At 43.1% G+C, this 112,261-nt stretch carries 122 protein-coding genes and 1 riboswitch; of the genes, 92 read left to right on the top strand and 30 right to left on the bottom strand.

Going from position 1 to position 112,261, the window contains the following annotated elements; translation table 11 throughout:
* Positions 1 to 10 precede the first annotated feature (10 nt).
* The 8 genes from sigW to ACQCT8_RS15915 all read left to right on the top strand — a co-directional run bounded on the left by sigW (position 11) and on the right by ACQCT8_RS15915 (position 11,123).
* Complete coding sequence (gene sigW, locus ACQCT8_RS15950) at positions 11 to 574, top strand: RNA polymerase sigma factor SigW (RefSeq protein WP_278241049.1); 564 nt, start codon at positions 11 to 13, stop codon at positions 572 to 574.
* Between the two features lie 14 nt (positions 575 to 588).
* Positions 589 to 1,221: a zf-HC2 domain-containing protein gene (locus ACQCT8_RS15945; protein ID WP_426872719.1), complete on the top strand. Its 633-nt coding sequence runs from the start codon at positions 589 to 591 to the stop codon at positions 1,219 to 1,221.
* Between the two features lie 191 nt (positions 1,222 to 1,412).
* Positions 1,413 to 2,252 carry a diadenylate cyclase CdaA gene (gene cdaA, locus ACQCT8_RS15940; RefSeq protein WP_426872717.1) on the top strand — a complete coding sequence of 280 codons (840 nt, stop codon included), beginning with the start codon at positions 1,413 to 1,415 and terminating at the stop codon, positions 2,250 to 2,252.
* Complete coding sequence (locus ACQCT8_RS15935) at positions 2,245 to 3,639, top strand: CdaR family protein (RefSeq protein ID WP_426872715.1); 1,395 nt, start codon at positions 2,245 to 2,247, stop codon at positions 3,637 to 3,639. The genes cdaA and ACQCT8_RS15935 overlap by 8 nt, the downstream gene beginning before the upstream one ends.
* A gap of 52 nt (positions 3,640 to 3,691) precedes the next feature.
* Entirely contained in the window at positions 3,692 to 5,041 is a 1,350-nt protein-coding gene (gene glmM, locus ACQCT8_RS15930) for a phosphoglucosamine mutase (protein WP_426872713.1), read from the top strand.
* 482 nt (positions 5,042 to 5,523) lie between these two features.
* Positions 5,524 to 7,326: a glutamine--fructose-6-phosphate transaminase (isomerizing) gene (gene glmS / locus ACQCT8_RS15925; RefSeq protein ID WP_426872711.1), complete on the top strand. Its 1,803-nt coding sequence runs from the start codon at positions 5,524 to 5,526 to the stop codon at positions 7,324 to 7,326.
* Between the two features lie 424 nt (positions 7,327 to 7,750).
* Entirely contained in the window at positions 7,751 to 9,997 is a 2,247-nt protein-coding gene (locus tag ACQCT8_RS15920) for a TOTE conflict system archaeo-eukaryotic primase domain-containing protein (protein ID WP_426872709.1), read from the top strand.
* Positions 9,998 to 10,286: 289 nt separating this feature from the next.
* Complete coding sequence (locus tag ACQCT8_RS15915) at positions 10,287 to 11,123, top strand: arylamine N-acetyltransferase (RefSeq protein WP_426872707.1); 837 nt, start codon at positions 10,287 to 10,289, stop codon at positions 11,121 to 11,123.
* Between the two features lie 274 nt (positions 11,124 to 11,397).
* Here ACQCT8_RS15915 and ACQCT8_RS15910 read toward each other — a convergent pair whose 3' ends face one another.
* Complete coding sequence (locus tag ACQCT8_RS15910) at positions 11,398 to 11,853, bottom strand: ASCH domain-containing protein (protein WP_426872705.1); 456 nt, start codon at positions 11,851 to 11,853, stop codon at positions 11,398 to 11,400.
* A 126-nt stretch (positions 11,854 to 11,979) separates the two neighbouring features.
* On the opposite strand from ACQCT8_RS15910, the gene ACQCT8_RS15905 reads away from it, so the two are divergent.
* Positions 11,980 to 12,330, top strand: coding sequence for a DUF2200 domain-containing protein (locus ACQCT8_RS15905; protein WP_426872703.1), 351 nt, complete (start codon positions 11,980 to 11,982; stop codon positions 12,328 to 12,330).
* 97 nt (positions 12,331 to 12,427) lie between these two features.
* Here the strand turns inward: ACQCT8_RS15905 and ACQCT8_RS15900 are convergent, their stop codons facing one another.
* Entirely contained in the window at positions 12,428 to 12,607 is a 180-nt protein-coding gene (locus tag ACQCT8_RS15900) for a hypothetical protein (RefSeq protein ID WP_426872745.1), read from the bottom strand.
* Between the two features lie 116 nt (positions 12,608 to 12,723).
* Between ACQCT8_RS15900 and ACQCT8_RS15895 the strand changes: the two genes are divergently transcribed.
* The 10 genes from ACQCT8_RS15895 to ACQCT8_RS15850 all read left to right on the top strand — a co-directional run bounded on the left by ACQCT8_RS15895 (position 12,724) and on the right by ACQCT8_RS15850 (position 21,154).
* Positions 12,724 to 13,977, top strand: a complete 1,254-nt coding sequence (locus ACQCT8_RS15895; protein ID WP_426872701.1) for a S41 family peptidase — start codon at positions 12,724 to 12,726, stop codon at positions 13,975 to 13,977.
* 25 nt (positions 13,978 to 14,002) lie between these two features.
* On the top strand, positions 14,003 to 14,596 hold the full coding sequence (locus ACQCT8_RS15890; RefSeq protein WP_426872699.1) for a YdeI/OmpD-associated family protein: 594 nt from the start codon (positions 14,003 to 14,005) through the stop codon (positions 14,594 to 14,596).
* Positions 14,597 to 14,632: 36 nt separating this feature from the next.
* Positions 14,633 to 15,601, top strand: a complete 969-nt coding sequence (locus ACQCT8_RS15885; protein ID WP_426872697.1) for an MBL fold metallo-hydrolase — start codon at positions 14,633 to 14,635, stop codon at positions 15,599 to 15,601.
* Positions 15,602 to 15,760: 159 nt separating this feature from the next.
* Complete coding sequence (locus ACQCT8_RS15880) at positions 15,761 to 16,240, top strand: DUF2975 domain-containing protein (protein ID WP_426872695.1); 480 nt, start codon at positions 15,761 to 15,763, stop codon at positions 16,238 to 16,240.
* Positions 16,241 to 16,386: 146 nt separating this feature from the next.
* On the top strand, positions 16,387 to 17,376 hold the full coding sequence (locus tag ACQCT8_RS15875; protein WP_426872693.1) for an aldo/keto reductase: 990 nt from the start codon (positions 16,387 to 16,389) through the stop codon (positions 17,374 to 17,376).
* A gap of 245 nt (positions 17,377 to 17,621) precedes the next feature.
* Entirely contained in the window at positions 17,622 to 18,221 is a 600-nt protein-coding gene (locus ACQCT8_RS15870) for a TetR/AcrR family transcriptional regulator (protein WP_426872691.1), read from the top strand.
* Between the two features lie 159 nt (positions 18,222 to 18,380).
* A complete protein-coding gene (locus tag ACQCT8_RS15865; RefSeq protein WP_426872689.1) occupies positions 18,381 to 19,052 on the top strand; it encodes a hypothetical protein in 672 nt (223 codons plus the stop codon).
* A 73-nt stretch (positions 19,053 to 19,125) separates the two neighbouring features.
* Positions 19,126 to 20,088, top strand: a complete 963-nt coding sequence (locus ACQCT8_RS15860; protein WP_426872687.1) for a TraB/GumN family protein — start codon at positions 19,126 to 19,128, stop codon at positions 20,086 to 20,088.
* Positions 20,089 to 20,317: 229 nt separating this feature from the next.
* The gene (locus ACQCT8_RS15855; protein ID WP_426872685.1) at positions 20,318 to 20,686 is read left to right on the top strand and encodes a VOC family protein; all 369 of its coding nucleotides are present in this window, start codon (positions 20,318 to 20,320) and stop codon (positions 20,684 to 20,686) included.
* A gap of 153 nt (positions 20,687 to 20,839) precedes the next feature.
* The gene (locus ACQCT8_RS15850) at positions 20,840 to 21,154 is read left to right on the top strand and encodes a hypothetical protein (protein WP_426872683.1); all 315 of its coding nucleotides are present in this window, start codon (positions 20,840 to 20,842) and stop codon (positions 21,152 to 21,154) included.
* A gap of 29 nt (positions 21,155 to 21,183) precedes the next feature.
* On the opposite strand, the gene ACQCT8_RS15845 is transcribed toward ACQCT8_RS15850, so the two are convergent.
* From ACQCT8_RS15845 to ACQCT8_RS15835, 3 genes are all read right to left on the bottom strand, one after another.
* Positions 21,184 to 22,674 (bottom strand): FAD-dependent oxidoreductase, encoded by a 1,491-nt coding sequence (locus ACQCT8_RS15845; protein WP_426872681.1) that lies wholly within the window; start codon positions 22,672 to 22,674, stop codon positions 21,184 to 21,186.
* A gap of 187 nt (positions 22,675 to 22,861) precedes the next feature.
* On the bottom strand, positions 22,862 to 25,072 hold the full coding sequence (katG, locus tag ACQCT8_RS15840) for a catalase/peroxidase HPI (RefSeq protein ID WP_426872679.1): 2,211 nt from the start codon (positions 25,070 to 25,072) through the stop codon (positions 22,862 to 22,864).
* 203 nt (positions 25,073 to 25,275) lie between these two features.
* The gene (locus tag ACQCT8_RS15835; protein ID WP_426872677.1) at positions 25,276 to 26,232 is read right to left on the bottom strand and encodes a rhodanese-related sulfurtransferase; all 957 of its coding nucleotides are present in this window, start codon (positions 26,230 to 26,232) and stop codon (positions 25,276 to 25,278) included.
* 283 nt (positions 26,233 to 26,515) lie between these two features.
* Between ACQCT8_RS15835 and ACQCT8_RS15830 the strand changes: the two genes are divergently transcribed.
* The 3 genes from ACQCT8_RS15830 (at position 26,516) to ACQCT8_RS15820 (ending at position 28,744) form a co-directional block, all read left to right on the top strand.
* Positions 26,516 to 27,145, top strand: a complete 630-nt coding sequence (locus ACQCT8_RS15830) for an HAD family hydrolase (RefSeq protein ID WP_426872675.1) — start codon at positions 26,516 to 26,518, stop codon at positions 27,143 to 27,145.
* Positions 27,146 to 27,362: 217 nt separating this feature from the next.
* The gene (locus tag ACQCT8_RS15825) at positions 27,363 to 27,749 is read left to right on the top strand and encodes a hypothetical protein (RefSeq protein WP_426872673.1); all 387 of its coding nucleotides are present in this window, start codon (positions 27,363 to 27,365) and stop codon (positions 27,747 to 27,749) included.
* 155 nt (positions 27,750 to 27,904) lie between these two features.
* Positions 27,905 to 28,744: a class I SAM-dependent methyltransferase gene (locus ACQCT8_RS15820; protein WP_426872671.1), complete on the top strand. Its 840-nt coding sequence runs from the start codon at positions 27,905 to 27,907 to the stop codon at positions 28,742 to 28,744.
* Positions 28,745 to 28,789: 45 nt separating this feature from the next.
* On the opposite strand, the gene ACQCT8_RS15815 is transcribed toward ACQCT8_RS15820, so the two are convergent.
* Positions 28,790 to 28,960, bottom strand: coding sequence for a hypothetical protein (locus tag ACQCT8_RS15815; protein ID WP_426872669.1), 171 nt, complete (start codon positions 28,958 to 28,960; stop codon positions 28,790 to 28,792).
* A gap of 120 nt (positions 28,961 to 29,080) precedes the next feature.
* On the opposite strand from ACQCT8_RS15815, the gene ACQCT8_RS15810 reads away from it, so the two are divergent.
* The gene (locus ACQCT8_RS15810) at positions 29,081 to 29,470 is read left to right on the top strand and encodes an RDD family protein (RefSeq protein WP_426872667.1); all 390 of its coding nucleotides are present in this window, start codon (positions 29,081 to 29,083) and stop codon (positions 29,468 to 29,470) included.
* 87 nt (positions 29,471 to 29,557) lie between these two features.
* Here the strand turns inward: ACQCT8_RS15810 and ACQCT8_RS15805 are convergent, their stop codons facing one another.
* Entirely contained in the window at positions 29,558 to 30,688 is a 1,131-nt protein-coding gene (locus ACQCT8_RS15805) for a M14 family metallopeptidase (protein ID WP_426872665.1), read from the bottom strand.
* A 195-nt stretch (positions 30,689 to 30,883) separates the two neighbouring features.
* Here ACQCT8_RS15805 and ACQCT8_RS15800 point away from each other — a divergent pair, with 195 nt between their 5' ends.
* From ACQCT8_RS15800 to ACQCT8_RS15750, 11 genes are all read left to right on the top strand, one after another.
* Positions 30,884 to 31,168 carry a phospholipase gene (locus tag ACQCT8_RS15800; protein ID WP_426872663.1) on the top strand — a complete coding sequence of 95 codons (285 nt, stop codon included), beginning with the start codon at positions 30,884 to 30,886 and terminating at the stop codon, positions 31,166 to 31,168.
* Between the two features lie 116 nt (positions 31,169 to 31,284).
* Positions 31,285 to 31,917: a hypothetical protein gene (locus tag ACQCT8_RS15795; RefSeq protein ID WP_426872661.1), complete on the top strand. Its 633-nt coding sequence runs from the start codon at positions 31,285 to 31,287 to the stop codon at positions 31,915 to 31,917.
* A gap of 132 nt (positions 31,918 to 32,049) precedes the next feature.
* A complete protein-coding gene (locus ACQCT8_RS15790) occupies positions 32,050 to 32,631 on the top strand; it encodes a TVP38/TMEM64 family protein (RefSeq protein ID WP_426872659.1) in 582 nt (193 codons plus the stop codon).
* A 318-nt stretch (positions 32,632 to 32,949) separates the two neighbouring features.
* Entirely contained in the window at positions 32,950 to 35,046 is a 2,097-nt protein-coding gene (locus tag ACQCT8_RS15785) for an acyltransferase family protein (RefSeq protein WP_426872743.1), read from the top strand.
* Positions 35,047 to 35,260: 214 nt separating this feature from the next.
* A complete protein-coding gene (locus tag ACQCT8_RS15780; protein ID WP_426872657.1) occupies positions 35,261 to 36,181 on the top strand; it encodes a DMT family transporter in 921 nt (306 codons plus the stop codon).
* 70 nt (positions 36,182 to 36,251) lie between these two features.
* Positions 36,252 to 36,437 (top strand): hypothetical protein, encoded by a 186-nt coding sequence (locus ACQCT8_RS15775; RefSeq protein WP_426872655.1) that lies wholly within the window; start codon positions 36,252 to 36,254, stop codon positions 36,435 to 36,437.
* Positions 36,438 to 36,573: 136 nt separating this feature from the next.
* Positions 36,574 to 38,109, top strand: a complete 1,536-nt coding sequence (locus tag ACQCT8_RS15770) for a flotillin family protein (RefSeq protein WP_426872653.1) — start codon at positions 36,574 to 36,576, stop codon at positions 38,107 to 38,109.
* Between the two features lie 90 nt (positions 38,110 to 38,199).
* Positions 38,200 to 38,451, top strand: coding sequence for a hypothetical protein (locus tag ACQCT8_RS15765; RefSeq protein WP_426872651.1), 252 nt, complete (start codon positions 38,200 to 38,202; stop codon positions 38,449 to 38,451).
* A 112-nt stretch (positions 38,452 to 38,563) separates the two neighbouring features.
* Positions 38,564 to 39,349, top strand: a complete 786-nt coding sequence (gene modA / locus ACQCT8_RS15760) for a molybdate ABC transporter substrate-binding protein (protein ID WP_426872649.1) — start codon at positions 38,564 to 38,566, stop codon at positions 39,347 to 39,349.
* Positions 39,350 to 40,006, top strand: coding sequence for a molybdate ABC transporter permease subunit (gene modB, locus ACQCT8_RS15755; protein WP_426872647.1), 657 nt, complete (start codon positions 39,350 to 39,352; stop codon positions 40,004 to 40,006). It abuts the gene before it with no gap.
* 206 nt (positions 40,007 to 40,212) lie between these two features.
* On the top strand, positions 40,213 to 40,710 hold the full coding sequence (locus tag ACQCT8_RS15750; protein WP_426872645.1) for a hypothetical protein: 498 nt from the start codon (positions 40,213 to 40,215) through the stop codon (positions 40,708 to 40,710).
* A 79-nt stretch (positions 40,711 to 40,789) separates the two neighbouring features.
* On the opposite strand, the gene ACQCT8_RS15745 is transcribed toward ACQCT8_RS15750, so the two are convergent.
* Positions 40,790 to 41,116 carry a winged helix-turn-helix transcriptional regulator gene (locus tag ACQCT8_RS15745; RefSeq protein ID WP_278241003.1) on the bottom strand — a complete coding sequence of 109 codons (327 nt, stop codon included), beginning with the start codon at positions 41,114 to 41,116 and terminating at the stop codon, positions 40,790 to 40,792.
* Positions 41,117 to 41,457: 341 nt separating this feature from the next.
* On the opposite strand from ACQCT8_RS15745, the gene ACQCT8_RS15740 reads away from it, so the two are divergent.
* The 4 genes from ACQCT8_RS15740 to yunB all read left to right on the top strand — a co-directional run bounded on the left by ACQCT8_RS15740 (position 41,458) and on the right by yunB (position 45,531).
* The gene (locus ACQCT8_RS15740) at positions 41,458 to 42,660 is read left to right on the top strand and encodes an MFS transporter (protein ID WP_426872642.1); all 1,203 of its coding nucleotides are present in this window, start codon (positions 41,458 to 41,460) and stop codon (positions 42,658 to 42,660) included.
* A gap of 457 nt (positions 42,661 to 43,117) precedes the next feature.
* The gene (locus ACQCT8_RS15735) at positions 43,118 to 43,819 is read left to right on the top strand and encodes a hypothetical protein (RefSeq protein ID WP_426872640.1); all 702 of its coding nucleotides are present in this window, start codon (positions 43,118 to 43,120) and stop codon (positions 43,817 to 43,819) included.
* Complete coding sequence (locus tag ACQCT8_RS15730; protein WP_426872638.1) at positions 43,820 to 44,674, top strand: hypothetical protein; 855 nt, start codon at positions 43,820 to 43,822, stop codon at positions 44,672 to 44,674. It abuts the gene before it with no gap.
* Positions 44,675 to 44,829: 155 nt separating this feature from the next.
* Entirely contained in the window at positions 44,830 to 45,531 is a 702-nt protein-coding gene (gene yunB, locus ACQCT8_RS15725) for a sporulation protein YunB (RefSeq protein WP_426872636.1), read from the top strand.
* Positions 45,532 to 45,645: 114 nt separating this feature from the next.
* On the opposite strand, the gene ACQCT8_RS15720 is transcribed toward yunB, so the two are convergent.
* The 4 genes from ACQCT8_RS15720 to ACQCT8_RS15705 form a co-directional block, all read right to left on the bottom strand.
* Positions 45,646 to 46,968, bottom strand: a complete 1,323-nt coding sequence (locus ACQCT8_RS15720) for a hemolysin family protein (RefSeq protein ID WP_426872634.1) — start codon at positions 46,966 to 46,968, stop codon at positions 45,646 to 45,648.
* 145 nt (positions 46,969 to 47,113) lie between these two features.
* Positions 47,114 to 48,424, bottom strand: coding sequence for a hemolysin family protein (locus tag ACQCT8_RS15715; protein ID WP_426872632.1), 1,311 nt, complete (start codon positions 48,422 to 48,424; stop codon positions 47,114 to 47,116).
* 37 nt (positions 48,425 to 48,461) lie between these two features.
* Entirely contained in the window at positions 48,462 to 48,872 is a 411-nt protein-coding gene (locus ACQCT8_RS15710) for a MerR family transcriptional regulator (protein WP_426872629.1), read from the bottom strand.
* A gap of 291 nt (positions 48,873 to 49,163) precedes the next feature.
* The gene (locus tag ACQCT8_RS15705) at positions 49,164 to 49,946 is read right to left on the bottom strand and encodes a hypothetical protein (protein WP_426872627.1); all 783 of its coding nucleotides are present in this window, start codon (positions 49,944 to 49,946) and stop codon (positions 49,164 to 49,166) included.
* 185 nt (positions 49,947 to 50,131) lie between these two features.
* On the opposite strand from ACQCT8_RS15705, the gene ACQCT8_RS15700 reads away from it, so the two are divergent.
* Positions 50,132 to 50,908, top strand: coding sequence for a GNAT family N-acetyltransferase (locus ACQCT8_RS15700; protein WP_426872625.1), 777 nt, complete (start codon positions 50,132 to 50,134; stop codon positions 50,906 to 50,908).
* A gap of 48 nt (positions 50,909 to 50,956) precedes the next feature.
* Here ACQCT8_RS15700 and ACQCT8_RS15695 read toward each other — a convergent pair whose 3' ends face one another.
* On the bottom strand, positions 50,957 to 51,712 hold the full coding sequence (locus ACQCT8_RS15695; RefSeq protein ID WP_426872624.1) for an RsbR, positive regulator of sigma-B: 756 nt from the start codon (positions 51,710 to 51,712) through the stop codon (positions 50,957 to 50,959).
* 215 nt (positions 51,713 to 51,927) lie between these two features.
* On the opposite strand from ACQCT8_RS15695, the gene ACQCT8_RS15690 reads away from it, so the two are divergent.
* The 5 genes from ACQCT8_RS15690 (at position 51,928) to ACQCT8_RS15670 (ending at position 53,988) form a co-directional block, all read left to right on the top strand.
* Positions 51,928 to 52,380 (top strand): DinB family protein, encoded by a 453-nt coding sequence (locus ACQCT8_RS15690; protein ID WP_426872622.1) that lies wholly within the window; start codon positions 51,928 to 51,930, stop codon positions 52,378 to 52,380.
* On the top strand, positions 52,377 to 53,102 hold the full coding sequence (locus tag ACQCT8_RS15685) for a hypothetical protein (protein ID WP_426872620.1): 726 nt from the start codon (positions 52,377 to 52,379) through the stop codon (positions 53,100 to 53,102). The genes ACQCT8_RS15690 and ACQCT8_RS15685 overlap by 4 nt, the downstream gene beginning before the upstream one ends.
* Positions 53,103 to 53,216: 114 nt before the next feature.
* Entirely contained in the window at positions 53,217 to 53,423 is a 207-nt protein-coding gene (locus ACQCT8_RS15680; protein WP_278240991.1) for a helix-turn-helix transcriptional regulator, read from the top strand.
* Entirely contained in the window at positions 53,423 to 53,803 is a 381-nt protein-coding gene (locus tag ACQCT8_RS15675; RefSeq protein ID WP_426872617.1) for a permease, read from the top strand. The genes ACQCT8_RS15680 and ACQCT8_RS15675 overlap by 1 nt, the downstream gene beginning before the upstream one ends.
* A gap of 14 nt (positions 53,804 to 53,817) precedes the next feature.
* Complete coding sequence (locus ACQCT8_RS15670) at positions 53,818 to 53,988, top strand: hypothetical protein (RefSeq protein ID WP_426872616.1); 171 nt, start codon at positions 53,818 to 53,820, stop codon at positions 53,986 to 53,988.
* Between the two features lie 281 nt (positions 53,989 to 54,269).
* On the opposite strand, the gene ACQCT8_RS15665 is transcribed toward ACQCT8_RS15670, so the two are convergent.
* Positions 54,270 to 54,602, bottom strand: a complete 333-nt coding sequence (locus ACQCT8_RS15665; RefSeq protein ID WP_426872614.1) for a winged helix-turn-helix transcriptional regulator — start codon at positions 54,600 to 54,602, stop codon at positions 54,270 to 54,272.
* A gap of 118 nt (positions 54,603 to 54,720) precedes the next feature.
* Here ACQCT8_RS15665 and ACQCT8_RS15660 point away from each other — a divergent pair, with 118 nt between their 5' ends.
* The gene (locus tag ACQCT8_RS15660) at positions 54,721 to 55,215 is read left to right on the top strand and encodes a lactoylglutathione lyase family protein (protein ID WP_426872612.1); all 495 of its coding nucleotides are present in this window, start codon (positions 54,721 to 54,723) and stop codon (positions 55,213 to 55,215) included.
* A 224-nt stretch (positions 55,216 to 55,439) separates the two neighbouring features.
* Complete coding sequence (locus ACQCT8_RS15655; protein WP_426872610.1) at positions 55,440 to 58,655, top strand: SNF2 helicase associated domain-containing protein; 3,216 nt, start codon at positions 55,440 to 55,442, stop codon at positions 58,653 to 58,655.
* Positions 58,656 to 58,930: 275 nt separating this feature from the next.
* Here the strand turns inward: ACQCT8_RS15655 and ACQCT8_RS15650 are convergent, their stop codons facing one another.
* Positions 58,931 to 60,664, bottom strand: coding sequence for an ABC transporter ATP-binding protein (locus ACQCT8_RS15650; protein WP_426872607.1), 1,734 nt, complete (start codon positions 60,662 to 60,664; stop codon positions 58,931 to 58,933).
* 299 nt (positions 60,665 to 60,963) lie between these two features.
* On the opposite strand from ACQCT8_RS15650, the gene ACQCT8_RS15645 reads away from it, so the two are divergent.
* A complete protein-coding gene (locus tag ACQCT8_RS15645) occupies positions 60,964 to 61,659 on the top strand; it encodes a hypothetical protein (RefSeq protein ID WP_426872605.1) in 696 nt (231 codons plus the stop codon).
* On the top strand, positions 61,659 to 62,408 hold the full coding sequence (locus tag ACQCT8_RS15640; RefSeq protein ID WP_426872603.1) for a hypothetical protein: 750 nt from the start codon (positions 61,659 to 61,661) through the stop codon (positions 62,406 to 62,408). Before ACQCT8_RS15645 ends, ACQCT8_RS15640 begins: the two co-directional genes overlap by 1 nt.
* 17 nt (positions 62,409 to 62,425) lie before the next feature.
* On the opposite strand, the gene ACQCT8_RS15635 is transcribed toward ACQCT8_RS15640, so the two are convergent.
* Together ACQCT8_RS15635 and ACQCT8_RS15630 are read right to left on the bottom strand one after the other, a co-directional pair.
* Positions 62,426 to 63,238, bottom strand: coding sequence for a cytochrome c oxidase assembly protein (locus ACQCT8_RS15635; RefSeq protein ID WP_426872601.1), 813 nt, complete (start codon positions 63,236 to 63,238; stop codon positions 62,426 to 62,428).
* Between the two features lie 15 nt (positions 63,239 to 63,253).
* Positions 63,254 to 63,730: a DUF2243 domain-containing protein gene (locus tag ACQCT8_RS15630; protein ID WP_426872599.1), complete on the bottom strand. Its 477-nt coding sequence runs from the start codon at positions 63,728 to 63,730 to the stop codon at positions 63,254 to 63,256.
* A 100-nt stretch (positions 63,731 to 63,830) separates the two neighbouring features.
* Here ACQCT8_RS15630 and ACQCT8_RS15625 point away from each other — a divergent pair, with 100 nt between their 5' ends.
* The 3 genes from ACQCT8_RS15625 (at position 63,831) to ACQCT8_RS15615 (ending at position 67,122) form a co-directional block, all read left to right on the top strand.
* Positions 63,831 to 64,463 carry a zinc dependent phospholipase C family protein gene (locus tag ACQCT8_RS15625; protein WP_426872597.1) on the top strand — a complete coding sequence of 211 codons (633 nt, stop codon included), beginning with the start codon at positions 63,831 to 63,833 and terminating at the stop codon, positions 64,461 to 64,463.
* On the top strand, positions 64,456 to 65,175 hold the full coding sequence (locus tag ACQCT8_RS15620) for a nucleotidyltransferase domain-containing protein (protein ID WP_426872595.1): 720 nt from the start codon (positions 64,456 to 64,458) through the stop codon (positions 65,173 to 65,175). Before ACQCT8_RS15625 ends, ACQCT8_RS15620 begins: the two co-directional genes overlap by 8 nt.
* Positions 65,176 to 65,328: 153 nt before the next feature.
* Positions 65,329 to 67,122, top strand: a complete 1,794-nt coding sequence (locus ACQCT8_RS15615; protein ID WP_426872593.1) for a methyl-accepting chemotaxis protein — start codon at positions 65,329 to 65,331, stop codon at positions 67,120 to 67,122.
* A gap of 49 nt (positions 67,123 to 67,171) precedes the next feature.
* Here the strand turns inward: ACQCT8_RS15615 and ACQCT8_RS15610 are convergent, their stop codons facing one another.
* Positions 67,172 to 67,735, bottom strand: coding sequence for a glutathione peroxidase (locus tag ACQCT8_RS15610; RefSeq protein ID WP_426872591.1), 564 nt, complete (start codon positions 67,733 to 67,735; stop codon positions 67,172 to 67,174).
* 208 nt (positions 67,736 to 67,943) lie between these two features.
* Between ACQCT8_RS15610 and ACQCT8_RS15605 the strand changes: the two genes are divergently transcribed.
* A complete protein-coding gene (locus tag ACQCT8_RS15605) occupies positions 67,944 to 68,252 on the top strand; it encodes a hypothetical protein (RefSeq protein ID WP_426872589.1) in 309 nt (102 codons plus the stop codon).
* A 101-nt stretch (positions 68,253 to 68,353) separates the two neighbouring features.
* Here the strand turns inward: ACQCT8_RS15605 and ACQCT8_RS15600 are convergent, their stop codons facing one another.
* Positions 68,354 to 68,875 (bottom strand): GNAT family N-acetyltransferase, encoded by a 522-nt coding sequence (locus ACQCT8_RS15600; protein WP_426872587.1) that lies wholly within the window; start codon positions 68,873 to 68,875, stop codon positions 68,354 to 68,356.
* Between the two features lie 194 nt (positions 68,876 to 69,069).
* On the opposite strand from ACQCT8_RS15600, the gene ACQCT8_RS15595 reads away from it, so the two are divergent.
* Genes ACQCT8_RS15595 through ACQCT8_RS15585 form a run of 3 tightly spaced genes read left to right on the top strand, consistent with a single transcriptional unit; the run spans position 69,070 to position 72,659 of the window.
* Entirely contained in the window at positions 69,070 to 70,314 is a 1,245-nt protein-coding gene (locus ACQCT8_RS15595) for an MFS transporter (protein WP_426872585.1), read from the top strand.
* Positions 70,311 to 71,540 carry an MFS transporter gene (locus tag ACQCT8_RS15590; RefSeq protein WP_426872583.1) on the top strand — a complete coding sequence of 410 codons (1,230 nt, stop codon included), beginning with the start codon at positions 70,311 to 70,313 and terminating at the stop codon, positions 71,538 to 71,540. The genes ACQCT8_RS15595 and ACQCT8_RS15590 overlap by 4 nt, the downstream gene beginning before the upstream one ends.
* A 39-nt stretch (positions 71,541 to 71,579) precedes the next feature.
* The gene (locus ACQCT8_RS15585) at positions 71,580 to 72,659 is read left to right on the top strand and encodes an NAD(P)H-dependent flavin oxidoreductase (RefSeq protein WP_426872581.1); all 1,080 of its coding nucleotides are present in this window, start codon (positions 71,580 to 71,582) and stop codon (positions 72,657 to 72,659) included.
* Here ACQCT8_RS15585 and ACQCT8_RS15580 read toward each other — a convergent pair.
* Positions 72,637 to 73,338 carry a DUF421 domain-containing protein gene (locus ACQCT8_RS15580; RefSeq protein ID WP_426872579.1) on the bottom strand — a complete coding sequence of 234 codons (702 nt, stop codon included), beginning with the start codon at positions 73,336 to 73,338 and terminating at the stop codon, positions 72,637 to 72,639. The genes ACQCT8_RS15585 and ACQCT8_RS15580 overlap by 23 nt on opposite strands.
* A gap of 664 nt (positions 73,339 to 74,002) precedes the next feature.
* Here ACQCT8_RS15580 and thrS point away from each other — a divergent pair.
* The 12 genes from thrS (at position 74,003) to ACQCT8_RS15520 (ending at position 85,229) form a co-directional block, all read left to right on the top strand.
* Entirely contained in the window at positions 74,003 to 75,919 is a 1,917-nt protein-coding gene (thrS, locus tag ACQCT8_RS15575) for a threonine--tRNA ligase (RefSeq protein ID WP_426872741.1), read from the top strand.
* Positions 75,920 to 76,082: 163 nt separating this feature from the next.
* Positions 76,083 to 76,694 carry a YdhK family protein gene (locus tag ACQCT8_RS15570; protein WP_426872577.1) on the top strand — a complete coding sequence of 204 codons (612 nt, stop codon included), beginning with the start codon at positions 76,083 to 76,085 and terminating at the stop codon, positions 76,692 to 76,694.
* 276 nt (positions 76,695 to 76,970) lie between these two features.
* On the top strand, positions 76,971 to 77,792 hold the full coding sequence (locus ACQCT8_RS15565) for an MBL fold metallo-hydrolase (RefSeq protein ID WP_426872575.1): 822 nt from the start codon (positions 76,971 to 76,973) through the stop codon (positions 77,790 to 77,792).
* Between the two features lie 464 nt (positions 77,793 to 78,256).
* Complete coding sequence (locus tag ACQCT8_RS15560) at positions 78,257 to 78,814, top strand: hypothetical protein (protein ID WP_426872573.1); 558 nt, start codon at positions 78,257 to 78,259, stop codon at positions 78,812 to 78,814.
* A 379-nt stretch (positions 78,815 to 79,193) separates the two neighbouring features.
* Positions 79,194 to 79,967, top strand: a complete 774-nt coding sequence (locus ACQCT8_RS15555) for a nucleotidyltransferase domain-containing protein (protein WP_426872571.1) — start codon at positions 79,194 to 79,196, stop codon at positions 79,965 to 79,967.
* Positions 79,968 to 80,077: 110 nt separating this feature from the next.
* Positions 80,078 to 80,497 carry a VOC family protein gene (locus ACQCT8_RS15550; RefSeq protein ID WP_426872569.1) on the top strand — a complete coding sequence of 140 codons (420 nt, stop codon included), beginning with the start codon at positions 80,078 to 80,080 and terminating at the stop codon, positions 80,495 to 80,497.
* Positions 80,498 to 80,609: 112 nt separating this feature from the next.
* A riboswitch (TPP riboswitch) is annotated at positions 80,610 to 80,710 on the top strand.
* A gap of 92 nt (positions 80,711 to 80,802) precedes the next feature.
* Positions 80,803 to 81,486 carry a thiaminase II gene (gene tenA / locus ACQCT8_RS15545; protein WP_426872567.1) on the top strand — a complete coding sequence of 228 codons (684 nt, stop codon included), beginning with the start codon at positions 80,803 to 80,805 and terminating at the stop codon, positions 81,484 to 81,486.
* Between the two features lie 12 nt (positions 81,487 to 81,498).
* Positions 81,499 to 82,101 carry a thiamine phosphate synthase gene (locus ACQCT8_RS15540; RefSeq protein WP_426872565.1) on the top strand — a complete coding sequence of 201 codons (603 nt, stop codon included), beginning with the start codon at positions 81,499 to 81,501 and terminating at the stop codon, positions 82,099 to 82,101.
* Entirely contained in the window at positions 82,098 to 83,228 is a 1,131-nt protein-coding gene (gene thiO / locus ACQCT8_RS15535; protein ID WP_426872563.1) for a glycine oxidase ThiO, read from the top strand. Before ACQCT8_RS15540 ends, thiO begins: the two co-directional genes overlap by 4 nt.
* A 2-nt stretch (positions 83,229 to 83,230) precedes the next feature.
* The gene (gene thiS / locus ACQCT8_RS15530; RefSeq protein WP_426872561.1) at positions 83,231 to 83,434 is read left to right on the top strand and encodes a sulfur carrier protein ThiS; all 204 of its coding nucleotides are present in this window, start codon (positions 83,231 to 83,233) and stop codon (positions 83,432 to 83,434) included.
* A 5-nt stretch (positions 83,435 to 83,439) separates the two neighbouring features.
* Positions 83,440 to 84,207, top strand: a complete 768-nt coding sequence (locus ACQCT8_RS15525) for a thiazole synthase (RefSeq protein ID WP_426872559.1) — start codon at positions 83,440 to 83,442, stop codon at positions 84,205 to 84,207.
* Positions 84,204 to 85,229 carry a ThiF family adenylyltransferase gene (locus ACQCT8_RS15520; RefSeq protein WP_426872557.1) on the top strand — a complete coding sequence of 342 codons (1,026 nt, stop codon included), beginning with the start codon at positions 84,204 to 84,206 and terminating at the stop codon, positions 85,227 to 85,229. Before ACQCT8_RS15525 ends, ACQCT8_RS15520 begins: the two co-directional genes overlap by 4 nt.
* 223 nt (positions 85,230 to 85,452) lie before the next feature.
* Here ACQCT8_RS15520 and ACQCT8_RS15515 read toward each other — a convergent pair whose 3' ends face one another.
* A complete protein-coding gene (locus tag ACQCT8_RS15515; protein WP_278240953.1) occupies positions 85,453 to 85,626 on the bottom strand; it encodes a hypothetical protein in 174 nt (57 codons plus the stop codon).
* Positions 85,627 to 85,629: 3 nt separating this feature from the next.
* Positions 85,630 to 86,682 carry a hypothetical protein gene (locus tag ACQCT8_RS15510; protein ID WP_426872554.1) on the bottom strand — a complete coding sequence of 351 codons (1,053 nt, stop codon included), beginning with the start codon at positions 86,680 to 86,682 and terminating at the stop codon, positions 85,630 to 85,632.
* A gap of 159 nt (positions 86,683 to 86,841) precedes the next feature.
* On the opposite strand from ACQCT8_RS15510, the gene ACQCT8_RS15505 reads away from it, so the two are divergent.
* Positions 86,842 to 87,297: an NUDIX hydrolase gene (locus ACQCT8_RS15505; protein ID WP_426872552.1), complete on the top strand. Its 456-nt coding sequence runs from the start codon at positions 86,842 to 86,844 to the stop codon at positions 87,295 to 87,297.
* A gap of 21 nt (positions 87,298 to 87,318) precedes the next feature.
* On the opposite strand, the gene ACQCT8_RS15500 is transcribed toward ACQCT8_RS15505, so the two are convergent.
* A complete protein-coding gene (locus ACQCT8_RS15500; protein WP_426872550.1) occupies positions 87,319 to 88,650 on the bottom strand; it encodes an FAD-dependent oxidoreductase in 1,332 nt (443 codons plus the stop codon).
* 236 nt (positions 88,651 to 88,886) lie between these two features.
* Between ACQCT8_RS15500 and ACQCT8_RS15495 the strand changes: the two genes are divergently transcribed.
* From ACQCT8_RS15495 to ACQCT8_RS15485, 3 genes are all read left to right on the top strand, one after another.
* Positions 88,887 to 89,390 (top strand): GNAT family N-acetyltransferase, encoded by a 504-nt coding sequence (locus ACQCT8_RS15495; protein ID WP_426872548.1) that lies wholly within the window; start codon positions 88,887 to 88,889, stop codon positions 89,388 to 89,390.
* On the top strand, positions 89,377 to 89,820 hold the full coding sequence (locus ACQCT8_RS15490) for a GNAT family N-acetyltransferase (protein WP_426872546.1): 444 nt from the start codon (positions 89,377 to 89,379) through the stop codon (positions 89,818 to 89,820). Before ACQCT8_RS15495 ends, ACQCT8_RS15490 begins: the two co-directional genes overlap by 14 nt.
* A 160-nt stretch (positions 89,821 to 89,980) precedes the next feature.
* Positions 89,981 to 90,709, top strand: a complete 729-nt coding sequence (locus tag ACQCT8_RS15485; RefSeq protein ID WP_426872544.1) for an alpha/beta family hydrolase — start codon at positions 89,981 to 89,983, stop codon at positions 90,707 to 90,709.
* 52 nt (positions 90,710 to 90,761) lie between these two features.
* Here the strand turns inward: ACQCT8_RS15485 and ACQCT8_RS15480 are convergent, their stop codons facing one another.
* Positions 90,762 to 91,601, bottom strand: coding sequence for a manganese catalase family protein (locus ACQCT8_RS15480; protein ID WP_426872542.1), 840 nt, complete (start codon positions 91,599 to 91,601; stop codon positions 90,762 to 90,764).
* A gap of 235 nt (positions 91,602 to 91,836) precedes the next feature.
* Between ACQCT8_RS15480 and ACQCT8_RS15475 the strand changes: the two genes are divergently transcribed.
* Together ACQCT8_RS15475 and ACQCT8_RS15470 are read left to right on the top strand one after the other, a co-directional pair.
* On the top strand, positions 91,837 to 92,568 hold the full coding sequence (locus ACQCT8_RS15475) for a phosphate ABC transporter ATP-binding protein (protein WP_426872540.1): 732 nt from the start codon (positions 91,837 to 91,839) through the stop codon (positions 92,566 to 92,568).
* The gene (locus tag ACQCT8_RS15470; RefSeq protein WP_426872538.1) at positions 92,565 to 93,317 is read left to right on the top strand and encodes an ABC transporter permease; all 753 of its coding nucleotides are present in this window, start codon (positions 92,565 to 92,567) and stop codon (positions 93,315 to 93,317) included. Before ACQCT8_RS15475 ends, ACQCT8_RS15470 begins: the two co-directional genes overlap by 4 nt.
* A 66-nt stretch (positions 93,318 to 93,383) precedes the next feature.
* On the opposite strand, the gene ACQCT8_RS15465 is transcribed toward ACQCT8_RS15470, so the two are convergent.
* Together ACQCT8_RS15465 and ACQCT8_RS15460 are read right to left on the bottom strand one after the other, a co-directional pair.
* Positions 93,384 to 93,644 carry a GlsB/YeaQ/YmgE family stress response membrane protein gene (locus tag ACQCT8_RS15465; RefSeq protein WP_426872536.1) on the bottom strand — a complete coding sequence of 87 codons (261 nt, stop codon included), beginning with the start codon at positions 93,642 to 93,644 and terminating at the stop codon, positions 93,384 to 93,386.
* 56 nt (positions 93,645 to 93,700) lie between these two features.
* On the bottom strand, positions 93,701 to 94,606 hold the full coding sequence (locus ACQCT8_RS15460) for a vanadium-dependent haloperoxidase (protein ID WP_426872535.1): 906 nt from the start codon (positions 94,604 to 94,606) through the stop codon (positions 93,701 to 93,703).
* A 160-nt stretch (positions 94,607 to 94,766) separates the two neighbouring features.
* On the opposite strand from ACQCT8_RS15460, the gene ACQCT8_RS15455 reads away from it, so the two are divergent.
* From ACQCT8_RS15455 to ACQCT8_RS15425, 7 genes are all read left to right on the top strand, one after another.
* The gene (locus ACQCT8_RS15455; RefSeq protein WP_426872533.1) at positions 94,767 to 94,922 is read left to right on the top strand and encodes a DUF1540 domain-containing protein; all 156 of its coding nucleotides are present in this window, start codon (positions 94,767 to 94,769) and stop codon (positions 94,920 to 94,922) included.
* Between the two features lie 139 nt (positions 94,923 to 95,061).
* Complete coding sequence (locus ACQCT8_RS15450; protein ID WP_426872531.1) at positions 95,062 to 97,056, top strand: penicillin-binding transpeptidase domain-containing protein; 1,995 nt, start codon at positions 95,062 to 95,064, stop codon at positions 97,054 to 97,056.
* A gap of 89 nt (positions 97,057 to 97,145) precedes the next feature.
* The gene (locus tag ACQCT8_RS15445) at positions 97,146 to 97,775 is read left to right on the top strand and encodes a spore coat protein (RefSeq protein ID WP_426872529.1); all 630 of its coding nucleotides are present in this window, start codon (positions 97,146 to 97,148) and stop codon (positions 97,773 to 97,775) included.
* Positions 97,776 to 98,219: 444 nt separating this feature from the next.
* Positions 98,220 to 99,170: a sugar kinase gene (locus ACQCT8_RS15440; RefSeq protein WP_426872527.1), complete on the top strand. Its 951-nt coding sequence runs from the start codon at positions 98,220 to 98,222 to the stop codon at positions 99,168 to 99,170.
* A gap of 44 nt (positions 99,171 to 99,214) precedes the next feature.
* Positions 99,215 to 99,907 carry a ribose-5-phosphate isomerase RpiA gene (gene rpiA / locus ACQCT8_RS15435; RefSeq protein ID WP_426872525.1) on the top strand — a complete coding sequence of 231 codons (693 nt, stop codon included), beginning with the start codon at positions 99,215 to 99,217 and terminating at the stop codon, positions 99,905 to 99,907.
* Positions 99,904 to 100,563, top strand: coding sequence for a bifunctional 4-hydroxy-2-oxoglutarate aldolase/2-dehydro-3-deoxy-phosphogluconate aldolase (locus ACQCT8_RS15430; RefSeq protein WP_426872523.1), 660 nt, complete (start codon positions 99,904 to 99,906; stop codon positions 100,561 to 100,563). Before rpiA ends, ACQCT8_RS15430 begins: the two co-directional genes overlap by 4 nt.
* A 117-nt stretch (positions 100,564 to 100,680) precedes the next feature.
* Positions 100,681 to 101,301 (top strand): DUF421 domain-containing protein, encoded by a 621-nt coding sequence (locus ACQCT8_RS15425; RefSeq protein WP_426872521.1) that lies wholly within the window; start codon positions 100,681 to 100,683, stop codon positions 101,299 to 101,301.
* Positions 101,302 to 101,404: 103 nt separating this feature from the next.
* Here ACQCT8_RS15425 and ACQCT8_RS15420 read toward each other — a convergent pair whose 3' ends face one another.
* Both ACQCT8_RS15420 and ACQCT8_RS15415 read right to left on the bottom strand, forming a co-directional pair.
* Positions 101,405 to 102,232: a GNAT family N-acetyltransferase gene (locus ACQCT8_RS15420; RefSeq protein WP_426872519.1), complete on the bottom strand. Its 828-nt coding sequence runs from the start codon at positions 102,230 to 102,232 to the stop codon at positions 101,405 to 101,407.
* A gap of 32 nt (positions 102,233 to 102,264) precedes the next feature.
* A complete protein-coding gene (locus tag ACQCT8_RS15415) occupies positions 102,265 to 102,963 on the bottom strand; it encodes a hypothetical protein (RefSeq protein ID WP_426872517.1) in 699 nt (232 codons plus the stop codon).
* 106 nt (positions 102,964 to 103,069) lie between these two features.
* On the opposite strand from ACQCT8_RS15415, the gene ACQCT8_RS15410 reads away from it, so the two are divergent.
* Positions 103,070 to 103,444: a VOC family protein gene (locus tag ACQCT8_RS15410; protein ID WP_426872515.1), complete on the top strand. Its 375-nt coding sequence runs from the start codon at positions 103,070 to 103,072 to the stop codon at positions 103,442 to 103,444.
* A gap of 151 nt (positions 103,445 to 103,595) precedes the next feature.
* Positions 103,596 to 104,006: a VOC family protein gene (locus ACQCT8_RS15405; RefSeq protein ID WP_426872513.1), complete on the top strand. Its 411-nt coding sequence runs from the start codon at positions 103,596 to 103,598 to the stop codon at positions 104,004 to 104,006.
* A gap of 371 nt (positions 104,007 to 104,377) precedes the next feature.
* Here ACQCT8_RS15405 and ACQCT8_RS15400 read toward each other — a convergent pair whose 3' ends face one another.
* Complete coding sequence (locus tag ACQCT8_RS15400; protein WP_426872511.1) at positions 104,378 to 104,581, bottom strand: hypothetical protein; 204 nt, start codon at positions 104,579 to 104,581, stop codon at positions 104,378 to 104,380.
* 135 nt (positions 104,582 to 104,716) lie between these two features.
* Positions 104,717 to 105,061, bottom strand: a complete 345-nt coding sequence (locus tag ACQCT8_RS15395; RefSeq protein WP_278240929.1) for a hypothetical protein — start codon at positions 105,059 to 105,061, stop codon at positions 104,717 to 104,719.
* A 268-nt stretch (positions 105,062 to 105,329) separates the two neighbouring features.
* On the opposite strand from ACQCT8_RS15395, the gene ACQCT8_RS15390 reads away from it, so the two are divergent.
* From ACQCT8_RS15390 to ACQCT8_RS15345, 10 genes are all read left to right on the top strand, one after another.
* Complete coding sequence (locus ACQCT8_RS15390; protein WP_426872508.1) at positions 105,330 to 106,193, top strand: VOC family protein; 864 nt, start codon at positions 105,330 to 105,332, stop codon at positions 106,191 to 106,193.
* Positions 106,194 to 106,318: 125 nt separating this feature from the next.
* A complete protein-coding gene (locus ACQCT8_RS15385) occupies positions 106,319 to 107,365 on the top strand; it encodes a S8 family peptidase (protein WP_426872506.1) in 1,047 nt (348 codons plus the stop codon).
* Positions 107,366 to 107,660: 295 nt separating this feature from the next.
* A complete protein-coding gene (locus tag ACQCT8_RS15380) occupies positions 107,661 to 107,921 on the top strand; it encodes a metal-sensitive transcriptional regulator (RefSeq protein ID WP_041055181.1) in 261 nt (86 codons plus the stop codon).
* A gap of 110 nt (positions 107,922 to 108,031) precedes the next feature.
* Positions 108,032 to 108,514, top strand: coding sequence for a DsrE/DsrF/DrsH-like family protein (locus ACQCT8_RS15375; protein WP_426872504.1), 483 nt, complete (start codon positions 108,032 to 108,034; stop codon positions 108,512 to 108,514).
* A gap of 75 nt (positions 108,515 to 108,589) precedes the next feature.
* Entirely contained in the window at positions 108,590 to 108,913 is a 324-nt protein-coding gene (locus ACQCT8_RS15370) for a rhodanese-like domain-containing protein (RefSeq protein WP_426872739.1), read from the top strand.
* A complete protein-coding gene (locus ACQCT8_RS15365; RefSeq protein ID WP_426872502.1) occupies positions 108,910 to 109,206 on the top strand; it encodes a rhodanese-like domain-containing protein in 297 nt (98 codons plus the stop codon). Before ACQCT8_RS15370 ends, ACQCT8_RS15365 begins: the two co-directional genes overlap by 4 nt.
* 20 nt (positions 109,207 to 109,226) lie before the next feature.
* Entirely contained in the window at positions 109,227 to 109,787 is a 561-nt protein-coding gene (locus ACQCT8_RS15360; protein WP_426872500.1) for a sulfurtransferase TusA family protein, read from the top strand.
* A gap of 38 nt (positions 109,788 to 109,825) precedes the next feature.
* Positions 109,826 to 110,953: an MBL fold metallo-hydrolase gene (locus ACQCT8_RS15355; RefSeq protein WP_426872498.1), complete on the top strand. Its 1,128-nt coding sequence runs from the start codon at positions 109,826 to 109,828 to the stop codon at positions 110,951 to 110,953.
* Positions 110,954 to 110,971: 18 nt separating this feature from the next.
* Entirely contained in the window at positions 110,972 to 111,199 is a 228-nt protein-coding gene (locus ACQCT8_RS15350; RefSeq protein ID WP_426872496.1) for a sulfurtransferase TusA family protein, read from the top strand.
* 69 nt (positions 111,200 to 111,268) lie between these two features.
* Entirely contained in the window at positions 111,269 to 112,048 is a 780-nt protein-coding gene (locus ACQCT8_RS15345; protein WP_426872494.1) for a sulfite exporter TauE/SafE family protein, read from the top strand.
* Positions 112,049 to 112,261: the final 213 nt, after the last annotated feature.

Here is a 112,261-nt window from a genome sequence, read left to right as displayed (position 1 = left end):
GGTAAGAGAAATGGAACTCATTGTGAAAAAAAGAATAAAACAGGTACTCAAAGGTGATCAGAATGCATTTGGGGAAATTGTGGAACTATATAAAGACAAAGTGTTCCATGTTTGCTACCGAATGCTGGGCAATCGGCACGAAGCCGAGGACATTTCACAGGAAGCGTTTATTCGGGCGTACACAAATATTCATACATTCGATATTGACCGTAAATTTTCCACCTGGCTTTATCGAATTGCTACGAATTTGTGCATCGACCGCATCCGAAAGAAAAAGCCCGATTACTTTTTAGATGCTGAAGTAGCTGGTACGGAGGGGTTGACGATGTACTCCCAGATTCAGACGGATGAACCGCTGCCGGAAGAAGAAGTGGAGTCAATGGAGTTACAGAGCTCAATACAAAAAGAAATTTCGTTGCTGCCTGATAAATATCGTACGGTGATCGTTTTAAAATATATTGAAGAACTCTCACTGAAAGAAATCAGTGAGATTCTGGATCTGCCGCTTGGCACTGTCAAGACGAGGATCCACCGGGGGCGCGAAGCACTCCGAAAGCAGTTAAGAACATTGTAGAGAGGGTGAGTTCTATGAACACTTGTCCTGAAGAAATCGTGCATTTGATGCATGAATATCTAGATGAAGAGTTGTCATATGAAAAGGAAAATGAGTTAAAGCAGCACCTTCAGAACTGTGAAGCGTGCCGGACTCATTTTCAGGAATTAAAACGGACGATTGCGTTTGTACAAAGCACATCCCATATAACAGCACCAACCGGCTTTACGCAAAATGTGATGAGCCGCCTGCCGAAGGAAAAGAAAAAAGCAGGCATGCAGAGATGGTTTCAAAACAACCCATTTTTTGCAGCTGCAGCCGTCTTCTTAATTTTAATGGGCGGAAGTCTCCTGACAGCCTGGAACAGCGAGGATAAATTTGCTTTTACTAATAACGACAATGTCGTGGTAGAAGGCCATACAGTGGTTGTGCCTGAAGGTGAAGTGGTTAAGGGCGACATGGTCGTCCGAAACGGTGATCTGCGGGTTGAAGGTCAAGTAGATGGAAATGTAACCGTTATTAATGGAGAACGCTACGTAGCAGGCGCCGGTTCCATTACCGGTCAGATAGAAGAAGTGGACCAGGCCTTTGAATGGCTTTGGTACAATATAAAATCAGCTTTTAATGAGCTTGGTGATTTGTTTGAATCAGAGGATAATAATGAATAGCTGTTTTAAAGAGGATGCATCTGAACGAATTCAGATGCATCCTCTTTTTTTGTCATCTAATAATTTTACCGCTGCCGGGAGAGAATGCGGACTTACCGTATAAGGTGTGTTATAATGACATAGTTTAAAACAAAATCAACGTTAATTTCCTATAGTGGGAATGTTTCAAATACATTAGTGGAGGAAGTCATATGCCGTTTGCCGATCAATTCACAGATTTAGCGGTATTGGATCTTGTGATCAACGCAGTCGATATTTTACTCGTCTGGTTTGTGGTTTATAAATTAATCACTGTGATCCGCGGGACGAAGGCTGTGCAGCTCTTAAAAGGGATTTTTGTTATTGTCATCGTCCGGGGGCTCAGTGAACTCCTTGGTTTTAATACGTTAGCATGGATGATGTCTCAGGTAATGCTCTGGGGGGTTCTTGGCGTCATTATCATCTTTCAGCCGGAATTGCGAAGAGCCCTTGAACAACTTGGGCGCGGCAAGATTTTCGCCAGAGGCAATCTCCAGGAAGATGAAGAGCGGGACCGTCTTGTAGAGGCGGTGACCAAATCCGTCAGCTACATGGCTAAACGGCGGATTGGAGCGCTCATTACATTTGAAAGAGAAACCGGCATGGGTGACTATATTGAAACGGGAATTCAAATGGATTCGCATTTGACATCCGAGCTCTTAATTAATTTATTTATTCCGAACACGCCTCTACATGATGGTGCTGTCATTATCCAAAAGAGCCGGATTGCAGCAGCTGCCTGTTACCTTCCTCTTTCAGAAAGCCCCTTTATATCAAAGGAGCTTGGTACAAGGCACCGCGCAGCACTTGGCGTAAGTGAGGTAACCGACAGCATCACAGTGGTCGTTTCTGAAGAAACAGGGGCGATCTCATTTACAGCCAACGGAGAGCTGCAGCGGAATTTGGAGCTTGATGAGTTCAGCTCCCTGCTTCGCCGTGAGTGGTTTGGAGAAAGTGAAACCGCCGCTGCCTCGACGCGTTGGAATTGGAGGGGTAAAAAGAATAATGGATAAATTTCTGGAGAGCCGATGGTTTCTAAGAGGTTTTGCGTTATTAATGGCTGCAATTATGTTTGCGACCGTCAACAGTCCTGATGATCAGCAAAATGAAAATCCAAACCCGCAAAGTACAACAGAAGTAATCGAAAATGTACCGGTTGATACGATTTATAATCAGGATTCATTAGTCGTGACAGGCGTGCCGAGTTCTGTTAATGTTTCCATTTCCGGTCCTGCACAAATTGTTGCGGCAACAAGAGGACTTAGAAATTACAGAGTTTTTGTAAACTTGAGTGAAGAGGAAATCGGTACGCACGAAGTACAAATTCAGTATGAGGGATTTTCCCAGCAGCTTGATGTTACTCTTTCCGAGCCTTATGCAGAGGTTACGATCGATGAGCGGGTGACGGAAGAATTCACCGTGGACACAGAATTTAGTGATACTATTATTCCGGATGGCTACGAGCTTGAAGAAGTAACGGTAAGCCCTGAGACGGTTGTCGTAACCGGTGCGAAAAACATTATTGACGCGATCAGGTATGTTAGGGCGACCATTAATGTGGATGGGGAAGTAGACGGGGAAGAAACGGTTCAATCGACCGTGCAGGTGCTGAATGCAGACCTTGATAAATTGCCGGTTTCCATCGAGCCGGCTACAGTAGATGTGGATATCAGCGTAAATCAGCCAAGCAGGGAAGTCAGTATTGTCCCGGTTCAAACGGGTACACTTTCAGACGGGCTTGAAGTGGACGAGCTGACGCTTTCAAATGACACCGTCACCATTTTTGGCCCGACGGATGTTATTGATGCGATTGAGGAAATAGAAGTGCCATTCGATTTAACCGGTATTGAAGAAAGCGGTTCGCGGATTGAAGTGCCGATCCCGATTCCGGATGGAGTAGGCGAGCTGTCGGATCCATCAGCCGCTGCAATCGTCACGTTTACGACGGATCCGGAAGAAGCAGACGAAAACAATGAGCCAGTGTCTGAAGAACCTGTTCAGCCTTCAGATGAGCCGGAGGAAACACCCGAGGATGCACCTGAAGAAGCCCCTGATGATCCAGCAGATGAAAATAATGAGAGCGATGAAAATGCAAGTACAGAATCAGATACAGAAAAGGAAGAAGAGCTGACTCTGTCGGCTCTTCCTGTCGAAGTAAGAGGTTCCGGCGATGATCTGCAGGCGGCGTTTCAAAATCCGCCGAGCGGGGAGCTTAATCTGCGTGTGACAGGCGAGTCAGACGAGGTGGAAGCCTTAACAGAAGAAGATGTAACGCTTTACGTAGATGCAGCGGAACTTGAAGAAGGCGAGCATGAAGTAGAAGTGCAAGTCGAAGGTCCGCCTGAAATGGTGTACGTGCTGTCTCAATCAAACGTCACCATTCAGCTTTCACAAGCATAAAAAAACAAAAGACTATTGGATTAGGCAAAGATAAGAAGGAGCGATGAATGCAATGGGTAAATATTTTGGAACAGACGGTGTTCGCGGCGTAGCAAATGCGGAACTGACGCCTGAACTGGCTTTCAAGCTGGGACGCTTTGGGGGCTACGTGCTGACAAAAGAAACCACGAGACCGAAAGTACTAATCGGCCGTGATACACGAATTTCAGGACATATGCTCGAAGGCGCACTGGTAGCAGGCCTTCTTTCAATAGGTGCAGAAGTGATGCGCCTTGGTGTGATTTCAACACCTGGAGTTGCATTCCTGACAAAAGCAATGGGTGCTCAAGCGGGCGTCATGATTTCTGCTTCGCATAACCCGGTACCGGATAACGGCATTAAATTTTTTGGCCCTGACGGCTTTAAGCTTACAGACGAGCAGGAAAATGAAATTGAAGCATTAATCGATGCAGAACAAGATGAAACGCCGCGTCCTGTCGGAGGAGACCTTGGTATCGTTACCGATTATTTTGAAGGCGGACAAAAATACCTTCAGTATCTGAAACAAACAGCAGATGAAGACTTTTCAGGCATTCACGTGGCACTTGATTGTGCACACGGAGCGACTTCAGCTCATGCAACGCACTTGTTTGCTGATCTTGATGCTGACCTTTCTACAATGGGGGCATCTCCAAACGGCTTAAACATTAACGAAGGGGTTGGCTCGACTCACCCTGAAGCTCTTGCTGCCTTTGTAAAAGAGAAAAATGCGGACGTAGGACTTGCGTTTGATGGCGACGGCGACCGGATTATTGCAGTTGATGAAAACGGAAAGATTGTAGACGGCGACCAGATTATGTTTATCTGCGCGAAGCATCTGAAATCAGAAGCGCGTCTGAAACATAATACGCTTGTTTCTACTGTTATGAGCAACCTCGGCTTTTATAAGGGGCTCGAAGCAGAAGGAATCACGAGCATCCAGACAGCTGTTGGCGACCGGTATGTAGTAGAAGAAATGAAAAAGCATAACTATACACTTGGCGGCGAACAGTCCGGACATATTATTTTCCTTGATTACAACACCACAGGAGACGGTCTGCTGACTGGGCTTCATCTCGTTAACATTATGAAGGTGACAGGCAAAAAGCTTTCTGAGCTTGCAGGTGAAATGGAAATTTTCCCTCAGAAGCTTGTGAACATCCGAGTAAGTGATAAGCATGGTGTAACGGATAACGATCGTGTGAAAGCTGTTATTCAGGAAGTGGAAGCTGAGATGAATGGAAACGGCCGTATTTTAGTCCGCCCTTCCGGCACTGAGCCGCTTGTACGCGTCATGGCGGAAGCGCAAACCGCGGAACTTTGCGAAGCATATGTGAACCGTATTGCGGAAGTCGTAGAAGATGAAATGGGAATTAAAGCGTGATCACAAACTGCCGGGCATCAAACCCGGCAGTTTTTTGTGTTTAAATTGTTAACCTGCCGTAACCCATGAAATAGTGAAAACTGTTAAACTAAACCTTGTGCTCATTTTACAAATTCTGTTGACGAATTTCCTTATCATCGAGTATGATGTAGTATGTGTTAACTTTCCAAAAGAGGGTATACACAGGTTGGTTGAGCCAATAATAGAAAGGTGGATCGCAGGAGAACCACGCAATAAAAAGCGCCAGGACTGCCCGGATTACGTTCGGCAGTTGACGAGGAGGAGGAGCATCGAGTTTTCGGCGGATGCCTCCCGGCTGAATACTGCACAGTCGTATACCCGCACTTGAAATCATGAAGGTGACTTCGTGGACAAAAGAGCGGGAATGCAGCCCATAAAAATAACTAATTGAGAGATAAAGGGGGCCAAGTCGTCCCCTGACGACCTCTGGACCTCCTTTATCCAACAGGAGGAAAAGAATTATGTGTGGAATTGTAGGGTATATTGGATTAAATGACTCGAAGGAAATTTTGTTAAAAGGTCTTGAAAAATTAGAATACCGTGGATACGATTCAGCTGGAATTGCTGTGAAAAATGAAAATGGTGTTGCGGTATTTAAAGAAAAAGGCCGGATTGCAGATCTTCGTTCAGTTGTCGACAGCAGTGTGGAAGGATCAGTCGGAATTGGTCACACACGCTGGGCTACACACGGCGCACCAAGCCATGTGAATGCTCACCCGCATCAAAGTACAACAGCGCGCTTCACCCTTGTGCATAACGGAGTAATCGAAAACTACTCTCAGCTTAAGCGTGAACATCTTGCATCTGTTGAACTTGTCAGCGAAACCGACACAGAGGTCATTGTTCAGTTGATTGAAAGCTTTGTTAATCAAGGCCTTTCAACAGAAGAAGCCTTCCAAAAAGCATTGAAGGAACTGAAAGGTTCTTACGCCATTGCTCTTTTAGATAATCAGCAGGAAGACACGATCTTTGTTGCAAAAAACAAAAGCCCGCTGCTCGTCGGACTTGGAGAAGACTTTAACGTCGTTGCATCTGATGCGATGGCAATGCTTCAAGTAACCGATCAGTACGTAGAGCTGATGGACAAAGAAATGGTTATTGTTAAACAGGACGAGGTAATTATCAAAAACCTTGATGGCGAAACGATGACACGTTCTCCATACAAAGCTGAGCTTGATGCAAGTGACATCGAAAAAGGAACGTATCCTCACTACATGCTCAAAGAAATTGATGAGCAGCCGCTGGTCATGCGTAAAATCATCCAGGCGTATCAAAACGATGCCGGAGAGCTTACCATTGACGAAGGCGTCCTAAATGCTGTGAACGCTGCAGACCGCATCTACATCGTAGCCTGCGGAACAAGCTACCACGCTGGACTTGTAGGAAAAGAGTTCCTTGAAAAAACAGCAAAAATTCCAACAGAAGTGCATGTAGCCAGCGAATTTGTCTACAACACACCGCTTCTGTCTGACAAACCGTTATTTATCTTTATCTCTCAAAGTGGTGAAACAGCTGACAGCCGCGCCGTACTTGTACGCGTGAAGGAGCTTGGACACCCGACACTAACGTTAACAAACGTGGCAGGCTCTACGCTTTCCCGTGAAGCAAGCCATACACTGCTATTGCATGCAGGACCAGAAATCGCTGTAGCGTCCACAAAGGCCTACACAGCTCAGATTGCCGTGCTTTCCATCCTTGCAGAGGTAGCAGGGAAAGCAAAAGGCTTTAACATGAGCTTTGATCTGGTTCAGGAGCTCGGAATCGTGGCAACCGCAATGGAAGCACTGACGGACGACAAAGAATCATTTGAACAGATCGCACGCGACTTCCTTAGCGTGACACGCAATGCTTTCTTTATCGGACGCTCAATGGACTACCATGTAGTACAGGAAGCAGCTCTTAAGCTGAAAGAAATCTCTTACATCCAAGCAGAAGGTTTTGCTGGAGGAGAATTGAAGCACGGTACGATCGCACTGATTGAAGACGGTACGCCGGTCTTCGCGGTTACAACACAAGAAAATGTAAACCTAAGCATCCGCGGAAACGTAAAAGAAGTAGCAGCACGCGGCGCACACACATGCACCATCTCCATGAAAGGCATGGAAGAAGAAGGCGACAGCTACGTGATCCCTCACGTTCACGAACTGCTAAGCCCGCTTGTTTCCGTCGTTCCTACTCAGCTGATTGCATACTACGCAGCACTGCACAGAGACTGTGATGTAGATAAGCCGAGAAACCTGGCGAAGAGTGTGACTGTGGAGTAATAAATTAGACCCTCTTTCTATCTTTATGTACCTGCAAAATAGAGTTCTTCCTTAGCAAAATAAACTGTATTCTTGGTCAAATAAAACGTTCCCTAACACGAGCGAAAATCGGAATCATCATCCGATTTTCCTCGTTTTTTTTGATAGAAATCCGCTTTTTAAACTTCCAGATTAGAATGGCAGTATCCAATGATTGAATAGTTGTCAATCAAAGCTATAAGTAGTACCTCAGAGGTCGTCATTATCACCTCCTACCCTCGTGCTTTTGTCTATAATATTCTCTATTTTAGCAAAAATATAAATTAAACTAACCTAAAAAAACCTCCTTTGTATAGTTCAGCAAAACACTTTTCGTTATACTTAACTTAATATTAATCAAACTACTCTAAGTATCAGAACCCTGTTCAACCCAGGAGGTGACACCATGTCTATAGAAAGAAATCTTAAAGAAATGGCGTCTGAGAATGAACGTTTAAAGAAACAAGTAGATCAATACCGCCTCATTCTAGAAAAACATAATCTTCTTCCAAGAGAAAATAACGAAACCCCTCCGCCGTCAAATGAAATAAACAAAAATGAAGTAATCCGCAGTAGACTTCAAATTTACAAATCCCTTTTCAGAGGCAGAGAAGACGTTTTCGCTCAGAGATGGACTTCTGGAGAGCAAGCTGGCTATTCACCGGTAAAGGACCAGAATGGTTCATTTGCACATTTAACTGAAGAGGTTCTTTATCGGCATTTGTCAGGAGAACAGACGGTAGGACTGTATCCATTGCGCAAAGATCACAGCTGTTTTTTTCTGGCCTTTGATTTTGACAAAAAGAACTGGAAGGACGATGTTTCTGCGTTTGGACAGGCGTGCGCTCGTTTACATATTCAGTGCTCTTTTGAGATTTCGCAATCTGGTGAAGGCTGTCATGTATGGCTGTTTTTCTCTGAGAAGGTTCAGGCGTCACTTTCCCGCCAGTTAGGAAATCTCCTGTTAACGGAGGCTGCTTTTATCAGAGGAACGAAAAAACTGAAGTCTTTTGATCGTATGTTTCCGGTGCAGGATTATTTAACGGAAAACGGTCTTGGGAATTTGATTGCACTGCCTCTGCAGGGAGAAAAACGAAAATTGGGACGTACCGTTTTTGTTGATCAGGAATTTCAGATCATAAAGGATCAGTGGGAACATCTCAAAAGGGTGCAACGCTATTCATGCGATGAGATTCAAAAGTTCGTTGATAAAGCGGTGGAAGGTAAAGCGAAAACTGAAGTGCTCGAAAAAAATCAAGCTGTTCTAAGAGAAGGCATCCTCGTTCCTAAAAGCATGCTTAACGCAGCAACTGCTGAGAAGCTGACTAAGATGTGTACAGTTAATAATCCGGAATACTTTAAGGCGAAAGCGCAGCGGCTTTCAACAGACAGGATTCCTTCACAAATCAAAGCTTACTCAGAAAGTACAAATGCGTTTGTATTTCCAAGAGGGAGAGTGGAAGAAGTGCTTGCGGAACTGGGTGAAGGAATTGAATTGAAGGATTTACGGCATGATGGTAAAAAGTTAGAGGTGGATTTCCTGGCCAGTCTATTTCCGCAGCAACAGGAAGCTTTGGATCGGTTAAAAGCGAAGAACTGCGGTGTACTCTCTGCCACGACAGGCTTTGGTAAAACGGTTGTTGCTTCAGCTCTGATTGCAGAACGGAAAGTAAATACATTAATTCTGGTACATAGAAATCAATTGATTCAACAGTGGAAAGCAGCCATTTCTTCTTTTCTTTCAATAGAGCCTGATCAAATTGGCCAAATAGGCGGTGGAAAGAATAGGCCCACAGGTCAAATAGATATTGCTACTATACAGAGTATCAGGAACAAAGAGATACCGTATCAGTATGGCCAGGTGATTGTGGATGAGTGCCACCATATCTCCGCCTATTCTTTTGAAGAAATCCTTAAGAAGCTCAGAAGTGCTTATGTACACGGGCTGACAGCTACACCTGTCAGAAAGGATGGACTCCATCCGCTGATGTTTATGCAATGCGGACCCATTGTTTACAAAGCAGATGCAAAAAATCAGGCGGAAATTAGACAGTTCCATCATCTAATTCATCCAAGAATCACAAATTTTAAAAGTAAGGCAGTCACGAAAGACAGGCAGGATGTGTACAACCAGCTGATTCATGATGAAAAGCGAAATGAAATGATTTTTAATGACATTTTGAATGCGCTTGATCATAAGAGAAATCCGCTTGTATTAACGGAACGCGTAGAGCACCTTCATTTACTCGTTGAAAAGCTAAAACATTTTACAAAAAATATGATTATCTTGACAGGCGCATTGAGCAAGAAGGAACTGCAGGCTCAATTCCAGAAGCTCGCATCTGTTCCTGATCATGAAGAGAGAATTATTCTTGCCACAGGTAAATATGCAGGAGAAGGCTTTGACAATCCGAGACTTGATACGATTTTCCTCACGATGCCTGTCTCCTGGAAAGGTACACTTGCACAGTATGTCGGACGTCTTCACAGAGCATATGAAGGGAAGGAATCTGTGGAGGTATATGATTATGTTGACCAGCATGAAGCAGCGTTAATGGAAAAGTATGAGAAGCGGTTAAAGGGATATAAATCACTTGGTTACTCTACAGCGGAGGAAGCGAAGAAGGAGAAAAAGCAGATGAAGTTGTTTTGATGAAAAGGCTATTAAAATAAGAGGAGCTCCTAACATGCCAATAAAGCTAACTGAGTTGAAAAAAGTATTAAAAAGTACGACCAAAAATAATTAATCAGTATGATTGTGCAATTGTACAAGTTCAATCCTAAGGGAAAAATTAAATAGGTATTTTTTCCGGACAGAGGCTTTAGCTAGCTATCCATAGCATCTGCTAAAAAAGAAATATATGGGAGAAGTGTAAGAAATCTACGAGAGTTTAATGAGCTGCAGCAGGGAAAATAACTAGGTGTTAGGAGTTGAATGGTCTATGCAGCAAATGTCGGAGCATGCAAAAAAGTACTTGCACGATTTAAATGTACCATTAGAGGAACCGTCTTTGCCTTACCTGGAAAGGATCTGTCATGCTCAATTAAATACATTTCCATTTGAAAATATAAGTAAATTAATCTTGTTCAAAGAGCATGGAAATAATAGTTTTAAAGTACCCTCATTTAGTCATTTTGTTGATCACCATGAACAATACCAGTTTGGGGGAACATGCTACACATTGAATTCAAATCTCATGAGGCTGTTACGAGAGATCGGATTTGAGTGTTATCACATTATGCTTGGAGAAGAGCATATGGGAATTATTGTGGTGATGAATCATGAGCGATTTTATGTGGATTGCGGGGCTGCGGCACCCTTCTTTAAACCTGTCAGCTTTGAAAGGAATTTTACGACTATCTCTTCCTTCGGCAAAGATGAAGTATATTTATTGCCCGAAGAACCACAACAGAATCGATATAAGTATGTTCGTTATACGAATGGCAGTCAAAGCGGGAAAACGTGGCATTTTAATTCCCGAAAAGAAGCGAAGGTTGAGGACTTTGATGAAGTTATACAAAAATCGAATGAACCAGCTGCTCCTTTCATGACCATTTTAAGATGCCAGCTCTATCAAACGGATAAAAAACGAAGTGTGTCGTTAGTGAATAATAAGTTTGGCATCCGGTATTCAAACGGAGAAACAGTGGTTCGGATCTTATCAACAGCAGAGGAAATCTGCGGTGTTCTTTCAGATGAATTTCAACTGACGAAATTACCAGTAGAAGAAGCGATTGGCGTTTTAAGAAGATATAAGATAGACATTTTTCAAGATTAATTCATGTGTAAGGAGTGTTTATCATGTCTCTTTGGATCATGCTCATTTTTATAATTGTTCTTAATGGTCAGCGTTTCTTATATGCAAATCCAGTCCAACTAGATGGTTTGGATCCCCACTCATCGTGATGCTGCTATTGCCGGGGCAGCAGCTGGTTTTGTTTTTGCGGCTGCTACCTTTATAAACGGGCTGTTTTACCAGTTTGCCGATTTGTATCATAAATACAATCTTTAGAAAAAGACAAACGCCTGGAAAAAAGATTTCCAAGCGTTTTTTATTTATCTTTAACATCCACTAATTCAAAACGCTCACAAACCAGCATCATATCCTCTGTAAACTCTAGTCCTGCTTCACGCAGTTCCTTAGTGAAAAAAGCGGTATGAACCTCTTTCCAGTGACGATAGGTTCGATCTCCTTCGCCCTCAGCAATCGCAAACTCCTCCGGGACCTCATTCATCGGCATTACTTGAACGTCTGCCGTTCTGATGATCGCTGCAGGTTCGTCTTTGCTATTTAAAACTACACTGTAATCCTCAACGGCAGGGAGCGGTTCATTTTCAAGTTCATAAAAAATCAGCCCTGAACAAGTTGCTGATTTCACACCATCTATGACTAATTGAGCCAGATAGTCCGGTTTAGCGCCAAACTGCCACGCCGTCACTTTCTTCGGTTTTTCTTTGTTTTGTGAACGCCAGAATTCATCCCAGTAGAGCTGTGAGGCTTGATTCATATCGGATCCCCCCTAAACTATCATTTAAATATAGTATATCATTTGCAGAATTAGAAAAGCAGGACTTGTTTTGTGCGTGCGATAGGTATAATAACAATATAAGCATAATTGGAAAGGAGATTCATGATGCCTAAGCATAAAATTTACACCATGAGCTTTGCCAGTGTTTACCCGCATTATGTAGCAAAGGCGGAGAAAAAGGGACGGACAAAGGCAGAAGTGGATGAAATTATCCGCTGGCTGACAGGGTACAGTCAGGAAGAAGTAGAAGAGCAACTGGAAAAGAAAACCGATTTTGAAACCTTCTTTGTGGAAGCGCCAGAGATGAACGCATCACGAACACTTATTAAAGGAGTCATTTGCGGGATAAGAGTCGAAGATATTGAAGAACCGATCATGCAGGAAATCCGATACCTGGACAAGCTGGTGGATGAACTGGCAAAAGGAAAAGCCATGGAAAAGATCTTGCGAAAGTAAGCAGGAACATAGCAGGTGTTTCGCATAATACAAATCTACATAGGGGTGCCTCTTCTGAACCATAGCCATGCCATGGGGAAGAGATCCCCCTATGCATTTAACGGTCATCCATTTTACTGCTTACTAAATGAATTCCGTTTGAGATTTTAGCTAAATGTTCATTCTTTTCCTTCTGCAGCTTAATCAATGTGACCATAAACCATATGACAAAAACAAATGCTGCAATATATAAAATAAAGATTAGAAGTGGAAACCATGCAAAAGCCATATCATTCAAAAACCTTACACCTCCTTGATTAGCATATTTAATGTTTATATAATTCAATCATTTTAATGTTAACATAAAATGGTAGAGTAATTTAATCAAAGTATATGATTATGGGGGGACTTCAAGTGAGATCAAAAATAGACATATTTAAAGATATACAAAGCATTTTAGAAAACGACTATGCCGGCTATTTAAATAAACAAGATTTGAATCATCCGGAACAATATCAAGTTACAGACGAGATGAGTGACGATCAATTTGAAGAAATAATGAAGAGTTATTTATATGATTTCAAAGATGGACATCTTGGCTTCAGTGCAAAAGACACAACGCTTCCTCATCGTGGATTTTTAGTAAGGCGATATGAAGATGCACTGTTTGTGACAGAAGCAAATCAGGAAAACAGGCTGTCCGTTGGGGATAAAATCACGAGAATTGATGGCAAATCAATTGATGAAGCTGCAGTTATTTATCAAAAGCCATTAGAGAATGATGAGCATGAGCGTCAGTTCTGGAATGTGGTTATGCCGCGAGTAAAGTGTGTACAGATTGAGCGGGATGGTGAACAATTTGAGCTGCAGCTGGCTGAGCACGAGTTTACCTATGAGCCAGAATATTCATTTCAGCAGATCAACTCACAGACTTGTTATATAAAGATTACCGATTTTTTACAAGAAGAGCCGATCCTGACAGTGATTGAAGATAATAGTAAAGCGATCGAGCAAAGTGAGAACTTGATTATTGATGTACGTGTCAACAAAGGAGGGAATGACTCGTTTTATTTCGAACTGCTGAATTATATCTTTGGTCGTGAGCTGGATTTTTCCGAGCTGTTTACAGGCAATGAAGTGATGCTGACAAACTATACAGAGCGGAATGCTGAAGTTTGGATCGCTGCTCTGGAAGAGTATCTCGAGCAGGACCTGGATGGAGAGACGGCAAGGATGATTCGCGAAGATATTTCGTTGTTTCGAGAAAATACAGGGAAAGGGCTCCTTGAGGTGAAAGAAGATCTTGGTCATACGATCAAAGGGCGTCCTTCCCCAACATATGTTTATGTGCTATCCGATTATCAGTGTGGGAGTTCAGGAGATACATTTGTGAGAAATGCAAAAAAATCACCCAAGGTTACTGTAGTCGGCCGCCCGACGATGGGAATCATGGACTACTTTAACGTGGCAACGATTGACTACGGAGACTTTGAATTCTGGTATGGCGTTTCTAAAATGCACGATGATTATTTGACACACGGTAAAGGTGAAGCACCACATATGTATATTCCATGGACACCTGAGCATGCAAAAAAGGATATAGATCTTGAAGTTGTAATGAAGTTAATTAAAGAAGAAAAGAATATACAAAAGGGTACATTTCGATGAATAGGTACTAGAAAGGAGCTTGAACATGACAAAAAGCATCGCAAGCCGCAAAGTGGATGGCTTTTTAAAGAAAGAGAAAAAGTGGCAGGCTGAGTTTCAAAAGCTAAGGGAAATCATTCTTGAATGCGGGTTAACCGAGGATTTTAAATGGATGCATCCCTGTTACACGTTTGATGGGAAAAATGTGGTGATCGTGCACGGCTTTAAAGACTACTGTGCCATTATGTTTCAAAAAGGGGCTCTGATGAAGGACCCGGACCATCTCCTTATTCAACAGACGAAAAATTCCCAGGCCGCCCGCCAAATACGCTTCTCTCATTGTGAAGAAATTACCGCTCTTGAAGAAACGATTAAAATGTATATTCAAAACGCGATTGAAATCGAAAAATCAGGCTTGGAAATCGAGTATAAAGACACGTCTGAGTACACCGTGCCTGAAGAGCTGCAGCGTAAATTCGAAGAGATTCCTGAATTAAAAACAGCGTTTGAAGCGTTAACGCCCGGACGGCAAAGAGGATATCTTCTTTATTTCTCTGAAGCAAAACAAGCAAAAACCCGGGATTCCAGAATTGAAAAGGCGATGGAGAAAATACTGGGTGGCAAAGGGTTAAGAGATTAAAAGGATTTGTAATTAAGAATAACTAGGAGCATATTTATGAAAAAATACAAAAATGAAATCCCTACAAATATGAGTATGGGATATAAATCCTTGTTGAGCATGGTAAAGGATTCGGTTAGAGGAGTAGCAGATCAACGCCCTTCAAAGGTTATTGCCGTAGAGTCTTTTAAACAGAATATATCTTTGCCGCCATCTGATGTCTCAAGCGTTACATGGTTCGGTCATTCGGCTTTCTATGTAGAAATAGAAGGAAAAAGACTTTTAGTTGATCCGATGTTTGGTTCACGTCCTTCTCCTTTTTCTTGGGCAGGAACGAAACGCTATGAACGAAAGGTATCAATAATACCTGAACACTTTTCGGAAGTGGATGCGATCATCCTTTCCCATGACCATTATGACCACCTGGATCGCGATTCTATTGTGCAATTACAGACTAAAACGAAGCGATTTATCGTTCCACAAGGTGTAGGCAGGCGATTAATGAAGTGGGGCATTCCCCAGGAAAAGGTCACAGAACATGACTGGTGGGACGAGCTGCAAATAGATGGTCTTAAACTGGTCTGCACCCCTGCGAGACATTTTTCCGGAAGAGGGTTGTTTGACCGGAATTCGACCCTATGGTGTTCATGGGTCATTTACGGAAACGAAACAAAAATATTTTACAGTGGGGACAGCGGCTATGGACCTCATTTTAAAAAAATAGGAGAAGCATACGGTCCTTTTGATCTCACTTTGCTTGAATGCGGTCAATATGACGAGCGGTGGTCAGCGATCCATATGCGGCCGGAAGAGACGGTGCAGGCACATCTCGATGTAAGGGGAAGAGTACTAATCCCTGTTCATTGGGGGGCATTTACGCTGGCTTTCCATTCGTGGACAGATCCCGTGGAGCGGGTGACAAAAGCAGCGATCAGCCATAACATAACCATTTCAACACCTCAGATGGGGGAGTCGGTCCTGATTCATGCCAACGCCTATCCTTCTAGTGCATGGTGGAGATATTGAGCTTGTATAGTCAGACAGCCCCCTTAAACATTTCTTTTAATTAAGAAGTGTTTTTTCTTTGTCCAATTTCATAAATTAACTATAATCAATAATAATTTATTGATAAACAATATATTAAATGCTAAAATCCTTTTAAATAATACGTGAGTGAGGTGCTTTATGTTTAAACAGGGATCGACGCTTTTTTTAAAAACGGCTGTTATTCTGATGGGCATTCCAGTTCTTGCTTTGAGCGTTGCCTGCATGCCATGGTTAGTAGAGAATCCAGTCAACCCGGACTATTCCCACATCTTATACCCCATTGTCATAGGGCTGTATCTATCAGTCATTCCGTATTTTATAACGCTGTTCCAAGCGTTTAAACTGCTAGGCTATATCGACAAAAATCAGGCATTCTCTTTACTGTCAGTTAAAGCGTTAAAAAAGATTAAGTACTGTGCTTTAATCATCAGTGCGGTGTATGCGGCAATTCTTCCATTTGTTTTTCTAGTCGCACAGCTCGACGATGCCCCTGGGCTCATTCTCATTGGAATGGTGCCTGTTGGTGCCTCATTTATTATCGCCATATTTGCAGCGGTGCTTCAACAGCTTTTAAAGCAGGCGATCGATCTGAAAGAGGAAAATGATTTAATGGTCTGAAGAAATAGCGAATCGGCCAAGGAGAAAAGCAGCCCAATAGTTTATGCAGCTTCGAAAAAGGGTACAAAACGGTATGACTGAGATGAATAAAACAGCGTGCAAATACGCTTGATTTCATAGGGTCAATCGTTATAAAAGAGGTGTATATGATGACGAAAGAAATTACAATAAAAAATAAAATTGGCCTAGGTACAGCGCCGCTTGGAAATATGTTCAGGGAAGTTCCTGAAAAAGAAGCGATGGAAACGATTCAATCTGCATGGGATGAAGGCGTGCGCTATTTTGACACAGCTCCGTTTTATGGTGCCGGTTTAGCCGAGTCTAGACTTGGAGAGGCATTATCAGCGTATGATCGCGATGAGTATGTGCTGAGCACGAAAGTCGGCCGTATTGTGCTCGATGAGGAAGAAGAAAAAGAAGGTCTGTTTGAGTACGGACGCAAGAATAAAATTAAAACAGATTATACAGAAGAAGGAACGCTCAGATCGATCGAGGAAAGTATGAAACGACTGAAAACAGATCGTCTGGATATCGTGTATGTCCACGATATTTCACCGGATTTTCTTGGAGATGAATGGATCACAAAGTTTGATGAAGCACGAAAAGGAGCCTTCAAAGTACTTGATAGACTTAAAGAAGGCGGCTATATTTCAGCCTGGGGTCTTGGTGTGAATACCACCGTTCCAATCGAAGTGGCTCTTGAGCTGGAGGAAGCTCATCCTAATTTGAGCTTATCAGCAACGCAATACACGCTCTTGCAGCATGAACGGGCATTAGAAAGAATGATGCCGTTGGCTGAGGAGAAAAATGGCGGTCTGGTAATCGGAGGCGCATTTAACTCCGGTGCTTTGCTTGGCGGAGACTTTTTTGATTATCAGGAAATCACTCCTGAAATCAAGGAGCGAGTGAAACGTTTTAATGAAGTTGCCCAAAATCATGGTGTTCAACTGAAGGATGCTGCGCTGCAGTTCTCTACAGCTCATCCTGCAGTAAAAGCGGTTGTGACGGGATCTACAAGACCGGACCGTATTAAGGAAGATTTACAGGCACTTAAAGCAGACATCCCGGCTGCTTTCTGGGAGGAGCTTGTAGATAAGGAACTAATATCAGCCAACGCTCCACTGCCTAAAAAGTAAGAGTTGAATACCTAAAAAGTAAGAGTTGAATAATCATAAAGCAGTCCCTGCCTTATTAAAGCGCAGGGGCTTTTTTATGCAGCTATCTGGCGAATTCCGAGTTAACTCTTTCATAAGGTTTCTCTGTAAAACAAACTATAGATTTATCAATAACCTTGACAGCAATAAACGATCCGCTTACAATAAAACTGATCAGTCAGTCAAAATAAAGAATAGTCAATTAAATTACCGAAAGCAGGTTAAGGATGAAAAATAAACAATATTATATAGCTGATGCACGTAAAGAACAAATTATCAAGGCAGCTATAGAGGTATTAAGAGACTACGGATACATAAACACGAGTCTTTCTAAAATAGCCAGTAATGCAAAAACAAGTACAGGTTTAATTTCGTACCACTTTTCCGGCAAGGAAGATTTGATGAATCATACGCTGCTTTATTTGGCGGAACAAGAAAAAGCCTTTATTAAAGAAAAAGTGGAAATAGAACAAACGTATACTGGTAAATTAATGACATTTATAGAAGAAGGCATCGCTTACCGGGGTACAAAGCGTGAAAATACCACGGCATTAATAGAAATTGTTTTTAATGTCCGCACCCCAAACAATGTCCCTTATTTCAGGGTGGAAATGAATCCTGAAGAAGAGTTAAATGTATTATTGGAAGAGATATTAGGGAAAGGGCAAAAATCTAAGGAGTTCAGTGACTTTGATTGTAAAGTGGTTGCTATGATCATTAGAGGGGCCATCTCCCTTTCCATGTCCCTGCCTCTAGATGAAAACGATGCAAGATTAGAGGATTACAGCGAAAAGGTGAAGAAAAACATTTTAAAAATGATTAAATAACAAAGTAATAAAGATTTGCATAGCGGGTGCGATCCCTTTTTGCACCCGTTATGAATAACTAGTTTAGTCATCAGACTTACTGTTATATTTTTTAATAAAAAACTGATTGATTAGTCAGTATAAAAAACAATTAATCAACATTAAGAAAGGAGAAAGTGAATGATGCTTCGTTCGTTACAAAAGAATAAACGTCGTAGGAAATTGAAAAAAGTCAAAGAGGGGGATGGGCATCGTTTAAAAGAGTACCGAATATGGAATATATTTTCACACTCATTATTTCATATCGAAATCATAAGCGGTACAGACGGGGAAAAAACAAACTATGCCATTAAGTCCAGCTATTTTGTAGAAGAGCCCAGAGTTGATTTATACAGGGAGGGCAGGCATGTAGCCTTCTCAAAGCTTCCGGCAGTTTTGCCAACCGATCGCGGTGTAATAGAAGTAAAGACAAGTTCAACCGGAATCAGCGGCATTCATTATTTTACTGATCATGACGATGCGTTTTCAGTTTTTCCGGATAAACGTTCGATTAGAGGTTTCCGGTTGTGGCTGCATAAACAATTTCCGAAAATCAGCGGATTGATCGGATTAATTGCGATCATCACCTTATTAACTTCCTTGACGCTCGGACTAACTCAAGTAATGGAATCATTATCTGACATTCCATGGATATCTCAAAATATAGGGACATTCAACTCTCCTATCGATTTGTCAGTTTGGACGAATTTTGCGATCGGTATAGCAGCGGCTTTAGCCGGAACAGAACGGGCTCTCATGATGAAGAATCATTGGTTAATTGATATTGAAAATATAAATGCGGGGGAGGGTTGATTCAGGGCTTATAAACTCAAATTGATGATTTAAAAGCATAAAACGTACTCATTACAAGGAAGGATGAAGATAAATGAGAAAACAAATGATAGGAAGCTATTTTTTGGCAGTGATGCTCTTTGCAGCCGGTTGTTCAAACACTAACGATGATGCAACACAAGGTTCAGAATCGCCAGTGGAAGAAACCGAAGAGGAAACAAATGGAACAGGTCTGGACTTTGAAGGAGATGGAGGACTCTTATGGAAAGTGGTTCATGGACAAACAACTATGTTTGTACAAGGAACCATACATTTAGGTCATGAAGACTTTTATCCTCTTGCGCCTGAAATTGAAGATGCTTATGAGAGTTCAGATGTGGTCCTTCCGGAAATTAATATGTTTGAAGCGGAAGTGAATGAAGAAGAAATAAATGAGATGGCTTTATTCGAGGACGATACAAATCTTCACGACGTATTATCAGAAGAGTCTTACGCGAAACTATCCAATCTATTTGATGAAAACGAAATGGCAATAGAAGATTATGAGGATTTTGAGCCATGGTTCATAGGCATGCTATTAGGAGAATTCAGTCATAAGGAAAGTGAGTTAGCACCAGAGTATGGCGTTGATTTATATTTTCTTCAACGGTCTTTAGAGGACAATAAAGAAATCGTTGAATTAGAAACCATTGATATGCAATATGATGTTCTGAGTGGCAACAGTATGGAAACGCAAGTGGAAATGTTGGAAAGCACCATAGAGGACTTTGAAGAGACAGGGAGTTCATTGGATCAGTTGGGATATGATTGGATTCATGGTGATACGGATGGTCTTGTTGCTCAGCTGGCAAAGGGTTTTGGAAGTTTTGATGAAGAGTATCAACCGGAGTTGAATGATAACCGCAATATAAATATGGCGAATAAGCTTGATGAAATCCTGCAAATGGATGATGGGCAGACCTACTTTGTGATTATCGGTTCAGCTCATGTTGTCATTGAACCAAGTGTACTAAGTGAGCTTGAAGAGGATGGATATGAAATTGAACGAGTCTATTAATAAAAATAATTTCTTCCCCTACCCGTCTGCCATACAGCATTCTCAGTTAGCAGCTTAATTGAAAAAAGCTTTCAAGGCAGCGTACGTTTTGATGCGGTTGTCTTCAAAGCTTTTTTTGTATGTCTTTGGTCATAATGAAAACTTATGGAAGAAATTAAGAAATATCGATTATACTTATCAAATACAAAACTGTAAAGTAAAAGCAGAAGGAAAAAGGAGGCATACTCTATTGTTTTCATTTAAACGAATTGATCATGTTCAGTTAGCCGCACCAAAAGGCTCGGAGGAAATGGCAAGAGCGTTTTATAACGGGATTCTTGGTTTTTCAGAAGTAGAAAAGCCAGAAGTATTGAGGGCTCGCGGGGGTGTTTGGTTCATGGCGGGTGAAAATCAGCTGCATATCGGGATTGAGGAGCCATTTATCCCTGCCAAAAAAGCGCATGCTGCTTTTGAGGTGCAGACGTTGGAGGAACTGAAAAAGCATTTAACCCAGCACGACATTTCCTTTGTGGAGGATGATCTGCTTCCAGGCGCAAACAGAATCTATGCAGAGGATCCATTTGGAAACCGTATAGAGTTGCTGGAATGGAAGAAGTAAACGGTTAAAAAATCTAAAATCAAACCCGTCCTGATCGGTGAAGGGGCGGGTATTTAATTTAGTAACAAATGAGTGTGAACATGTAAAAATAAGGGTATTGAATAGAGGCAGAGAACCGTTAATGGAAAATTAGCATGGAAAAGAGGGAATTGAATGTATTTGCTTCTCAGTTTCATTATTTCTTTCAGTGTTTCTACTTTAATAATCATTATTTTGTCTTCCAGGTACAAAGGGAAAGAAAAAGTGGATAAGGGAAGTGCATTGCTATATTACAAGCTTAGTTACAGAAGAAAAATGATCAGGACGTTGTGGAGCATTCCTTTTGTTTTTATAGCAACTTATCTACTGTATTGGATGCTGGAATTGAGCGTAGGGATGACAATCTTGATCACAATCCTGTTTCTGCTCCTTACCTTTGCACAGGCAGCATACAACTATGTGATGTGGCAGAAGAAAGAAGCGGCATGAGGTGAAAGGCCGCCTGTTTTCTGCCGCCACTATTGGATCAGATTACGCCCGGTAATGGAATGAAAGCAGTGGTAGCCGCTGACTGATACGCCAATGGTGCCGCCGCCCGGGAATATAGAGTCTCCGCAAAGCCAGAAATTTTTAAGGGATGTGCGGTGGGACAGACTGAGAAAAAGAGAATGCGACCTGGTTTGCGGAAACCCGCCGACCATGCCTGAAGGACGATGTGTAAACCGCTCCCAGGCTTTAGGCGCACCAGGATACAGCTCCACAACCGCCTCATCAATTGAAGGATAATAACCTCGAATGGTTTGAAGCATTTTTTCAGTGAAAAGGATTTTATTTTCCTCGTACTGCTCATCGTTTTTCCAGTGGTCGAGGTTAATATGTGTACTCACGGTTAACGTGCGATAGCCTTCAGGTGCGCGCAGACGGTCGTGGGGATCAGAAATCGATAAAAATAAGTGGTCGCCTTCATCATGTCCATTGCCATCTGGGTTCATCAGCTGCTGAAACAGCGGGAAGTCAGCAGGCAAATAAGCATCCTTTAAAGACAGATAGGCGGTCATGGTGCCCCATGTATCCTTTTTTGCCCGTTTTTTTAATCCGGAGGAAAGCTGATGATAGGACGGCTGGTCCAATAGATTTGAAACGGCTTGAATCGGAGCATTGCAGATAACATGGTCAGCGCTTCTGATATTGCCGCGTTGGTCTTCAACTTCAAAGTAATCCCCGACTTTTTTTATAGAGGTTACCCGCCGCCCAAGAATGGCCTGAGCGCCATTTCGTTTTGCCGCATTCACCAGCTCATATGCAAACTGATACAATCCTCCGGGCACGTAATAAGCACCTTCATGATAAATATCCAGAGCGAGTACCCCCATGAGAAGCGCACAATCCCTGCTTGTCGTCTGCATGCTGTCAATCAGCTGACCGTCAATAAAAGAAACAAAATCACGGCAGGTATGCAAATCATGTTTTTTTAAAAGCGAGCTTATCGTTTTAAAAAAGTCCGGTGTTAAGGACACGTGGGTTGGACGAAGGGAAGAGAGAAGTTCAAACGCCTCTCTACCTGTTTTCACTGGCAGGATGGGAAGCTTCTTCATAAGTAAGCGGATCTTCGCTGCTTTTTGATAAACCTCTTCATAAAATGCAGCAATCTCGTTCTTTTTCTGAGGGAACGCCTGCTGAAGTGACTGAACGTGGCGGCGCCGGTCTGCATAAAACGTTAACGTGCGGTCACCTTGCTTTATTTTCATCACAGAATCAAGCCTCTTTGCATGGAGTTTAATCCCTAAATGACGAAAGATTCTCTCATGAATTCCGCCTTTTTCAAGCCCCATGCCAAGTGTCGCTCCGGCTGCAAATAGAAATTGATTACGCTGGAATTTTCCGGCGCATCCACCCCATTCTCTTGAAGCTTCGAGGATCGTCACGCGGCATCCAGCCTGAGCAAGCATGGCGCCTGCTGTAAGTCCGCCTATTCCGCCACCAACTACAATGATTTCTTTTTTCGCCATTTGCCGTTCCCCCCCAATTAATTTAAATTGTAAATGCCACGATCTCGGCGATCAATTTTGAGTGCGTTGGAAAAAGAGTGAAATGGCTGTTTAAGATAAATGAAAAAACAGGAGCTTCCAAAAGGGAGGCTCCTGCTTAGTAACATTTATTGATTATTTTGCTGTTTTTAGACGGATGATTAAGCTCTTAGTTCAGATCAAACCGATCCGCATTCATTACTTTCACCCATGCTGCTGCAAAGTCACGAACAAGCTTTTCTTTGTTGTCGTCTTGTGCATAAACTTCCGCAATCGCTCGCAGGACAGAGTTTGAACCGAATACAAGGTCAAAGCGTGTAGCTGTGCGAACGACTTCTCCTGTTTTGCGGTCTCGTCCTTCATACAGGTTAAAGCCTGCTGGTTTCCACTCGATCCCCATATCAAGCAGGTTCACGAAGAAATCGTTTGTCAGCGTTCCGACGCGGTCGGTGAACACGCCATGCTTTGTGCCCGCGTGGTTTGTTCCAAGTACACGCATACCGCCAATCAGTGCTGTCATTTCAGGTGCTGAAAGGTTTAACAGCTGTGCTTTGTCTACAAGCATTTCTTCCGGGCTGACACTGTATTCTTTTTGCTGATAGTTGCGGAAGCCGTCAGAAACTGGCTCCAGTACGTCAAAGCCGTCTACATCCGTTTGCTCCTGTGTGGCATCGCCGCGTCCTGGAGTAAATAGAATGGAAAGGTAAACTCCGGCGTCTCTTGCTGCTTTTTCTACTGCAGCCGTTCCGCCGAGCACGATTAAATCAGCCATGCTGACGTTCTTATCAAGTCCTTTTTGAATGTTTTCATAGACAGATAAGACTTTAGCCAGCTGTTCAGGTTCGTTTGCTTCCCAGTCTTTTTGTGGAGCAAGACGGATGCGGGCGCCATTTGCGCCGCCACGGTTATCTGAGCCGCGGAACGTGCTCGCAGATGCCCAGGCAGTTGTCACAAGCTCACTTACTGTCAGCTCTGAGTTCAGGATCGTTTCTTTAAGTTCGTTCACTTCTTTTTCCGTAAGGGTGTAGTCAACCTTCGGCACTGGATCCTGCCAGATCAATTCTTCTTCAGGAACTTCCGGACCGAGATAGCGATCCTTTGGTCCCATGTCGCGGTGAAGCAGTTTAAACCAGGCACGGGAGAAAGCTTCAGCAAATTGATCCGGATTTTGATGGAATCTGCGCGAAATTTTTTCGTAATCAGGGTCCATGCGCATGGCCATATCAGCTGTAGTCATCATCGTAGGAACCTTGATAGACGCATCTTCTGCATCCGGTGCAAGATCCTCGTCCTTAGGATTGACTGGCGTCCACTGATAGGCGCCTGAACGGCTCTTTGTCAGCTCCCACTCGTAGCCAAATAACAGATCATAATAACCGTTGTCCCATTGCGTAGGGTTTGCAGTCCATGCCCCATCGATCCCGCTTGTGATGGTATCGCGTCCTTTACCGCTGCCGTGAGAACTCAGCCAGCCGAGTCCCTGTGTTTCAATATCAGCTGCTTCAGGTGCAGCGCCTACTTTTTCAGGATTTCCTGCGCCGTGCGCTTTGCCAAATGTATGGCCGCCAGCTGTTAACGCAACGGTTTCTTCGTCGTTCATTCCCATGCGGGCAAAGGTTTCCCGAATATCACGTGCACTTGCAAGCGGGTCGGGCTTGCCGTTAGGACCTTCAGGATTCACATAAATCAGTCCCATTTGAACGGCTGCAAGAGGATTCTCCAGCTCACGGTCGCCTGAGTAGCGGTTGTCACCAAGCCATTCTTTTTCGTTCCCCCAGTAAATATCTTCTTCAGGGTGCCAGACATCCGGGCGCCCGCCGCCAAAACCAAATGTCTTTAAGCCCATAGATTCAAGCGCCACATTCCCGGTTAAAACAAGTAAGTCAGCCCATGAAATTTTATTTCCGTATTTTTGCTTTATCGGCCAAAGCAGACGTCGTGCTTTATCCAGATTGGCATTATCCGGCCAGCTGTTTAATGGAGCAAATCGCTGCTGACCTGTTGCACCGCCGCCGCGTCCGTCTCCTGTTCGATACGTACCGGCTGCATGCCAGGACATACGAATAAAAAATGGACCATAATGGCCGTAGTCAGCAGGCCACCAGTCCTGGCTGTCTGTCATCAGCGTATGAAGATCTTTTTTCAATGCTTCATAATCCAGTTTCTTAAATTCCTCAGCATAATCAAAATCTTCTCCCATAGGGTTCGTCTTTTTATCATGCTGATGAAGGATGTGGAGGTTTAATTGATTCGGCCACCAGTCTTTATTGGAGGTTCCTACCTTTGCGGTTGTGATCGCACTTTCTTCATGCGTTTTCTCTTGAGATTGTCCTTCAGAAAAAGGGCATTTCCCAGCATTGTTATTTTCGTTGTGATCCATTCTTCGATCTCCTCCCGAAATAGTAATATAGTAAATAAATTTTATAAATAATCGTCTAATAATCGTTCTTACTTTATAATTATAATAAACTAGGGAAGAGAAAGTAAAGAGAAATGTTTTCATTCATTCTCAATTCCTTCTATCATTGAAAATGATAGGCAAAAAAAAGAACCCCACTTTATGTGAGGTTCCGGCATTCTTACTTATTTAGCTGTCAATTCTTTTTCCAGTTCCGCGATGCGGGAAGCGGCTTCTTCTTCAGAAATCTCATGACGCACAATATAGCGGTTGCGTTCATGCTTGGTGCATTCCATCGTACATCCGCCAAGGTGCTTGGCTTCATTTTCTTCTGATGTAATAATTTGTTTATTACACTCAGGATTCGCGCAGTTGATATATCGTTCGCATGGTGTGCCGTCAAAGTGATCTTTTCCAACCACCACATGTTCAACCTGATTAATCGGAACCGTCAGGCGCTCATCAAACACGTACATTTGACCGTCCCATAGCTGTCCTTTTACTTCAGGGTCTTTTCCGTATGTCGCAATGCCGCCGTGCAGCTGGCCCACATCTTCAAAGCCTTCACGCACCAGCCAGCCGGAAAATTTTTCGCAGCGGATGCCCCCTGTACAATAGGTGAGGACCCGTTTGCCATCCAGCAGTTCACGGTTATCACGCACCCAATTTGGCAGATCGCGGAATGTTTCCACGTCTGGCCGGATGGCGCCGCGGAAATGACCAACATCATATTCATATGTGTTTCGAGCGTCAAGTACAATAGTATCCTCACGCTGCATTTCTTCGTAAAATTCTTTTGGAGATAAATAATTCCCCGTTAATTCATTTGGGTTTATATCATCTTCCAGACTTAAATGAACAAGCTCCGGACGGGGACGGACATGCATTTTCTTAAAGGTATGCCCTTCAGCCTCATCTATTTTAAAAACAATTCCTTCAAAAAGAGGATGATTTTTCATTGCTTCCATATAGGCTTCAGTCTGCTCAATCGTACCTGAGCAAGTCCCGTTTATTCCTTCGTTCGCAACTAAAATACGGCCTTTGAGACCGAGTTCTTTACAATAAGCCAAATGCTCTTCAGAAAAAGCAGCCGGGTCTTCAATTGTTGTGTAATGATAATATAATAAAACTCGATAATTCACTTTTTTTTCCACCTATCATTTTATTTTGCAGGAATAACCTGATGGGTTTGAACCGTCTTTTACTTTACCTTATTTGTGGCAGTGCAGTAAAGAGTAAACGATCAGGAAATACGGCCATTTTCTACTAACCAGTATGGACCGTCACCAGTTTTTCAAACTTTACAGCAAATTTTCTTTGTTCCTTGGTCCTAAGGGATCTTTTTTAAGAAAAGAGAGAGTCGGGGATATAGACCGGTGGTAAAAGGGTAAAGGTGAACATCTGATAAATAAAGGAGAATGTTTAATGGACAGTATCATTTTTGACCTCGACGGCACTCTATGGGATCCGAGAGAAACCGTTCTGACATCATGGAACCAGGCCTTAAAAGAGCAGGGCTACAATAAAGTGCTGACGACAGAAGATTTGACCAAAACAATGGGACTTCAAATGCACGAGATTGCGAAAATTCTATTTACAGAATTAAATGAACAGGAGCAAATAAAAATGATGGACGACTGCATAGCGATTGAGAATCCGTATGTAGCAGAGCATGGGGGAGAGCTGTACCCGGAACTGGAAAACACCCTCAAAGAATTGCATAAATCCTACCGTCTTTTTATCGTCAGCAATTGTCAGGATGGCTATATTGAAGCATTCTATCAGTATCATAAACTTGATCACTTGTTCACCGATTTTGAAAATCCAGGAAGAACCGGTCTGTCAAAAGGTGAGAACATTTCGTTGATCATGCAGCGAAATAGGTTGAAAAATCCGGTTTATGTAGGGGACACACAGGGAGACCGCAATGCTGCCCGCGCCGCTGGAATTCCCTTTATTTACGCTGCGTACGGGTTTGGCGAGGTGGAGGATTTTGAGGAGAAAATAAATGGATTGGCAGAGCTCCCTGAGTTGCTTAAGACTTTTAAGGGGTAAGTGGATGAAAGGGAATCCGATTTGAAAACCCGTTGGTGTGTTCTTTTGTCTGGGATGTGTTTTGCTTGTGATAGGCGTTCCTCTATACATTTTAATTGAAATTAGTGAAGGCGTAATGAGAATCCTGCAAAGCATGTAGAGAGTCGAGGAAAAAGAGCGTTTACATTCTGTTTTTAGATCGGGTATACTCAATGTAAATGCTTTGGGAGTTGAATCCATGCGCAATCGAAAGGGCTCTAAATTGTTTGGAAATCACGACCCTATTGAAGAAACAGAAAATGTTTATGCTATTTTGCCTCCTCCGGGAACCATTATTGGAGAAGCAACAGAAGAAGAAATGGAAACAGCCGCTGCACTTGAAATCAGACATATGGCTTTTATGAGACTGCAGGACATGAATATTCGTTTTGACGGGGTTTCCTATAAGGAGATTTTAAAAGAGTTTAGTGAGTTTGAAACGGATTCAAGCGCATTTTGGAGAGGCGTGTGCAGACGACTGTCTGTCCCTTACGAATGGGCGATCCGGATTGATCACGCCAATGGCCCGATTTATATCGGAGACACCGGAGAACACGAGCTTTTGGAAATAGAGGAAACAGATTAAGTATACGTTGGGCACATTCCTTGAAGGGATATGTGCTTTTTTTGAACAGTCTATAGAAATCGTTCTATTTAAATATTTTGCGAGATTGAAAGGGGTGGCCATCTATGGGATGGATTCGAGGTAACGGCTTGGTGCAGTAGATCTGATAGCAGATTGTGCCAAGCGTTAGAATAGAAGGCTGTCAGACTGCTGTGCCATTTCTGTATGTTGAAAAAATAGGAAATGGAGTGGCAGAAATGAGAGGAAAAGAGTTAAAGAAGGAATGGATGGAAGCCCAGAAAGCGGGTTTTACCGGATGGGATTTTTCAAGAATTGCGGCAAGTGTGTCAGAAGATTTACTGCCATGGGAGTACAAAGAAGTCGTTTTGTCTCATATAAAGCCGGAAGCTCAGCTGCTGGATATGGGAACGGGCGGCGGCGAATTTTTACTGGAGCTCGGACATCCGTATGACAATACGTCGGTTACGGAAGCATGGGAGCCAAATGTAAAGCTTTGCAAGGAAAAGCTTGCACCGCTTGGCATTAAGGTGAAGCAGGTGGTTGAGGATGCAGCGCTGCCTTTTGACGACAATGCATTTGATCTGGTTATTAACCGTCACGAAGCCTATGACATTTCAGAAGTACGACGTATCTTAAAACCAGGCGGCCGTTTTATTACTCAGCAGGTAGGCGGCCGAAATAATGAGTGGCTATCCCGGTTTTTAATTGAAGATTTTCAACCGGAATACCCTGGCCTTTTTCTGCAAAACGAAAAGCAAAAATTTTTGGCTCATGGGTTTAGTATAGAAGCCCAAAATGAAGCATTTCCTTTTATGCGCTTTTATGATGTGGCAGCGATCGTCTATTATGCGAAAATCCTGGAATGGGAGTTTCCGGGTTTTTCAGTGGAAACTCATTTTGAGCGATTAAAAAGCCTGCAGGAGATGCTGCTTGAAAGGGGATTTATTGAAACCCTCGAGCACCGCTTTTTTTTATCTGTGCGGAATGAAAAATAGTAGACGTAAGGAGAGGCTGGGAACAGGACGTTCCAGCCTTTTCCTTTAGAATAAAGTATTGATGATCCTCATCATGATCAAAAAGATTAGCAGAGCCGGCACGCTGCTTATGAACGTAGCGAGTGAAAGTAAGGCTCTGTTTTTCCTTTGATTTTGATACAGTAATACAGCCAGAATGGCGGGATAAATAAAAAACAACGCTTCAAGCAGAGTCATGACACTGCCTCCTCTTACTTCACATATTGAGTCGGGTGAGACTGGACGGGTTATTTCTATTGCCTGACGCAATGAATTTGCTATACTGAGGAAATAATTAGAAATATTAGGAGGGCTTTTATGGAATCGTTAACGAAGAAACGCACGAAAGCTATTTTAATTGATCTGGCCATCTCAAGTGTCGTGACAGCGGGGGTTGAATATCTTCTCCGTAAAAAAGTGAAAAACGAACTGGTTCATGCGCTCGTTACTCCAACTGTTGTGATGTGGGGACTTGAGTACGCCCAGCTTCATTGCGGCGGCCAGACAATCGGCTATAAAAAAATGGGGCTTGCACTTGAAAGCGTGGAAGGCTCGGCTCTAACGACGGAACAAATAGTTAAGAGATTACTGTACCGGGACACGAAAAGCACGCTGGACTTGTGGAAGAACCGCGTTTCATTTGAAGGAGAAGCAGGAGCTGTTCTTCCTCACGATGTCTTTGCCGGTACCATTGTCAGAGAACGATAACGGAGACAAAGCTTACGTCTATCCCGCAGATATTTAAAGTGAAAAATCTCCATTCACAAGGCGAATGGAGATTAGTTTATTTTCTATTTATCCTCTTATTGTGTAAAGACCTTCTGCTTGAAAGACTCCTTTTATCGCATTCCGCCCTTCTGTGAGAACAGCCATTCTCCAATCATGTTCATCCGGGTAGAACATAGCTTTAAATTCGCTGAGAATTTTCTGGCGGTCTTCTTCGTGCTCTGCTCCCTCATGATAAAGTCTGTTTTCAAGCGTGATCGTTAAGAATTCACGAATGGTGGCTGACATGCTTGTCCCAAAGGTGCCAAATTCAAAAAGAGCAGAGAAGAGCCTTGTTTGGGGAAACTCAAGGTTCTTGATTTCATAGAAATGATTGGTTGAATCGCCTTTCACATCAGCGGGGCTAAATGTTTTTACATTTCTCAGCCCGTATTCCTTCTTCAGCTCTTTTTCACTGCGGCCATCGGTTTCGCTCATGACCATTGTGACTTCCTTAGTTGGTCCAAGAGCAGTGTGCCAGTCCATGTGTATAACTTTGCTGAATGTAGACAACAGTTTTCGCTGAATGGAACTTAAAAAGATGGCAGACTCTTCTTTTTCTTTTCCTCCATAATAAACCCCTGTAGGAAATTCAAACTGCCCCATGCCTTTTGCCTCCATCAGACCGCTATAGCCTTCTGCAACAACGCCTTTTGACATATGATTGCGAATTTCTGACTCTTCTACCAGGTAGCTTTTAATCTTGCCATCCGGAAGAAATAGCTTAAGTAAACGTTCATATTCTTTATTTATGTCTTCAGGCATGCTTGAATCAACTAAATAATTTCGGTTTAAATCTACATTGTTTTCTGTCACGCGTCTGAAATGCTTCATTCCCCAGGGGTTCAGTGCATGAATTAAGCAGATGCCTGTCCGTTTAGCATCGACTAAGTCTGCAAGCTCACTGGCGAACACATCAAGCATCGCAGCTCCTGCATAGCCTTCAATTCCATGCTCGCCTGAAGTCATAAACAGTACGCGTTCATTCGTTTCAGTACCCTCAGCGTAGATCATATCAATCGTGTTGTCTTCTTCTTTTCCGATTGAGTGCGAAGTCAGCTCCGCATTTGGCCATAGTGCTTTTATGATGTCAAAGTTCTTGCGAAAAACCTCGCGTGATTCTTCATAGGTTTTTGGAAAATACTCATCAATTGCCTTCATTGGACAGATCCTCTCCTCATCATTCTTCTTATTACATAGCTTTCCACTTAAGTTGAATCCTGAAACATTACCCCGTAGAAAGTGCAAATTCTTGTAAGCATAGAAAATTAAGACTTTCAAATAGGCAGCCACACAAGGCAGATTCCGGATCCATGCATATAGTAAAGCAGTACCGTTAAATAGGGGAAGTGAAAGATGATGGATAGAAGAAGAAACCGGCCAGGCCTGTGCCTCTTTCCGGGATACAACTGGTGCGGACCCGGTTGCAGCGGTCCCGGAGCACCAGTTAACGAAGTCGATGCCTGCTGCAAAGCACACGACGAATGCTATGGGCGGGGCGGCTCGAGATGCGAATGCGACCGTGCTTTTCTCGAGCAGCTGGCGAAACATGCAAACCCCCATACAGAACAAGGCAGAAAAGCAGCTTTAATGTATGACTTTATCAAGTTTAGAATGGCGTTTACTTGCGGGGGAAGATAGAGAGGAATTTAACCTTTTCATTACAATAGTTGTAATAAAAAGGTTTTTTTGTTTGAAAGTAGAAGACTATCTATACGTCTGTGATTACAGGTGATGAAAGGACAGGGAGGTAGAGTATGAACAATTTGTATAGAGCATATGGCTCTTTTTTGGAGGAAAAAGGATACACATTCAGGACCTCGGCATTTCTTCAGTGGGGGCAAGGAACAAATTCTTTAGGCAGCTTTCTATTATTAAACCCGGGAAGTTCAGAACCCTTAAAAAAGAGCGGCTTTACAAATGCAGAAGAAGTGTACGAGCTTAAAGTGGACCCAACAATGAGGCAGATTGGTAGGCTGGTCAGCAGAATCAATGAGAGTAAGCCGATGGACGGAAGAGTGCAAATTTATAATCTGTTTTCATTTAAGAATCCAAATAGTAAATCAGCTATAAATTTGTATGAGACAATCTCTCAGCTGCAGGATACGACCATTCTAAATGAACTTCCTCTCTTAGAAGAACTCAAACAGCACCCGTGGATGTGTTACGGTTGGGGCATTCATAAAACAAGTTATCGGCATTTATCTGTAAGAAAGGAAAAGTGGCTGAATCATGTGAAAGATTCTAAGATTCCTACATTCGGAAAGCTGCACTCCAACGGCTATGATTACTATCATATTCTTCCCCTGTTGATTAAAAAACGGGATCAAATTATAGAGGACTTAGCTGAAGAGTATGTTAAATGCTTAAATGATCCAGTCAAAAGATGAACTGAGGGAAATATAAAAAAACATGAATTGAATTCTGCCCTTCTCCTAACGGAAGAGGGCTTCTTAAATTTTATGCTTTTGCCGAAAATTTTCTCATTCAATTAACCTGTTATTGTGTAAAATAATTACGGAGTGATCTTTAGAAAGGGTGAAAGAAACCTGGATACGATTTTAATAGAGTGGCTTCAACAGCATCCTTCGCTGGCTATTGGAATCAGCCTGCTGGCAAATGTAGTGATCAGTGTGTTCGCCATTATACCCAGTTTCTTTCTTACAACAGCGAATATTGCTTTTTTTGGTTTTGAGCAGGGCTTGTTTCTTTCATTTGCTGGAGAGGTTTTAGGGGCAATTGTCAGCTTTTATCTATATAAAAAAGGTATTCTGTTATTAAAAGAGCGAGGAAAAACCAAATATGTTAAGTGGTTTAAACGATTTGAGCAGTTGAAAGGTATAAAAGCATTTGGTTTAGTCCTCGGCCTGCGCTTGCTGCCTTTAATGCCATCAGGACTTGTGACATTGCTGGCAGCAACAAGTTCAATGGGCGCATTATCTTTTTTTGCGGCCAGTGCTATAGGGAAAATACCGGCTGTTGCATTTGAAGCGTTTGGTGCAAATCAGCTGCTGCTTGTAAATGAGAATATGATTTGGTTAGTGACAGCTATTGCCTTGGTACTAATCTTTGTATCTGTCAGGGTGTCATCTCACTCAAAGTAGCAGATATATGGATTAGCAGAACGACAAAACTTGATGGAAATCACTTGTGCTATGCATTTTGCAATCCATTGATGGTGTGGAAAGGATAGGCTCTAATCTTTAAGAATAACGCCTTCTTAAAATAGTGAAAATTACTTAATTATTCTTAACAGAATAAGAAAGATAATTGATGCTCTAACATATAGAACACCTAATTACTCTAAAATTCTTCAAGAAACAATAAAATATACATACATATTATGACAAGATGTATTAAATATGGTACTATAAGCAACGTGTTTGTTATCACTGTAATGGGAGTGAAATTATTTGCAGGACGTGCCTACTCAAAGAAAGATTCGCGCGGAGCTGGAAGGTTTGCGCGCTGTAGCTGCCATACTGGTTGCCATTTATCATATTTGGTTTAACCGGGTTTCTGGAGGGGTCGATGTATTTTTTGTAGTCTCTGGATTTTTGATAACTACTTCTCTATTATCCATGTATCAGAGAAACGGAAAGATTATGTATTTTTCGTATATCGTAAAGTTGCTAAAGCGATTGATACCAACTGCATGGGTAATTGGTATTATTACCTTTCTAGCAAGCTTGGTTCTGCTGCCGCTTTTTACAAGATACCAAGTTTTAAGTGAATTTTCAGCATCTGCTTTTTATTTTCAAAACTGGCGATTGGCGATCGATGCAGTTGATTATTTAGCACAAAATAATGATGCTTCACCCTATCAGCATTTTTGGGCATTGAGCATACAGTTTCAATTTTACTTGCTGTGGCTGATCCTGTTTTTTGTTGCAGTCTCTTTAAGAAAACTAGTAAAAATTGAAATGAAAAAAGTACTTATTTTTACAATCAGTATTGTCATTTTGGCCTCACTGGCTTATTCAATTTATTTAACAAGCGTGAATCAACCAGTTGCATACTATCATACCTTTACACGAGTATGGGAGTTTGGTATTGGCGGAATTCTATCTTTGGTCATTCATAGAATTACTGTAAAGAAATCACTTGCGTGGATTATGGGGTGGGCTGGATTAATTGGCTTACTTAGTGGTGGAATACTGTTTCAGGTATCAGATGTATTCCCGGGTTATGCAGCATTATGGCCTGTTTTATCAGCAGTGTTCATTATTATTGCAGGAAATCACGCAGAACGTTTTAGTGCATATAAAGTATTAAGCTGGAAGCCTTTTGTTAAATTCGGTGGGATTTCATATGCATTTTATCTTTGGCATTGGCCTCTATTAATTTTTTATTACGCATATTTTGATGTAGAAGAAGTTTCAATTGCATACGGATTAGCCATTATGTTAGCTGCAGCAGTCCTGGCTTATTTAACGATAAGGCTTGTGGAGAAACCGGTTCGAACAGCAGACATTTCAGTGTGGAAGACTGCTGGGGCCATCCTTGTTTTCTCGAGCATATTGCTCGTCTCAGCTCAGTTTTATCAAAATAATGTATTAGAGCAAAAAGAAGCAGACGATGTTTCTGGTCCTTTAGATATTGTAGTGGAAGACGCGGACGTTTCGGACAATATAGAAGAAGAGGCAGTGGTTGTTCCTTCAAATCCTGGTGCGTTAATCAAATTATATTCAAACCATCTGCAAGGGGATATAGAATTTGAAGAAGGCTTCTTACCTGCTTTGGAAAATGCTAGTAATGACTTAGCAGACATATATGCGGATAAATGTCTTCTAGGCGGTGGTAAAACGGATGTCAAAATTTGCGAGTACGGTGACGTAGATAATTTCACTAAAACCATTGCCCTAGCAGGTGGTTCGCATGCTGCCCATTGGCAGCCAATGCTAAATGAAATTGCAAAAGATGAAAATATTAGAATAAGAACCTATCTTAAAGGAAACTGCCGATTCACTACTAAAGTAGAATCAAGCTATACTGAATGTGACCAATGGTTTGCAAATGTGATGGAGGAAATCGTGAATGACAAACCGGATTTAATATTTTCTGTTGGTGACGTAGGCAGTAAATTGGAACGGTTTGACGCAGTGCCGGCTGGTTTTATCGAAGCATGGGAGTTTTTTGAGTCACACGATATTCCACTTTTTTTAATTAGTGATACCCCATGGTTTAGCGAAAATGTCCTGGATTGTATAAGTGATCATGTAGATAATCCGGAGGTATGTAAAGAGGATCGTGATGTAGTCGTCAGAGATCCAAGACCATTATCCATGGTAGAGTCGCTGCCTGATAATGTGACAACAATGGATGTAACTGACTATATGTGTGATGAAGAATACTGCTACTATATTGTTGGTAATGTAATTTCTTATTTTGATAGAAATCATTTAACAGCCACTTTTTCCAGAACGTTCGCCCCCATCATGAAAGATAAGATCATGGAAGCTTTGGAAGGAACAAATAAGGCAGCAAATACAGATGAATCTGATCTAACGACAAATTAATTATGAATGAGAGGCCGGAACAATTTGTTTCGGTCTTTTTTATATTACAAGCGATTATCAATTTAAGCAGGTTCTTGTAATGGGTATTTATTGTACAATAAGAAAAGAAGCTTTTCTATGGTATATAAATACAGACCTAATATGAATGAATAAGAGAGTAATTGTTTTTAATAAATCACAAAGAGAATAACGTAAACGGATAAGGAGAATCACCATGAAGCTATATGGGGCACTTATACTATTAAGTTTAATTTGGGGTCTTTCGTTTGTCTTTATAGAAGAATTGATTTCAAGTGCGGGTGTGTGGGGGACCGTTTTTGTCAGGTGTCTTGCAGGAGCTGTTATCCTGATTCCTGTTCTTTTTCTGAAGAAGAAACCTGTAAAAAAAGCGGGTCCACTCCCATGGAAAGCAATTATTACAGTCGGTGTGTTTAATGCGGGGCTGCCCTGGGGATTGATTGCGCTCAGCCAGACTGAAATCACCAGCAGTGCTGCTGCAGTATTGAATGCCTCAACGCCTATTCTGACAGCCTTGATGGGGTTTGCTGTTTTTTCTGTACTGTTGAATAAACGGCAGTGGGGAGGCATTGTATTGGGCTTCATTGGTATTTTGATCCTGATGGATTTTCAAGTTGGGGAGATTTTTTCAGGACATTTTATCGGGATTGGTACCATGATTCTCGCAGCAGCCTGCTATGGGTTTTCTTCTCAATTTTCCAGAAGATACTTAAAAGAAGTGAATGTATTCGTGCTGACTGCTTTATCGTTGCTCGTTGGTGCTGCGATCGGCGGAATTGGGGCCCTGCTTACCACTCCATCTTTCTTTGCTGTATTAATTGAATCAATTGATCCGGTGTTTATTGCTGCTGTGATAGGGCTTGGGTGTTTAGGATCCGGAATTGCTCATCTTCTTTTCTATTATTTAATTAATGAGGGCGGGGCTGAATTTGCAACTACTGTAACGTATCTTGTTCCTTTGACGGCAATCCTTTGGGGGCATGTTCTGCTGGAAGAGGCGATTTCGAGGAATTTAATGGCGGGTTTGGCAGTCATTTTCCTTGGTGTTTTTCTGGCTAATCAAAAGCCGAAATGGAACAGGCAGGCAGATAAAACGCTCGAAAGAAAACAGGCATAAGTACCCACTCAAAGCGTTCTAATCAGAAGATAAACAGGTATTTCACGTTTAAAACGAAGGAGGGAAAAGAATGAACGTGTCTTTTTGGCTTTCACTCTACTTTATCCTATTTGGCTTGGTTGTTCTGGTCTTTATAAAAAGGAGATTCGAAAAGAAGAATAAAGCGACGACTCAATTCATGGTCGGATGGATCTGGGCCACAGCCATATGGGGATCTGTAAGTGTGGTTTTAGTCCCTTTTTATATTTTTCAATAGGCTCCTTTTTCATTCGTTTGAAAAAGTTAACTAGAATTTGGAACCTTTCTCCTTTTATTCCGTAAATATAGTCGGAATCATTTATTTTTTCTGAAGACGATTCTTTGGAAAAACAATAAAAGGAGGAAAATACATAATGGAAATGCTTCAGGCACTCTCGATAATTGTTCCCATTCTAGTCGTGCTAGCGATTGTGGGAGTCATCGTATTTATTTACTACAAAATCCGCTACAGAACAGCACGGTCAAATCAGGCACTTATTATTACAGGACCTAAATTGGGAGATACAGAGAAGGAAACGAATATATTTACCGATTTAGAAGGACGTTCAATGAAAATTATCCGCGGCGGCGGTCATTTATTACGAATGCACCAAACTGCCACACCCGTTGAACTGACTTCCTTTCAGCTCAAACTGACCACTCCCCGAGTGTATACAAACGGCGGGGTTCCGATTGTGGCCGACGCGGTTGCAATGGTCAAGGTTGCCGATACGCTAAAAGGGATCGCAAACTATGCTGAGCAGTTTCTTGGGAAGAAATCAGAAGAATTGGAAGAAGAAATTTCAGAGGTTCTGAGTGCGAACCTACGGGCGATTCTATCAAAAATGACGGTTGAGCAAATTAACGAAGACCGGGAATCGTTTAATGCACAGGTAACAGACGTGGCTCAAAAGCAGCTCGACGACATGGGGTTCCGTATCACATCACTTGGTTTAACAGACCTGCGTGATGCTGACAGTGAAAATGGCTATCTTGAAAATCTTGGCCGTCCTAGAATTGCCGAGGTTCGCAAGCTGGCAGAGATCGCGGAAGCAAACAGTGAAAAAGAAACACGAATTCAGCGCGCGAACTCTGATAAAGAAGCAAAAGAAGAAGAATACAAGCGAGAGACGGAAATTGCCGCTGCGCAAAAAATTAAAGATTTGAAGGATGCGGCCATTAAAGAAGAAACCGAACGGGCACGTGCAAAATCAGAACAATCTTATACGCTTGAAAAAGCAAAGCTTGATAAACAGGTGCAGGAAGAGGAGCTTGGTCTGGTTGCGAAGCGCAAAGAAGAAGAGCTGCGTATCCAGCAGTATGAACGTTCCCGTCAGGTGGAAATCGAAGAAGAAGAAAACAAAATCCGCAGAGCAAAATCAGATGCTGACTACTATACAGTTACGAGACAAGCAGAAGCAGACGCACGCAAAGCAGAAATTGACGGGGAAGCAAAAGCGAGAATCAAGCGGGAAGAAGGTCTTGCTGAAGCACAGGTTATTCTTGAGCGCGGTAAAGCGGAAGCGGAATCAAGACGTCTCCTGACTGAAGCAATTGCTCAGCACGGGGAAGTCATTCTGGCAGAGAAACTCATTGAAATGCTGCCGGTTTATGCAGAGAAAATTGCTCAGCCATTATCCAATATTGACTCGGTGAAAATTATCGATACGGGCAACGGCGACGGAGTGTCCGCATACGGAAAAAGCATCACTCAGACCATGGTTGCTCTCCAGGAGCCATTAAAGGAACTTGTAGGAATTGACGTTTCCAAGCTTCTTTCGGATGTAGTGAACCGCGGAAATACCCATACAGTTGTTACTGAAAAAGAAAAGGCACAAGAAGCTCAAAATGATGCCCAGCCTCCTGCAACTCAGGGACCGCAGCCTGAGGAGCCGAAAAGGGAAGACTGAACACCATCTACTTTATAAAGAAAACATGGAAGAGGTTGAGACTCAATGTTCTCAGCCTCTTCTTGTACTTGAAAAGAAGGAGGGATTGAAATGAGGCTGTTGTCACTGCTTGAGTTACTAATTCTTGCTTTAATGTTCGGCTGGTTCTTCTATGGATTGGACCCTTTAATGGAAAATCGCTGGACTGCTTACTTCACTTTTATGGGGATTGCTACCGTTATTACAATCCTTTTTTATAAGCTCGAGGGGAAAATTCCCATCCTGGAAAAACGATTGGACCAAAAGATCAGTTTGCTGCTTATCTTTTCTATCATTTTGATTCCAATCTTATTGGCTTGGTGAACTAGAGATAGGCTTTCTTTCGTGTACAGGAACTGTACAGTAACTTCCCGTTGTCCTGGCAGATGTTCTTTCGCTATAATTAGCTATACCAACCTAGAAGGGAAGAACCAGCATGATGATACGAATTCGGCCAATGCTCCTGCTTGTGTTTGTCATGCTGGTGTCAGCGGCCTGCTCGTTTGAAACAGAAAATCAAGAGAAGGAAACCGTTGAGCTGACCATTTCGGCAGCTGCAAGCCTTCAGGATGCATTGAGAGAAATCAAAACAGAATTTGAACGTGACTATTCATACATAACCATTCAATATAATTTTGCTTCTTCCGGAACTCTTCAGCAGCAGATCTCCCAGGGGGCGCCAGTCGATGTGTTTCTCTCTGCTGCAGCAGAAACATTTGATCCGCTGTTGGAAGAGGGGCTGATTGATTCAGACCAATCGATGGACTTGCTGGGCAATGAAATCGTCCTCATCGTGCCAAGAGGGGCGCAAAGTGAATTATCGTCGTTTGAACAAATTGTTCATGCAGAGCGAATTGCCATTGGCACTCCTGACTCTGTCCCGGCAGGCATCCACGGGAAAGAGGTGCTTGAAAGTGTATCTGTTTGGGATCAGGTTGAAAGCAGCTTAATCTTTGCCAAGGATGTCAGGCAAGTGCTGACGTATGTAGAAACGAATAATGTGGATGCGGGTATTGTGTACAAAACAGACGCAATTCGTTCAGAAAAAGTTGAGATTGCGGCTGAAGCGGGAGAAAACCATCATACCCCTATTGTTTATCCTGCTGGGGTTGTGAACTCGGGGAATTATCCTGAAGAAGCGGCGCTTTTCTATCAATACATACAGAACGATCAATCAATGGAGATATTTAAAGAATATGGGTTTAAGGATTTGATTAAATAAATGACACAGGATTTTTGGGGACCCATCCGATTATCAATTGAAATTGCAACTGTATCAAGCTTGTTTGTCCTAATAGTTGGGCTGCTGCTCGGAAACTTTATGGCAAATAGAAAATTTAAAGGAAAGACGGTTGTAGAAACTTTCTTTCTTTTGCCTCTCGTCCTGCCCCCCTCTGTCGTTGGTTTTCTGCTGATTGTCATTTTTGGCCGCAACAGTCCAGTTGGGCAGTCAATCGAATGGTTATTTAACCAGCCAGTAATGTTTACCTGGTGGGCGGCTGTGATCGCTTCTTCTGTTGTCGCGTTTCCACTTATGTATCAATCATCGAAAACCGGTTTTGAGTCCATCGATGAAGATATTCAGCGCGCAGCAAGAGTCGATGGTGCAGGGGAGTTCGCGCTCTTTCTTTATGTATCGGTGCCGCTGGCCGTAAAAGGAATTGTTGCAGGCGGCATCTTAAGCTTTGCGAGAGCTTTAGGCGAGTTTGGTGCGACGCTGATGTTTGCAGGCAATATCCCTGGAAGGACCCAGACCGTTCCCACGGCCATTTATACGGCGATCGATTCCGGGAACATGGAGCTGGCCTGGTTATGGGTGGCCTGTATGGTGGGGCTTTCATTTTTTATGCTCATCCTGGTCAATCTAATACGAACGTAGTATGCAATCAGATTTTGTCTCGTGAAAATCTGATTGCTTTTTTGATTTACATTTAATGGAAAAATGGAAGAGTTTTTAATGGTTCAGGTTGTGCGGAAGGAGATCGAATGCACGAAGGAGAATGTATGAGTAAAGATACATGTGTTTATCGTGAATTTGAAAGGGTAAAATTACCATACAGAATGTTCTGATTGAGGAGTGAGTTTTTGAATAAAAGCAGGATAATCATCTGGTCCGTTTTTGCAAGTTTAGGTCTTGCGCTGCTGATCATTTATTTAGTTGGAAATGAGGATGCTGAAAATATAGAAGCACAGATTAAAGAGCGGCAGGAAAACTTTGATTCCGTTCTCAAGGAAAAGGAAACAAGCTACGGAATGCTCGTTTTTTATTCATTAAAAAAAGAAGAAAGAGGCGGTATTGGCCTGGCACTGTTTCAGGAAGAAAGTGAAGGGAATTGGGTGTATCAGGATGGGACGGCTCATCTGTCCAATTTGAATCGACGCTCATTTCTATCAGACTATATTGAAATCAACGATGAAATGAAAGTCGTCTACGGCTATGTACATGATTCTTCTATTAATGAGATTGATTTAGTAAAAGAGACGGAGCTTGAAAATGATACGCTAATGGTATCGGATTCTCATATTGCCTATGCCTTCGTTGATAAAGACAAAGAAGTGAAAATTCAGCCGGTTGATAACTAAATCTGTATTGCGATTCTCATCAAGTATTGTAACGTCATAATAAAAAAATCCGAATCTCTTTTTAAGGGATTCGGATTTTTTATTGGGCAACTTCCTGCTCTGTATGTTCAATATGCGCTTCACCCCAGCTGCACATCACATCAAGAATGGGCTTTAAAGACCAGCCGTATTCCGTCAAGGAGTACACTACTTTAGGGGGGATTTGATCATAAACAAGACGATTGACTACGCCATCTGCTTCTAACTCACGCAACTGCTGCGTCAGCATTTTCTGTGTAATGCCAGGCATAAGTCGTTTCAATTCACTTGTTCTTTTTTCTCCTTTATCCAAATGACAAAGAATAACAACCTTCCATTTTCCTCCGATGACCTCTAAAGTCGCTTCAACCGGTATATTATAAGGCATTTATTTTCTTCCTCTCTTATATACGTCATTTATCATAATTCCATCATCCCGATGATCATACCATCAATTCTTAAAGTTATAAAGCACTTTATAGGACATACAGGCGTTTTATATCCTATCAAATATTACCAATCACTAAATGAACGATGTATTTTGTGATGAAAACCCTTAAAAGATAGGCTTGAACGGGAATAAACAGGAACTTTAAAGTACCTATAGCACTTTAAAGTACGTACTTCCTATTTTGTTTCTTCCCCCTCATAATCAAATTCAGAAAGACAGCACGGCAGGCGCCGCCGGGTTATATAAATAAAAATTTTAGATAAGGGAGGAATTCTTTTATGAATTCTCATGCACATACAATGGATCAATCACAGATAAAAGGAGGTTTTCCCGCTCTTATGGCATTGGCCATCAGTGCTTTTGCCATCGGGACAACTGAATTTGTACCAGTTGGGTTATTGTCGACGATTTCGGATGATCTGGGTATTTCGATTACACTTGCAGGTCTTTTAATTTCCGGTTACGCAATGGGAGTGGCAGTCGGAGCACCTGTGTTAACGGCATTAACCAGTAAAGTAAGCCGAAAAACACTTCTTATGTCACTTATGGTAGTCTTCATCATCGGAAATCTGGTGGCAGCACTATCTTCGAGCTTTTTTCTTTTACTCATTGCCAGATTTATTACCGCTTTCTCACACGGTATTTTCTTTTCAATCGGAGCGACAATCGCAGCTGATTTAGTTCCCTCTCACAAACGTTCAAGTGCTATTGCCTTCATGTTTACAGGGCTTACAGTAGCTACTGTAACAGGGGTTCCGCTTGGTACGTTTATCGGACAGGCGTTTGGATGGAGAGCAACATTTTTTGGTGTGGCTCTTCTCGGACTTATCGGTATGGCAGCAAGTGCCATACTTGTCCCGAAACATTTAAAAGAAGCAGCTCCTTCTTCATTTAGTGAACAGCTGAAAATTTTAACAAATGGCCGTCTTCTATTGGCCTTTTCCATTACGGCTTTGGGATATGGGGGGACGTTTGTTGCTTTTACGTATCTTACGCCGCTTCTTGAAAATGTAACAGGCTTCAGTTCTAAATGGGTCAGCATTATTTTACTTGCCTATGGGGTGGCTGTTGCAATCGGTAATATCATAGGGGGTAAAGCCACGAATAAAAACCCGCTGAAAGCTTTGTTTTGGATGTTTGTCCTGCAAATGATTGTTCTGGTGCTTCTAACATTTGCAGCTCCCTTTAAAATAGCTGGCCTGATTGCCATTTTTCTTATGGGATTGTTTGCTTTCATGAATGTGCCAGGGTTGCAAATTCTAGTGGTAAATCTGGCTGAAAAATATGTGCCTTCAGCGGTAAATGTGGCGTCTGCTTTGAATATTGCGGCGTTCAATGTTGGAATTGCAATCGGATCTTTTATCGGTGGATTTGTAGTGGATGGCATCGGCTTAATCCACACCCCGTGGATCGGTGCTGTAATGGTAGCAGGAGCTGTGGCGTTGACAGCCTGGCTCCGGCGTCTGGAAACAGAATCGTGATATAGGGTAGTAGTTATCCTAAATAGGAGGTGAGCGGACCTCTTCCTGAAATAAATAGGTTCCAGAAGAGGCTGGGACAAAACTCAAAAGAATTTAAAAATAAAGAAGTATTTATCAATAGTAAGAGGAGAGCGGAGTGGAAGGTGGCGACTCCCAGCAGGATATGACGGCAAGGTGAGACTATACAGGGCAATTGTCTGGAGAGGGTCAGCGACGTCCCTGCGGTAAGGGTCCGCCTGAAGTGCAGCGAACTGGTCAAAGAGCTTGAGACACTTTTGTCCCAAGCTCTTCTTTTGTTTCAGTTTATCGAAATCTATTAGTCAAGACATACTTAAAGATCGTACCCTGCGTGTAGCAGGATTCCTATGAGAAATGGAAGAAAAAGAGGGATTTGATCTCCTGTTCTTGAATGACTAGAATGGAAGTGAACACGTATTTTTGATCAGGAGCTGAGTAGATGACAAAAAATCGACTAGCCGTTACAGGAATGCTTTTATTAGCGATCGCCTTAGCTTACTCCTCCTTTGAAGTAAGTATGAAGTATCTGCAAAGCAAGGAAGACTCCTATATTCCACAGGAACCATACCGGGAAGAAACCATATCAGAGGAGGATCTGCAGAGGCAGGAACCTTCCAGGATGATCTCTCATCTCGCACCCTCAACTGAGGAACAGAAACTGCCAGTGAAAACGGAAAATCATTATATTGTTTATGAAAATTCTCTATTTGTAACGATAAATAATGGAGATACATGGGTAAGAGTGCCGGACGACGAGACGGCGGGCTATGCAAAAATTAGCGATTACCTGGACGGGGTCTCCGCTCAGAGTGTCTATCAAAGGGATGAGAGAATAACTGTTGTGTATGGCGGCCGGGGGGTCGAAAACCTATCGTTGATTACGACTCGGGACAGTGGAGAAGTTTGGAGCGTAGGTAGTGTCCCGAGAACGGCCACAGGCGCACTGGACAAAGGGTATGATGAACTTTTTATTGATTTTTTAGAGGATGGAACAGGGTATCTTGCCGCTGTACCGGAAGACGATGAGACTGTTTTGGCATTTAGAAGTGTAAATAATGGTGTAACGTGGGACCCAGTCGAGAATAGGGATGAGCTTTATACAGAAATTCTAAGGCATTTTGAGCTGAGCGGAGGTGTCTGAATGATTCGAAATCGAAAGATAAAATGGCTTCTGCTGGTTAGCAGCTTTCTACTGTTTTTATTTCAGGCGGTACTCATTGGAATTGCAAAGCCGCGCGGCTACACCCTTCTTTATGACTGGGTATTTTATTTGGTTAATTACACAATCATTGTCATGATTCTTCTCATTTATATACAAAATTCATTTATAAGATGGACGGTGCGAATGACAGCGGTTATCGTGATCGTCAGTACAACGGTCTTTTTAGTATTCAGAGAGGATGTTCATCTTGTGGTTGACCGATCAGAGGACGGACGTCATGAAGTGATTCTAAAGGAATACAGCTCAAGAAAGCAGGAAACCATCAGCTTGAAAAGAGCGGGATGGATTTTTGGGAGGCAGACTGATCTACTGACTGGAAGCTCAGACTATAAGACACTTAAGGAAGATACATATAAAATAGAATGGCACTTCGGAGATACAGCGGTTATTACGTACCAGGCATCACCAGATAAGAATTCTCTTCAGCAGGAAGTGGTCAATTTTAGACCTTCTTCTTATGTCAGCTATCAGAATGCTGTCGTGGGTCTGATGGGGGAATGGGTTGATCGCAACCAGCCCGAACATGCCCTGCAGGCTGAAGGCAGTCAATTTGTGTATGCCCGCGATGGGGAACTATTTTATTACCGGGCAGTAGATGCAGAGCAGCATGGAATTTTTGCCGTGACGCTTAAAGGCTATGAACAAAACCCGTCTTTGACTATAGTGCTAAGTCCTGAGGCGGAATTTGGCGACGATAACCTCATTGACGGTTCCATTACCATTCATCCTGTCAGCCTGGAGAAGGAGGATGGGGCAGTATTTGAGAGAGAATAGCTTTTAGGCTGCGCATGGTGTGAAAGAGAAAGTAAATTGGAATGGTGTGGTAAGCTGCGGGGAATTCAGGTTACTTCTTTAAAGTAAGCGGCTAGGCACCTGTTGCATTTCCGGGGCATATAGTAGGGAAAACGGGAAAGATGATGTGAAGGAAGATGAAGTTTCGGAAGAAAAACACGATGTCCCTGCGCGCAAGCTTCATGATTTCATTCGTTTTATTTTTACTCTCCTCTTTTTTTAGTGTCTGGCTGATCGATAAACGAATCGAGCCGAGCATTATGAATATTGCCGAAACCAAGACGCATGACATTGCCATCCAGGCGATCAACGAAGCGGTTTCAGAGGAAATGACCACCACACTGGACATTAAAGAACTGATTATCTTTCAAGAAACTAGTGAAGGAACGGCGTACAGCTTTAACCCGATTGTGTATAACAAGCTGGATAACGAAGCATCATCAAGAGTTCAGGAGTTTTTAAACAATGGGTATAAAGCAAAAGAGGCGGAAGCGGCAAATGTAAAACTTGAGGATGACATTATCTATTATATGCCGCTTGGGATGACAACCGAAAATTTGCTTTTATCAACACTTGGCCCAAGAATTCCTATACAGTTTGAAACCATAGGCAACGTAACGACTACCATAAAAACAACATTGGAGGAAAGTGGAATAAATAATACGTATTTAGAAATATTCCTTGAAGTGGATGTAGAAATGAAGGTCATTATTCCCTCCATGAGCAAAACGATGGAGGTGAAAAATCTGATCAAGCTTGGTGATTTATTTTTAAAGGGGGATGTGCCGGAGTATTATGGCGACGTACCAGCGATCGCGAGCGGCGAAGATGAAGAATAGAACGAGCCTGAGACAAATGTGTCTCAGGCTCTTCGACCGGCTCAGGAAGTCGCTCTCCTTGCACTATTGATATACTATTTTTAACTTTTTGAGTTTTGTCCTGACATCAGCATTTTATTCAGGGTCAATCTCCTGCTCAGTTTTAGTGATTTCCAGCGAAACAAGCAGTGTCTGGTAGTTCTCCATTTCTGCTACTGACAGGCGGTAGATCCCTTTTTGAATCGAATAGTCTGATGCATTTTCTTCATTATGACGCTGAATCCACCCGCCGATCGTATCGATATCGTCACTGTCTTCAAACTCGATGCCGAACTGCTCTTCAAGTTCCTCAAGCAGAACGCGTCCGTTAATATGATAGGTCGACTCGTCGATCTGCTGAATGTCTAAAAGTTCATCCCCGTCAAATTCATCTCTGATCTCACCAACAATTTCTTCAAGGATGTCTTCCATGGTGACAAGGCCGGCTGTACCGCCGTACTCATCGATTACCAAGGCGATATGAAGGCGCTGGGACTGCATTTGAAGCAGCACTTCTTTGATTGTCGCGGTCTCATGAACAAACAGCAAATTGTGGGTGATATCTACAACGCTGCTGGCTACCCCATTTGCAAAATTTGTGAGCATTTCTTTCACGTTGACAAAGCCAATTATATTGTCCTTGTCTCCATTTTCTGTGACAGGATAACGGGTATATTGATGCTCGTCAAAAATCGGCAGAATCTCATCCTGGTTTAGAGACTGGTCAATGGCGATCATCTGTGTCCTCGGTACCATGATGTCTTTTACCGCCCGATCGTCAAATGCAAATATATTGTTCAGGTAGGAGAGCTCCGTCTGATTGATTTCGCCGCCTTTATAGCTCTCCGTGACAATAATCTTTAGCTCTTCTTCTGAGTGAGCCTGTTCATGACCTGCCGGCTGTACTCCAAAAATGCGGAGCAATAAGCGGGCAGAGCCGTTTAACGTCCAGATCAGGGGTTTCATAATTTTCCCGAACCAGTAGAGGGGACGCGCTAGCAAAAGTGTCATTTTTTCTGCATATTGAATCGCAAGGGTTTTTGGAGCAAGCTCTCCAACGACTACATGCAAAAAAGTGACGAGTGAAAAAGCAATAATAAAGGAAGCGGTAGCAGCAACAGTAGCCGGAACGTTAAAATTATCGAATACCGGATACAGCAGACGTTCAACCGTTGGCTTTCCAAGCCAGCCGAGACCGAGGGCTGTTACGGTGATGCCAAGCTGACAGGCAGACAGGTAATAATCCAGATCACTGGACAGCTTTTTTGCGACGACGGCCTTCTTATTGCCCTCTGAAATTAACTGGTCAAGCCGGGAAGCTCTCACCTTTACAACAGCAAACTCTGAACCGACAAAAAAAGCGGTCAGCGCAATTAATAAAACGAGTAAAGACAAATTTAAGACGATTATGGGATCCAATATACTCCCTCATAAAAGAGGGATTCACCTCCGGGTTCATTTACTTTCATTTTTATATGCTGAATAATGCTGGGATACTAATTACAGGACTTATATTCTTACATATCACGTCCGTCTTATGAATCAATTCAGCTGCAATTTGTTCTTACGCAGATGGATCATGAAGAAGTTCAAGCTTTAACTGAAGGATTTGGTGATTATCCATCTCCATTACAGTCCAGCGGGCTTTCTCACCATCAATCGAATCCTTTTCTTCAGGTTCGTTATGCTGGTGCTGAAACCATCCGCCAATCGTGACAACATCTTCACTGTCCTCAAAGTTCAGAGCAAACTGTTCTTCGAGATCCTGAAGGAGAACCCGTCCGTTAATATAATAGGTTGATGCGTCCACTTTTTGAATTTCAGGCGTTTCATCTGTGTCGAATTCATCCTGAATCTCACCCACGATTTCTTCGAGTATATCTTCCATGGTAAGCAGACCGGCAGTTCCCCCGTATTCATCTATAACAAGCGCAACATGCACCCGTTCAGTTTGCATTTTTAATAAAGCATCCTGTAAAGGAGTAATTTCATTGATCAGGACCAGCTCGTGAAGACTGTCTTCAATCGATTGTTCCCGGCCTGCTGCATAATTGGTCAGCATTTCCTTTACATTAATAAACCCTTTAATGTGGTCCTTATCGCCAGCCTCTGTTACAGGATAACGAGTGAAATGGTGCTCATTTAAAACACCCAGCAATTCTTTATGCGTCATATTTAAGGTAAGAGTCACCATCTGCGTACGTGGTACCATAATATCTTTTGCTACCCGCTCATCAAAGGTGAAGATGTTTTCCATATAAGACAATTCTGTTTCGTTAATCTCGCCGCTTTGAAAGCTTTGAGCCATAATAATTTTTAATTCTTCTTCCGAGTGAGCCTGTTCGTGCCCGGCAGGCTGAACGCCAAAGCTCCGAAGAAGCACTCTTGCAGAACCGTTTAAGGTCCAGATAAACGGATACATAATTTTACCGAACCAATATAAAGGGGAAGCAAGGAGCAGTGTCATTTTTTCAGCAAACTGAATGGCCAGTGATTTTGGCGCCAGTTCTCCAATCACTACATGAAGAAAGGTGACAATAGAAAATGCCAATGCAAACGAAATAATGGCTGCAGCAGAACTTGGAATCGCAAAGTTCTCAAACACTGGGTGTAAAATCTTTTCCACGGTTGGTTCGCCGAGCCAGCCGAGTCCTAAAGCGGTTACTGTAATACCAAGCTGGCAGGCAGAAAGGTAGTAGTCTAAATCTGTAACCAGTTTTTTTGCAGTGACGGCACGTTTATTGCCTTCAGATATTAATTGATCAATTCGTGACATTCGAACTTTAACAACAGCGAATTCTGAACCGACGAAAAAAGCGGTGGCGGCGATTAAAACGGCCACGAGTACTAAATTTAATAGCAATATACTGTCCAATGAGTTCCCTCTGAATGAGGGATTCACCTCCGGAAATTTATAATAGAGTTAAAAGCTGCGTAATGACTGTAAGTTTTTTGGATAAAGTAGTATAGATCATGCGTTTCTCAGATGAAGGAGCGTCCTTCAATGCTTCTTCGAGCTGAGTGACTTTTTGCTGCAGGCGATCGATTTCTTCCTGTACTTCAAAAAAAAGAGGCTCCTGCTCCTGACATCGTCCGTGCTGAAGCTCATAGGAAATTTCCTCCAGAGACATCCGCTGACCTTTTAAAAATTTTATTCTTTCGAGCGTTTGAAGTACGTTTTTTTCATACATCCTGTAGTTTGATGCCGAGCGCTCTGATGATAAAAAGCCGTAACGAGTGTAATAATCAATCGTTCGGGTGGAAAGACCGCTAAGCTTAGCAATCTGACCTATGCGAAGTAACTCCTCCCCAAGGGACAACACCTCCAAAATGCGTTAGATTAAAGATACCATAGTTTGTATGAAAGCATACAGTAGAACGTGATGGTTTTGAGGGAAACCTTTTAATTGTGGCAAAGAAGAATAGAGCCTGTTAGACAAAAAACCGTAATTGGACCAAAAAAAGTTTAAAATCCGAGGGAGTATTTATAAATAAAGAGAGGTAAGTGGAAGGTAGGGACTGCAGCAAGATATGACGGAAGACGTGCACCTGAAGCGCAGTGAATCGGTCAACGAGCCTGAGACCTTTTTTGTCCCAGGCTCATCTATTGATATCTACTGATTAATAAGCAGCTTCACTTTTTGCTCTTCACCATACTCTACATAGTCGGCATCGGACGCAGTAGGAATACGAAGTTCGATGGTTTCGAGTTCCTGAACAGTCGATTTTTCAAGGACGTAGACAAGAACGCCGTCATGGGCCACCTGACCCAGAAATTGTGTATCAGGATGTTCACTCATGGAGTAATCCGTTTGCAGCTGTTCCTTCGTGTTGGTGATCGCTTTTATTCCTGGAACAAAGAAATCCAGATCCTGATCTACTGTGTTTTCAAAGCCCATTGCAATGGCAAACGCATGAATTTCATCGCCAACCTCACGCTCCCATTGTGCAGCCATCATTTCATCTTTAATTTCGATGGAAACAAGTTCAACGGCATCTATTGAGAATTGAATGGGTCCAACTTCACCGATATGGTTCACATCGGTATCCTGATAAACGAATGTTACTTTTTGTTCTTCGTTTTCTTCTGTGTATTCTTCCTCAAGTGCACCATCTGTATCTACTTCAACCACTGCACTGCTGGAGGAAGAGTCCTCAGCTGATGCTTCTTCTGTTTCTTCGGCTTGGTCAGCCGCCTCATCAGATGACTCTTCTGTCGCTGCAGCTTCTTCTGTTTCACTTCCTTCTGCAGCTTCTTCGTTTTCTGAAGCCGTCTCTGTTTCAGGAGCTTCTTCTGCCTCAGCTGTGTTTTCCGTTTCTTCCTGTGCATCGTCTGAGCTGCAGGCGCCCAAAACCATCATGGATCCCAATAGTGCTGCCATCCAATACTTTTTCATCGTTTTCCTCCTACAATATGTAATTAAAATCTATTATATAGTTCCACAGGAATGGTTATATAAACCTATTAGAAGAAAATTTTAGAAAAAAAAGAAGAATAAGGGTAGAAAAAGCAAGGAGTGAATGCAAAAATGAAGAAAGAGCTTTGATGCATGAAATGAGAAAAAAGAGGAGGGGAATGAATGTGCAGAAAATTATTCAGCAAGGGGAGGATCAAACCTTGCGATCGAGACTGCTGGCTTTTCAGCAGTTTGACCGAAATCCAATGAAGGCTGGAATCGGCCAGTTTGGGAGCGCCATTTGTTTTAAGGCGGGAGGAATACCTGGGCCTTCTTTTAACAAGCTGCGGCATTTGAGTGCTGATACCAAGTTAAAAGATATAGAAGCATGGTTTGGCACCACTTCTTTTCAAATTGAACTAACGCCTGATGAGGCAAATTCAGATGTATTTCAGCTGCTTCGTCAGCATAAATTTTTTCAATCAGGATTCCACGCTTCCTTTATGGGCGTTTCTAAAGAAGTAGCAGAAGCGGACCAGGAAAATTCCATTCCTATTCAACAGCTGGGTAAGGATGAGTATGAAGATTTTGCCCAAGTGTATGTAAAAAGCTTTGGACTGCCGGCAAGCATTAAAGCAGGGGTAAAGCGTAATAATGAATGTTTAGCGAACGTAAATGGCTGGAGCTTTTTAAAGGCGATGGAAGGAGACCATATTGCTGGGGTTGCAGCTCTATATGTTGAAGAAAATGTTGCAGTTCTAGCATCATCTGCTGTATTGCCCGACTTTAGAGGCAAAGGAATTCAGCAGGCATTAATAAGAAAAAGAGCAGAATTGGCTACAAAGGCAGGGGCAGATTACATCACAAGTGAAGCTGCATTCTCAAGCGCAAGCCATAAAAATATGACCCGGTGCGGGCTGAAGCTTGTTTACACAAAAGCTCTCTATGACAAGGTTACATAAGAAAAATAAGCGATCAATAAACTAGCTGTTTCTTGATCGCTGATCCTTCTACTCATGTTCAATGATAAACTGCAGTCCATCGTATGTGGTGGAAAAAATCAGGACATCGCGTTCCAGACTGGTCATTGAGGCAGCAAGTGAAGCTGGGATGCCGACAATGATGCATTTTGAACCGATTAAGCTGATGCAGTCTATTAATTTTTGAAAATAGTGGGTAACACCATCTTCACCGACATAAACATCATGTAAGCTTAAAAGGACATAATCGATCCCGTCTTTTACACAGCGCTCCAAAACGTTCGTAATGAGCAGGTCAAAACGCTCCATATCAAATTCTCCAATTAAGGGAATGGCAATGGCGTTTTTCCACACTTTTAAAATAGGAGTAGAGAGCGCCTGAATCAGTTTTTCTTTTTCTTTTTCCTCTTCAGCCTTCGTGGTGACATCCATCAGCATCACAACATAGCCTTCTATTGAATCTTTCGTTGGCATAATCGGAGTAATGACAATATCAGCAACAAACTGATCCCGAATCGTGATGCGGGAGCGGTGAGGACCTTTTAATTGTTCCATAATTTTGTGCTGATAGTCAGGACGCTGATGAAAGTGGTTCATACTCATTCCAATCATGTCCTGGCTGTCCTTCAATCCAAATAGCGGCGCGACCGAAGACAATAATTTCTTGGCATGTGAGTTCATCCACATCACTGTATATTGATTATCAGCAATAACGATCGTTTCCCCAATACTGTCCAATGCATGAAGCGAGGTTATATTCTTAGGAATGTTTCCATATGCACTCATGTGTGATCCCCTATCCAAATATGATCCATTAAAATGGTTATCTGATAACTTGCCATTTTCAGTATAACTCAATACAGAACGAATCTTGTAGTTTAATCCTATGACTTTGAACAAAAAACTATTCTTTAAATCATTTAAGCTGTTTTAAAGAACGGAAAGAGGATAAAAGATCCGGTTAAGAGAATGGAGACTGGTATAAAGAAAGGTGAGATGAGATGAATAAAATGATAAAGCAATTTGAAGAGGTTATTCCATTGATCGAAAGACTGAAAAATGATCCTGAATCTTTGCTAACAGATCCAATCGCAGAAGATAAGTGGTCGATTAGAGAAATAGTAGGCCATCTGTATTATTGGGATAGGTATAACCTTGAAGAAATGGTGCCAGAAATGAAAGACGGCATTTCCCTGCCTGAATTTCCTGACCATGACCTGTACAATGCTGAAGGATTGCGTTTACTTGAAGGTAAATCGGCGGAAGCTGTGATCGATTTGTTTATAAAGATACGAAACGCATTGGTGGAAAAAATGTCAGAGGTAGATGAGGACTTGAGTTTCACAATAGGCAGCGGAAAACGAACATTTTCACCAGAAAGCTTTATCCGGATGTTTGTCGAGCATGACCGCCGCCATCTAAAGCAGATAGAAGAAAAGGTCGGTTCGCTGTGAAAAAAATAGTAGCTTTTGAAAGCGCGGGGGAGGGGGCATTATATGAACCGCTTATTTCCCGCATGATGGATCGTTTAGAAGCATATAAAAAATTCCTGGAGAAGAAATTTCGTTTAACTTCCTGTCTCTGGACAAGCAGCGAGCTGGCAACTGAATTCTTTTCTTCTATTCCAATTCCTGCTTATGCACGGGAGGATTTCATCTATATAACACCTGATCTGAATGCCTGGCAGGAGCTTATGCTGCGCCAGCTGGAGGATAAAGACCTGCCTGAAGTGCGGGCATATTATGAGCAATTTAGTGAAGATGATTTGTTTGAAATTCTTGCTCATGAACTGACCCATTACATTGACTTATTTGTAGATGAGTTCGATGACGATCGGACAGACAGTATCTGGTTTGAGGAGGGCATGTGTTTCTACCTGCCACGTAAATATGGATTTTCCGAGAACTATTTTAAAAAAATCACCGAAATAGAAGGGAAACTTGCTGAGGCATTCAGCAGCCAGTATGCTCACCGGTCTCTGGATGATTTCGGTTCTGAGAGCTATCAATCTTCTCTCTCAAGCATCATGTTTGACTACTGGAGAAGCTATTTGACTGTGTTTTCTCTCGTCCAAAGAGAAGGGGGAGATGAACAAAAGATGTTTTCTCTTTATCATGAATGGGATCGTACCGGAAGACGAATGAGCTTAACAAAATACTTTTCTATTCATGCCTAAAAGCTTCTGCGTTGCAGAGGTTTTTTTGTGCGGTTTTCTTTAAGTGAAATGTAAAGTTTACTTGACGTAAAGGAAGCTTTACTTTATGATCGAATGACAAGGAGGTGCGATAAATTGAAAAACCGATTGGCGGAGTATCGCAAAGGCAAGTCTTTATCACAGGATAAGCTGGCTGAGCTGCTAAAGGTGTCTAGGCAAACCATTATTTCAATTGAGAAAAACCGCTATTCTCCGTCACTTCCCCTTGCATTTCAAATTGCAAGAATCTTTCAAACCACCATCGAAGATATATTTATATATGAAGAGGAGGACTGTGACTGATGACTGATTATTATCCGCGTACGTTTTTTATTGCGGGGCTTTTTCTGGCGTTTTTTGGGGGCTTATTAATTTTTGCGGGGATTATGGCAGACGCTCCTCCGTTACCCGCTGCTTATATGCAGCTTGCGCTTTCCGTCGTATCTTTTTGCATGAGCTATTTGTATCCCCAATTTAAACAAAAAGATGAAAGAATGAAGGAAATCCGAAAACAGGGAGTGTATTATTCTTATTTCGCCATTTTAGGCTACCTATTTCTTTTTCTTCTTCTTCTGCAAGTAGAGTTGATTTCCTGGGATGCGCTTCTCATTTTAAATGTGCTGTCTGCATTGGCAATTTCCACAGTTTTTGTGTCATGGGTTATTCTTGCAAAACGTTATTAACAGGAGGTGAGAAGATGGAATGGCTGTTTCCTGTACTGGCTCTTATAGGCTTTTTATTGCTTTTCTTCATAACCAGACGAAATACAAGCAATGGATCTCTATCCAAAAAAGGGTTTATTCAGTTTATGACAGCTGCTGCAGTGCTCTTTGCAGCAGTAATAGGGATTGTATATTTTGTCCGCTGATAAGATTCACAGCGTAAAGAAAAACGGTTTTATGCAGTGCCAAAAGAAATTCTATTCAAAAACATTGGGACAAAACAAAAAAATGAGGTAGTCTGTATCAATAGTATGAGGTGGTCGGAAGGTGGAGCTCCAGCAGGAGAAGACGGTTTCGAGACTCTGCAGGGCAAGGCCAAAGAAGGCTCAAGCAACCGTCCACCTGAAGCGCAGCAAACCGTTCAAAGAAGCCTTACACACATTTGTGCCGTGCTTCTTTTTAAAGACTAATTAGATATCCCCAATCATCAACCCTCCCCGGTACCCCATTCATGCATCGCTTCAAGCACAGGCTTTAATGTGCGTCCTTTTTCTGAAATGGAATATTCTACTTTTGGAGGCATTTCGTTGTATTGTGTTCGGATGATGAGTCCGTCCTGTTCAAGTTCTTTGAGCTGCTGGCTGAGCATTTTATGGGTGATGCCGGGAAGCAGTCTTCTCAGCGCATTATACCGCTGGGTTCCATCCGTCAAGACATGCCAGAGAATAACCAGCTTCCATTTGCCCCCGACTTTATTTAACGTATATTCAATGGAGCATTTCAGCTTGCCGTTTTCATCAACCTGAATTTCATTTGACACTGTAGCGTTCCCTCCAATACTACCTTTTTGGATAGTATCTTCCCAAAAAGTGCATTCTATTTTGTAGAAGAATACCCGTTTATACTAAGGGAGTCAAATCAAAAAGGAGGCAGTGTTTATGACAACGTATCCTAGAAACTTTTCACATATTGGTTTATCTGTGCCGGATTTAGATGCAGCAGTGAAATTCTATAAAGAGGTTTTCGGCTGGTATATTATGATGGAGCCATCGCCTGTCAACAATGATGATACGCCAATTGGTCAAATGTGCCGTGACGTATTCGGGGACGACTGGGAGGAATTTCGAATTGCCCACCTTTCAACAGGTGATAAAATTGGCATCGAATTATTTGAATTTCCTCAAAATGAAAAGCCGGATAATAATTTCGAGTATTGGAAAACCGGCATCTTTCATTTCTGTGTCCAGGACCCGGATATTGAAGGACTAGTGGAAAAAATCCTTGCACACGGAGGAAAGCAGCGCATGCCAATCCGTGAGTACTATCCAAATGATAAGCCTTATAAGATGGTGTATGTAGAAGATCCATTTGGAAATATCTTTGAAATTTATACGCACAGCTATGAGATGACTTATTCGCAAGGGGCATATTAGTCAGTATCAGGACAGTTTTTCAACGTGCCTTTGCAAGCCCTGTGCAGTAGTGTATACGAGCTAGAAAAACGACTAAAAACCACCCGTCTATCGTTTTGGATGACGGGTGTTTTTTAGGTTAAGCTTACTTCATTATGATAGCCCGAAATTGAATCCTGACTCCTCAATAGTGCCATGGTATGATAAGTCTTAGATCTTGTTCTCTCGGAAAGGAGTGCGGCCTGGTGAACGTACGGCTGAATAAAAAAATCATTAAAGAAAACTGCGGAACCGTCTCCTTCAGCCGGGGGGAGGCATTTTACCGTTCGAATAAAGTACAGATAAAGAAATACAGTGACACAGTATGCGAGGCTGTGGTCACAGCGAAAGAGGAGTTTTACGTAACCATAAGCCAAAACGGGAGTGGCTATGAGGCGTCCTGCAGCTGTCCAACGCTTGCTTCCTATGATAAAGACTGTCAGCATACTGCAGCTGTTTTGCTGTGGATGCTTGAAGAAGGGAGGAAGGGATCTCAGGCACCATCTGACTCCGTTACGACTGCACCTTCTGACCGGCATGAATTAACAGAGGGTCTGATGACACTTTTTACTGGCGAAGCTTCAAGAGGAAGCGGGCAGCAGCGTCATTTTGAAACCCGCAAAAAAATAGAAGCGCATTTCATTTTGTCTCCCATTGCGGTAAAAAAAGGGGAGAATCTGATTGCCGTTGAAGTGAAAATTGAAGACGCCCACGTAAAAGAAATTCGTGCATTTCTTCAGCATGTAAAAGAACGAACTCCATTCAGCGTTTCATCAACCGTTGTCTATGACCCGTCAGAGCACTATTTTGACCCGGTATCAGACTCAGTGATCTCGCAGCTGATCGATGCGTTGAAGGATGATACCTTAAATAATGATTCTGCTTATCAAAATATGGCGAACACAGCAGGAACTCATTTAATGGCAATACCGCCTTCTGCGTGGAAAGCCATAAAACCTTCCCTAATGAAATCTCCAGCTGTAACACTTGGCTACCGGAAAAAGACGGTTCGAGGCCTGCAAGCGTCAGATGACCGGCTGCCTTTGCAGTTTGTTCTATCAAAATCCGGGGATGAAAGCTATCAGCTTGCGATCAATGGAATGCATGACCTGGTCCTGATGCATCCCTATTTCGCTGTCATAGCAGACGGGAAGTGGGTCGAGCTGAAAGAAGAGGACAGCAAGAGGCTGAATGATCTAAAAAGCATGCTTGATGCGTCAAAAGCAAGCCGCATTCCCGTTCCGCCAGAACAAGTCGATCTTTTTTTGGAAAAAGTAGTGCCAGGACTTAAAAAGCTGGGCGATGTTGTACTTCACGGGCTGCCTTCAGGGTCATTTGAAAAAAAACCATTGAAAGCAAAGCTTTATCTCGACCGTGTAAAAGATCGTCTGCTGGCCGGGCTCGAATTCTGTTATGGCGAAGTGACAATTAACCCGCTTGAAGACGAAAAGCGCTGGACCGGCTCACTTCTTGCCAGGGAGAAAGAAAAAGAAGAAGAAATCCTGCAGCTGATGAAAGAAAGTGAGTTTACCGAAACGGACAGCGGCTATTATCTTCATAATGAAACGCTGGAATATCAATTTCTGCACCATATGATTCCCAAAATGCAGAGTCTCGTTCAGCTGTATGCAACGACAGCCATCCGAAACCGTATCTTTCGTGAACATGCACCGCCGAAAATTAGTGTAAGGATTAAAAAAGAACGGACAAACTGGCTTGAGTTTAAATTTGAAATGGAAGGCTTTCCTGAAAGAGAAATCCGTGCCCTTTTGGCAGCTCTTGAAGAAAAAAGAACGTATTACCGTTTGCGCAATGGCTCTCTTTTTTCATTGGAAACAAAGGAAATAGACGAGATCAGACGCTTTTTACATGCTGCGCCTATTCAGCCTGAAGAACTGGAAAAAGAGTTTGAAATGCCTCTGGTAAAAGGATTGCGTCTGCTTGACTCCATAAAAGATCACAATCTCGTACACCTGGAACAGTCATTCAAACAATTCCTTTCTCAAATGGAGCATCCTGAGCAATTGACCTTTGAACTGCCGGAATCTCTTGAGCCGGTGCTGAGAGACTATCAAAAACACGGCTACAATTGGCTAAAGCTTCTGGCGGGCTATGGATTCGGCGGTATTTTGGCAGATGATATGGGGCTTGGCAAAACGCTTCAAAGCATTGCTTATTTAGTATCGGAGCTGCCGGTCATGCGCCAAAACAACCAGCAGGCCCTAATTGTGTGTCCATCATCTGTTACGTATAACTGGATGAAAGAATTCATGCAGTTTGCACCGGACCTTGAAGCAGTTGTGCTTGACGGAAGTGCCGCTGAGAGGGAAGAAATACAAAAGGAGTCCGGCCGTGTTGATGTGCTGATCACTTCGTATCCCTTGCTTCGAAAAGATGTAAAGTGGTTTGAAGAAAAAAAGTTTCATACCGTCTTCTTTGATGAAGCACAGGCGTTTAAGAATCCTGTCACGCAAACAGCGCGTGCGGTAAAAAAAGTGCAGGCAGACCACCGCTTTGCCCTTACCGGGACCCCTGTTGAAAATTCGATTGAAGAGCTGTGGTCGATTTTTCACGTTGTTTTTCCGGAGCTATTTCAGGGGCTTAAAGAATATAGTCACCTTTCCCGTAAAACCATCGCCAGACGAGTCCGCCCCTTCATGCTGCGCAGAATGAAGGAGGATGTACTGGAGGAGCTGCCGGAGAAGCTGGAGCTGCTTGAATCAAAGGAACTATTGCCGGAGCAGAAAAAATTGTATGCGGCATATCTGGCTAAGCTGCGGCAAGATACATTAAAGCACCTGGATAAAGACACGCTCAGGAAAAATCGTATAAAAATCCTGGCAGGGCTGACGAGACTGCGTCAAATCTGCTGCCACCCCGCGCTCTTTGTGGATGGCTACACAGGAAAATCAGCTAAATTTGAACAGCTTCTTCAGCTTTTAGAGGAATCAAAAATTTCAGGCAGAAGAGTGCTGGTATTTTCGCAATTTACGAAGATGCTTGGCATGATTGGCAAGGAATTAACACTTCAGGGCCGTCCCTTTTTCTATTTAGACGGCAAGACGCCCTCAGATGAAAGAGTGGACATATGCCGGAAATTTAATGAGGGAGAACGCGAGCTGATTTTAGTGTCACTGAAAGCAGGGGGAACAGGGTTGAATTTGACGGGGGCCGATACCGTCATCTTGTACGATACATGGTGGAACCCGGCAGTTGAAGAACAGGCTGCTGACCGTGCTCACCGGATGGGGCAGAAAAAAGCTGTTCAAGTGATTAAGCTCATCGCCCGGGGAACCATTGAGGAAAAAATGAACGAACTGCAGGATAAAAAGCGGCATTTAATTGAAGAGCTTATTGATCGTGACAAAAAAGAATCAGCTGCGTTAACAGAGGAAGATATCCGTGAACTCCTGCGCGTTTAAATCACAACGGTAAGAGCGTTTGTGAAAGTCCCTGCTCCTTGTCAATTAAAAGAAGAGCCTGGGACATGTCTCAGGCTCATTGACCGGTTCACTTCGCTTCAGGCGGACGCTTTCCGCAGGGACGGCGCTGAGCCCTCCTCAGGCTTTGCCTTACGGGGTCTCAGCTTGCCGTCATATCCTGCAGTCGCCACCTTCCGCTCCGTTCTCCTCTTACCAATAATAGATACTGCCTCATTTTAAAACTTTTCTTCCGTCATTACCTACCTCTTTTTGGTTTAGGTAAGCTGCTGTTCAGCAAACTCACGGTATAGATCATGGTTGGCCACAAGCTCAGCGTGCGTGCCGATTCCTGTGATTTCACCTTTTTCAATAAAAATGATTTTGTCTGAGTCTACGATGGTGGAAAGTCTGTGCGCGATGACAAACGTGGTTCTTCCTTCCATCAGACGCGCGAGGGCCTGCTGAACAATGCCTTCTGACTGGCTGTCGAGGCTCGCCGTTGCTTCATCCATCATCAGGATTTTAGGATCCCGCAAAAATGCGCGGGCAATCGCGATCCGCTGCCTTTGACCTCCTGAAAGCTTCACACCTCGTTCTCCTACTTCTGTATCCAATCCCTTTGGAAATTCTCTAATAAATGGAGCAGCATAGGCCATTTCAGCTACTTCCCATAAGCGGTCATCTGTAATGTGCTCTTTTTCCTCAAGCCCGTAGCACAGATTTTCACGGATGGTTCCAGCCATCATTGGACTATCCTGTGAAACATAGCCGATCTGACTTCTCCAGGAATCCATCGAAAGGTCTTCGATCGGGGTGTCCCCAATTAAAATTCTTCCGCTTGTCGGCTCATAAAAACGCTCGATTAATCCAAACATTGTCGTTTTCCCGCCGCCGCTTGGTCCGGCAAAGGCAACCATTTCACCCGGCTGCGCTTCAAAGGAAACATCTCTTAAAATCGGTTCATTTTCTTCATATGAAAATGATACACCCTGTACACGAACCGGCTGGCTGGTTATGTCAACATCAAGTCCTGTTCGTCCCTTTTCTAAAGGCAGCTCAATAATTTCAATAATCCGCTCCGTTGCTCCTTTTGCTTTTTGAAGCTGAGTGAAAAACATAGCAAAGGATGTAATAGGAAAAACAATCTGAAATAAATAAAGTAAAAAGGCGACGAGTGAACCGGTGCTCATCGAGCCTTCCGCGACACGGATTCCGCCATATCCGATAATCACTACAATGACGACCATGACTACAAGATAAATTAAAGGCCCAATCATGGCAAAAATCCGCATTTCCTTTAATCCATAAGAAAACAGGGTTTGAATTCCTGCAGTTCCTTTAGAACCTTCCGCCATCTCTGCATTGGAAGCTTTCATCAATCGGATTTCACTCAATGTCTGCTGAATACTTCCCGTAAAAACGGCCGTTTCATCCTGCAGCCCCTTTGATATTTTGTTCATTTTCTTTCCGAGAGGCAGCATGATGCCAACGGTGACAGGAACAGAAATTAACATTAATAAAGTCATTCTCCAGTCCATGACAAGAAGGATAATAACGGCGCCAATGATCGTTATGATCCCGGTAATAAATTGAGGGAAATGCTGGGAAATCAGATCCTTCACAATGCCAGTATCATTCACTACCCGGCTGACCGATTCTCCGCTTGCTTTTTTATCAAAATAACTGACAGGCAGCCGAATCAGCTTCTTCCACATCATTTCGCGCATGCCGGCTACAACTTTTTGACCGACATACCCAAGCAAATACGTTGAAAATCCGTCCGTCAGCGCCTGGATAATAAAAACGGCTCCGATCAACACAATTAATCCGACACTGAGGGATTCTACTGAAAATCCGTCAACGAGTTCACGTGTCAGCAATGGGATCATTAAACCGACAAGTGTGGTGATTATACTCCCGACAAGCCCGATGGTCAGTGCCGCCTTTGGTATTTTTGTTGATAATATAAGAGAAATAAAAGGCTTCAAGCTTGTTTGTTTTTCTTTCATACCGTATCTCCTGACTAATAAATTTAAACATGATTCTTTTTACAGCACTCTTTCATCATACCTGTTTTTGTCCTCTTATTCTCCTGGTTTGTTTGCCTCCTGAGGAAAATGAGCCTTTTTTTCCGCATCTTTTCACAGGCTGGATAAATGATTCCTTTCCCCGATTGCCCCTTGCATCCTCCTTTGGGCTTCTTTACCATTAGAATAAGGATATTTACTGGTACGTACAGTATCATCTGCCTATCGTCAGTTTATTCTTTTACGGGCAGGAGCAAAAAGGGGGAGATCCAATCATTAGTTTGGTTGAACAATTAGAATTGATCTTAGGCTGGGGCATTATTCTTCTATTCGCCCTTCGATTATATAAAAAGAAAGAGGGGAACGACGTATCGATTTGGAAGGCGGTCATCGCGATCGCAGTGGGGTTATTTTCGTTTTCAATCAATATCCCTGTTTTCGGTGAAATAATCGGTCTGCCTGTTTTCCCGCTTGGTGTATGGATGTTAATTTTCTTTTTACGGAACAGAAAATCGTCCTGGCAGCGTTATCGTGCATTTGCATGGCTTGGATTTGGAGCGAATTATTTATTTCTTGTCCTGGCTCTTCTAGCAATTCCTGCACAAAGCCTGATCTATCCTGAGGATCAGCTCGCTACATACATCAGCAAAATTGACGATGCTTCTCTTATCGCACTTCATCCATCGGCTGGCAGTTCAACTCTTAATAAAGAAATTCTTGGTGAGCAGCTGGAAAAATCAAATTCCAAGTCTGTTCAAAGTGAAGAGTGGTATTACGAGACGGAGGTTGACCAGGAGATAGAAGACCGCAGCGAACGTTTTCCTTATCAGTTGGCTGGGGTTTCAACGAAATGGGGAAGCGGATTTTCTTCTATTGTGTTCATTGAGGAAGATGGTAAAGGGTTTTTAGTTCAAAAAGGAGCTAAACAGAAGTACTTTCGATCAGATCAATCGATTTTGCAGGGAGGGGGCAGCTGATGCGTAAAAAGTGGAAGTGGCTTCTGATTGCCGTTCCCCTGATCCTGGTAACGGCTGGCGGCTTATATTATTCAGCTGTGGTGAAAAATCCGGATTCTTTTATGTCAGAGGAGCGAATTGCAACTGAACTCAACAGCCAGTTTCGAAATGGGGAAACAGAAGATATTCTGGATATAAATTTTTTAACTGACCGGCATGTATTTGTCCCGTTTCGCTCGGACAGAGATCAGTATGGCGTCGCTTATTGGGAGTGGAGCTTGAATGAATGGGAGCTTATTTTGATCAGCTCTTCCGGAGAACCTAGTATAATATCAGTTAATGACGGAGATCCGGCGGGTCAGTTCATCCTATGGAATCTGCATCCGGATGACGAGGTAGAAAAGGCCGTTTTTTACCTGACGATGGAGCGCAGCTTTCAGGTTTCACAAGGAGAGCAGATGTATACTCCCCGCATTCAAATGGAAGAAGAGATTGAATTTGAGAAATCCTATGGTTCTATGAAAATCCCTTCAGATTGGGGAACCTATATGGCAAGTTATCAAGAGGCTTTAACTTCTGATGATGGAGCGCCAGTAGATATGTTTAGTAATAATCCTCAGATGCATTTCACTTACGGGTGGATCCCTTATAACAGCCAGAATGAAATAGCGGAACTGAATCAAACAATGGGGCAGAGCGGGTTTTCAAGCGGGTATTCTGAAAACATCCTGCAGCTTGATCCCTCAGAATTAGAGTCCGGCTCGGAATAAGGATAAAAGCGAAGGCGCTATTGAACAGCGCCTTTGCTTGTTTTTAATTCGAATGATGATGTACGCGGCTTCGCTGCCTTATACCATTGATAGCATAAAATGATGATAATGATCACATCAATGGCATCCCCGCCGTAATACATCAGCATACCGCCAGACTCTGCTTGTTGGGAAGCGACGCCTGCAGGAGGATTGGCATAGATAAATTTCGATAAAATCCCGTGCCCGGCCAGAGCCATGGTCAAAACGACAGCTCTGTAAAGAAACGAAGTGCGATGGCTGGCTGGATCAATGTAGATCATGGAAATGGTAAATAAATACCCCGCTGCAAACACATGAAAATGGACGACGATATGTACTAGCAGTGAATCGTGCATTGCAGAATAGAGAGTGGTTGTATAAAGCAGCCACAACCCTCCGATATTTAACACGGATGCGGTGATCGGATCACTTAAAAAGCGGACCGGCCGGCTTTTTAGAAGTCTGGATGTTTTTCTGCCGAGAGAAACAGGCACCGACCTGAAAAATAACGTCATCGGTGCAGAAAGGACAAGCAAAAGCGGACCGAGCATCCCGAGCAGCAGATGACCAAGCATATGAGCCGTAAAGTCAGTATGCGCACGCTCTGCAAGTGGACCTGTTACAGCCGCAGCTGCACAGAGCACTCCTAGCACCCACAGCACCGTTCGGTAAATCGGCCATTTTCTGTGCTGCCTGCTCGAAAGAATGGCGGCTGCTATGTATAAAGCAATGGCCGCTGCAAAAGGTAGCAACCCTGCAAGGTCCGTCCATACCCAACCTGCAGCTTCGTGTGTATGATGATCATGCATAGCAGCTTTCTCCTCCTATTTTTTGGGTCGTGTTTTTGCAACAAGGTATGCGCCTATAATGATCATCACAACCGCCGTTGCATTCCAAATCACATCATAAATCCACACATTTTCAACGTACCGGATTTGATGAATGCGCAGTACTTTATGCTGAATCGTTCCATCATAAAGCTGAAAGATCCCTGCCCCTAATAAAATTCCGCCAATCCATCTTTTTTTCCAGAATGCTTTTCGCCTTCTCAGATCTGCCACTAAAAATAGTCCTCCAACGGTTGCCATCCAACTAAATGCATGGAAAAATCCATCAGATACCAGGCCCACATCGGTTGTAGAAAGATCGTAGAAATGATGCCAATGAAGCAGCTGATGAAAAACCGTTTCATCAAAAAATGCCACAAAGCCGAGACCGACTAAAAACCCTGACCAAAAATTGCGAGCAGAATGATAAGAGCGATCTTCATGTGCATATCTCCTATCCTTTAATGTAGTCATGGAATCTCCCTCCCCTGTTTCTCTTTTTCTTCCACTTTACCCCATATGAAAAATGTATAATCAAGATATTGCCGGAATAATTGAAAAAGGAGTGAGCACAATGGGATCCAGAATGATGCATCTGCTCATCTCGCACCAAGTCTCAAAGCAGATTCCAATGGAAGATAAAGCGTCCTTTATAGCGGGAGGAATTGCGCCAGATGCTGTTTCACCAAAAGAACGCTCCCATTTTTATCAGGGTGAGGTCAGTGATTACTCCAGGTCCATAAACTATGCGGGATTTTTAAATAAGTATGGCTCAGAATCATCCTATCTTCTAGGCTATTATTCTCATTTAATCGCAGATGACCTGTGGCTGAAGGGCTTCTATCTGCCGTGGCTTAAAAACAGAATGAAAGCTGATTCATCCCTGTTCACTCGCTACCATCAGGACTTCGGTCTATTAAATGCAAAATTGCTTCAAATCTATCCCTGCAGCCAGTATCTTAAGAATATATTGATGAAACCGATCAGCACAACGGACTTGGAAGAGGTGACTCACTCACAGGTCACCGCATTCATTCCTTCAGCGATTGAAGATTTGAACGCTGACTCTGCGTTAACAGCAAATCCTCTGCGTGTTTTTACTCTTGAACAAATCGTGGGGTATATTGAAACGGCTGCAGATCAAAGTGTGCAAAAAATAAAACCATTGGTTAATGGGTTGCAGGAAAGAGGGATACAGGATGATTGAGCGCTTAGAACCAGTAAGAGCAGCAGAACAATTTATAAATTTGCATTATCCTCATTGTCAGGCCGCACTCTTAGCAGGAAGTGTTGTGCGAAAAGAAGCGACGGCAGCTTCAGATCTTGATATTGTGATTTTTGATCAGACAATAAAATCTTCTTATCGATCCTCGCACGTTGAAGATGGCTGGCCCATTGAAGTATTTGTACACAGCATGGAATCCTACAAAGAGTTTTTTCAAAGTGACTGTGTACGCGGAAGGCCCTCTATGCCCAATATGGTCGCTGAGGGGCTGATACTAAAAGATCATGGGGAGCTTAATGCGATCCGAAAAGAAGCGCAGGCGCTGCTGGATAAAGGACCTGATCCTTGGGATAAAGAAACCCTAAAGCTTAAACGCTATTTTCTAACAGACGCGTTGGAGGATTTAACCGGCAGCACGAGCAGGCAGGAAGATTTATTTATTGCCAGCACACTGCTTATTCAGCTCAGTGACTTTATTCTACGTACAAATCACCAATGGAGCGGGGATTCAAAATGGCTGATGCGGGCATTAAAACGCTTCGATCCCGGCCTTGCTGCTGAATTGGCAGGAGCATTTGATCTATTTTTCCGGAACGGAGAAAAAGAGGCGATTGTAGAATTAACGGAGCGGATTTTGAATCCATATGGCGGTCTGCTGTTTGACGGGTTTTCGATTGGAAAGCCAAGTTCGTAAGGGGGTTCTCTTTGTTAAAAAAACTCCATTTTCGACGGTATATGAATGGGGAAATAACAGAAATTTCAAACTTTCCATTGACGGAGTTATCTAGTTCGAATAACATAGTGTTTATTAGAACTATTTACCTACATATCGAGGAGAGATGTTGAAATGACCAGCACAGTCGGAAAAAAATTAATCACAGCCTTTATTGTGGTTTCCATTATTTCTGCTGCATCCGGTGCGTATTCATTTTTCGTGATCAGAGAAATGAACCAGACCTTCACACAGGTGGCAGATACTTTTTTTGAAGCGAAGTCGTATGCCCTAAAGCTTGAAGGGGTTGTCCATGAACAGAACGATTCGTTTCGCGGGTATCTGTTAACCGGGTCGCAGGAGGATCTGGAAACATTTAATCAGTTGAACGAGGAAACAAACACCATTGCCAATGAGTTGAATCTTTTACTGGAAAATGAAGAGTCCAAAGCATTTTTGGATTCCATTGTGCAAAAAAATTCATCCATCCTTGATGTCAGCAGAAATGTAACGGCGATATATGATACGACGCCGGAGGTTGGAATTTCATTATCTAATAGTGATATGTCACCGCTCGCAGAGAAAATGGCGAATGAATCCTCTGTATTTGTTACAGATCTGGATGAGAAAATTAACAGTGATTTAGCAGGAGCTGCACAGTCGATGGAGCAGGCGCGCTTCTGGTCTGTTGTGATAACACTCCTTGCACTTGCGATTGCTGTAGGACTCGGAATCCTCTTAACGTCACGGATTACGAAGCCGTTAAAATCAATGAAAACGCTCGCTGAACAGATGGCACAGGGCGATTTAACCGACAATTCCAAACCAATGAGAGGGAAAGATGAAATTGCCGGGCTGCATCATTCCTTTCTACAGATGAGAGATCATTTTAGAGGACTGATTCATCAAATTTCCTTTAGTGCAACACAGGTCGCTGCATCCTCGGAAGAATTACTGGCAAATGCTGAGCAGACTTCTCAAGCAACGGTGCAAACGGCCGCTTCCATCGAAGATATTTCTAAGGGCTCACATGATCAGATGAACGCATCTAATACGAGTGTACAAAGACTGGGTCTGATGACGACAGATGTTAAGGACATGTCGCAGCGCTCAGAAACTATTGAAGGATATTCTGTTCAATCTCTTACACACGCTGAAGATGGTGGACGTTTAGTAGAGGAAACCCTGAGCAATATGAATGCGATTGATCATTCTGTTCAAGCCTCCGATCAGGCCATTCAGGCGCTAACGTCAAGAGCAGATGAAATTGGAACGATATTGGATGTTATTCGCAGCATAGCCGACCAGACCAATCTGCTTGCACTAAACGCTGCAATTGAAGCAGCACGGGCTGGCGAGAATGGAAGAGGATTTGCCGTTGTAGCAGATGAAGTACGGAAACTTGCTGAACAATCAGCCGGCTCCACTCATCAAATAAATGAATTGATTGAAGAGATGCAAAAAGAAACAGGTCAGTCTGTTCAAAAGATGAGCGATGTAAAACAAGAAGTTACACGCGGGCTTTCAACCGCAGCCAAAACGAAAGAGAAATTTCAATCCATCATTGAGTCGGTTCAATCGATGTCTACACAAATTGAGCAAATGAATCAAACGGCCCGATCCCTGTCAAATAACTCTGAGGAAGTTACCCAATCTGTTACGAATATGTCGGCTGTTGCAGATGAAACAAACAGCCACTCAGACACGGTAAGCGCAGCAGCGCAGCAGACACTTGCCTCTATGGAAGAAGTCACGCAATCTGCTTCCTCTCTTACAGATATGGCGGAAGAATTGCAGTCTTATGTAGGCCGGTTCATTCTTCCTCAAGAAGCAGCAGCCGGAAAAGCGGATATGGTTGAAGAGGAATGGAAAGAAGAAGATGAAACTGCAGATGATACACTAGATGAGCATCATCATAAAACTGCGTAAAAAAATGAAGGAGGCCCGGGTTTTTGTCCGGTCCTCCTTTCCTGTTTTCTTAGCTATGTACAGCCGCTAATTGCTCCTCAATATCCGCTTCCATGTCAATAGGGTCAGATGTACACTCAAAGCGTTTAACAACCTCACCATCAGCGCTAATGAGAAACTTAGTAAAATTCCATTTAATTGAATGGTCGTCCATCAGGTATTCAGGATGTTTTTCATTTAATAGAGGGATCAGCACACGCGCTACAGGATGAAATTTATTAAAGCCTTCAAACCTCTTTTGACGGGATAAATAAGTAAAAAGAGGGTGAGCACCTTCATCCCGCACCTTGACTTTTTGAAATAACGGAAATGATACACCGTAGTTCAGCAGACAATTCGTTTCAATCTTATCGTTGGAGTCAGGCTCCTGGTTATCAAACTGATTACAAGGGAATCCGGCGATGACAAACCCTTTATCCTTATACCGGTCATACAGCTTCTGAAGATCCTTATACTGATAGGTAAACCCGCATTTTCCTGCTGTGTTTACAATCAGCACCACCTTTCCCTTAAGGCTTTCAAGTGATTTTTCCTGTCCGTTCATAGCAAGTGCCGAAAATTCATAGATGCTCATTTAACTCACTCCGTTTATAGTATTTTAGTACCGCTACTTTAGTCTTAATCAGAGTATACATTGAACCAATCTTATGTGACAAATCTGAGTGTGCAGTAATTGAGTGAAATCTGGGACTATTGGTTTGTTTTTCTGAATTATTCTTATCTAGTTGAAAAGCGGGTAATACATAAGGGTACAATTTTTTCAGCGAAAAGGAGGAATTACCATGAAAAAAACAACCAAAAATATTGTGGCAGGTTCGCTTATTTCAGCAGGAGCGGCAGCGGCGGTAGTGGGGTATCAGAAAATGAAAAAAACCGATCAAAATGATTTTTTAGAAGATACAGATATGCGCAACAGCAAGAAAATTGATCGTCAGGAGAGCGTTTTTGCTGATGACACAGAAAAAGAAGAAGGCCTGACTAAGCTCGATTCTGCTTATCGCGGAGAATGGCAGGCGAATGGTTTTCCTCAGACTCACGCTGAGCAGCAGGAGCTCGAAAAAGAGCAGGCAGAAATCGATAATAATAAATAAAATCAATCATATATGGCTAGAGTAAGCCGCCGTTCACTCCGTTAATCAGGAGCGGGCGGCGGCTTTTCTTTGCTGCAAAAAAATAATCTGGGCATACATACTCAAAGCTCTTTGTATAAATACAAGATCAAATCATCATCATTTTCACATGCTGAATATTGTTCAGCCTGCTGGCCTCTATACCAGACTCCCGTTCCGTCCGGTATGTACCCCCGCTTAATGTACATCCTTTGGGCTGCGCCATAGCCTGAGTGCAGACCTACTGCCAGCGTGATAAAGTCATGTTTTTCTTTAGAAAGTGATTCAGCGGCATCCATGATTTTACTGCCAATTCCTTTATTCTGAAACTTTCTGAAGACGTTTAAATCCACAAGTTCAGGGAGATTCTCAATCGCGAAAGGGCCCTTGTCAGCAGAAGGCAGCAATATGGCATAGCCAGCAGCCTCATGATTTATTTCGGCAACCAGTACGATTATTTTATGGTCATTTTGCTGCTGATAGTAATCTTCATATAACTCAACAGGCTTATGCCATCCCTGCTGTGAAAAGGCAGATGCAAATTGCTGGATATCCCGTTCAATCATGGGACGGATAAGTAAATCGTCTTCATGAAAATAAATCATGGCCACCTCTCCTTGTCATCTTTCTAACTTTTAAGAAGTCCTTGAAAGCTCTATTTTATCATGACAAAATGTACAAAAGACATAATTTTCGAAATATGGTATGGTTATGAAAAGAAGATCGGAAAAGGAGAAGGACGAATGTAAAAACCCCCTGTATAAACCATCCAACTGAATAAGGAAGAAGGAGCATTTATATGGGGAAAAAATCGTTTCGTTTCTTATGGATCGGACAGACGATGGCCAATGCCGGAGATATTTTGTTTATTGTCGGGCTGATTTCAACCATCTATCTGTTGTCGGGTTCTGCATTACTTATGGCCCTGCTGCCATTTTTTAATATGACTGCACGGTTTGTCAGTGCGCTTTTAGCCCCCTTTTTGCTTGATCAAATGCTTTTGCAGCGGTTACTGGCATTTTCTCAGATGGGAAAAACGGCCGTTCTCTTTGCGCTGGCTATTTTTTCAGGCATTTATTTAACCGAAGAGTTAATTTGGGGGCTGTTTATGTTTGTGGTGGTCATTGCTTTTTTAGATGGGTGGGCAAGTCCTGCCCGAAATGCCCTGATCCCGAGGCTTGTTGAAAAAGAGGAGCTCGTAAAAGCGAATAGCTTTGTAGGAGTGGCAGATCAGCTTGTTCAGCTGGGCATGTGGCCGTTAGGAGCTATTTTTGCTGCATGGCTCGGGGCGCAGGAGGTCGTCTGGCTTACAGTTGGGCTCTACACTTGTTCAACCTTCCTGATGTTTTTGCTTATGAAGAGTAAGGAGATAAAGAAAGCGGAAAACGAGTTGAGCCAAACAAAATTTGAAGGATTTAAAGAAGGCTGGCTGACGATTGGTAAAAATCCGTTTTTGCTTGTGATCAGTGTGTCGGAGCTGATTGAATCCAATGCAAATGTAGTATGGATTGCCGCTATTATGTATGTCTATGTAGCGGAGGTGCTGCAGGCAGGAGAAGAATGGTGGGGATACATTAATTCAAGCTTTTTTGCAGGTCTTTTACTTGGTGGCATTCTTGGATTAAGATACAGCCGGCGAATTGAAGAAAAGACGAGATTTCTGATTATAGTTGGTGCCTTGTTTACAGCCGCCATTACTGTCGTATTCGCACTGATTGAAAGTCCGCTGACTGCCTTGGTCTTATCAGCTCTATTTGGTTTTTGCAGCCAGCTAAAAGGAGTGGCACAGCAGACACTTGTTCAAAAAAGAGTCGCAGAACGGCTTCTGCCAAAGGTGTATTCAGCTCAGGAAGCGGCTTACTTTTCAATGTTCGGCCTTTCCACGCTGGGATTTGGCTATTTAACGGAAATCTACGGACCACGCTTTATCTTTTTACTTGCAGGTGGGCTGCTTTTTGCTTCCGCTGTCCTGTTAGTCGTTTTCAGGCGGCATATAACGAATGCGGGGTCCGGTTCACAATCTAGTCAGGTGGTGTCCTCATGAATCTGCTTCAAAATCGGAATTTCATTGTGATGTGGATTGGACAGCTGGCTACGATTTTGGGAAACAGATTTAGTGAGATCGCCATTCCTTTGATTGTTCTTCAGCTGACGGGTTCACCACTGAACGCTGCATTGGCACTCGTTTGTCAACAGCTGGCTCCTCTGCTTTTAAGTCTTTCGGCTGGAAATTTTGCAGAGGGCAGGTCAAAGAAAAAAATTGCAATGGGAGCAGATGCTGTCAGCTTTCTGACGATGCTGCTGCTTGCTGGTATGGTGCTAATCAATGAATTGACGCTCTGGACGCTCGGTGCTGCCCTTTTTATTCTCGGAGCAGCAGGCGTTTTTTTCCGGGTGTCATTTGGAGCAATGGTGCCAGGCGTGGCAGGACGAAGCCGACTGGTGGAGGCCCATACCTATTTTGAAGGGGCTGATGCGGTAAGCACGTTAGCCGGACCGGTTCTGGCCGGACTGGTTCTGTCCGCTTTTGGCGCAGTATGGGCGCTTGCTGTGGATGCGTTTACCTTTTTTATATCATTTTTAGGGATTTTGTTTTTAACTGTTTCCGATAAACGGAAAGAAGAAGAGAAAGAGGGGTTGACCTCAAAAGGTGATTTTTCTTTAAACGGAATCAGCTTGCTAGTTAAAAATCCCCTTCAACGGTTTGTGACATTTAATCAGGCGGTCTTGAGCTTTACTACGACCGCGATGACATTAACCGTGATCGTCTACACCACAGCTGTACTGGATTTTCGTGAGTGGCAGACAGGGGTTGTGCTGTCTGCAGCAGGAGCGGGGAATGTGATCGGCGTTCTATTTCTGCATAAGCTCAGCCGGCTGTCCTGGCGGATGCTGTATGGCGGGCTAATGGGAATTTCAGCAGCAGGAATCTTTCTGATTATGGGATCCAGTCATTTGTATTCTCTGGCGTTGGGCATGTTTTTATTTGATGGTGCGCTGTCTGTTGCATTTGTGATTAATGGCAGCGCCAGACAGGCCATTACACCGGATTCCTTTTTAGCCCGCATAGGAGGAGCCGGCCTCCTTCTAGGGGGAACTGCGGCAATTAGCGGAAATCTATTTGCCGGCGGTGTCTCGGAAAGTGCAGATCCAAGAGCAGTTATCGGTTTTTGCGGCTTTCTCCTTCTTTTTGCTTCGGTGATTGCTTTCACCTTTAAACAGGGGAAAAGAAGTGTAAGGGAATTGGAGCCAATAGATCTGGATGAATGATAGCAGGAGAATCGAAAAAACCTTGAGAGGAATGGTTCCATGTGGACGAACCAGCTAACGGAAAAACTCGGCATCAAGCACCCAATCATTCAGGCGCCTATGGCAGGAGGCATCACCACAACGGAGCTTGTTGCTGCTGTATCAAATGAGGGAGCACTTGGCATGATTGGGGCAGGATATATGACGCCTTCAGCCGTGTCTATGCAAATCAAAGCTGTGAAAGAAAAAACCAGAAACCCTTTTGGTGTAAATCTGTTTGTACCTGTTCCTTACGCTGCATCTAAAGGTGAAGTGGAGGATGCATACAAGGTGCTGAAGCCTTATCGGGAGAAACTGGGCCTGGGAGAAGAGGAAATTGAAACACCTGAATATGAGAGAGATGTTCAGACGTTTCAGGAGTTCATCGAGGTAATAGTGAAAGAAGAAGTGGCGATTTGTTCATTTACATTCGGTCTGCCTGATCAAAAGATGATCGAGCGGTTAAAAGAGGCGGGGGTGGTGTTGATCGGAACTGCCACCACGGTTGAGGAAGCGATGGCAGTTGAAAAGTCAGGAATGGACATGGTGGTGGTTCAAGGAAGTGAAGCAGGGGGCCATCGGGGTCACTTTCTGCGAAAAAATGAAGAGAGTATGATCGGGCTGATGTCGTTGATTCCCCAGACAGTGGACCATGTGGACATTCCTGTTATTGCAGCGGGAGGCATTGCAGACGGCCGGGGGGCAAAGGCTGTACATGTTCTTGGAGGGGCTGCCATTCAAATAGGGACTGCCTTTTTAACCTGCAGGGAAAGCGGAGCACACCCTGCTCAAAAAGAAGCGATCCTCCTTACAAATGAAGAGCAAATGGTCATGACGCGTGCGTTCTCAGGGAAATGGGCAAGGGGCATTCAAAATCAATTCATCCATGAAATGAGTGATTTTCAAGTAGACGTGCCGGTATTTCCGATACAAAACGCGCTGACAAAAGACATACGCCGCGCTGCATCTCAACAGATGAACACGAAATATATGTCCCTTTGGTCCGGTCAAAGTCCAAGAATGGCAAAAGAGCAGACAGTGAGAGAGCTGATCCATTCCATCACACGATTTGACTATTTTACCTGTACACACAAACGGTAATCTCGCCCTTTTTCGTAACAGTAGCAAGTAAAACATTGTTCAGTTCTTCATTTTTGCTGCGGATTTGATCAAGCAGCCATTTTTCATCTTTTCCGCAGAGCCTCAGTTCCGCACGATTGATTCTTCCTTCTTTCACAACCATGCGCGGAAGCTCAAATGGAGACGAAGCCATTCCCATATCCGCAGGTGTCAACGGCTGGTATTTAGGGTCCGGAAAAACAGATATGGTTCCTCCGGGCTCCCACAGTGCAAGTGCGACTTTGCTGACGTCCTCCAGTTGTTCTTTTCGGAGTTCAGCCAGGAGACTTTCCACTGTGATGCGTGCTTTTTTTAAATGGCGGTAATAGATCTGGCCATTTTCAATCAGCGTAATTGGCGGCGGGTCAACAAGTCTTTTCAATGGGGGGAAGTGCAGTATTAAAAAAACGCCTAAAAGATACAGAGTGACCAGCACGCTCATGGTTGTGATAGATCCAGTCATGCCCAAACCTTCGTCTGACAAAGGGTGGGCAATGATGTTCCCAATTAATAAAGCCATCACGAAATCCATGAATCTCAGCTGGGAAATGGAACGCTGACCCATGATTTTGGCGATGATCACTAGAAAGAAAAACCCAATGACGGCTCTAAGTCCCCACTCTAAAATGGAGAGGGATTCCTGCCCGCTGAAAAAATCCATTGTACGTTCACATCCCGGTAAAAAGAGTATTTTTCGTAGTGTTCCTCAAACAGCGAAAACCATTAAAAAGAAATTCACTCCTTGATAGCTTGAAAATCATTCTATATATTGGATAAAAATGAAAAGCGATGACAAGGACATGAATTTTTCTGGACGGTTTTTAGAGAGGGGGCCATAGGCTGGGAGCTTCCTAAAGCAGCAGAAAGATTTACCCCCTTTGAGCTGTATTGATGAAATTCCAGTAGTCAATCCCGCAGGAGCTGCGATAAAGCTGAACAAGCCGTCACTTGACAGTAAAGAGTGCCGGGAACTTGGGTGGAACCACGAGACAAGCACACACTCGTCCCTATTTTAGGGATGTTTGTGTGCTTTTTTAATACGCTTAGTGATGAAAAGGATCTGAAGAATTGTGGACGGTTGAACAGAGAGGGAAGCCACCGGCTGAAAGCTTCCTCAGCGCAGCTCATTTCTTTACCGCCTTGGAGCTGAAAGAGTGAACCAGCAGTAGCTCTTTCCGCAGAAGCTGCGTTAAAGCTTGAATGAAGCCATCTTAAAGCGCCAGAGCTGACGGATGGAAAGCTGGGTGGAACCGCGGGCTGCACACTCGTCCCTTATGTAGAGGGATGGGTGTGTTTTTTGTCGTTTATTTTAAATAAAAGGAGAGATTTACATGGAGAAAATTCAAGTTCGATTTCCGGATGGCAGAGAAGCAAGTTATCCACGCGGCATATCACTCGAGGAGGTAGCGCAGTCCATCAGCCCTCATTTAAGGAAGAGTGCGGCTGCTGGGATCGTGAACGGAAAGCTGGTCGACTTAAAAAGCATTCTTCACGAAGACGCATCGCTTGAACTGGTGATGCTTCAATCCAAAGAAGGGACTGAAGTCATGAGAAAGACAGCTGCCCAGGTGCTTGCCCAGTCAATTAAACGTTTGTTTAATGGTGTAAACCTTGGTGAAGGGGCTGTTGTGGAGAACGGCTTTTATTATGAGGCAGAGGTGGAGGAAAGCATATCTGTGCAGGACCTAGCTGAAATCGAAAAAGAGATGAAGAAAATTATAAACGAAAATCTTAGGATTGAACGTGAAGAAGTCACTCGACAAGAAGCCGAAGCGATCTTTACAGGTGATGCCTTAAAGCTTGAACAGGTAAACGAGTTTAGGGATGGAGAAAACATTTCAATATATCGGCATGGAGAATTTGTTGACTTGAGCAGCGGGCCTCTATTGCCTTCTACTAAAATGATCCCTGCCTTTCAGCTTACTCATGTATCCGGAGCGTATTGGAAAGGCGACAGTTCAAATAAAGTACTGCAGCGAATATACGGCATCGCCTTTTCATCGCAGGAGGAACTGAAGAAACATCTTCACTTTGTGGACGAAGCCCAAAAGAGAAATCACCGCAAAGTAGGAAAAGAACTTGAGTTATTTATCTTTTCAGAGGAAGCGCCTGGGATGCCATTCTTTTTGCCCAATGGACTGGTCATACGAAATAAACTGGAAGAATTCCTGCGGTCGCTTCAATTCCAATTTGACTATCAGGAGGTGCGCACGCCGATTATGATGAACCAGGGATTGTGGGAGCAGTCAGGTCACTGGGATCATTACAAAGAAAATATGTATTTTTCCGAGGTCGATCATCAGCGGTTTGCTTTGAAACCCATGAATTGTCCGGGCGCGATGATGATTTACAGGAACTCACTCCGTTCCTACCGTGACCTGCCGATTCGCATGGCGGAGTTTGGGCAGGTACACCGTCATGAATTTAGCGGAGCGCTGAACGGCATGCTGCGCGTCCGTTCATTTTGCCAGGATGATGCCCACCTTTTTGTCACTCCAGAGCAAATTGAAGAAGAAATTGTGCAGGTGCTGAAGCTGATCGATCAGGTGTACCGTACGTTTGGGTTTGACTACAGCATCGAACTATCGACAAGGCCGTCTGACTTTATGGGAGAGGAAGCATTATGGGATCAGGCTGAAACAGCATTAAAAAATGTATTGAATACACTCAAGCTTCCTTACCATGTAAACGAAGGGGACGGAGCTTTCTATGGGCCGAAAATAGATGTACACATTAAAGACGCACTGCAAAGAAGTCATCAATGCGCAACGGTTCAGCTTGATTTTCAAATGCCTGAAAAATTCGATCTTTCCTATATCAATGAGAAAAACGAAAAAAGTCGGCCAGTTGTCATTCACCGGGCTGTTTTTGGGTCGATTGACCGCTTTCTCGGAATCTTGATCGAGCATTACGGAGGCGCTTTTCCTCTCTGGCTTGCCCCGGTTCAAGTAAAGATTCTACCTGTTTCCAATGAAGCGCATCAGGCGTACGCCAAAAAAGTTTTAAAACAGCTCAAGCAGCAGGGAATCCGGACAGAGCTAGACCTTCGGGAAGAAAAACTCGGCTACAAAATGAGGGAAGCGCAGCTGAAAAAAATCCCTTATCTTCTCGTAATAGGAGATAAAGAAGTGGAGAATGAGACGGTTAATTTACGCGTCTATGGCGAGGAGGGCGTCAGGGAAGTTGATTTAATTCATGTGAGTCAGGAGATTAAAAGATCATCAGCTGTCTTAAATGGGTAACGCACCCTATCTGTAAAATCGCGTATTGGGTTCACTAACAAGGTGGTTGATATTTACAACTGATTTAGATATGGTGTGAATCAAGAAGATGATCTTTACGTGTTTTTTTAAGAAGCGCAAATGGGGTACATTAAAACCGAGTATACGATTTGGAGGGATACACATGGAATGGAAACGTAAATTAATAGCGGGAACAATGGTGCTCACCATCTGCACAGCGCTTGCGGCATGCGGTGGAAACGAAGACAATACGGGCTCAGGTGAAGGAACAGAAGAGAATATGGAAGAGATGGATCATACAGACGAAACTGAAGACTCAATGGAGGGAATGGATCATTCAGATATGCATATGTCCGGTTCTGGTGAAGTGCCTGATGGTCTGGAAGAAGCCGAAAGTCCGACCTTTGAAGAAGGAGACTCAGCCGTGATTACAGAAGCTCATATGGAAGGGATGGAAGGAGCAGAGGCTGTGATTGTCGGTGCTTACGATACGGTTAGCTACAGCATTTCCTATGACCCTACGGATGGCGGGGAACGTGTAGAAGATCACAAATGGATCATTCATGAGGAAATTGAAGATGCCGGAGAGGACCCTTATGCGGCAGGAGATGAAGTGGAAGTTGACGCTGACCATATGGAAGGAATGGACGGGGCAGCTGCAACGATTGATTCGGTTGAGGAAACGACCGTTTATATGATTGATTTCACACTGGAGTCTGGTGAAGAAGTGACGAATCACAAGTGGGTAACGGAAGAAGAATTGTCTGCTGAATAGGGACAGAGCCTGGGACCTTAACCGTGTCTCAGGCTTTTTTGAGCGTTTTACTCTACCTTTATTGCACTTGATCACCCAACCCAGTAACTAGTAAAAAGGTTTACGGAAATATCCTCCAGCCGCAAACATTTTCCAGTAGGGCCTCCTTGGTATGCAGACAGTAAATATGATGTAAATTATTCCTTGTTATTTGAGCTGAAAGAGAGGGATTTTGCTATTCAGTGGGGAAAACAGAAGAGACATAAAATTTTGCAAGCCTAAAATAGGAGCGATTTAATGATCTTTTATATTTGTGAAACGTGCGGAGTTCAATATGAGGGAAGGGAGCATTCGCCAGAGAAATGTATGATTTGCGAAGAAGAAAGACAATATGTATCACCTCAAGGGCAGACATGGACGACTCTCGAAGCGATGAGAAACAGCGGTGTCTATTATAATGAAATTTTGCAGGAGGAAGAAGGGCTGTTCAGCCTCACGACAGTGCCATCCTTTGGGATTGGACAGACGGCTTATCTGGTGCAGGACCAGGACTTTAATATGCTGTGGGACTGCATCACCTACATAGATGAAAAAACGAAAGAGGACTTGATCTCAAAAGGCGGAGTTCATGCGATTGCGCTTTCTCATCCCCATTATTATTCTACTCAGGTGGAATGGGCAGAGGCGTTTAACGTCCCAATTTACATTCATGAAGATGACCGGGATTGGGTGATAAGGCCTTCTGACAGGATTATTTACTGGAAGGGAGAATCTCTGTCCTTATCAAACGGAATAACACTTCACCGGCTTGGCGGTCATTTTAAAGGAGGAGCAGTGCTGCACTGGTCTTCTACTGGGCATAATGGAATTCTTCTGACAGGAGATGTCATTCAGGTAGCAGCAGACCGCAGATGGGTCAGTTTTATGTACAGCTATCCGAACATGATTCCACTGCCGGCGGCAACAGTAGCAAGAATCGCAAATCAAACCGCTTCACTCATGTTTGACCGTTTGTATAATGCCTTTCACCGTGTTGTAAAAGAAGAGGCAGGACAGGCTGTGCAGCGTTCAGCAAGACGGTATATTCAAGCGCTTGAGGGGAAACATTTCACTACATAGGCGAGAGGTGACGAGTTGTTTAGCTACTATGGAAAACTGAGTACAGAGGTCTATAATCTAAGCTTTCAGCAGTACAGAAGGTTGAATATAAATTTGTAAGGGACGGAGAATGGCTCGAAGGAGATAACCTGGTCTACACAGCTGAGACCGAAAAAGAGTATGTATTTGTCTTTAACGCAATTGATGAACGAAAAGTGGACGTTCGTTAATCTGGATGGTGTGAATGAAACGGTATTCCTCAATTCGCAGTCGCCAGCTTCCAAGGCATTTCTACAGGTATCGTCAATAAAGGAACGAAAATTGAAGTGAAAAAGAAAGGTCTGGGACAAAGTGTCTCAGGCCTTTTGACCAGTTCGCCGGTTCCGTTCAACTCTTACTATTTAGTAACACTGCGAGGCAGGTTACTCACGTATGAATTAGTGTAATTATAACGGACAAACTAATCCTAAATAATTTTAAGGGTGATGAATTTGAAAAAAAGTGTTCTTCTTCTTTTTTTGTGTTTTTTAGGTTTCTTGACTTTTGAAAACATGGATGAAAAAGTTTTTGGTAATACAAATCCTCCTCCTCAACCTTTCGAGGAAATCTATACTGAAGGTGGATACAAGTCGGTAGATGCAGCAGTAAACGATTTTGAACAGCATTTTAAACAAGAGATTAAGTTACCGCTACGAATACCACCAATTAGCTTCACCCATTACTTTGGCAGGTTTAGTAATTTAGATGGTGAGATAAACGATACTTTGGAGGTTGTATTTATAAGTGACCAATTTCCTGACAACCATTTCAACATAGAGATTAGGCCGATTGAATATAAGATTCCGGTCGATAAGTATAAAACAAAAGTAATGAAGTTAAAAAACGGAAAAAGCGCAACCTATGTTAATGATCGGAATGTTGGTTTTACTATGCTGGTCTTCGAAAGAGATAGTTGGCAATATATACTTAGTATTGATAAAGGTGTGTCTGATGAAGTAACATCAGAAATACTCGTTCAACTGGCAGATTCTCTTGATTATTAAGTTAACGTTTTTAAATTAAACGGGTAGCGTTAGTGAAAGAAGCCATTAAAAACAACGAAAATAAGTTGGGACAAAACTCAAAGATTTTAAAAAAGAGACAGTAATGATCAATAGTAAGAGGTGAGCGGAGCGGAAGGTGGCGACTCCTGCAGGATATGACGGCAAGCTGAGACTAAACAGGGCAGCGCCCTGGAGAGGCTCAGCGCCGTCCCTGCGGAAAGCGTCCACCTGAAGCGCAGCGAACCGGTCAAGAGGCTGCGACACTTTTGTCCCTCTCTACATACTAAATAATGAAAGATTGAGAGGGGATAGCAGCACAAATGCAGAAGAGAAAAGAAAGACCATTATTAAAAACAGGTAATAGAAAGGAGATTCATACTTGCTTATTCAGGAACAAGCAGTAGAAGTTATTACTGCAAGCTTAATGAAAGACAGCAGTGTCCAAGCCATCTTTCTGAAGGGATCGATGGGGAGGGGGGAACACGACGAGTTTTCTGATATAGACCTTTATGTTCTGGTGAAGGAAGAAGAAAAGGAAGCCTTTTTATCCAGGAGGGTCAGCCATTTGAAAGCATATGGCGATATTCTTCTCTTAGATGAGGTATGGATCATCGCTCCGCAAATGATTGCTGTCTACAATGATTTTTTACATATCGATTTATTTACGGTTACCTCAAAAACTTTTACAGAAAGAGATTATTTTAAAGTTCTGTACGATCCTTTTCAACTAATGCCCTCTTTTGAATCAACACAAAGCCTTGAACGAGATTATGCAGATTTCATAAATGATATTCACGATACAGCCTGGTTCTTATTTCAATACAAAAAATCAGCGGACAGAGGAAATGATATCTGGTCCGTTCGAATGCTGATGAATGTAATGAATCATCTGTCGTACGTTCTTCTTCAAAAGTATGCACCGCATCGAGCTCAGCTTGGCCAGAAAACGATTGAAACGTTCCTGCCAAAGCCTCTGGTTGAAGAGATAAAGGAAATTTTCACATGCATTACGCCGCGTAAGCATTCACAAGCAGCTATGCTAATCAGCCGGCTGTTAGAAGAAGAAAGAGAGTGGATCGCTTCTCATCTTGAAGACAATAGCCAGCTTCAGTGTTTTCTCAAAGAAATGATTGATCGCCATAACGGTAAATAGGCTTGAAAATTCTATTTTGCTAGAATGCAGGATTAGTATAGAAATACTTTGGCTACACTGACTAATAATAGGATGCAGGTTGACTACGATAATTTGAGAGGAGTTTTATCATGAATCAACAATTAATCAGAGTGGGAACCACTTACTTGCCGGTAAAAGATGTCCAGGGATCTGCTAATTGGTATGTAAAGAAATTAGGAGCTGAACTGAGCTATCAGGATGAAGAAAAAGCGATTCTGAATATTGCAGGCCAGAGTTTTTTCCTGGTGAAATCAAAGCCGGGCCAGTCCGCAAATTTTATTGATCACTCAGGCAGGGAACGTTTTTCAATTACATTTGAGGTGGATGGAGTAGACGCTTTAATGCAGCTGCACGCTGACTTTCAGGACCGCCACATTCCGGTCGGTGAAATAGAGGGCCGGGGGCATATAGGAAAGAATTTTACCTTTAGGGACCCTTGCGGAAATAAGTTTGATGTATGGAGTGAATTGAGCATTGCGTATAAAGAAAGTCAAAAAATGAGCAGCTAGACTCAGCTGACTTGATTTTTCACCGATGCAGACGACATCCAAAATATTCATCATTTGACATGTAAAGTAAACCTGTTAGTATAAGGGCAAGCAACAAAATAACTGCATATCGTCATTCTGCTGGGGGAGCTTTTAAAAGCTGAGACGGATTTTTCCGGACCCTTTGAACCTGATCTAGTTCGCACTAGCGTAGGGAAGTGGAGGCTCTTGTCCGGAAGCATCTACTTTCCAGAATCGCCGCCACTTTCTCTACTGATGAGGAAGTGGCTTTTTGTTGTTCAATTAAGAATCTGGGGGAGCTAATCATGTCATTTACACAGGAAATTCGGCAAAAAGCAGATCATATCTGGCAGGCAAGCTTTGATCATCCTTTTGTAAAAGGGATAGGAGATGGAACATTATCACTTGAACAATTTCGTTTTTACGTCATGCAGGATGCCTATTATTTAACACATTTTGCAAAAGTGCAGGCACTTGGAGCTGTAAAAGCAACCGATCTTCATACAACAAACCGGCTAGCGATCCATGCGCAGGGCACCTATGAAGCAGAGCTTGGCCTGCATCAGGGGTTTGCTGAACTTCTTCATATCACAGAAGAAGACGTAGCAGCTTTTGAGCCGGCTCCTACGGCCTATGCCTATGCTTCTCATATGTATCGCGCAGGCCAGGGAAGTCTTGGAGATGTCATCGCGGGATTGCTGCCATGTTACTGGCTCTACTATGAAATCGGAGAAAGGCTGAAAATGTGTTCTCCGGACGAACCGATTTATCAGCAGTGGATTGCCACATATGGCGGAGAGTGGTTCAGAGAACTGGTAGAGGAGCAAATTGAGCGCTTGGATGAATTGGCAGTAAAAGCATCTGAACAAGACCGGGAGCGCTGGCTTACCCATTTTCTAATCAGCAGCCAATACGAATACGCTTTTTGGGAGATGGCTTATACTCTCGAGCAGTGGCCGGTTGCAAATCCTGATCTGTTAAAGAAATAGGAGGTAAATCGAATGTGTGCTTTACAGCTGCACGTCTTATCCACAGGTGGACAACCGCCCGCCCAATGGATTGAGATTGCGGGATATGTGCATAAGGCTGTGGATTACTTTCATATACGGGAAAAAAGAGCAACGGCTTCTCAATTGCTGGAGTGGGTGGATCTTCTTTTAAAACAGGGAGTCCCCCCAGAGAAAATCGTGATGAATGACCGTGTTGACGTTGCACTCACAAGAAATCTCAGCGTACAGCTTGCCTACCACAGTCTGCCGGTGGCTGAAGTGAAAAAGCTGAACCCTCATATTCGGGCAGGCGTTTCGGTTCATTCCCAGAAAGAAGCGGGGCAAGCAGCTGATACAGGAGCAGACCTTGTGATTTTTGGCCATATTTTTGAAACGGACTCAAAGCCCGGACTTCCGCCAAGAGGGACAGAAGCGCTGATCCACACCGTGAAGGCATGTTCAGTTCCCGTTATCGCGATCGGTGGAATAAAGCCCCGTCACATTCCACTTATCAAACAGACAGGGGCAGCTGGCATCGCAGTACAATCGGGCGTCATGAATGCGCAGGACCCACTAGCTGCCATAGCTGCCTATCGGGAGGGGGAATTCAGTTGATAAAGCCGGATGTAACCATCGTTGGTGCGGGAGTAATCGGGGGTTCTATCGCTTATGAACTCTCAAAAAGGGGAGCAAAAGTCTGTCTGGTGGATCAGGGAGAAGCCGGACAAAAAGCGTCAAAAGCGGCTGCCGGCATGCTTGGAGCACAGGCTGAAATGAATCTTGATTCGCCGCTTTACTCCTTCGCTCAATACAGCAAAGCGATGTTTGACGGTTTAAAAGAAGAGCTTCAGGAATGTACAGGAATCGATATTGAGCTCGTGCAAAAAGGAATGATTAAGCTCGCCCGAAACCCGGTTGAACAGAAACACTTGAAGGATCGGGCATTTCAATTACAGGAAGCAAATGGACCGTCATTTTGGCTTGAAGAAAAAGAAATACAGGATCGGGAGCCTGCGATTCAAACCGGGGGACTGGGTGGATTGTGGATACCTGGAGATGGCCATGTGAATCCAGCCGCGTTATCCACAGCTTTTGTTCATGGAGCCATATCAAATGGAGCAAAACTTCTAGAGTATACACAGGTTTATTCATTAATTGTGGAGAACGGAAAAGTAAATGGAGTCATGACCTCCGCTGGTCCAATTAAAAGCAATCATGTGATGGTGGCCGGAGGAGCGTGGAGTGAGGAGCTTTTGCAGAACACAGGGATTGAACTGAATACGTATCCTGTAAAAGGAGAATGCTTTTCTGTTCTTGCAAAGCAGCAGCTCCTGCAATCCACCTTATTCACAGAGGGGTGCTACATCGTCCCTAAAAAAGCGGGAAGGCTGCTGATCGGCGCTACTGAAACACCGCATTCTTTCAATGAAAGAGTACAAGTGAAAGGGATCATGGGCCTCATGGAAAAAGCAGCAGGATTGCTTCCGGCCCTCAAGGAGGCAAGCTTTGAAAAATCGTGGGCTGGCATCCGCCCTCAAACAGCGGATGGTCTGCCGTATATGAGCAGACATCGGGAGCTGGATCATGTCTGGATTGCAACAGGACACTACCGGAACGGCATTTTACTATCAGCAGGGACCAGTGTTTATATGGCTGATCTTCTTGAAGGGCGAAAGGTAAGAGAGGACTGGCTTCAGACATTCAGTATGGAGAGACAAATTTCTTATGCGGGGAGAGAATGAACATGAAACTGATCATTAACGGAGAGACCGTTGACGTTCCAGATAAAATCAGCGTGGTTGAAGAACTGCTGCACCACTATGAACTGATGGATCGGGTCGTGATGGTAGAGCTTAATAAAGAAGTGATAGATCATGCAGATCATAAAACACAGGCGATTGGGGAAAACGATAGCATTCAGCTTGTGCAATTTGTAGGAGGAGGATAAATACAATGTTAAAAATAGCGGACAAAACATTCCGTTCACGATTACTGCTTGGAACAGGAAAATACCCGGACTTTGAATCGCAGAAGAAAGCAGTAGAGGTATCGGAAGCGGATATTCTCACGTTTTCTGTTCGGAAAATGGATATCTTTGATAAAAATCAGCCGAATCTGCTGCAGGAATTGGAGCGCAGCGACTACAGCCTGCTTCCCAATACAGCAGGAGCAAGTACCGCAGAGGAAGCGGTGCAGACTGCACGTTTGGCAAAAGCAAGCGGGCTGTGCGATATGGTGAAGGTGGAAATAATCGGATGCTCTAAAACGCTGCTGCCGGATCCGGTTGAAACACTGCGGGCCTGTGAAATGCTGCTTGATGAGGGATTTATTGTACTTCCTTATACCTCGGATGACGTCGTGCTGGCAAGACGCCTGGAGGAATTAGGCTGCCATGCGATCATGCCCGGCGCCTCACCGATTGGATCAGGTCAGGGGATCATGAATCCTTTAAATCTTCAGTGGATCATTGAGCAATCCTCTGTCCCAGTTATTGTGGATGCAGGTATTGGCTCTCCGTCTGACGCAGCCTATGCAATGGAACTGGGGGCCGACGGTGTTTTGCTGAATACTGCGGTTTCAGGCGCAAAGGATCCGGTCAAAATGGCGCTTGCGATGAAAAAAGCCATTGAAGCGGGACGTTTGGGATTTGAAGCGGGCCGGATCTCTAAAAAAACCTATGCCGTTGCCAGCTCGCCTGAAGCAGGAATGATCCAATCATGAACGAAAGATATTCCCGTCAGGAACTTTTTGCTCCTATTGGTGTAGAAGGGCAAAGAAAAATAAGGGACAAGCATGTGCTTTTAATCGGCCTTGGAGCGCTTGGGTCTTCTGCTGCGGATATGCTGGTTCGGGCAGGGATCGGAAAGCTTACGATTGTCGACCGTGATTATGTTGACTGGAGCAATCTCGGCCGCCAGCTCCTCTATTACGAGGAAGATGCAAAAAACCATTTGCCAAAAGCAATTGCAGCACAGCAAAAGCTTAAAAAGATCAACAGCGAGGTAGAAGTGACGGCACATATCATGGATGTAGCGGGTCCGGATTTAGAACGGCTGCTTCAAAAAGGAGAGATTGATCTGATTTTGGATGGCACGGATCAATTTGACATCCGTCTTTTGATCAACGATGCTGCACAAAAATATTCGGTGCCCTGGATTTACGGCGCATGTGTGGGAAGCTATGGCATGAGCTATACGATCCTGCCTGGCGAAACCCCTTGCCTTCACTGCCTGCTGCAAAAACTGCCGCTGCAGGGACCGACCTGTGATACAAATGGAGTGATCAGTCCCATCGTTCATGTGGTTACAGCACATCAGGTGACAGAAGCACTGAAATTATGTACGGGAGATCGATCCGAGCTGAGACGAGAACTTATTACCTTTGATTTATGGAACTATCAGCATCAGGCTGTCCGGGTAGAGAAAGTCAAAAAGGAAAGCTGTCCATCCTGTGGAGTAGATCCAACCTATCCGTTTCTTCAGCAAAAAGATGGATTTCAGCTGGATGTATTATGTGGCAGAGACACGATCCAGATCCGTCCTCTTGAAAATAATGCCCGGGATCTCAACAAGCTTGAAGCACTGCTGCAGGAAAAAGAGGGGAAAACAGTGCGAAATGAATACCTGCTTGTTCATCAGGCAAAGCATCGGCTGGTTTTCTTTAAAGATGGAAGAGTGCTGGTGCACGGCACGAAGGACAGGGAAAAGGCCGCTATGCTTTACCAGCAGCTCCTGACAACCTGAACGATTCTATTTCCCTAAAAAGGAAAAAATGATCACGAAGACTTGAGGGGATTTGAGAAAAAAATCCACGACTCAAAAAATTCCCCAGCAGGATAAAGGCCTCGTTCCTAACCAGCAAAACCGTTTGAAAGATCAGGAAAATAAAGATAGAAAAAACTCCTTTCCATCAGGAAGGGAGTTTTGGTTTTAAACATGCTGTTGACGCAGCATGAGTCAGCCTTATCTATTTCGTATCATCTAAGATCTGCTTAAGCATATCAGACCTTTTCTTTAATTCCGGGGCAATAGAAGGCTTGATGATGACGCTGCTGGATGAGGCAGTCAGTGCAGCATAGCGTTCCCGGCGCTCTCGGATATCATCTAAATACGACTTTTTCTTCAGAATAATATCGTCCATGGGTCATCCCTCCTTTTCTTTATTATACAGCAAAATGCAATGATAGAGCAAAGTGTGTAGTTCATCCCTCATAATCTGATCAATCAGACGATCCATTTCCCGCTCTGGAAAATGAAAGGAATAAACATAGACGGTCTGCAGCACTTCCATTTTTATCGCCAATGACACTTGATGATGCCTTATATCTATCTGGAATAAATCCGTTTCTTTTTCAGCATGACATGCCTTAACGATCGCCCAATTCTGTTTTTCTGTGTCCTTAAGCGAGATCTCCTTAGGTATATCATATGTGTGATGTCCTTCCTTCAACACTAGCAGATCACCCGCTTTTTCAAAAAGGCTGTAGTCAGAGTATAGATATAAAATATCCTTTGTTACGCTGTGGTCGATCGAAGCCTGTACCAGTTTTAATGAATGATCGTAAACACTTAACAAATTCGCTAAATTGGCTTCATAAAATTCAATGTCCTTTATCAGGAGATCACGTTCTTCCGTCAATTTTTCCAGTTTTTCATAGACGGCCTTTAATTCTGTATACGCTTCGATGCCGGTTTGCTGCTCCCGTTCTAAAATGGTCCGGATGGATTCATGCAGACTGTTAAATGAAAAAGGCGCTGTGCCGCTAAAGGATTGAAAGGACTGGTAAAGAGAAGGATGAATCGCTTTGAAAGCATGGAGATCAAAGAGTTCATCTTTAAAATCCAGCTGTCTGAAGAACAAAACAATCACTGAATATAAATAAAGGGCAATGCCAATTGCTATGTAAAGATAAGGCTGTGACAGGATGCCTTCTATCGTCGTAATAAAACTAAGATAGCCTAATGCGCCAAACGCCGCAATCACAATGGGTGAGGAAACGATATTCATAATTCGCTGCACCACATCATCTGTCGTGCCTTTTTTTACATAAAATGCTTTGAAAAAAGGAAGGACCATCCATGCATATTTATTTCGGTTGCCTTCACCTTCAAATTTTTCCTGCATGGTTCGTGTCAGATCATCAAGATCTTTTAAACGCTCCAGCATGCCTTTAATATAATGAGGATCCTGATTCATTTTTATCCCCCTCGCGCAATCTTTCGTTTACACTATTAGAGAAAAGCAGCGAACATGTCTAGATAAATGAAATTACAGCAGATTGTTATGTATTTAATTGAAACAATTCCCTTTTCTGTAGGTTATAAACGGAAATAACAGGAAAAAAGGAGGCTCTGTATGAGGCCCACTGCAAAAACACTTGGAGTTATCTTTAAAGAAGGCAGCGTTCTGCTCGAGCAGCAAAACCGAAAGCATTCAAAAGGAACAGGGGTATTTTACCGTCCATTAGGCGGAACGATCGAACTGGGAGAGAAATCTGGCGATGCATTGAAAAGAGAATATAAAGAAGAAATTGGTGCAGAGATAGAAATTGATTGCTATCTGGGCTGTCTGGAATCAATCTTTCGAGTAGATGACCAAACCGGCCATGAAATCATCCTGCTCTATGCAGCTTCTTTTAAGGATCCTATGCTTTACGAGGAAGAATTGTTCCATGTTACTGAACCTGGAAAAGAAACTGTGGCAATATGGGTTCCTTTAGAAGAAATGGAAAATGAAACATGTATTGTGTACCCGGAGGAAACGAAAGAAAAGATCAAAGAATATCTAGCACAAAAAAACTGCCGGCATTAGCCGGCAGCGAGAGATCATGAATCAAGTAGTAACAGCAGCTAGTCCTGCTTTATTTAAAAAGTTCCATGGCTGGTTAAAGTGCGGCTGGAAGAAGAAATCAACAAATCCAAGCTCATCAATGGTCATGCCTGTTTGAATGCAGACACTTAACGTATTAATGGCTTGTGTTACGTCCGCCTTTGAAATTACCTGAGCACCAATAATTTTACGGGTGTCGGGCAGATAGCTTACCTTCAACATCACGTTTTCAGAGGTTGGCATGAACTCAGGACGGTGATGTTCGTTCACCGTAATATTTTCTATTGCAACCTTCATTCCTGCTGCAGAAGTCTCAGTTAATCCGGTGGAAGCCATGTACAGATCATAAAGATGGAGACCGGATGTTCCCTGTGTGCCGACGTTTTTAGTCGTTGGTTCTACGATGTTGCGAGCAGCAAGCGTTCCCATTCGCACAGCGTTCGTAGCAAGGGGAATGTACATATGTCCGCCAGTCGGATTGTACTTCACTGCACAGCAGTCGCCTGCCGCAAAGATATCCGGGTCGCTTGTTCTCATATATTCATCCACTTTAATGGCGCCGTTATTAAGCATCTCGACCTTACCCTGAAGCAAAGAGGTGTTAGGCCGGAAGCCGACACACATGATAACAAGATCCGTCTCAACCCGGCCATTGCCAGTTACGACTGCTTCTACGCGGTCTTTTCCTTCAAACTTTTCTACCTTCTCACCAAGTCGAAGCGCTACTCCGCGTTCTTTGAACGTTTCCTCCACAATATCGGTAAATTCTTTATCAAGATATTTATTTAAAATACGGTCTACGCCGTCGATCAAGGTGACATTTTTGCCCGCCTGCTGGAACGCTTCAACGAGCTCAACGCCGATGTAGCCTGCTCCAACGACTGTAATATTTTGTGCGTCCTTCGCTTTATCGATAATCGTATTCGCCTGGGTGTAATTTTTAGCCAGGAGAATGTTTTCAAGGTTAATGCCTTCTATAGGCGGTGTGATAGGCCATGAACCAGTAGTCATGACTAGCCTATCGTAACGGTCAAAAGTGGTTTGGCCTGTGATCAGATTGACTGCTTCTATCGTTTTCGCCTCTGTATCAATATTTTTCACATCATGCTGTAGTTTTACATTCACGCCAAGTGCAGCAATTTTTTCGGGAGAGGAGTAAAACAAACCTTTTGGATCTTCCACCACGCCACCGACATAAAGAGCAATGCCGCAGGATAAAAAGGATACATTGTCATTTCGTTCATAAACGGTAATATCAGCATCTGGATATAATTGAGCCATATTTGTAACCGCAGCTGTTCCTGCATGCGTACTTCCAATCACAGCTATTTTCAAGGTGAATTCCTCCTGTATTTTATATTGTGAAATACATCACAATCTCGATGTACATTCATTATAGTATGGCTCAAAAGAAAAAACAATAGTTATGCTCAATATTTCACAAACTAATTTTAAAGTTGTGTAACTGCAGTCAGGACGGTGGTTTATTTATAGAAGAATGGCAATAAAGAAGGCATTTTAGTACACTCTAGAGTAACTTTATTAATTGCAAATAAGAAAGGAGAGATCGTTTGAACAACTCGATAAGAGTAATTCTAACGTCCATCCCCAAAGAAAACCGATTAAACTATATGTCCTATCTGCTTCAAGCAGATGAAACTCAACAAATGATTACTGCGTATATAAACAAAGGAGAGCTGTTTTCAGTCCGGAAAGCTGAAAACACAGTTGGCGCGGTGCTCTTTATCCCCATTGATAATCAAGTGATCGAATTAAAAAATATTGCTATTGACGCTTCGTTTAGAGGGAAAGGAATAGGCAAAGCAGTCATTGAAGAAGCAATCGTGTTATTTAAAGAAAAGGGCTTTACAATGATGATCGTCGGAACTGCAAATTCAAGCATTGAAAATATTGCGTTCTACCAAAAGGCCGGTTTCCGTATCAGCGGGGTGCGCAAAGGCTTTTTTGAGGATTATCCTGAACCGATTTATGAAAATGGAATACGAGCATTGGATATGGTGATGTTTGAGCGGGAAATTACTGAGGAAAGCAGGCGGGATAATGAAGATACTTAAAGCAGCAATAAAAGACAAGGATGAAATTGCGGCGCTTTTTAACGAATATCGCATCTTTTATGGAAAGGAATCGAATAGAAGAGATGCGGCGCTCTTCATTGAAGAGAGGCTCAATAATCAGGATTCAACGATTTTTGCCGTACAGCAAGGTGAACAGTTTGTAGGATTTGTTCAGTTGTATCCCACTTTTTCATCCATTTCAATGAAACGTGCTTGGATTCTAAACGATTTATTTGTTATCGGAGAAGCAAGAAAACAGGGAGTTGCTCAGATGCTATTGGATCAGGCCTTCGAATTATGCAAAGAAACAAACGCATTAGGTCTTTCACTTCAAACAGCCCCTGACAACCTAAATGCTCAAAAATTGTACGAGAAGAATGGGTTCAAACGGGATGAGGAATTCTATACCTACTCCTTAATGTGCGAATAAAGAAGCAGTAATACCATCGTTTTTCCTACCTCCTGACATGGAAGAGGAAAAGCAAGATAGCCTAAATGATGAAAAAACAATGTAAGAATAGCAAGTCAAATAGTGCCGGAGCTGTTTTCAATCCATACAGCAGAAAATAACGTTTCAAAGCGAGGATTCTATGAAGAAGTGGATAAAATATAGTTTAATTGCAATAGCGGCTTTATTTTTGACCGTTTTCACTGCTTTTTATATTTGGTCACAGCAGACCTATCAAGCTTCAAGTGAATTAGAGGAGTTGGTTAGCCCGAACGATTGGACAGAAGAAGGTGGCATTTTGACCTTTTTGCCTGAGGATCCAAACAATAAAGGAGTCATCCTTTATCCGGGAGCCAAGGTAGAACCGGAAGCATACGCTTATTATGCAAGAGAACTTTCAGAGGAAGGATACTTGGTGGCAATTCCTTCACTTCGGTTTAATTTAGCTATACTAGACAGCAATAAAGCAGCAGAAGTAATTGCGGAACATCCGGCTGTTGACACCTGGGTCATTGGAGGACATTCATTAGGCGGTGTTGCAGCGGCTTCTTTTGCGTCAGAAGAAAATCAAATAGCAGGCGTTCTGTTCCTTGCTTCGTACCCTGCTGGTTCAGCTGATTTTTCAGGATCAAGTCTTCCGATGCTATCCCTTTTTGGAAAAAATGACGGACTTACCACAAAAGATCAAATACAGGAAAGTGAAGCTCTCCTTTCCCAATCTGCAAAGGTTTGTGAAATAGAAGGAGGAAACCATGCTCAGTTTGGCCTGTATGGAGAACAAAAAGGAGATCAGCCTGCTGACATTTCTGCATTAAAACAGCAGAACGAAATGGTGCAGATAACCTTGGAATGGCTTGAAAAGATAGAATAAGGCGGTTGGCAATCAAAAGACGTGCACGAATACCCGTGCACGTCCTGCTCATTTACTTATCCGATGCTTTATTTGTTAAATCATGGTGCAGTTCTACTGCAGGAATTTCCATTTTTGGTGCTTTGCCTTTTGGCTTAGGATTTGAAACATACTCAAAATCACCTGTTCCATCCTGAGCAGTTCCCCTCGCCCATGGACCTTCTTTTGACTGTTCTCCTTCAGAGAAATTAAATAGCTTGTACGCCTCTGATTGAGACTCCAATTCCGCTTCCGGAGGGAACGAAGCTGGAACAACTACGCCATTTTTCTCTTCCAATTCAGCAATTGCTGCCATCCACTGATACTGGTGGTAGCGGTCACGAGCAAGCATTTTGCGGAAAGTGGAACGGACGCCTTCATCCTTCGTCATATGATATAAACGGGAAACCTGAAGACGTCCCTGCGTTTCAGCATGAAGATTTGAGCGCATGTCGGCGAGTAAATTGCCGCTTGAAACCATATATGAACCATTCCAAGGAACTCCGTTGGAATTAGTAGGAAGCGCACCAAGTCCGCTTACGATTAATTGCTGGGGATTTACGCCGCCCATAATAGCTGCGACATTTGGATCCTCTGCTGCTTTTGCCTGGTCTTCAGGCGATGCACCGTCGAGAAGCTGACTGATCATAGCACACACCATTTCAACATGACCTACTTCTTCAGTAGCAATGTCCATCAGTAAATCCTTGTATTTTTCTTCCCCTCGACAGTTAAATCCCTGAAAAAGGTATTGCATCATAACCGTCATTTCTCCAAACTGACCGCCAAGAACTTCCTGCACATTTTTGGCAAGCATCGGATCCGGACGATCCACTTTTACTTCATACTGCAGTTCTTTTTGATGACGAAACATGGTTAAATTCCTCCTTGTAATGGATTTTACTTTTTGAAAAATTGGATCTAGTTCAGTTTTCCCAGTATTTTTGAATTCAAACTATTTTCCAATAATAGAAACAAATGGACTAGGTGCTGTGATTAGGGGCAGGATAAAAGAATGGCTGCCGCATTTATAGATTGCGACTAGTTGAGTCTTTTGTTATATTTATTACATAATAATAATTATAATTTGTAGTTCAGGAAGTGAAAGTATGATTGAAAATTACAAGCCGGCTATTCATTTTAATGATGTCACATACTCAATTGGTGACAATATGATTTTAAAAAATATTACGGGCTCATTCCCAGAGGGTAAGATTACGACGTTAGTCGGTCCTTCAGGAGCTGGAAAAACGACGCTTCTTAAATTGTGCAACCATCTTATCTCAGCTGACTCGGGTGAAATTTATATTAAGGATAAGGTAATATCAGATTATGAGCCGGTTGAACTTCGCAAGCTTGTGGGGATGGCCCTGCAAAGCGCGCCAATGGCAGATGGAACCGTGTTTGAAAATCTTAATTTGCCCTTGGCATTGCAAGGAAATAAACTGAATCAGGCAGAGGCGGAGGAATTGCTGGAGGATGTAGGGCTTGGAAAAGAATTTCTCCATCGCAGCAGCAAGGAGTTATCCGGCGGACAACGACAAAAAGTATCCATCGCACGGACACTTGTTAATCGGCCGAAGGTGCTGCTATTAGATGAAATTACTTCCTCACTGGACCGGGCTTCCCTTATTGAAATTGAAGAACTGATCAGCAAAATTAATCAAAAGTATGGAACCACCATCATTTGGATTACTCACAACCTCCAGCAGGCCCTGACCATTGGAAACTACACCTGGGTGATGATGAATGGGGCTTTAATCGAAACAGGCGAAAGCAGTCTGCTTGAATCTCCTGTCAATGAAAAGGTGCGCCGCTTCGTGAAAGGAGAAGAAGCATGACCTATCTTACGCTATCCATTACGTTAATTTTTGTCCTTATTCCCTTACTCCTTTCCAAAACACTTCGTCTTGGACTTGAAAAAGATACGATTGTGGCAACGGTTCGTTCCATCATTCAGCTTTTGGCCGTAGGCTTCATTCTTAAATTTGTTTTTGATTCAGAAAGCTTATTTTATATTTTCTTAATGGTGACGTTAATGATTGTGGTAGCCACACATAATGCAAAGCGAAAAGGGGCGTCCATCAAAGGGATTACCTGGAAGGTTGGGCTTACACTTGTTTCAATCGAAGTGTTGACACAAAGTATTTTACTTGGCTTTCAAATTACACCGCCAACTGCTCAATACATCATTTCCATCAGCGGGATGGTGATTGGAAATTCTATGGTGCTGGCGATTTTATTTTTAAACCGGTTCACTTCTGAAGTAGAAGATCATCAGGACCAGACGGAGCTGGTTCTCTCTCTGGGGGGAACTCCAAAGCAAGCGATTCACAGCCAGCTGATCAAATCCATCAAGGCCAGTATGATTCCTACCATTGAAAGTCAAAAGACAGTGGGGCTTGTCCAGCTGCCAGGGATGATGAGCGGTCAGATTATTGCAGGAGCCGATCCGATACAGGCAGTCCAATTTCAGCTTCTCATTATGTTCCTTTTACTCACTACAGCGGCAGTCACCAGTGTCATGCTCGGTTTTTTATCATATCCGACATTATTTAATGACAGGATGCAGCTGTTGAAAAACAGATGAATAATGGGCACCGTTTGAGTACAAAAGAGGCTTGAGACACAAATCCGTCTCAGGCCTCTTTACTAATTATTTATGCTTTTTATTGCAGCATTTTAAAAGCAAAACAGCAAACAGTACGAAGATCAGGGCACCGAGGATAGCGGAGAAAAGATATACCCCGACGAAAATTGGACCCAACGGCGGCAAAAGCGCGCTGCCAATCCAGGCCCCGATAGCACCTGCCACAATCAAACTGCTTAATCCGCAGTGAGGGAGGTGCTTTGCTGCGCATGCAGCCACAACCCATCCAATAAATACGCCAATTACTAAAAACAAAAGAAACTCCATTCGTACATCCTTCTTTCTTTTTAATGGTCAAGGGCTAACTGAACAACTTTAACGGGCTAATAGAATAATTTTGGCTTAGGGTGGCTGGATTTTGGAGAGTCAGAAGACGTTAACTCTGAAGAAGATCCTTTTTCGGGTCTCACATTAGAAGTGCATTCATCCGAAAAAGTATATGGGATAAATTGTTTGAATTCCGGAGCAAAAAAATCAGCATTTGTAAACAATTTGTATGGCTGGTCGATCGCTCCATCCTGATCCCGCTGTTCTTTTAAATGTGCAACGATGATGCCCCCAATATATCTCCCAAGCTTAAGCCCTTCATCATTGTCAATTGGAAAATGTACGCCTGAGTAAAGACGGCTGATGGCATCTTCCTCTGCGAATCGCTTTAACTTAGAGGATTCGCGTGGAAAAAAGTAGCTTAATACCACCTCCGCACAGCCTGACATACTGGCATGGCCGGAAGGGTAAGAAGGAAAACGGGGAGTGCACAATACGGGTTGAAGTGAATGGTCGTATTGAACAGGCCTTGCTGTGTCCCATTTATACTTAAGATTCCATACCACAATCATCGTGTCATTTATAGCCATTTGAACTGCGGCAAGGATTCGCGCAGCATATACTGGGCTTACACCGTAAGAGTCAATTAAACGGTCAATGACTGGGGTCCACTGCTTTGTGGGGACGCCAGAGCCGTAAAAAATACCGATATTCTCCTGTTCTGTTGTCAAATGATCTAAAGCATGCTGAACAGCTTTAAGTTCCTCTTCAAAATCAATTTGATCGGGATGAAGAATGGGCAAATCAAGCCGCCTTCTGCCGTCAGGATCTAAAAAGTCTCCTCTGCGATTACGTTTTAAAAACGTCAATGGCCAGTCTCCGGCAAGAGGAGTTATCGGATCTTTTGGAGGAGTTTTTTCTCCGCCATAGGATTCTTTTGACCACTCCAAGTATTTTTTCATGGATTTCACCTCCATTCCATGTATTAGTTTATGAAAGGAAAAGGGTGTAGGATTGTGTAAATAGGGTAATTAATAAATATATTGCAGATGTGATCCATGTCAGAGGATGTGTATGAACTGTTTTTTGAACGTGAATACTACGAATCAGGAGGTGGATACCATGGCTCAAGACGTATTATGTGAAGTCAATAACTGTACACACTGGAAAAAAGGCAACAGATGCGGCGCTGAAGAGATATATGTGGTCAGTCATAAGGGGAAAAATGCATCAAATAGCGAAGAAACCGATTGCAAAACATTTGAACCTCAAGCTTAGGTTTAAGGATATATGATACGAAATCAGGAGCGTTCCGCTTATAGTGGAACGCTCTTTTTTTGACAGAAAATTCTTTAATCATGCAAAATTAGACGATTGTTTGTTACCATAGAGGCAGATCAATATGGGGGGATTTAGCATGAAAAAAGCATTAATCGGCACTTTCTTATTCACAGGTGTAGTGTTTTTAGCGGGCTGCAGCGACCCGGTTACGCCTGATGAACGCCTTGAAGAATACATAGATTTATGGAACGATCAGGAATTTGATCAAATGTACAGCGAATATACGTCGGCTGATACAAAAGAAACCTTTACAAAAGAAGAATCAGCAGACCGCATGGCTGCATTATATGACGACCTGGAAGTAACGGATCTTGAAATAATGATGCCGGATGTGGAAGAGGACGCTGAGTGGGAAGAAGGAGAACCTGCCTCCTTTACCGTTCCGATTCGCTTTCAAACGCTTGCAGGACCGGTTGATTATGAGCAGGATATTACGGTCGTATTTGAAGAAACCGAAGAAAATGAAAATTGGTTTATTCAATGGCAGCCAGCTTTGATTCTTCCTGAGCTCGAAGCGGGAGATCAAGTGAGAGTCGCCGACTCACCGGGAGTACGGGGTGAACTTTTTGACCGAAATGGAAATCCGCTTGCTGTAAATGGAACAGGCTATCAAGTGGGGGCCGTTTCGGGAGAACTGACAGATGAAGCAAAAACTGAACTGGCAGAAGAATTGTCGTTAAGCACAGAAACGATTGACGAGCAGCTGGCGCAGGATTGGGTGCAAGCCGGCCAGTTTGTACCTTTGAAAAAAGTACCCAGTTCGCAAAGAGATAAAGTCGCCGGACTGTCCGAGCTGGATGGGATTACGTATCAGGAAATTGAAATGCGTGAATATCCTTATGGAGAAGCCGCCTCGCATTTAACAGGCTACATTGGTGACATTACCGCTGAGCAGCTTGAAGAAATGGAGGAGGAAGACTACACCGCAAATGATCAAATCGGAAAGCGGGGTCTTGAGCAGCTTCTGGAGGATCAGCTGCGGGCGGAAACAGGAAGAAGTATTTTGATTGAAAAAAGTGAAGAAGAAACAGTCACTGTTGCGGAGCAGCCTGCAGTAGATGGAGAAGACATCACCCTGACCATTGATGCCGAGCTGCAAAAGACTTCGTATGAATCGATGAAAGGAAAACAGGGAACAGCAGCCGCAGTTGACCCTGAAACGGGAGAAACACTCGTCCTCACGAGCTCTCCGGGCTTTGATCCGGGTGAATGGTCGCTTGGGATCAGCGGAGAACGGTATACCGAGCTTTCTGAGGATTCTGATGCACCGCTTTTAAATCGCTTTGCAGCAGCCTATGCACCGGGTTCCACCCAAAAAACGATCACCGCTGCGATTGGTCTTGAAGCAGGAACGCTCGACCCGGAAGAAGGCTATACAATTAATGGATTGGAATGGCAGGATGAAGGCTGGGGAGACTTTGCAGTCACACGGGTTCACGAAGCGCCAAATCCGATCGATTTAAATAAAGGACTCGTTTTTTCTGATAATATTTACTTTGCGCGTGTAGCATTGGAAATGGGAAAAGAAACCTTAATTGAGGGACTGGAGAATATGGGATATGGCGAGGAACTGCCTTTTGTTTATCCGATGTCTGATTCTCAAATTTCCAACGATGGATCGATTGGTTCTGAAGGACAGCTGGTCGATACTTCCTACGGTCAGGGAGAAATGCTGACAAATATTCTTCATCTGGCTTCCATGTATCAGATGGTCGTTAACGACGGGGTAATGATGAAGCCTTTGCTTTATGAAAGTGAAGAGCAGGAAGTATGGAAAGAAGGCCTGCTGTCGCCGGAGCATGCAGAAATTCTCCGCGGTGATTTACGGGAAGTTGTAACAGCAGGCTTCGCAAGTCCCGCAGACATTCCTGAGGTTCAAATTGCCGGGAAAACCGGCACCGCTGAACTTAAGCAGTCCGGAGAGGAATCTGGAAAAGAAAACGGATTTTTCGTAGCCTACGACCAGGAGGACCCTGCGTTCATACTGGCTATGATGATTGAAGGAGTAGAAGAAGAAGGCGGAAGTACGTATGTGTCTGAGCTCGCTGCAGAAGTATTTCAAAACCAGTAAGCGTACCGGCAGCTAAAAAAAAACAAAGAATGTATGAAACACAATAGAAATGGCAAACTACCCTCGAGAACAAAAGGAGGGTATCATCCATGCAAAATCAACAACAGCAAAATATGCAGCAATCAGCTTCAATGTCCCAGACGCTTAATCATGGAGGACATGAACTGTTTGATGTCAGTGAAGTATTATCCATGTCAATCGGTGTAATCGACCAATACACACTCTTCCGTGAGCATGTGAAGGATCAGGAATTAATGCAGATTCTTGACCACCAATTGGATTTTTTAAAGCAGGAATACAATACAACGCTTGAAATTTTTCAAACCGGTGCCAAGCCGTCACAATCCATCAAGACGTACGACATGAAAATGGATCAAGGAAATTCGACCGTTTTTGGGCTTACACAAATGCCGCCTTCAAAACCAATCCAATCCGTTAATGAAATCAGCGATCAATCTATTTCAGGGTATATGCTGGGCCATGTTAAATCCGGTGCTTCGCTCAAAGCCATGACAGCACTGGAAATGACCCATCCCGTTTTAAGAAGAGCGGTGGCAGACAGCGTGCCAAACTGGGTGGAGATGGCCTACGAACTTTTCCTGTATCAAAACAGACATCATTATTATCAGGTGCCGCAGCTATCTCAAGGTGACATGCAGCAAATGATTAACGGCTATGCGAAAGCATCAGGGCCATCCGGCAGCCAAATGATGCAATAATCTAAAAGAGCTGCAGCGCTAAAAGTGGAGCGGCAATGAAGATATATTAATATAGTCTATGGAGCCTGAGACAAAAATCTGTCTCAGGCTCTTTGACCGTTGCCCTGCGCTTCAGCCTGCTGTCATCTGTCATCTCTTGCTAGAGCTGCCACTTTACGCTCCGCTAACCTGCTACTAACGAAATATACTGTTTCAACTTTTAGAACTTGTGCGGTTCCAGCCACATTAATTATCTCCCCGCTTCATGGATCACTATAAATTAAAAGAATCTCTCCTATCATAATTGTATTAAAAATTCTGACAATACATTGTAAAGCAATTTCAAATCCTCTATACTTTGTTTATTCGATACACTAAGGTAGCGTGATTTCTTTATTGGGCAGCCGCTTCATCCTCCATTAAATAAGCAGAAATATATGATAAACAAATTGGGAGCGTGAAAAAATGGACGTAGTTACGATTGGAGATGCCATGGTCTCATTGAATCCTCTGTCAAAAGGACCGATGAGGTATGTTACAACGTTTGAACGAAAAGTAGGAGGAGCAGAGCTGAATGCGGCGATCGGCTGCTCGAGACTTGGACTTAAGACGAAATGGATCAGCCGGCTTGGAAATGACGAGTTCGGCCGCTACATACTAAATTTTGTAAGAGGGGAAGGCATTGACACATCTGATGTCCGGCTGGTGGACCAGTATCCGACTTCTGTCTATTTTAAAGAGGTGTTGGAGGACGGCAGCGGCAGGACATTTTATTACCGTTCCAACTCTCCAACGACGACGCTTAAAACAGAAGACCTTTCTGCCTCCATTTTTTCCGGAGCGAAGCTTCTTCATGTCACCGGAGTCTTCCCGGCTGTTGATAAAGAAAAGAATGTTGAGTTGATTAAACAGGCAGTCGTACTGGCAAAACAGCAGGGGATGCTTGTCTCTCTTGATCCCAACATACGATTAAAGCTCTGGAGCAAAGAAGAGGCAAAAGCGGGTCTTACTGAATTGATGCCTTATACAGATATTCTGTTAACCGGAGTGGAAGAAGCAGAAATTTTATTTGGTACGGCGGATCCGGATGAAATCATTGCCGAAAGCATCGAGCACGGAATTTCATGGATTGCCATTAAGCAGGGTGAAAGCGGGTCGATTGGCTATCATCACTCAGAAAAGCTGGTTTCCCCTGCAGTTAAAGCCCGAAAAGTTGTTGATACAGTTGGAGCGGGAGACGGCTTTGATGCCGGCTTTATCTACGGGGTGTTGAACGGATGGACGCTCGAAAAAACGCTGCATTTTGCTAATACAATGGGTTCAATGGTTGTAAGTGTTTCTGGAGATAACGAGGGTCTGCCTTATTTGGATGATGTATTGGTACAGCTGGGTGAAAAAGAATCAATTGAACGTTGACGCTGAGCAGCCGCAACACGCGTAAACATGAGGAGGGATAGGAGTTGAAAGCTGATGACACATATAAACAGATGGCTGGTGAAAAAGCAGCTTCGTTTGTTCAAGATGGGATGATCGTTGGGCTCGGATCAGGATCCACCATGTACTGGATGGTAAGAAAGCTGGGTGAACTGGTTCAAAAAGGACTTACCATAAAGGGCATACCAACCTCCCTTCAGACGGAAAAATGGGCAAAGGAATTTGGAGTTCCGCTAACCTCTTTTGCTCAAATCAAAGACATTGACCTGGCCATTGACGGAGCAGATGAAATTGATCCGGAATTCCGGCTGATTAAGGGTGGAGGCGGCTCTCTAGTCAGAGAAAAAGTGGTCGCTGCTGCGGCTAAACAATTTATTATTGCCGCTGACGAAAGCAAAGTGGTCTCCAAACTTGGAAATTTCCCTTTGCCTGTTGAAGTCGTCCCATTTGGCTTTGAAGCCACTGCGCTTCAACTGGGAAAACTCGGCTGCGACCCACAGGTGAGAAAAAAGGGAAACGAAAGGTTTAGGACGGACAACGGGAATTTCATTTTAGACTGCTCGTTTACAAGGATTGAAGACCCTGTTTCTCTTCACCATAAAATAAAATTGCTTACAGGAGTGGTGGATACAGGTCTTTTTCTGAACATGGCAGATGCAGTGATTCTAGGCAATCAAAGAGGAGCCGAAATGATGGAGAAGAGGAGGGGCGAAAGATGAATTTACTTGAAAAATTGACAGACTGCGGGATCGTAGCGGTGGTTAGGGGGTCCAATTCTGAAACCATTATCGAGATCGCCCGTGCATTAAAAAAAGGCGGTGTTTCAGCATTAGAAATAACGGTAGAAACACCAAACGCCATGACAATTATTGAAAAAGCCGCAGCAGCACTTGAAGAAGAGGGGATCATCGTAGGGGCGGGAACTGTTCTTGATGCAGAAACTGCACGAGCAGCATTGTTGTCTGGTGCAAAGTTCATTTTTTCTCCTTCGTTCAATCCTGAAACCATTAAAATGACAAAACGCTATGGGGCAGTCAGTATCCCGGGAGCTATGACTCCCACTGAAATTCTAAATGCCTATGAGCATGGAGCGGATATGGTTAAGGTATTTCCTGCCAATGTAATAGGGCCTGCCTTTTTTAAAACCATAAAGGGGCCACTACCGCATATCCCTCTCATGGCAACAGGCGGAATCGATCTTGATAATGCAGCGGATTATATTGACGCAGGTGCTGAAGGATTGGGGGTTGGCAGTACCCTGGTGCCCCTGCTGCATGAGGTAACTGATCATGACAAAGAAAAGATAGCAGCAAGGGCTGGTGCCTTTGTGAGGATCGTTGCCGAGACCAAAAAAATGAAATGCGCTTTTTCTTAACTTCGTTTGCTGATCGATTTCAGATAAATTTGTGCATCTTTCATCCTTATTCATAAAGCGCGGAAAACAGGCTCATACTTGTAAAAGGGCAGGTGTTTTACTGAAAGGATGAGATTGATGGAATGGGATTTACTATGGAAAGCTGTCATCATCGTGCTGGGAGGAACGTTTCTACTACGGTTTGCAGGTCGAAAATCAATTTCCCAAATGACGCTGACACAGACAGTCATCATGATCGGAATTGGATCTCTTTTAATCCAGCCTTTAGCTGGTGAAAATATCTGGACCACATTGATGGTTGGAGCAGTGCTTGTTGTCACGCTGGTAGGGATGGAATTTTTTCAAATAAAATCAGATGGTGTTGAAAAAGTGATTACTGGAAAATCTAAGATCATTGTTGAAAATGGACATCTTCATGAAAAGAATTTACGGAAGCTGCGCTTAACAGTGGATCAGCTTGAAATGAAATTAAGGCAGCAAAATGTCTCGAAAATCACTGATGTGAAATGGGCCACTTTGGAACCAAATGGGCAGGTAGGCTTTGAATTAAAAAAAGACGCAAAACCGATAACTGCTGCTGAATTTCAATTGCTTCAGCAGAAACTTGATCAAATTATGCAGCATCTTGGCATTGTAAGCGATGCAAAAGAACAGAGTACAGAGGGGGCTGCCCAAGATCTTTTTTCAGAAATTCATGAGCAGGAACATTCAGTCAATCCCCCCAGGCATTTGCAATAAAGGCTGTATAAAGAGAGAAAGGGGCATGCTCCGTAGAGTCTTTTTTCAGAGCTGCCCACATCTTTGGTTATTAGGATTCAAGGAGCTTATTCAGTCAGACCATTTACCCCTCATCGTATCGATAATAATCCTGTGAATGATAGACTTCAAACCCGCAGGACTGATAAAGCCCCAATGTATGCTGATGATCAGCTTGAACTTCCAAATGAATCTCCTTTTGGGAGATCGATTGTTTTTGAATGACCTGCTGCAGGGCACTGCGGCCAATGCCTTTTCCTTGATAAATGGGCAAAATCGCAAAGCCATAGATCCACAACTGGTTGTCTGTCCGGTGAATCCGCAGCTTTCCAACGCCGCTGCCTTCATGCTCAATGATGTAATTTGTCTGGCCATGCTCCTGCTTCCTTAGGTTCCAATGCTGTTCGGCTTCTTCTTTAGTGGTGTTAAACGCTTCAATATCCAGGCGGATTTCAAGCTCCTTATCCACTTCCTTTGCTTTTCGAACCACCGCTTGACTAGAAGGCGCCAATGCACCGGGCAGCCACTTCATTTGATATTCGGTAAAGGAATACGTACAAGGCATGGTTTCTAAAAAAGCTTTTCCTGACAAGGATTTCGCAGGGGTATTTAACAGCACCTTCGTGTATTTTTTTTCCTTGAAATAACTCGCTGCTTCTTCCATAAAAGAAGAAAAAATACCTTTTCTTCGATGAGCAGGATGTACCATTCCGCAAACCTCTGCCGTTAACCCAAATCCATAGACTGCCATAAAGCCAATTAAAACTTTTTCTTCGTAAGCCTTATAGACTTTTAAACCATCCGGATTGTCCATGGCTAGCCAGTCTTCATTTAGCTTAAGCTGGATATCATCCTGTTTTTCACAAATTTTCTTCAATACATCGATTTCATTCAGCTCTTTTTTACTTAACATCCTGTCACGCTCCATCTTTAGTAAACTTTTAATCAGGTAAATTCTATTTGCTTCAGCAATTCTTTTACATCAAGATCTACTGAAGCCCAGGTTGATATGTCATTCCAGGCGTCCTCCAGCGGCTTCCACGCAACGGCGAAATGAATTTGAACAATTTCATTTTTTCGGATGGCAGGAAGCTCAACATGAAAACAAAGATCTTTTTCCATCTCGACTAATCCATATGATTGATAAGGCGGCTTAAAGGATCGGTCATGTAAAGAAAATGGCAGAAAATCCTGAGCACTCTCACGATAAAGCAGTTTTTCTTCATCTTCTGTTCCAAGCGATACATGCCACTTTTTATCATGCATTGTCAGGGCTTCAAAATGTTCTCCGCCACCTGGTCCAGTGTCGATATGCACTGAAGGATTCGGCACCAACCCGGTTTTGAATCGAAACGTACGCGCGTCTTCATGCGCCTTCAGCCTCCAGATTCCTGCCATGACTTTATCCACTTGATAAGGGACCGGCACTTCAGAGAGGAGGAGTTCCGCTTCAAACCCAGGCTGTTTAAATGAATGCACGATCACTCCGCTGGTCAATTGATAAGTGGTCATAGGAGCATCGCGAGTTGTTTGAAAAGAATCAGCCATCCCAGCTTCAAAATAAACAGGGCCAAGAGGTGTTTCAATCCATGTCATTTGATTGAAAACTACCTGAGGGGCGGTCTTACTTGCAAATAGATTCATGGCTTAACCACCTTTTCAATTCTGGTTCAGTTCGCTACTCTAATTATACTCAATAAGAAAAAAGTAAACCTGGTTTTTGAACACAAATGGTAAAGGAGGAAAAGGAATGAAGCATCCAATTGACAATAAAATGAACACGGTTTTTGTTCATGTAACAGATCTTATAGTGTCTGCTGAGTGGTACTCAAAATTACTGGGCGAGGAGATAAATACGGAAGAAGTTCAGCTGCCTGTATGGAATATTAAGATACAGGGGCATACAGGTCTGACCCTGGACGCTGGGAGAGGCGGTCAGAAAGATATTCAGCCCAGCCCGTATCCGCTATTTAATTTTCACACAGACGATCTTGAAAAAGCGCTTCAATTTGTAAGGGAAGAAATGAAAGTCGAAGAAATACTTGAGAAAACCGAGTTTGACGACTTTTCCTATTTTTTAATTAAGGATCCGGATCGTCACTGCATTATGATTTGCACGGGGTAAAAAAAGAATTGTTCTATTTACTAATCTTTAAATGGCGTACATTACCATTAAAAGAACTAAATAAAAAGAAGGATATAAAAAGTAAAAAAAGAATCTTATTATAGAGAGGACATTAAAAATAAGATCTAATTCAAAAAAGGAGTGAAAACCTGTGGCACATTCCCTGACTAAAATAACCCCTTTTTTGATGTTTGAGGGGCAGGCAGAAGAAGCAATGAATTATTATGTTTCTATTTTTGATGATTCTGAGATTATTAATGTACAATATTACGGACCAAATGAATCGGGAGAAGAAGGAACCATTCTGCACGCAACATTTTCCCTTAATGGCCAGGAGTTTATGTGCATAGACAGCAGTGTGAAGCATGAGTTTTCATTTACCCCTGCCATCTCTTTTTATCTAAACTGCGGCACAGAAGAAGAAATTACACTTGCTTTTGACTGGCTGTCTGAAGGAGGCAGCGTGTTAATGCCTCTTGCATCGTATCCTTTTAGTCAAAAATTCGCCTGGGTCAGCGATAAGTTCGGCGTAACCTGGCAGTTAAATTTAGTAAAAAATTAAACCGCCGACGCTGTAAATTAGTGTGATCATTTTAAGGTAAAGAATTTAGAATTAGTCATTATCCATCGTAAAAAAACCATCGCAAAAAAATTATAGTAAGGTAGTTTTGAAAGATGGGAACGGGGTATATATTCATTGTAACCACGTAAACCGACGGTGAGGCAGCAGGGAAGTCCCGCAGGATGGAACGCTGTTTTGACGATTTGTAGTGGGAGCCGAAGACAGATTTGCTTTCTTAAAACGAGTATCATATTTCCTTTCAAAACGGAGCGAGTGAGCCAAAAGAAAGCAAATCTTTTTCATAATAACGAGTGAAATGTATGATCGAATAGATGGGCCTTTACCTGATGGGGGTAAAGGCTTTTTCCTATTTAAAGCGATCGCTTTTTGTCGAAAATCTTTTCTATCGACAAAACCCTTACCATACGTCTTTCTGCTTGCATCTTGGGTGAAACAGAAAAAAAGCGATTAAATACCGACCATCTGCCTATGGTATGAGAAAGCTTTTTCTGGCTGATTGAAGCAGCTTCATATTTCACTCTTGTTGACAGCGCAATATTAAATGGCTTTTTCATTGTTCGGTACTTCTTTGTCATTTGTCTGCTGATGGATATTTACAAAATATATCCATAGCCTTTTCGTTTCTTCTTCCCTTGCGCAAAAAAAGGCCCCCCTGATAAAAAAGGGACCTTAACCAAAACATTTGGGTATTACGCTAATGAACTTTTAATCGACATCTCTACAAGTGAACGCCAGCGCGCATATGCCATTAAAACCTCAGGTGTCTTTTTAATGGAATCCACCATGTTCTGAACTCTCTTCAGCATATAGGAAAGAACTTTGCTGCTCGGCTTTTGAGACAAAATTTCTTTTTCAATTGCCTTAATGGCATTGGAGATCTTGTTTATATCATGATCCGAGCAGTGTTTACAGTCATTCAGGCGAGTCTCCAGTTGAGAAGAGGCAACTTTAATGCAGTTAATCACCGGCTGATCTGCAGCTTCTACACTCATTTCCTGCTCAAGCTGTTTTTGAAAATAGTTATAGTCAATCATTTTAATCTTCTCCTAATGTGTATTTTAATCTTTACATACCTCTTTTTCTCCGTCTCAAAACGGGTATATTTTCCTGTTATTAATATAGTGAAATAGGAAATGTCGAAAAAAATAGAATATCCCTTATTTTAGCAAAATCTTCACATGTCTATACAGCCGAAATATCTGCATTTGACAATAATTGAAGATCCTTCTACTATTAGTTACATAAAGTAACTGGTTGGGTTTTTTCGCACAAAAATATAGGTATGATAGGAGAAGTGGAAATATGACCTTTCATCAGCCACCTGCCTCTTTCGTAGGAAAAATTGAATTAGTGGTTTCGGATATCGCACGTTCTTTGGCTTTCTATGAGCGCATCGTTGGACTTAGATTAATCAGCAGAGATGAAAAAAGTGCGAAGCTGTCAGCGGATGGTTCAAAAAGCATCCTTTCACTTGTTCAGCCGGAGGAAGTAAAGCGAAAAGAGTCGCGGACCACTGGTCTCTACCACTTTGCACTTTTACTTCCTACCAGAAGTGATCTATCTGATTTGATCGCACATTTAGTAAAGAACGGAGTAAAAATGGGCGGCTCAGATCATGGGGTAAGTGAGGCTGTCTATTTTGATGATCCGGATGGCAACGGCATTGAAGTATATAGAGACCGCTCTCATACAGAATGGGATTGGCACGATTCTCAAGTTAGTATGTCAATTGACCCTTTAAACATACAAGAATTATTGAGCGGAGAACAAAAGGAGTGGGGGAAAGTACCGGAGAAAACGGTAATTGGCCATCTCCATCTTCATGTATCTGAGCTTGGTAAAACGGAGGAGTTTTACAGAGAAGCCCTCGGTCTGGATGTGGTCAGCCGATTTAATGGACAGGCCCTCTTCATGTCAACAGCGGGCTATCACCACCACATCGGTTTAAACACCTGGCAGGGGGTGGGGGCTCCTCCTCCATCAAAAAACAGTGTCGGACTACATTGGTTCTCTTTTGTTGTTCAAGATGAGAATGAAAAAATGAAGGCGGTCGAACGGCTACGAAAATTAAAGTACATGGTGAATGCTAAGGATGGAATGTTTTGGACGAAAGATCCCTCCGGTAATCAAGTCATTATCATAACAAATGAAGAATTCAGCCGTTAAAAAGCAAAAAAGTGAAGGTTTCTTCAGGCAGGAAATTGACTGTGGTTTGGAGAATATAGAAAGGGTACTAGGATCTAACTGTGCTTCTTCATTCACGGAAAAAGAAACATAAGGGAGGAAATGAAATGGATAAAATCAGACTCATTCCTTTTCAGGTTCAGGAAATCCATTCTGTTTCACAGCAAGCTCTGCCAGAAGGCATCAAAATGATTCAGGCTCCCGAGGTTTGGGAAGAAGCCGAGTACGGTGAAGGGCAGGTCATTGCAATCATTGACACAGGCTGTCAGTCCGATCACCCTGATCTGGCCGGGAGAATCGTAGGCGGCCGTAACTTTACCGCTGATTACGGCGGTGACACTGAAAACTACAGTGATAATAACGGTCATGGTACGCATGTAGCGGGCACAGTAGCTGCTTCAGGCATGGAGGGTGAAGGAATTGCAGGAGCTGCTCCAAAAGCCGGGCTGCTGATTTTAAAGGTGCTGACTGGCTCAGGCAGCGGAAGCTACCAGGGGATTGTTGATGCTATACATTATGCAATCGACTGGCGTGGGCCTAATGGCGAAAGCGTCTGCGCTATGTCTATGTCTCTGGGGGGACCTGCAGATCTGCCTGAGCTTCACGAAGCGGTAAAGCGTGCCGTCGATGAAGGAGTTGCTGTTGTTTGTGCAGCAGGAAATGAAGGAGATAACAGACCGGATACAAATGAATATGCATACCCCGGCGCCTATGCAGAAGTGATTCAAATTGGTGCCATTAATTTCAACAGAGAGATCGCTCCTTTCAGCAACACAAACGATGAAATCGATCTGGTAGCCCCTGGGGTTAACATACATTCCACCTATTTGGATGGGCAATACGCCAACCTCTCTGGCACGTCAATGGCTACACCACATGTTTCCGGTGCGCTTGCACTGATTAAAAATATTGCTGAAAAACGCTATGAACGGCAGCTAAGTGAGGCAGAACTTTATGCACAGCTTGTTAAAAGGACGGTTCCTCTTGGCTATCCAAAAACGGCAGAAGGTAACGGACTCCTAGCGCTTGACATCCTGGATCAATTTGATAAAGTCTTTAGAATGTATAATGCATGCTTTGGAGATACATCTGAGAGTAATAATGAAAATAAAACAGTAAATGTTAGTACTAATAAGGGCAGGACTTACCGTTAGTATGAGGTGAGCGCAGCAGAAAGTGGCGACGCCAGCAAACCTTAGAGGGAAACGGAGACCTAAGCATAGCGAAGCGTGAAAAGGTCTCGCGAGTTGTTCTCTCGCGAATCATTTCCCTGAAGTGCAGTGAACTGTTTGCAGAGCCTGAGACATGTTTGTCCCAGGCTCTTGATACTTCTATTTCAGCAACGGTTAGTAGAGGTGAAACTGCTATAAGAAGAAAAAAATCAATCTGTTGACAATATACCTATAGGGGTATATAATCAATCTTGTTCAACTAAAGGAGGTACTCATCATGGACTACGATGATAAAGTAAAAAATCGAGTAAAACGAATAGAGGGTCAATTAAAAGGGATTCTGCGTATGATGGAAGAAGAGCAGGATTGTAAGGACGTAATTGTCCAGCTATCAGCTGCGCGGACGGCTATTGACCGCACGATGGGGGTCATCGTCAGCTCAAACCTGGTTGAATGTGTGCGCAAAGCAAACGAAGACGGGGAAGACACTGACGCGCTTGTGCAGGAAGCAGTAAATCTACTTGTAAAAAGCCGCTAAAAATAGAAAGGTTGACAACCCTTTTTATTTAAGATAAATTATACCCCGTGGGGTAAATTAAATTTTTTTGAAAACTATAATACCCATAGGGGTAATAGGAGGAATAAATAATGTCAGAACAAAAAAAGAAAACAACCATCGTTTTATTCAGTGGGGAATATGACAAAGCAATGGCAGCTTACATTATTGCCAACGGCGCAGCAGCTTACGATCACGAGGTGACGATTTTCCACACGTTCTGGGGACTAAATGCCCTGCGAAAGGAAGAGCTCGTACCGGTTAAAAAAGGATTTCTTGAAAATATGTTCGGGCGTATGATGCCCCGCGGCGCTGATAAAATGCCGCTTTCAAACATGAACTTTGCAGGTATGGGACCCAAAATGATCAAGCATGTGATAAAAAAGCACAGTGCAATGACACTTCCGGAGTTAATAGATTTAGCAAAAGAGCAGGATGTAAAGTTGGTAGCCTGCACCATGACAATGGATCTTTTAGGTCTTCATAAGGATGAACTTGTACACGGCCTGGATTACGCTGGAGTAGCCGCTTATCTTGGAGACGCTGAAAAAGGAAATGTCAATCTATTCATCTAGAGGGGACTGTTAAAAATGGAAACAGCATTACTGATAATTGCTGTGATTGCGCTGGGGGTTATATTCGCAAACAAAATGGGGTTTTCCTCAAAAGGTATTAAACAATCCAGTACAGAAGAATTACAAAAAAATCTAAATCAAAAAGATAAACAATATGTGGATGTCCGGACACCTGCTGAATTTAAGCGGGGTGCGGTTCCCGGGTTTCGAAATATTCCCTTAAATGAACTGCCGAAAAGACTAAATGAATTAAAGAAGGATCAGGAAGTCGTGGTCATGTGTCAAAGCGGAATGAGAAGCATGAAAGGCAGTACCACACTTAAAAAGAAAGGGTTTAGTTCGGTTACAAATATTAAAGGCGGGATGTCTGCCTGGAACGGGAAGGTGAAAAAGCAATGAAACAAATGACACCTGCTGAGATAGAACAAAAGCTCTCAGCAAAAGAAGAACTCCATATAATCGATGTAAGAGAAACGGATGAAGTGGCACAAGGCAAGATTCCTGGTGCACAAAATATTCCGCTGGGACTGCTGGAGTTCCGCATGCATGAACTGGATAAAAAGAAAGAATATACGCTCGTCTGCCGATCCGGTGGAAGAAGCGGAATGGCAGCTGACCTGCTGGATCGTAATGGCTACCGTGTTGTCAATATGACAGGCGGCATGCTGGAATGGAACGGTAAAACGGAGTAAAAACAAAGGAGGAATAGAAAATGATACAAGCAAATGAAGTGCTGGATGCAAAAGGACTCGCTTGTCCAATGCCAATCGTCAAAACAAAAAAAGCGATGAACAACTTAGAGCCTGGTCAGGTGATTCATATTCAGGCGACAGATAAAGGCTCCACGGCTGACTTAAAGGCATGGGCCGAAAGTGCAAACCATCAATACCTTGGAACAGTGGAAGAAGGAGATGTACTGCATCATTATCTTCGTAAAGCAAGCGGCGAAGAAAAGGCTGAAACAACATATGAGCCGACAGTATCCAACGAAGAGCTTCAAGCAGCATTATTGAAGGAAGACAGTATGGTGCTGGACGTTCGTGAAGAAGCAGAGTTTGCCTTCAGCCACATCCCGGGCGCCAAATCGATTCCACTTGGTGCACTTGACGAAAAGGTAGATGGTCTTGATAAAGATAAAAATGTCTATGTCATTTGCCGTACAGGAAGCAGAAGCGATTTAGCTGCGAAAAAATTAACCGCAGCAGGCTTTGCCAAGGTCTACAATGTAGTCCCCGGTATGAGTGGATGGAATGGAGAAACAACATCTATATAAAAAATTTTAGAGAATATAATACGGTAGGGGGTACAAAAATGAGTGTAAAACCAATGACGGCGAAACAGCTTGCCCAAAAAGTAATCCGCAAAGAACCCATCTTTCTTTTAGATGTTCGAAATTATGACAGCTTTGCGGACTGGAAAGTAGAAGGAGAAAACGTTCAATCCATGAACATTCCGTATTTTGATTTGCTTGATGGAGTGGAGGACGTCTTGAAAGAACTCCCTGAAGATCGGGAAGTAGTTGTAGTCTGCGCCAAGGAAGGCTCATCGATTATGGTAGCTGATATGCTTGCTGAAGAAGGAGTAGATGTCTCTTATCTCGAGGGCGGTATGAAAGCCTGGAGTGAGCATCTTGAGCCGGTTAAAGTTGGCGATACGGTTCAAGGCGGTGAAATTTATCAATTTGTACGGATTGGCAAAGGATGTTTGTCCTATATGGTCCTTTCAAATGGGGAAGCTTCCTTGATTGACGCTACTCGCATGACAGATGTATATATTGAATTTGCTCAATCAAAAGGAGTTCAGATTAAACATGTGCTTGATACTCACCTGCACGCAGACCATATCTCTGGAGGCAGAAAAATAGCTCAGCAAACAGGAGCTTCCTATTGGCTTCCGCCGAAAGATGCTGAAGATGTTCCGTATTCTTATGAAGCATTGGAAGAAGGAAAAGAAATCACGACAGGTTCAACCACCATCCGCATACAGCCGATCTACTCGCCGGGTCACACGATTGGTTCTACTTCTTTTATAGTGGATGATGCTTACTTGCTTTCGGGTGATATTCTTTTTATCGACTCGATCGGCCGTCCGGATCTTGCCGGCTTGGCAGAAGACTGGGTGGGAGACCTGCGGGAAACACTTTACAGCAGATTCAAAAATCTTCCGGAAAAATTAATGGTGCTGCCTGCACACTTTATGATCATGGAAGAAGTAAATGACGATGGAAGTGTTGGAAAAACATTAGGACACTTACTTCGTGAAAACCATGGGTTGAATATAGAGAGCGAAGAGGAATTCAGAGACAAAGTGACGGGGAATCTTCCGCCGCAGCCCAATGCATACCAGGAAATTCGTGAGCTGAATTTAGGAAAAATCACAAAAAATGAAGAAGAGCAGCGTGAAATGGAAATTGGTCCAAATCGCTGTGCCATTCGATAAAACAGGAGGAGATTTAAAATGAACGTAACAAAAGTATTAGATGCTAAAGGATTAGCTTGTCCAATGCCGATCGTAAGAACAAAAAAAGCAATAGCAGATCTTCAATCAGGAGACATCCTGGAAATCCATGCAACAGATAAAGGAGCAAAAAGTGATTTTGTGGCATGGGCTGCTTCAGGCGGTCATGAACTTCTGAACAGTGCTGAAGAGAACGATGTATTAAAATTCTGGATTAAAAAAGCATAATCATTGCCAGAAAGAAAAAAGGGGAGGACAGATGGTTCTCCCTTTCTATTTTAGGGAGTGTGAGAAGCAATGGATATAGAATTTATTTTAATTATCTTTTTAATTGGCTTCGTCGGTTCTTACATCTCGGGAATGCTTGGTGTTGGAGGTTCCATCATAAAGTATCCTATGCTTTTATATATTCCGCCCCTCTTTGGTCTGGCTGCATTCAGTGCACACGAGGTCGCAGGAATCAGTGCAGTTCAGGTCTTCTTTGCAACCATTGCAGGTGTCTGGGTATACCGCAAAGGCGGCTATCTTAATAAAAGCCTGATTGCATATATGGGAGCCAGTATTTTAATCGGGAGCTTTATTGGCGGCTACGGATCTAAACTTATGCCGGAGGATGCCATCAATATTGTATATGGTGCACTCGCGTTAATTGCTGCTGTCATGATGTTTATCCCAAAAAAAGGATTAGACGACGTGGCACTGGATCAGGTTCGTTTTAATAAACCGCTGGCGGCTGTCTTGGCTTTGGTTGTAGGGGTGGCTGCAGGAATAGTAGGAGCAGCAGGCGCATTCTTACTGGTTCCAATCATGCTGGTCGTACTTAAAATTCCAACCCGCATGACCATTGCCTCTTCACTGGCCATTACGTTTATCTCATCCATCGGTGCAGCCGTTGGAAAAATTACAACGGGTCAGGTCGACTATTACCCTGCCCTTATTATGGTCATCGCAAGCCTGATTGCGTCACCATTAGGTGCTATGACAGGGAAAAAAGTAAACACCAAAATTTTGCAAGTGATCTTGGCGATCTTAATTTTAGCAACCGCTGTTAAAATATGGACCGATATTCTGTTTTAATTCAGGATATGCTGGGACAAAAATTTAAAAAAGTTTAAAAACAAGGATATATTTAGTAGTAGTAGGTGAGCGGAGCGGAAGATGGCGACTCCCTCGGGAACAATTGATATATCAGGGTTCCAAGCCATATTGATCGATTTTAAATTTTTTTTATACATGGTTCTTCTTCGAAGAACGTGTAATCTTTCCAGCGCATCAAAAATAAGGAATTGG

Source organism: Jeotgalibacillus proteolyticus, assembly GCF_050107735.1.
GTDB lineage: Bacteria > Bacillota > Bacilli > Bacillales > Jeotgalibacillaceae > Jeotgalibacillus > Jeotgalibacillus proteolyticus_A.
This window is presented reverse-complemented; position numbering and strand designations above follow the sequence as displayed.

What these genes read in the sequence shown, in the direction of transcription:
- sigW (WP_278241049.1), top strand. Translation starts at nt 11, where the DNA reads ATGGAACTCATTGTGAAAAAAAGAATAAAACAGGTACTCAAAGGTGAT.
- ACQCT8_RS15945 (WP_426872719.1), top strand. Translation starts at nt 589, where the DNA reads ATGAACACTTGTCCTGAAGAAATCGTGCATTTGATGCATGAATATCTA.
- cdaA (WP_426872717.1), top strand. Translation starts at nt 1,413, where the DNA reads ATGCCGTTTGCCGATCAATTCACAGATTTAGCGGTATTGGATCTTGTG.
- ACQCT8_RS15935 (WP_426872715.1), top strand. Translation starts at nt 2,245, where the DNA reads ATGGATAAATTTCTGGAGAGCCGATGGTTTCTAAGAGGTTTTGCGTTA.
- glmM (WP_426872713.1), top strand. Translation starts at nt 3,692, where the DNA reads ATGGGTAAATATTTTGGAACAGACGGTGTTCGCGGCGTAGCAAATGCG.
- glmS (WP_426872711.1), top strand. Translation starts at nt 5,524, where the DNA reads ATGTGTGGAATTGTAGGGTATATTGGATTAAATGACTCGAAGGAAATT.
- ACQCT8_RS15920 (WP_426872709.1), top strand. Translation starts at nt 7,751, where the DNA reads ATGTCTATAGAAAGAAATCTTAAAGAAATGGCGTCTGAGAATGAACGT.
- ACQCT8_RS15915 (WP_426872707.1), top strand. Translation starts at nt 10,287, where the DNA reads ATGCAGCAAATGTCGGAGCATGCAAAAAAGTACTTGCACGATTTAAAT.
- ACQCT8_RS15910 (WP_426872705.1), bottom strand. Translation starts at nt 11,853, where the DNA reads ATGAATCAAGCCTCACAGCTCTACTGGGATGAATTCTGGCGTTCACAA.
- ACQCT8_RS15905 (WP_426872703.1), top strand. Translation starts at nt 11,980, where the DNA reads ATGCCTAAGCATAAAATTTACACCATGAGCTTTGCCAGTGTTTACCCG.
- ACQCT8_RS15890 (WP_426872699.1), top strand. Translation starts at nt 14,003, where the DNA reads ATGACAAAAAGCATCGCAAGCCGCAAAGTGGATGGCTTTTTAAAGAAA.
- ACQCT8_RS15885 (WP_426872697.1), top strand. Translation starts at nt 14,633, where the DNA reads ATGAAAAAATACAAAAATGAAATCCCTACAAATATGAGTATGGGATAT.
- ACQCT8_RS15880 (WP_426872695.1), top strand. Translation starts at nt 15,761, where the DNA reads ATGTTTAAACAGGGATCGACGCTTTTTTTAAAAACGGCTGTTATTCTG.
- ACQCT8_RS15875 (WP_426872693.1), top strand. Translation starts at nt 16,387, where the DNA reads ATGATGACGAAAGAAATTACAATAAAAAATAAAATTGGCCTAGGTACA.
- ACQCT8_RS15870 (WP_426872691.1), top strand. Translation starts at nt 17,622, where the DNA reads ATGAAAAATAAACAATATTATATAGCTGATGCACGTAAAGAACAAATT.
- ACQCT8_RS15865 (WP_426872689.1), top strand. Translation starts at nt 18,381, where the DNA reads ATGATGCTTCGTTCGTTACAAAAGAATAAACGTCGTAGGAAATTGAAA.
- ACQCT8_RS15860 (WP_426872687.1), top strand. Translation starts at nt 19,126, where the DNA reads ATGAGAAAACAAATGATAGGAAGCTATTTTTTGGCAGTGATGCTCTTT.
- ACQCT8_RS15850 (WP_426872683.1), top strand. Translation starts at nt 20,840, where the DNA reads ATGTATTTGCTTCTCAGTTTCATTATTTCTTTCAGTGTTTCTACTTTA.
- ACQCT8_RS15845 (WP_426872681.1), bottom strand. Translation starts at nt 22,674, where the DNA reads ATGGCGAAAAAAGAAATCATTGTAGTTGGTGGCGGAATAGGCGGACTT.
- katG (WP_426872679.1), bottom strand. Translation starts at nt 25,072, where the DNA reads ATGGATCACAACGAAAATAACAATGCTGGGAAATGCCCTTTTTCTGAA.
- ACQCT8_RS15830 (WP_426872675.1), top strand. Translation starts at nt 26,516, where the DNA reads ATGGACAGTATCATTTTTGACCTCGACGGCACTCTATGGGATCCGAGA.
- ACQCT8_RS15825 (WP_426872673.1), top strand. Translation starts at nt 27,363, where the DNA reads ATGCGCAATCGAAAGGGCTCTAAATTGTTTGGAAATCACGACCCTATT.
- ACQCT8_RS15815 (WP_426872669.1), bottom strand. Translation starts at nt 28,960, where the DNA reads ATGACTCTGCTTGAAGCGTTGTTTTTTATTTATCCCGCCATTCTGGCT.
- ACQCT8_RS15810 (WP_426872667.1), top strand. Translation starts at nt 29,081, where the DNA reads ATGGAATCGTTAACGAAGAAACGCACGAAAGCTATTTTAATTGATCTG.
- ACQCT8_RS15805 (WP_426872665.1), bottom strand. Translation starts at nt 30,688, where the DNA reads ATGAAGGCAATTGATGAGTATTTTCCAAAAACCTATGAAGAATCACGC.
- ACQCT8_RS15800 (WP_426872663.1), top strand. Translation starts at nt 30,884, where the DNA reads ATGATGGATAGAAGAAGAAACCGGCCAGGCCTGTGCCTCTTTCCGGGA.
- ACQCT8_RS15795 (WP_426872661.1), top strand. Translation starts at nt 31,285, where the DNA reads ATGAACAATTTGTATAGAGCATATGGCTCTTTTTTGGAGGAAAAAGGA.
- ACQCT8_RS15780 (WP_426872657.1), top strand. Translation starts at nt 35,261, where the DNA reads ATGAAGCTATATGGGGCACTTATACTATTAAGTTTAATTTGGGGTCTT.
- ACQCT8_RS15775 (WP_426872655.1), top strand. Translation starts at nt 36,252, where the DNA reads ATGAACGTGTCTTTTTGGCTTTCACTCTACTTTATCCTATTTGGCTTG.
- ACQCT8_RS15770 (WP_426872653.1), top strand. Translation starts at nt 36,574, where the DNA reads ATGGAAATGCTTCAGGCACTCTCGATAATTGTTCCCATTCTAGTCGTG.
- ACQCT8_RS15765 (WP_426872651.1), top strand. Translation starts at nt 38,200, where the DNA reads ATGAGGCTGTTGTCACTGCTTGAGTTACTAATTCTTGCTTTAATGTTC.
- modA (WP_426872649.1), top strand. Translation starts at nt 38,564, where the DNA reads ATGATGATACGAATTCGGCCAATGCTCCTGCTTGTGTTTGTCATGCTG.
- modB (WP_426872647.1), top strand. Translation starts at nt 39,350, where the DNA reads ATGACACAGGATTTTTGGGGACCCATCCGATTATCAATTGAAATTGCA.
- ACQCT8_RS15745 (WP_278241003.1), bottom strand. Translation starts at nt 41,116, where the DNA reads ATGCCTTATAATATACCGGTTGAAGCGACTTTAGAGGTCATCGGAGGA.
- ACQCT8_RS15740 (WP_426872642.1), top strand. Translation starts at nt 41,458, where the DNA reads ATGAATTCTCATGCACATACAATGGATCAATCACAGATAAAAGGAGGT.
- ACQCT8_RS15735 (WP_426872640.1), top strand. Translation starts at nt 43,118, where the DNA reads ATGACAAAAAATCGACTAGCCGTTACAGGAATGCTTTTATTAGCGATC.
- ACQCT8_RS15730 (WP_426872638.1), top strand. Translation starts at nt 43,820, where the DNA reads ATGATTCGAAATCGAAAGATAAAATGGCTTCTGCTGGTTAGCAGCTTT.
- yunB (WP_426872636.1), top strand. Translation starts at nt 44,830, where the DNA reads ATGAAGTTTCGGAAGAAAAACACGATGTCCCTGCGCGCAAGCTTCATG.
- ACQCT8_RS15705 (WP_426872627.1), bottom strand. Translation starts at nt 49,946, where the DNA reads ATGAAAAAGTATTGGATGGCAGCACTATTGGGATCCATGATGGTTTTG.
- ACQCT8_RS15695 (WP_426872624.1), bottom strand. Translation starts at nt 51,712, where the DNA reads ATGAGTGCATATGGAAACATTCCTAAGAATATAACCTCGCTTCATGCA.
- ACQCT8_RS15690 (WP_426872622.1), top strand. Translation starts at nt 51,928, where the DNA reads ATGAATAAAATGATAAAGCAATTTGAAGAGGTTATTCCATTGATCGAA.
- ACQCT8_RS15675 (WP_426872617.1), top strand. Translation starts at nt 53,423, where the DNA reads ATGACTGATTATTATCCGCGTACGTTTTTTATTGCGGGGCTTTTTCTG.
- ACQCT8_RS15670 (WP_426872616.1), top strand. Translation starts at nt 53,818, where the DNA reads ATGGAATGGCTGTTTCCTGTACTGGCTCTTATAGGCTTTTTATTGCTT.
- ACQCT8_RS15660 (WP_426872612.1), top strand. Translation starts at nt 54,721, where the DNA reads ATGACAACGTATCCTAGAAACTTTTCACATATTGGTTTATCTGTGCCG.
- ACQCT8_RS15650 (WP_426872607.1), bottom strand. Translation starts at nt 60,664, where the DNA reads ATGAAAGAAAAACAAACAAGCTTGAAGCCTTTTATTTCTCTTATATTA.
- ACQCT8_RS15640 (WP_426872603.1), top strand. Translation starts at nt 61,659, where the DNA reads ATGCGTAAAAAGTGGAAGTGGCTTCTGATTGCCGTTCCCCTGATCCTG.
- ACQCT8_RS15635 (WP_426872601.1), bottom strand. Translation starts at nt 63,238, where the DNA reads ATGCATGATCATCATACACACGAAGCTGCAGGTTGGGTATGGACGGAC.
- ACQCT8_RS15630 (WP_426872599.1), bottom strand. Translation starts at nt 63,730, where the DNA reads ATGACTACATTAAAGGATAGGAGATATGCACATGAAGATCGCTCTTAT.
- ACQCT8_RS15625 (WP_426872597.1), top strand. Translation starts at nt 63,831, where the DNA reads ATGGGATCCAGAATGATGCATCTGCTCATCTCGCACCAAGTCTCAAAG.
- ACQCT8_RS15620 (WP_426872595.1), top strand. Translation starts at nt 64,456, where the DNA reads ATGATTGAGCGCTTAGAACCAGTAAGAGCAGCAGAACAATTTATAAAT.
- ACQCT8_RS15615 (WP_426872593.1), top strand. Translation starts at nt 65,329, where the DNA reads ATGACCAGCACAGTCGGAAAAAAATTAATCACAGCCTTTATTGTGGTT.
- ACQCT8_RS15610 (WP_426872591.1), bottom strand. Translation starts at nt 67,735, where the DNA reads ATGAGCATCTATGAATTTTCGGCACTTGCTATGAACGGACAGGAAAAA.
- ACQCT8_RS15605 (WP_426872589.1), top strand. Translation starts at nt 67,944, where the DNA reads ATGAAAAAAACAACCAAAAATATTGTGGCAGGTTCGCTTATTTCAGCA.
- ACQCT8_RS15600 (WP_426872587.1), bottom strand. Translation starts at nt 68,875, where the DNA reads ATGATTTATTTTCATGAAGACGATTTACTTATCCGTCCCATGATTGAA.
- ACQCT8_RS15595 (WP_426872585.1), top strand. Translation starts at nt 69,070, where the DNA reads ATGGGGAAAAAATCGTTTCGTTTCTTATGGATCGGACAGACGATGGCC.
- ACQCT8_RS15590 (WP_426872583.1), top strand. Translation starts at nt 70,311, where the DNA reads ATGAATCTGCTTCAAAATCGGAATTTCATTGTGATGTGGATTGGACAG.
- ACQCT8_RS15585 (WP_426872581.1), top strand. Translation starts at nt 71,580, where the DNA reads ATGTGGACGAACCAGCTAACGGAAAAACTCGGCATCAAGCACCCAATC.
- ACQCT8_RS15580 (WP_426872579.1), bottom strand. Translation starts at nt 73,338, where the DNA reads ATGGATTTTTTCAGCGGGCAGGAATCCCTCTCCATTTTAGAGTGGGGA.
- ACQCT8_RS15570 (WP_426872577.1), top strand. Translation starts at nt 76,083, where the DNA reads ATGGAATGGAAACGTAAATTAATAGCGGGAACAATGGTGCTCACCATC.
- ACQCT8_RS15565 (WP_426872575.1), top strand. Translation starts at nt 76,971, where the DNA reads ATGATCTTTTATATTTGTGAAACGTGCGGAGTTCAATATGAGGGAAGG.
- ACQCT8_RS15560 (WP_426872573.1), top strand. Translation starts at nt 78,257, where the DNA reads ATGAATTTGAAAAAAAGTGTTCTTCTTCTTTTTTTGTGTTTTTTAGGT.
- ACQCT8_RS15550 (WP_426872569.1), top strand. Translation starts at nt 80,078, where the DNA reads ATGAATCAACAATTAATCAGAGTGGGAACCACTTACTTGCCGGTAAAA.
- tenA (WP_426872567.1), top strand. Translation starts at nt 80,803, where the DNA reads ATGTCATTTACACAGGAAATTCGGCAAAAAGCAGATCATATCTGGCAG.
- ACQCT8_RS15540 (WP_426872565.1), top strand. Translation starts at nt 81,499, where the DNA reads ATGTGTGCTTTACAGCTGCACGTCTTATCCACAGGTGGACAACCGCCC.
- thiS (WP_426872561.1), top strand. Translation starts at nt 83,231, where the DNA reads ATGAAACTGATCATTAACGGAGAGACCGTTGACGTTCCAGATAAAATC.
- ACQCT8_RS15525 (WP_426872559.1), top strand. Translation starts at nt 83,440, where the DNA reads ATGTTAAAAATAGCGGACAAAACATTCCGTTCACGATTACTGCTTGGA.
- ACQCT8_RS15520 (WP_426872557.1), top strand. Translation starts at nt 84,204, where the DNA reads ATGAACGAAAGATATTCCCGTCAGGAACTTTTTGCTCCTATTGGTGTA.
- ACQCT8_RS15515 (WP_278240953.1), bottom strand. Translation starts at nt 85,626, where the DNA reads ATGGACGATATTATTCTGAAGAAAAAGTCGTATTTAGATGATATCCGA.
- ACQCT8_RS15510 (WP_426872554.1), bottom strand. Translation starts at nt 86,682, where the DNA reads ATGAATCAGGATCCTCATTATATTAAAGGCATGCTGGAGCGTTTAAAA.
- ACQCT8_RS15505 (WP_426872552.1), top strand. Translation starts at nt 86,842, where the DNA reads ATGAGGCCCACTGCAAAAACACTTGGAGTTATCTTTAAAGAAGGCAGC.
- ACQCT8_RS15490 (WP_426872546.1), top strand. Translation starts at nt 89,377, where the DNA reads ATGAAGATACTTAAAGCAGCAATAAAAGACAAGGATGAAATTGCGGCG.
- ACQCT8_RS15485 (WP_426872544.1), top strand. Translation starts at nt 89,981, where the DNA reads ATGAAGAAGTGGATAAAATATAGTTTAATTGCAATAGCGGCTTTATTT.
- ACQCT8_RS15480 (WP_426872542.1), bottom strand. Translation starts at nt 91,601, where the DNA reads ATGTTTCGTCATCAAAAAGAACTGCAGTATGAAGTAAAAGTGGATCGT.
- ACQCT8_RS15475 (WP_426872540.1), top strand. Translation starts at nt 91,837, where the DNA reads ATGATTGAAAATTACAAGCCGGCTATTCATTTTAATGATGTCACATAC.
- ACQCT8_RS15470 (WP_426872538.1), top strand. Translation starts at nt 92,565, where the DNA reads ATGACCTATCTTACGCTATCCATTACGTTAATTTTTGTCCTTATTCCC.
- ACQCT8_RS15465 (WP_426872536.1), bottom strand. Translation starts at nt 93,644, where the DNA reads ATGGAGTTTCTTTTGTTTTTAGTAATTGGCGTATTTATTGGATGGGTT.
- ACQCT8_RS15460 (WP_426872535.1), bottom strand. Translation starts at nt 94,606, where the DNA reads ATGAAAAAATACTTGGAGTGGTCAAAAGAATCCTATGGCGGAGAAAAA.
- ACQCT8_RS15455 (WP_426872533.1), top strand. Translation starts at nt 94,767, where the DNA reads ATGGCTCAAGACGTATTATGTGAAGTCAATAACTGTACACACTGGAAA.
- ACQCT8_RS15450 (WP_426872531.1), top strand. Translation starts at nt 95,062, where the DNA reads ATGAAAAAAGCATTAATCGGCACTTTCTTATTCACAGGTGTAGTGTTT.
- ACQCT8_RS15445 (WP_426872529.1), top strand. Translation starts at nt 97,146, where the DNA reads ATGCAAAATCAACAACAGCAAAATATGCAGCAATCAGCTTCAATGTCC.
- ACQCT8_RS15440 (WP_426872527.1), top strand. Translation starts at nt 98,220, where the DNA reads ATGGACGTAGTTACGATTGGAGATGCCATGGTCTCATTGAATCCTCTG.
- ACQCT8_RS15430 (WP_426872523.1), top strand. Translation starts at nt 99,904, where the DNA reads ATGAATTTACTTGAAAAATTGACAGACTGCGGGATCGTAGCGGTGGTT.
- ACQCT8_RS15425 (WP_426872521.1), top strand. Translation starts at nt 100,681, where the DNA reads ATGGAATGGGATTTACTATGGAAAGCTGTCATCATCGTGCTGGGAGGA.
- ACQCT8_RS15420 (WP_426872519.1), bottom strand. Translation starts at nt 102,232, where the DNA reads ATGTTAAGTAAAAAAGAGCTGAATGAAATCGATGTATTGAAGAAAATT.
- ACQCT8_RS15415 (WP_426872517.1), bottom strand. Translation starts at nt 102,963, where the DNA reads ATGAATCTATTTGCAAGTAAGACCGCCCCTCAGGTAGTTTTCAATCAA.
- ACQCT8_RS15410 (WP_426872515.1), top strand. Translation starts at nt 103,070, where the DNA reads ATGAAGCATCCAATTGACAATAAAATGAACACGGTTTTTGTTCATGTA.
- ACQCT8_RS15400 (WP_426872511.1), bottom strand. Translation starts at nt 104,581, where the DNA reads ATGAAAAAGCCATTTAATATTGCGCTGTCAACAAGAGTGAAATATGAA.
- ACQCT8_RS15395 (WP_278240929.1), bottom strand. Translation starts at nt 105,061, where the DNA reads ATGATTGACTATAACTATTTTCAAAAACAGCTTGAGCAGGAAATGAGT.
- ACQCT8_RS15390 (WP_426872508.1), top strand. Translation starts at nt 105,330, where the DNA reads ATGACCTTTCATCAGCCACCTGCCTCTTTCGTAGGAAAAATTGAATTA.
- ACQCT8_RS15385 (WP_426872506.1), top strand. Translation starts at nt 106,319, where the DNA reads ATGGATAAAATCAGACTCATTCCTTTTCAGGTTCAGGAAATCCATTCT.
- ACQCT8_RS15380 (WP_041055181.1), top strand. Translation starts at nt 107,661, where the DNA reads ATGGACTACGATGATAAAGTAAAAAATCGAGTAAAACGAATAGAGGGT.
- ACQCT8_RS15375 (WP_426872504.1), top strand. Translation starts at nt 108,032, where the DNA reads ATGTCAGAACAAAAAAAGAAAACAACCATCGTTTTATTCAGTGGGGAA.
- ACQCT8_RS15370 (WP_426872739.1), top strand. Translation starts at nt 108,590, where the DNA reads ATGGGGTTTTCCTCAAAAGGTATTAAACAATCCAGTACAGAAGAATTA.
- ACQCT8_RS15365 (WP_426872502.1), top strand. Translation starts at nt 108,910, where the DNA reads ATGAAACAAATGACACCTGCTGAGATAGAACAAAAGCTCTCAGCAAAA.
- ACQCT8_RS15360 (WP_426872500.1), top strand. Translation starts at nt 109,227, where the DNA reads ATGATACAAGCAAATGAAGTGCTGGATGCAAAAGGACTCGCTTGTCCA.
- ACQCT8_RS15355 (WP_426872498.1), top strand. Translation starts at nt 109,826, where the DNA reads ATGAGTGTAAAACCAATGACGGCGAAACAGCTTGCCCAAAAAGTAATC.
- ACQCT8_RS15350 (WP_426872496.1), top strand. Translation starts at nt 110,972, where the DNA reads ATGAACGTAACAAAAGTATTAGATGCTAAAGGATTAGCTTGTCCAATG.
- ACQCT8_RS15345 (WP_426872494.1), top strand. Translation starts at nt 111,269, where the DNA reads ATGGATATAGAATTTATTTTAATTATCTTTTTAATTGGCTTCGTCGGT.